Genomic DNA, 115,343 nt, shown 5'->3' on the forward strand with positions numbered 1-115,343 from the left:
CGAGCTTGACGGCCAGCTCTTCGATGCGGCGCGTATACTCCTGCAACTGTTCCGTGGATATCGTCATTGCTCAGCCTCGACGGCGTCGGTTTGCGAGATAAAGAATTTGCGGATCGCCTTCCAGATATCGTCGGGACGGGCCAACACGCTGGTCACGACAGGCAACCCATCCTGCTCCAGGCCGGTACAGATGGCCTTCATTTCCGTATTGGTGGTACGAAGGGAGCCTGGTGTGGTTTCGACATAGCCGACGTAATTCACCTGATTCAGCAGGTTGCGCAAGGCTTCCGTGGCTGGCAGCCTGTCTTCGGTAAAGTTTTCGCCGTCGGATGCATAAAACAGGTAAACGTTGTACTGGCTGGCCGGGTAATCCGTTGCCAGCATGTCGAGCGCGAGGTGGAATGCGCTCGACGCGCCCGTGCCGCCGACGCCGGATACCTGGAAGAATTCGTTCTCCGAGAATTCCCAGGCATGCGTGGTATGCGCGATGAAGCGCGTTTCTACCTTGGCGTATTTGCGGCGCAAGCCTTGCAAGGCAAAGAAGAAAAACGTCTTGGCCAGCTTCCTTTCGGCATCGGTCATGCTCGCCGAGACATCCAGCGCGAAGAGCACCACCGCATTCGTCACCGGCTTCTTCCGGTGAACCAGCTGGCGAAAGCGCAGGTCCTCGTTGGAAAAGGGCGCGCCGCCCGGCTGGATGGCGCGACGCTTGATCGCTTCCTTCATGGTGCGGCGGCGGTCGAGACGTGCCCGCGCGCCATGCTTGTCCCAGCCTTCCCGCACATATTCGTTTTCTTCGATGACGGCATGGTGGCGCGGCTGGATATCCGGCAGCTGCAATTCTTCCCACAGCCAGTCCATGATGTCGTCGACCTTCAGCTCCATCAGCAGCTGGACTTCGCCTTCGCCCTGGCCAGCCTGGCTTTCCTCTTCATGGTGCGGCATCCGGGGAGCCTGCCTCAGCACGTCGCCAGGCTGGGCCGCGCCCTGGCCAGCCGCGCTCTGCGTGTCGTCCTGGCCTTGCAGCAAGCGAAAGCGCGCATGCTCCAGCATGCGCACGGGAACCTGTACCGTCTTGTCCTGCTGAGGGCCGCTGATCAGATCAGGGCCGGAGACCAGCGTGGCGAGATTGTCCTTGACACCCTGGCGCACCTTTTCATTGTGGCGCAGCATGTCACGGGCGCCGCGCGAGAAAAGCTCGTACCAGGGCGTTTCGATACTCATCCGTATGTGATTGCGCATGCCTGTTCCTGTTCAGCCAAATCCACTGCCGCCACATCGGTCGGGCGGCATGGCTGGCACAGTTCACTCCTGCGCCAGCAGTGTCGTGACATAGTTGAGCGCTTCACGCGCGCTATGCGCGTCATAGCCGTATTCCTGTACCAGCCGCTGTTCCACCACCGAAATCTTCTGGCGCACTTCCTCGTCCGGCCGGGTCGTCGAGCTGACCAGGCGCAGCACGTCGCGCCGCTGTTCAAACAGATATTGCTGAACCGCTTCATGCAAAAGGGCATGGCTGTCGAGCGTGAATTTCTCGCCACGCTTGAACGCGCCCATTGCTTTCCTTACGACCTCCTGGCGGAAGGATTGTTTTCCCGAATCCGTGATATGGATCGTTTCCTCAACTGTGCGCAGGAAACGTTCGTCCGGCTTGCGTTCCTCGTTCGTGATGGGATCGCGTACCGGGCGGCTATCCAGGCTGGCTTCCACTTCATCCAGATACTTGTCGAGCAAATCCTGGGCCTCCTGTTCGAAGGAAACGAACAGCGCCTTGTAGACGTCTTCCTTGACCCAGCGGTTATAGAAATTCTTGCGCGCCAACACCAGGTAGTCCACCCACTTGCGTTTTTTCTTCGGATCGATGCGCGCATCGTTTTCAATCGCGTCCTTCAAGGCCAGCAACACGTCCATTGTCGTCAAGCTCTTGCTATCGGACTGGATGATGGCATTTGACAAGGCGTTGATGACAAAGCGCGGCGAGACGCCGGCCAGGCCTTCATCTGGCGCACGCTGTTTCATCCGTTCCCCGTCGCCGCGGTTGAAGCCTTCGACTTCCTCATTGGCGTGGATGCGCAGCCGCCGCGTCAAGTCGGCTTCCTTTTCCTCGCCATCCTGCAGGCGGGTGAGGGTGGCAAACACTGCGGCGGCGTGCAGGACATGCGGATCGAGATGCACTTCGCGGAAGGCTGGCGCCGCCGAAGAGATCAGCTTGCGGTAAATTCGCGCTTCATCCTTGTAATTCAGGGTATAGGGCACCTGGATGATGACCATCCGGTCCAGCAGGGCTTCATTCTCGCTTTCCTGCAAAAACTTGCGGAATTCGGCCAGGTTGGTATGCGCCAGGATCGTTTCATCCAGATAGATCAGCGGGAAGCGTGACACCTTCACATTCTTTTCCTGGGTCAGCGTCAGCAGCAGGTAAAGGAATTCGCGCTTGACCTTGAGGATCTCGATCATTTCCAGCATGCCACGGCTTGCCGCGTAGACGGCGCCGGACCATGACCAGGCGCGCGGGTCGCCCTCGTCACCATATTCCGCGACCTTGGACAGATCCACCGAGCCGACGAGGTCGGCCAGGTCTGCCGTGGTCGGATCGTGCGGCGCGTAAGTGCCGATGCCGCTGCGGCCCGCTTCTGAAATGAAGATGCGCTCGACCGGCATGCGCATGAAATCGCCCTCGTATTCATTTTCCAGCCGGCTGCGGCAGAACGGGCACAGTTCGCCGGAAATCTCCACGCCATAAGTGTCGCGGAATCCCGGGCGCAAGGTATGCGGCACCAGATGCAGCGGCGATTCATGCACGGGGCATCCGGCAATGCCATACATGGCGCCGGCATCGGTATAGCTGTATTCCTCCAGCCCGCGCTTGAGCAGGATCACCAGGGTCGACTTGCCGCCGGAGGGAGGGCCGAGCAGCAACAGCAGGCGGCGGCCGACTTCGGAGCCGGCGGCAGCAGCCTTGAAATAATCCATGACGCGGGAAATCGATTCATCGACGCCGAAGAGCTCATCCTGAAACAGCTTGCATTGCGGATTGCCGTCGGCGTCTTCCGTGCGGCTCCAGCGGATCATGTCCCAGATATATTGGTGCGAGGTGCGGGCCACGCCATAAGGATCGCCGGGCAAAATCTTTTCCAGAAAATCGCCGAATTTGCCTTCCCAGTGTTGCGCATGATGATCCTTGGCGAAGGTCACCAGATTCTTCAAAAAGCTTTCCTGCTGTTCTGGATGGACGGTATTCTCTTGATTCATCATGCAAGCCTCCCGGTGCAATATGTAGCGGATTTGTTCGATGGACATTGAAACGGTTTGAATGTTCTCGGCATCGCCTGCAACATTCATCTAATTTGTTGCAGGCCGAGCGAGGCGGCCGGGCGGGGAGTAGAGGAGGGAACGGCGCCAAGGACGCCGTCAACTTGTCAGCCGCCGTCTTGTGTCCGGTTGGCACCAGCAGGAACGAATTGACCCAGTCGGCCTATCTGACCGTAGCCGAGTTCAGGCCGCGCATTGTGTTGATAGGCCGGGCAACCTTGCTTGCCCCACTTGCCGCTACATGCATCCCACTTGCATCGCTCGCGCCGCAACAAGCCTTTAACACTCTCACAGCGGGCATACTGCGTGCCGGGAGATGAACTGGATTTGCCGGCATGAAGCGCGCTGTCTGACTTCGCCGTCACAATCGGGGCAGCATGTGACGCGGTTGATTGCGATGCGTTGGACTTGCTGCGTTGCGCGGTTTTCTCTGTTTTTTTTGCGGGGACGACGCTGGCGATCCGCTTGCTCGCGCGTGTTTCCGTATCGACTGTACGCATTTTCTTTTCAGTCTTGATTACACGCTTTTCACTGTGTTCGCGTTTTTTCGTGTATGCGGGTTGTACGCTGTTACCGGGTTCGGAAACGTCCGAGGATGAAAGAGAAGCCTGCGGTAACCTCGTATCCATTGCCAGGCGTGCGGCATCGGGTTCGCTGGCAGCCGTGGAATCCGCTTGCATGCTTATGCCGACATCCTGCGGCCGGGTTGCGGCGTCATGGCCGAATTTAAATGAATTGCCGTTGGCGATGATGAGGCCGCCGGCGACAGCGGCAGCCACGCTCAGGAACGTGCTCAATACTGCGGTTGGAATCCTGGGTATGGAAATCCTGGCGGACTTGCGCTCCACGCCGGCTTTAGCGTCGGCATCGCTTTCTTCGTCGAGCAGCGGCTCCTCCGGGACTTGCGGATCGCCGACCGAGTTGAGATTGCCGTGGGCTTCCGATGCCAGCATTGCCGCCACCTGTTCCGCGAACGCCGCTTCGGCATCGATCTGTGGCGGCAACTCCGCGGGTTTATGCGACAGGCTGGTAATCAGCGCCGGCGAACTGGTGCAAAGCGGAATGCTACGAGCGTGCAGCAGGCTTCCCGATGCGGAACGAAATTTCGCCCACTTTGATAAGAGCGGCTTTGGCAATCCGTAATCCAGCACGCCCGGCCATTGTTCCGACAGGGCCAAATAGTCTCGCACAGGAGTTTTCAGCCTGGCTTTTACGGCATCGAACAAATCCTGCTCGTAAGATCGTTTGCTAAAAGTGTATGGCATAAATCCTGTCCCCAAGCATTAAGCGAATAACATGGAACCAGCCACATATGATGGCGTGTGACACCGTTGTCGCCATTGATAAATTCGGGACAGCGAGAGCATTTTCGCAAGGGCAATGCGGCGAGGAAAATAAAGGAGGAGGAAGAGGAAAACAGCCGGTTGACGTGCGCAACCGGCTATCTGTCAGGGATGAAATATCAATTCAGCTCGACGCGATTGCGACCGTTTTCCTTGGCGCGGTACAGGGCTTGATCGGCACGCGTGAACAGGGATTCATAAGTGTCGTCAGGTTGGTGTGAGGTACAACCTATACTCACGGTCACTGACAGTTTGCCGGCATCGGTATCGAAGCTTGTCGCCTCGATCGCGGTGCGCATGCGTTCCGCGAAAATCCGGATCCCCTCCGGATCACACTTTGAAAGAATTACGACGAATTCTTCGCCACCATAACGACAAGCAAGATCCATCTTGCGCACCAGCTTGTTGATTTCCTTTGCCACGCCGGTCAGCACGACATTGCCGGCATTGTGGCCATAGGTATCGTTGAATTTTTTGAAGTGATCGATATCGATGATCGCGATCGATAAGCCGGTCTTGTCGGTCTGCCGTTCGAATTCGTTGATGCGACGATTCAGCTCGTGCTCGAAAGTACGGAAGTTGAACAGCCCGGTCAGCTTGTCGGTCGCAGCCTGTTCCGCCAATTCCTTCACTTTGTCCTGCAGGATCATGTTCAGGCGCTCGATTTCGCGGTGTTGCTCCAGGCTGAGCTGATAGTTGCGGCCATTGATGATGGCGGTGCCGAGAAACGCTGAGAGATTGTTCAGTAGACTGAGATCCGAATCGGAGATGGCCAGCGTATCCGTAAAGCTGAAGAACACCAGCACGCCGATCGGCTTGTTCTGAAAACGAATCGGCACCATCAACAGCGTGCGTATGTTACCGAGAATCTTCAGGGTCGCCTGGTCGTTTGGCGACATGGGAAGATGCTTGATCTTTTGCACGTCCGGAAACAACAGATGGGTATTGCGCATGAAAGCATGCGAGATTCCGCCATCGGTCGTGTTTTGCTGGTACGGGTGCGCCTGAATGTATTGTTCCCATTTCGCGCGCCGCGTTTCGTATCGCGGATTAACGATGGAAATTTTCTTGCTGACCAAGACTTCGTTTTCGATGAGGAAAAAACCTACCATGTCGAAGGCAAGTTTATGAAACAGCTCCCCGGAAAACATTTCGTAAATCCTTTCCGGCGAAGTCATGTTGTTCATCTCGACGATGAACTGCAGGAAGCGCGATTGTTCCGTCGCTGCGGCTTCAAAGCGGCTTTGGTAATCCTTCAGAACCGCATAATCCAGCGCATTGCAAAGCGGTGCATAAAACAGGCCGATCAATTCATTCAGAATGTCGAGGATTTCCGAAGTGATCTTGCCATACTGCTTCAGTAAAACAATGGTGCCCGGCAGTTTCTGGGCATGACGGTCTTCCTCCGGAATCAGTGGTACGGCGGCAATATCTTCCAGTTTCCATAAGCCCAGGAGACGTTTCACTTCGCCCGTGGCGTTGGTGACATCCGCCTGCACGGTTTGCCGCAGCTGATAAGCCTGGACGCTCAGGTTCGGTGCATTCGGCGCCAATTCCAGCTTATAGCCGGCATACGTGTCTTCCAGGTGTTGATATTCGGCAGTGAAATGTACCTTCCAGCTTACCAGTGACGATTCGCTGGCATCGGCGAGGTTGATAAGATAGCCGTCTAGCTGGCCGGTTTTTTGGATTTCTTCGCCTAACAAGTCAAGCAGACTTGTCAGTTCGATGGTGCTGTTAATCTTTTCCAGCAGTGAACATTTATCCGCAATAGAGTAATACGCCACTTTGTGTCCCCGGGCTTCTTATAGTGTGTCTCAATGCGTATTATTGCCTGTTTTATAGGTTTAAAAGTACCTGATGGCAATTAATTTTGTTGATGTGACGTATATTTACGTTTTTTTACCAACATTTGTCTGTTAGTTAACGACTGCCGACAAGTTTTGCATTTCTTTATCGTTCCCTTAATCTAGATCGTTAAGAGTGTATCTTGACAACAATAAAGTTGGTTTATAATCAATCGGCTACGCAATCGACCAGCTGGCAACAATAAAAGTGCACGGTTATGCATTTTCATAATGGATCTGGCTGCATTTTCGTAAAGGGATGGACTTAATGATTTTCAAGCATTCACCGCGTGTATCTGCATCACGCCGCCGGCGCCTTTTGCCCTTGCTTCTCGTTCCGGGCATTGCGTTCACCACTGCAGCCCGTGCCGAAGAGGGCGACGTGCTGCGCCCCTATGTCGGGGTATCGGTTACTCACGATGACAATATTCTCGGCACCAGCAACGCCGCGATCGCTGCGGGCACTCCCAAACTGTCGGATACCGCCCGCCGGATCGAAGCCGGGCTCCTGTTCGATAAAACCATTAGCCAACAGAGGCTGACAGCAAATATCAACCTGGATCACACCAGCTTCAACCGTTTCAGCAACCTAAACTACAACGGCCGCGACATTGCCGCCAACTGGAACTGGCACGTCGGCAATCAGCTCGAAGGCAACCTGGGCGCCACGCATTCGCGTACGCTGACTTCAGTGCAGGATTCCGTCACGAGAAATGCCGCGGTAGATAACGGCTTGCCAAACCAGCTGCCGAACGTGCGTACCCAGAATCGCCAGTACTTCGATGGCGCCTGGCTGCTGCACCCGAGCTGGCGCCTGCGCGGCGGGCTCAGCCATTACGAACTGAGCTATGAGCAGCAAGGCCCGCAAATCGCGGATCGCCGTGTCGACGATGGCGAAATCGGCTTTGATTATCTTGCCCGCAGCGGCAGCAGCATCGGCGTGCAGTATCGCCGTGCCGATGGCGACTTCCCGAACAGCCCGCTGGCCAATTACAAACAGGATGAAGTCAAGGCGCGTATCGACTGGAAAGTGTCGGGCAAGACCGACTTGCTTTTTCTTGCTGGCTGGGTCCAGCGGGATCATGACCAGGCGCCTGCCAGTGACTATTCCGGTTTCAATGGCCGCGTCAATGGAACCTGGCGCGTGACCGGCAAGACGACCTTGACAGCGGGCCTCTGGCGCGAGATCGGCGCGCTGGACGACCAGACCGCTTCCTATTCGCTCAACCGCGGTATCAGTCTTGGCGCCGGCTGGGAAATTACCCGCCAGATTCGCCTGGATGGCATTTACCAGCATGAGCGCCGCGACTATACGCCATCAGGTCTGTTCCGCAAGGACACGATCAATTACGGCGCACTGCAGCTGTCCTACTATCCGATTCCCAAGCTGAAAGTCCTGACATCGGTCTATCGTACTTCGCAAGGTTCGGATGTCGCGTCCAACGATTACCGAAATCTCGGCGTCAGTATCGGTACCCGCTACGAATTCTAAGTTGTAATACTTAGAGAATCGCAGCGACGAGCCGGAAGGAGTCTCCTTCCGGCTTTTTCTTTTTCTCATCCTTTTTCTTTTCTCCTGTATCGATGCCGAGCCGGATTTCGCGGCGTCGCGCACTTGATTAAATCGGCATTTCCACCTGCTTCATGCCGCATAAATTTCAATGTTCCGCTCCAAATGTTTCGCTTGCGATTCATCCCTGCGCTAGAACAAAGCTTTTGATTAGGCAAGTGCTAAATTGAGCCCATGCAAATCTAGCATGGTGCGCGCCGAGGCGTCGCATTCATTCATTGTTGCCGCCGCCAGGTTGAGGAGAAGGTGTTGTTCGGAATTCGGGAAGAATTGCCATCGGGAATATATACCCGCAATATGCGCCGCTTACCAATGCTGGTAACCGTGACGACGGTGCTTGCCACGCTGATCGGCTGCAGCAGCGAATTCCGCGGTGAACCGGTTGCCATGGTGAATGGCAAGGCCATTACTCAATTGCAGCTGGGAGAAGAGCTAGGCCAATTGAACGTGGCGGCAAATGACGACATCGAAAAAACCAAGGCGCTTCAGGGATTGATCGACCGGGAACTCCTGCGTGCCGAAGCTGTGCGCAACCGGATAGACAAGGACCCGCATGTCGCGGCGGCGCTCGAGAACGCTCGCACTCAAATTCTCGCTCAGGCTTATTTGCAAAGCCGCGTGGCGTATGCCCGTGTTCCGTCCCGCGACGAGGTTCGGGCCTATTTCGAGAGTCATCCGGAAAAATTTGCCGGACGAAAGCAGTTCCATGTCAAGGAGCTGACGCTGGCACCGGATGCCATTACCACTGAACTCAAATCCGCGATGGATGACGCCAGGACCCTGGACGACATGGCTGCATGGCTTGATGGCCGGCGTATCGGCTATGGCAAAAATGCGCGTGCTTTGAACACCACCGATTTACCGGCACAGGTCCAGGCAAAAATGCGGGAAATGAAGCCTGGACAAATCTTCCTTTCTCAGGATGGCGCCAACGCTTCCGTCATGGCGATCATTGATATTCAGGATAGTCCGATGAGCCTGGAGGCGGCTACGCCGCATATCGAACGCATGTTGCTGGAACGGCAGGGTACACGTCTCGGAGAGTCCGAGCTGACCCGCCTGCGTGCCAGCGCACGGGTTGAATATACGGAAAAAGATGTATCGCGGCTCGCCGGCACGTCCAGGCAGACCGGGGCGTCGTCATCCGAAAAAATTGTCAAGGTGTCCGGCAGTCAGCCGGGCACCGCCCAGTGAAGCCCGGCCGTGGCCTGAAACCGGCCAGGCCTTCGATTTTGAAAGAGGATGGGGAATTGAAAATGAAAAGCTATCTCAAGTTGATATTGGCAGTCCTGATGAGTCTGACGTTTTCCGGCGCATGGGCCGCAGACGGCGAACTTGGCCCTGGCGACTCGGTGCGCATCAATGTGTATGGGCATCCGGATCTTTCGCTTGAAACTCGTATTTCCGATACCGGCAGCATCACCTTTCCGCTGGTCGGTGAAATCAAGCTGGGCGGCCTGAGCCGGGCTGCGGCCGAGAAACGGCTGGCGACGGCGCTCGAGCGCGGCGGTTATCTGCGTAGCCCGCAGGTGAATATCGCCGTGGCACAAAATCAAAGCCAGCAGGTTTCGATTTTCGGACAGGTCGCACGCCCCGGCCGCTATCCGGTCGAAGGCAAGCGCAGCCTGACGGATATCCTTGCCATGGCCGGTGGCATGACTCCGGAAGCAGGCGATACGGTTACCCTGGTAAGGACCCGCGACGGCAAGACCATGAAGGAAACGCTCGACATTCATAACATGGTCAATACCGGCGACATGCACAAGAACCTTGAGCTGAAGACCAACGACGTGATTTACGTGGAACGCGCACCGCGCTTCTATATTTACGGCGAAGTGCAGCATCCGGGCACTTACAAGCTGGAGCGCAACATGACAGTCATTCAGGCTCTGTCCGTGGGTGGTGGCCTGAGTGCGCGAGGTACTGACCGGGGCGTGAAGCTGAAGCGTCGCAAGCCAGATGGCACCATCTATGAAGTCACCGCCAAGCATGAAGATATCGTGCAATCCGATGACGTCGTGTATGTGCGGGAAAGCCTGTTCTAAGGTTTTTCCAGTCAATAGTGTGACAAGTCTGGATGCTTGAACAAGTTCGAGGGTGAGCCAATGAAAATACGCCGTTTTTTACAAGTATTGCATGCACGGCGGAAGGTCATTCTGCTGACTTTGCTCGTAACGACGTTGACAGCCTTCGTCGTCAGCCTGGCGCAACCAAAGGTGTATAAAAGCACGGCTTCGCTGGTGATCAGCTACCGCGGCGCCGATTCCGCAAGTGGCGCCGGGATTCCTGCACAGGTTATTCAGGGCTATATCGCCACCCAGGTCGACATCCTTGGAAGCAAGAACGTCGCGCTGAAAGTGGTAGATATCCTGAAGCTGGATCAGGGTACGGAAGTGAAAGAGCAGTTTCAGAAGGCGACCGGCGGAGAAGGTTCTATCCGCGATTGGCTGGCCGATCTGTTGTTGAAAAACCTGGAAGTGCGGCCGGCTAAAGATAGCAGCGTGATCGATATCACCTTCAAGGCTACCGATCCAAAGTTTGCCGCCTCGGTAGCCAATGCATTTGCCACTTCCTATCAGGGAGCGGGAATGCAATTGGCTGCCGAACCGACGGCCAAGACTTCGGGCATATTCGGCGACCAGACTAAAAAGTTGAAGCGGAATCTCGAAGAAGCGCAGAAAAAGCTCTATAAGTTCCAGCAGGATAAGGGTATCGTCAGCGCGGATGGACGCATGGATGTCGAGACCAACCGCTTGAACGAGCTATCCAGCCAGCTTGTCGCTGTTCAGTCTCAGGTATTGGAAGCGACATCCCGGCGCGGCGGTGCTCAGGGTGCTGGCGATTCGCCGGACGTGATCGGCAATCCGCTCGTTCAAAACCTCAAGGCCGAACTGGCGCGGGCAGAAGCGCGCTTCTCGCAGTCGACCCAGGGGCTTGGTCCGAACCATCCTCAATACCGCTCCGCGCAGGCCGAAGTCAACCGGCTAAAGGCTGAATTGAATGCGCAAATAGCGGCGGTGTCGCACGGCGTCTCCAACAATATACGCAGCCTGCAACAGCGCGAAACCGAGTTGCGCACAGCCTACAACCAGCAGAAGACCCGGGTTCTTGAATTGAATCAGGCAAGAAATGAACTCGCCTTGCTGGCTCGCGACGTGGAAAATGCACAGCGTGCATACGACACGGCGACCCAGCGCCTGGCGAAAACCAGCGTGGAAGGCCAGATAGGGCAAGCGGATGTCGCCTTGTTGAACGAGGCCGTGCCGGCGCTCGCGCCCTCCGGTCCGCAAGTGATGCGCAATACGCTGTTGGCTGCATTGCTCGGCGCCATACTGGGAATCGTGATCGGCTGGCTTGCAGAAATGGCGGATCGCCGTGTGCGTACGGCCGAAGATCTTGCCGATGTGCTAGAAGCGCCTGTCCTCGGCGTAATTGGATGGGATCGTGGCAAGGAAGACAAATTCCAGGCGCCGCTCCTGGGAATGCAGCAGCGTCCTATGCTGCCGTTTTAGAAAAGGCCGTTGTCATGAATCAGCCCGTACCGCCAATTGCTACTTTGCCTGTATCGGTCAATCATGAGATGACGATGGGGCGCATGCTGGTCGACCGTGGCAAGATCACGCCGACCGATGCCGAACGCGTTCTGCGCTTGCAGCGCGAACAGGGCATGCGTTTCGGTGAGGCCGCGCGTTCGCTTGGGTTGATTACCGAAGCCGATATTCAGCAGGTCTTGGCGAATCAATTCGGCTTTTCGTATTTGCAGCCGGGCCAGGGTGATTTTCCTAAAGAACTGGTGGCCGCTTATGAGCCGCACGGCGAAGCGACGGAGATACTGCGCATGGTGCGCAGCCAGTTGCTCCAGCGCTGGTTTGCCGGTACCAGAAACGAGTTGGTTGTCGCCAGTATTGGCGCTGAAGACGGCGCCAGCATGTTTGTCGCCAATCTCGGGATCATGTTTGCCCAGCTGGGGCAGCCGACACTCATCATCGATGCCAACATGCGCCAGCCCAGGCAGCAGGATATTTTCGGCATCAAGTCCAGAATGGGATTATCCGAGATTCTTGCGGGACGGTGCGGTTTGCAGGCAATTTGCCGCTCGGATTATTTCGAGAATCTATCCGTTCTTCCTTCGGGTACCATTCCGCCTAATCCTCAAGAGCTGTTGTACAGGCCGATTTTCCAGGTGTTGCGTGAGCATTTGTGCAGGCATTTCAGCATCATCCTGATCGATGTGCCGCCGCTGTCCGGCAGTGGCGATGCATTGGCGGTTGCGTCCGGAATTGGCGGCGTAATGCTGGTCGCCCGACAGGATGCGACGTATCTTTCCGATCTGAAAACAGTGCAGGACAAGATGAAGCGCTGCGGCGTCGAGCTGGTCGGCTCGGTGATGATCAAGTAGCCGGTTATGCTGCTTGAAAGCAGCGCGTTATCTGGCGCCGCCGCAAAACCCGGCTGCAGGACTTGAGCTTGGCTATTTGCCTGTTTTATTGCATCTAAGCTCGCCAAATCTATGAACAGGGCTTGCAGTGAGTTAATCTGACTGCAAGCCCTGTTCATTGGGCTGGATGGTGGCTGCCAAATTCAAATGCCGAGGTTTCAGGCATATGGCCCGTTCCTCAAGCGCCATCGTTTTTCCGTGGATGGAAACAAGCTTACAACTCGCGGCTACAGAGCCGGAAGTCAGGATCCTCATCCCAGGGGCGGATTTCGAAGTCCAGGCTGCGCATGAGCTTGAGCATGGGCGAATTATTGTTGAGCACCATGCCCTCGATGCGCTTCAATCCCTTGCTGCGCGCAATATCCATAATCGACAGCATCATGCGCGTGCCAAGGCCGCGTCCATTGAACTCGTCGGCAACCACAAGCGAGAATTCGCAGCTCGTCGAATCAGGATTGCTGACGTAGCGGGAAATGGCGATGACCCTTTCTTCGCCTGGGCTGCCTTCGCCCATGGAAGGTTCCTGGTGAATGGCCACCAGCGCCATTTCGCGGTCATAGTCGATCAGGGTGAAGCGTGCCAGCATGCGCGCTGACAGTTCATTTACCGCGCTGGCGAAGCGGAAATACCGGCTTTCATGCGAGAGGCGCTGCACAAAGGCTTGCAGCATGCCGGCGTCGGTCGGATGCAGCGGGCGAACCAGGTAGCAGCCGCCTCCGGGAAGCGGCCATTCCCGTTCCTGTTCAGCCGGGTAGGGCAGAATCGCCAGGTGGCCGTACTGGCCAGCCTCGGAAGGCGCGTGATCGACCACGATACGGGCATCCACCACCAGGGCGCCATTCTGGTCGACGATGACGGGATTGATATCCATCTCGCGCAATTGCGGGAATTCGCACACCATTTCCGACACGCGCATGAGTATGCGTTCCAGCGCTTCGCGGTCGGCAGCCGGGGCTCCGCGCCATTCGCCGAGCGTCTCGGCGGAGCGCACGCGTTCCATCAGGTGCTGGGCAAGGAAGCGGTTCAGCGGCGGCAGTTCGATGGCGCGGTCGGCGATCAGTTCGATCATGCGGCCGCCGGCGCCGAAGGAAATCGCCGGACCGAATGGTTCTTCGGTGGAGAGGCCGATATACAGCTCGCGGCCATGCGGCTTGCCCGACATGTTCTGAATGGTGATGCCATTGATCTGCGCCTGCGGCAGCCGCCGCTTGATGTTGGCCATCATGGTTTGCCAGGCATCCCTGACCGCGGCAGCATTGTTGACGTTCAGGGTGACGCCATCTACGTCGGACTTGTGCGCCACGTCGGGCGAGTCGATTTTCAGCGCCACCGGATAGCCGAGCTGGTTGGCGATCAGCATGGCTTCGTTGGCCGAGCGCGACAGGATGGTGCGCGTGACGGGAATGCGGAATGCCGCCAGTAGGGCCTTGGATTCCATTTCGGTCAAGACCTTGCGCCGTTCGGCGAGCGCCGTTTCGATCAGGATGCGCGCGCCTTCGATATCGGGCTTGTCGAACTTGGATAGCGGCGAGGGCGTTTGCTGCAGCAGCTTCTGATTTTCATAAAAGGAAGCGGCCATGTCGAAGGCTTCAACGGCCGCTTCCGGCGTACGGAAGGTCGGGATGGCCGCACGGTTCAGGATGCGACGCGCTTCGATGACCTGCTCGTCGCCCATCCAGCACGTGATCACCAGCTTCGGCAGCGATGGCTGCAGGTCGGCCAGGGCTTGCGCCACCGTCGTGCTGTCGAGTCCTATGCGCGGCGAGAGAATGACGAGGATGCCGTCGACGTCATCGCATGCGGCGTAGGCGCCGATGGCTGCGCGGTAATGCTCGGCTGTCGCGTCTTCGCCCAGGTCGAGGAAAGGATCATGGCTGGCCTGGGACGGCAGCTGCGATGCCAGTTCGGCTTGCTTGGCAGGCGGCATGGCCGCCAGCTTGACGCCAAGGTCATTGGCCCAGTCGGCCGACAGCACGCCGGGCCCGCCGCCGTTGGTGACGATCGCCAGGCGCTTGCCTTGCGGCCGGTGGCGTGCCGACAGGCATTTGGCAATGGTGAACAGCTGCACGAAAGAGCGCACCCTGACGGCGCCGGCGCGGCGTAATGCGGCGTCGAACACATCGTCGCTGCCGACGATGGCGCCGGAGTGGGTCAGCGCGGCCTTGGTGCCGGAAGGCTTGCGGCCCGCTTTCAGCACAATGACCGGCTTGGCATTGGCGGCGGCGCGCAGCGAGCTCATGAAGCGCCGCGCATTGCGGATGCCTTCGAGGTAGACCACGATGCTGCGCGTGCCATTGTCTTCAGCGAGGAAATCCAGCACGTCCGCGACGTCGACGCCGGTATTCGGGCCGAGCGAGACGACCGTGGAAAAGCCGACGCCGTTGCGGCCGGCCCAGTCGAGCACGGAATTGGCCAGCGCGCCGGATTGCGATACCAGCGCGAGCGATCCTTTTTGTGCATTGGAACTGAAGCTGCTGGCATTGAGCTGCAGGTTCGGGCGCTGCAAGCCCATGGAATTCGGCCCGAGCAGGAACATGTTATGGCGCCGCGCGATCGCATGCAGTTCATGCGCCTGGCGCATGCCGATATCCTTGGAGAGGATGAGCGCGGCTTTGCTCTGCATGCGGCCTGCCATTTCCAGGGCGGTGGCAAGCTCCGCAGGAGGCAGGCTGATCAGCGCCAGATCCGGGCTGGTATGCGTAAGACTGGCCAGCGCTCCTTCGACACCGGTGTCGAGAAATTCGAGCCGGCCCGCGTAACCCGATTCGCGGATATGACGCACCGCGATTTGGCCGAAGGCATCGGCAGCATCCGGCATGTCAGGCTTGCGTGCCAGTACGACAATGGAGCGCGGGGAAAAGAGGGGGGTAAGGTAATGCTTTTCCATAATAGTCTCGGAAACCGGGCAAAAGTGCCATCCGCGTCAGTATTATCAGTGCAGCTTTACCAATGCCGTCGTGCGTTTGATCAGGGTGCGTCCGATGGCAAGCATGGCGGTGCGCACGGTGCCCAGGATCGCCTTGTGGTGCATCAGGTGCAGGCTCATGTATAACAGGCGGGCATAGAAACCTTCGACAAACCAGCTCAGGCCTTTCAGGGAGCCCATCAGGCTGCCGACCGTGGTCTCGTGCCCGATGGAGACGAGCGAACCATAATCGCGATAGACAAAGGGTTTGTCCGTTACGGGCTTGCCGGTAAGTTTTTGCAGGAAGACATCGACCAGATAATCCGCCTGCTGATGGGCGGCCTGCGCGCGCGGCGGCACCGTTTTGCCATTGTTGTCCGGACATGCCGCGCAATCCCCGAATGCATAGATATCCTCGTGGCTGACGACGTTGAGCCGGCCCGTGACTTCGATCTGTCCAGCCTTGTTGGTCGGCAGTCCCAGCGTGGTCAGGAACCCCGGCGCCTTGATGCCGGCCGCCCAGACGCACAGGTCGGCGGGCCGGGTCACGCCTTCGCCGTCGGTTACGCTGTCGGCGCGGATTTCCGTCACGCGGCAATTGGTGACGACGGTGACATGGCGCTTGGCCAGCAGACGTGCCGCGGCCGACGAGACGCGTTCCGGCAAGGGGGCGAGGATGCGCGGCGCGCCTTCGAGCAGAGTGATGCGCACATCGCGGGCCGGGTCGAGGCGGCGAAAACCGTAATCGGCGTAGGCGCTGCTGGCTTCGCGCAATTCCGCGGCCAGCTCCACGCCGGTCGCGCCGCCGCCGATGATGACCACATCGACTCCCGCATCCGGGCTGTCGGCCTTGCGCATTTCCGCCATGGTCAGCAGCTCCAGCATCTTCAGGCGGAACCGCTCGGCATCTTCGGTGGCATTGAGCGAGATCGAATGTTCGCGTGCGCCGGGAACGCCGAAATAATTGGATACGCTGCCAACCGCAAGGCACAGGATCGAATAGGGCACCTGGCGTTCCGGGATGATGATTTCGCCGCTTTCATTTTTGATGGCGGCGACGGTGATGCTCTTGCTGGCGGCATCGAGCGCGGTCAGGGCGCCATAGACAAAGGTGAAGCCGTTGTCATGGGCGAGCATCTGGTAGGACAGGCCTTCCTGGTGGATGTCGAGCGTGCCGGCGGCGACTTCATGCAGCGACGGCTTCCAGATGTGAGTCAGGCGGCAATCGACGAGGGTAACGCGGTTGTGGCCGAGTTTGCGGCCCAGCTTGCACGCCAGCTCCAGCCCTCCGGCGCCACCACCGACGATGACGACATTGCCAGGTTCATGGAAGCTTGCGGGGGAGGCTGTTTGACTGTCTGGCATGCTGGATTCCTTTTTATTGGAGCGATGCGTCTTATGCTGGTGGAGCTGCCGTTGAAGCCGTCAGGCTCGTCAGATTATCGATAAATTCCTTTATCGCTGCCTGTAATGTTACATGATCGATATCGGGCTCGCGCAATGCACGGATGGCCAGCCCTTCCATGAAGCACTGCATCGCCACACCGCGCATGGTCGCCAGCTGGGGCGGCAAACCTTTTCCGCCCGCTTCGACCGGCGCCTGCAGCCACTGGGCGACTTCCTTGCGGATCTCCGCATCGGATGCCGCCAGAGCTGCCGCCAGCTCGGGGTTGCGGCTTGCCTCGGCGCTCATTTCCAAAAATAGCGCGGCATTCATCAGGCGCGGGTCCGAACGGCGCCAGCAGTCGAATGCGTCGTAAGCCGCCGCCGCGATATCCGGCGCGTGATACAGGGAGCGGATATCGGTGCGGGCATTCTGCAATTGCCGCTCCACGATTGCCAGGATAATGGCATTCTTGCTTGGGAAATAGCGGTAAATCAGCCCTGGGCTCATTTCCGCGGTTTCCGCAATCAGCGCCATGCCGGCGGCGTGGAAACCATGCTCGATAAAGCACTTTTGCGCGGCGCACAGGATGCGCTCGCTCTGCGCCAGGGCGCGTTCAGTCTGCTTTGCCGAGCACGGGCGCGCATTCATTTGCTGCTCTCCACCCAGCCGCCGCCCAATACCTTGTACAGGGTGACGCGGTTGACCTGTTCCGCCAGCTGCGCCGAGACCAGGCCCTGCTGAGCCGCATACAGATTGCGCTGGGCGTCCAGCAGATTCAGATAGCTGTCGCGGCCCTGATCGTATCTAGCCTTGGACAGCTGGTGCGCGCGGGTGGCGGCTTCCGCCAGCGCTTGTTGCGCCGCGCGGCGGTCGGCCAGTGTGCGGGTCAATGCCAGGGCGTCGGCCACTTCGCGGAAACCCGTCTGAATCGATTTCTCGTACTGCGCCAGCGCGATGTCGCGCTCGGCCGTGGCGGCGCCGAGATTGGCGTTCAGGCGGCCACCCTGGAAAATCGGCAGGGTGAGTTGCGGCACGAAGCTCCAGATCCTGGTGCCGGCGTCGAACAGTCCGGACAGCGCATTGCTGGCGGTGCCGACGCTGCCGGTCAGCGAAATCGTCGGGAAGAAGGCCGCGCGGGCGGCACCGATATTGGCGTTGGCCGAACGCAGGATGTGTTCGGCCTGCAGCACGTCCGGACGGCGCAGCAATACCTGCGAAGGCAGTTCGGCCGGCAGCGGCGCGATGCCGGATACGGCGATATCGAAGCCTTGCGGCAGCAGGTCGTTGCCGATGGGGGCGCCGACCAGCAGGCGCAGCGCATTGATGTCGGTGGCGACCAGGCCGGCGAAGCGGGCGACATCGGCACGGGCCGATTCCACCGTGGTTTGCGCCTGCGCGAGGTCGAGCGCCGATACCGCGCCGTGCTGGTGGCGCTTGACGATCAGGTCGTAGCCGGCCTGCTGGCTGTCCAGCGTCGCCTGGGCCACGCGTTGCGATTCCAGGTCGGCTGCCAGGCTCAGGTAAGTGCTGGCGATTTCGCCGATCAAGGCGAGCTGTGCGCTGCGGCGCGCTTCTTCCTGCGCAAAGAACTGCTGCAGGGCGGCCTGGCTGAGGTTGTGCACGCGGCCGAACAAGTCCAGCTCGAAAGCCGCGCCGACCGAGGCAGTATAGACGCTGCCCGCATTGGCGACATTGCCGCCCGTGCGGTTCAGGCCGCCGCTGACGCCAACCGATGGCAACTGGTCCGCGCGCTGGATATTGTAAAGAGCGCGGGCGCGCTCGACGTTGAGCACCGCCACGCGCAGGTCGCGATTATTGTCGAGGGCGCGGGCAATCAAATCCTTCAGCTTGGGATCGGTGAAGAAATCGCGCCAGCCGATGTCGGCCACGGCTTGTTGCGCCGCCGGCGCGGCATCTGCCTGTGCGGAAGTGACAGGCTTGACGCTGGCTGTCGTCGGCGGCAAGGGCCACTCTGCCGGAATCGATGCGTTCGCTTGCGGCAGCTTCGGTTCCAGCATGGCGCAGCCGCTGGTGACGAGAGCAATGGCCAGCGCCAGGGAGGAGAGCATTGGTTTATTCATGAGAAGTCACTCCTTCTGCCATGCCGGCAGACGATGCTGGCGACTGCTTGCGCTTGAACAGGCGCTGCACCACCACAAAGAACAGGGGAACGAAGAACAGGCCGAGCACCGTACCGGCGATCATGCCGCCGAGCACGCCGGTACCGATCGCGCGCTGCGCGCCGGAACCTGCGCCGGAAGCAATCGCCAGCGGCAGGACGCCAAGGCCGAATGCCAGCGAGGTCATGACGATCGGACGCAGGCGGTCGCGCACGGCGTGCATGGTGGCGTCTACCAGGTTCATGCCATGTTCCAGGTTGGCCTTGGCAAACTCGACGATCAGGATCGCGTTCTTGCTCGACAAGCCCACCGTGGTCAGCATCGCCACCTGGAAGTAGACGTCGCGCGGCATGCCGCCCAGCGTATTGGCGATCACGGCGCCGAGCACGCCCAGCGGCGCCACCAGCAGCACGGCGGTCGGCACGCTCCAGCTTTCATACAGCGCAGCCAGGCAGAGGAACACGATCAGCACCGACAGCGTATACAGCACGGTGGTTTGCGAGCCGGCCTGACGTTCCTGATAGGACAGGGCCGTCCATTCGATGCCGAAACCTGGCGGCAATTGCGCTGCCAGACGCTCGACCTCGTTCATGGCGTCGCCCGAGCTGATGCCTGGAGCGGCTTCGCCCTGGATTTCCATGGCCGGCACGCCGTTGTAGCGTTCCAGGCGCGGCGAGCCGTATTCCCACTTCGAGGTGGCAAAGGCCGTGAACGGCACCATTTCACCCTTGGTGTTGCGCACCGACCAGAGCTTGAAGTCTTCCGGCGTCATGCGGAATTTCGCATCGGATTGCATGTACACGCGCTTGACGCGGCCACGGTCGACGAAGTCGTCGATGTACTGGCCGCCCCAGGCAGTGCCGAGGGTGCTGTTGATGCTGGCAAGCGAGAGGCCCAGCGCGGAAGCTTTTTCCGTATCGATCTCGATGCGGAACTGCGGCGTGTCTTCCTGGCCGTTCGGGCGCACCTTGGCCAGCAACTGGCTCTGTCCGGCGGAACCTAGCAACTGGTTGCGCGCAGCCAGCAGGGCTTCATGACCCTGGTTGGCGTTATCCTTCAGGAAGAAGCTGAAGCCCGCCGCCGTGCCCAGTTCCGGCATGGCCGGCGGCGCGAAGGCAAACGCCATGGCATCCTTGATCTGGCTGAAGGCGCCCATGGCGCGGCCGGCGACGGCATCGACACTCTTGTCGGCGCTCTTGCGCTCGCTCCAGTCCTTCAGCTTGACGAAGGCGATACCATTGTTCTGGCCCGTACCGGCGAAGCTGAAGCCCTGCACGCTGAACACGGATTCGACAACTTCCTTTTCATTTTCCAGGAAGTGGTGTTCGATCTTGCGGATCGATTCCATGGTGCGTTCCTGGGTGGCGCCGACCGGGGTCTGCACCATCGCGAACAGGATGCCCTGGTCTTCCGGCGGCAGGAACGAGCTCGGCAGGCGCAGGAACATGAATACCATCACGGCCGCCATGGCGACGAAAATCGCCATGAAGCGCTTGCCGCGACCCAGGATGCCGCGCACGCCGCGCTGGTAATTCGTGCTGGTGCGATCGAAGTTGCGGTTGAACCAGCCGAAGAAACCGGTTTCCTTGTAGTGATGACCCTTGCTGACGGGTTTCAGCATGGTCGCGCACAAGGCCGGCGTGAGGACGATCGCCACCAGCACCGACAAGCCCATGGCCGAGACGATGGTGGCGGTGAACTGGCGATAAATGATACCGGTCGAGCCGCCCAGGAAAGCCATCGGCACGAACACCGCCGACAGCACCAGGCCGATACCGACCAGCGCGCCGGTGATCTGGTCCATCGACTTGCGCGCCGCTTCCAGCGGCGACAAGCCTTCCTCGCTCATGATGCGCTCGACGTTTTCCACCACCACGATGGCATCGTCCACCAGCAGGCCGATGGCGAGCACCATGGCGAACATGGTCAGCATGTTGATCGAGAAACCGAGCGCGGCGAGCACGCCGAACGTACCCAGCAGCACCACCGGCACGGCAATCGTCGGAATCAGCGTGGCGCGGAAATTCTGCAGGAACAGGTACATCACCAGGAACACCAGCACGATGGCTTCGATCAGGGTATGAATCACGCCTTCGATCGATACCTTGACGAACGGCGTGGTGTCATACGGCGTGACGAAGGTCAGGCCATGCGGGAAAAATTCCTTGAGTTCGTTCAACCTGGTTTGCACGCCGGCAGCGGTATCGAGCGCATTGGCGCCGGTGGCGAGAGAGATCGCCACGCCGGTGGCGGGCTTGCCGTTGTAATGCGTCAGGAAGTCATAGTTTTCAGCGCCGAGTTCGACGCGGGCGATATCGCCCAGCCTGAGCACCGAACCGTCAGCATTGCTGCGCACCACGATATTGCGGAATTGTTCTGGCGTTTTCAGGCGATCCTGCGCGGTGACGGTGGCATTGAGCTGCTGACCCTGGATCGACGGCGTGCCGCCGAGCTGGCCGACCGCCACCTGGGCATTTTGTGACTGGATGGCGGAGATGACTTCGCTGGTCGCCAGCTTGTAGGTATCGAGCTTATTGGGGTCGATCCAGATGCGCATGGCGTACTTGGCGCCGAACACCTGGACATTGCCGACGCCCGGGACGCGCGACAACGGGTCGACCAGGTTCGAGACGACATAGTCGGAAATGTCATCCTTGGTCATGCTGCCGTCTTCGGACACGAAGCCGACCACCTGCAAGAAGCCGGTGCGCGACTTGGTGACGTTGACGCCCTGGCGCTGGACTTCCTGCGGCAGCAGCGGCATGGCCAACTGCAGCTTGTTCTGCACCTGCACCTGGGCGATGTCCGGATTGATGCTGTTATCGAACGTCAGCGTGATCTGGGCGGTGCCGCTTGCCGAGCTGTTGGCAGACATGTAAATCAGGCCGTCCAGGCCCTTCATGTTCTGCTCGATGATCTGCGTCACCGAATCCTCGACGACCTTGGCGGATGCGCCCGGATAGGTGGCGTTGATCACCACCGAGGGCGGGGCGATGGTCGGATACTGGGAAATCGGCAGCTTGGTGATGGACAAGGCGCCGGCCAGCATGATGACGATGGCGATCACCCAGGCAAAGACCGGGCGATCGATAAAGAAACGTGCCATGAAATTCTCCGCTTATTGTTTCGCGCTTGCTGGAGCCGTCTTGTTGCCGGCTTCATTGGCCGCCGGGCCGTTGGCTGCAGGTTGTGCCGGTGCTGCCGGGTTTTGATTCGCCGGAGCTTCCACCGCCTTGACCGGAATGCCGGGCTTGATCTTCTGCAGGCCGGCGACGATCACGCGATCGCCTGCCGCGAGGCCTTCCTCGACCAGCCACTTATCGCCGATGGTCCGGCTGACCTTGACTGGGCGCGGCTCCACCTTGTCTTCCTTGTTGACGACCATGGCATTGGTATTGCCCTTAGGATCGCGCATGATGCCTTGCTGCGGCACCAGGATGGCGTTCTGGCGTACGCCGTTGCCGACGACGGCGCGCACGTACATGCCCGGCATCAGGATATGGTCGGGATTCGGGACGGTCACGCGCAGCGAGAAGCTGCCGGTTCCCGGATCGACGCTGACGTCGGTAAAGGCCAGCTTGCCCTTGTGCTGATAAGTGGTGCCGTCTTCGAGGAGGATTTCCACCGGCACGTCGCCCGACTTCGTCAGCTTGCCTGCGGCGACATCCTTGCGCAATTGCAGGAGTTCGCTGCTGGATTGGGTCAGGTCGACATAGACCGGGTCGAGCTGCTGGACAGTTGTCAGGGCATTGGCCTGGTTGGCGGTCACCAGCGCGCCGGGCGTAACGGCGGACTTGCCGATACGGCCAGTAATCGGCGAGGTGATGCGGGCATAGGCGAGCGTGACATTGGTGCTTTCCAGCGCAGCTTCAGCCGCGGCAACTTCTGCCTTGGCCTGGGCGAGGGCGGCGTTGGCATTTTCATTATCCTGCCGGCTGACCGCATCGATTTTGACAAGCTCGTTGGAGCGCTTGGCATTCAATTCCGCCGATTTGAGCGTAGCCTGGGCACGTGCCAGGTTGGCTCGGGCGCTGGCAGTGTTGGCGCGATAAGTGGCGTCATCCAGTTGGTACAGAGGCTGGCCAGCCTTGACGACGGCGCCTTCGGTAAATAAACGCTTTTTGACAATGCCGGATACCTGCGGCCGAACCTCTGCCAACAGATAGGCGTTGGTCCGTCCGGGCAATTCGCGCGTCAGGTTGACGGTTTGCGCTGCCAAGGTCACGACATTCACTTCGGGCGCGCCCGGCTGCGGCGGTGGAGCCTGGGTTTTACCGCAGGCGGCAAGTGTAATGACACTCACCAGCAGCAACTGAGCCGGAAGACGAAGCAGTGTTTTTCTTGGCAACATGAAAGACCTCGGAAGATGGAATGCAATTCGGTAAAAATAATTATAGAGATATATGGTAACACAAAGAATGAACGATCATTCTCATTTGGCTTTGCTGATGCCGCATGAATTCGTTCTGGCATTGGGTCCATTATGCAATGCCTTAATTCATCGTTAACCAGGCCAGCTCATCATCAATTCGGTCCATGCCTCACTTCCACTGATGCGGGCAAGACGAATCCGACGCGCGATGTAATAATGGCATGACGAATTGTGTTCTGCTTATAAATGAAAAGACATTCCAGACGCGTATCTATCTGCATGAGCATAGGAGTCGTTTGCCTTGCAGTAGTATTCAATCAAGACGCCGGTGCCCAGCAATCGGTTCCCGATACGATTGGCCAGCGCGCCATTGCCTGTTCTGCCTGCCATGGCAAGGAAGGACGGGCAACCAGCGAAGGTTACTTCCCGCGCATTGCCGGCAAGCCTGCCGGTTATCTGTATAACCAGCTTGTTAACTTCCGCGAAGGGTACCGCCAGTATCCGATGATGACTTACATGGTCGATCAGATGTCGGATGCCTATTTGAAGGAATTGGCGGAGTATTTTTCAAGCCAACACCCGCCGTACCCGCCGCCACAATCGATCAGCGCCAGCAAGGAGCAACTGGAAAGAGGGCGGCAACTGGCGCTGTCCGGCGATCCCGCCCGGCAGGTTCCTGCCTGCGTCGCCTGTCACGGCCAGAAACTGACTGGTGTCGTTCCCGCCATTCCCGGCTTGCTGGGGTTGCCGCATGATTATCTCAATTCGCAATTCGGCGCCTGGCGCAACAAGTCCCGTCGCACGCCGGCGCCTGACTGCATGGCGGAGATCACCAGCCGCCTGAGTCCCACCGACGTGAATGCCGTGGCGGCCTGGCTGGCTTCCCAGCCCGTGCCGAGTGATGGCGCGCCGGCTGCAAGTCTGTCGGCCAAGTTGCCGCTGCCTTGCGGGAGTGTCAGCGGGGTACAGATTTCCGCCGGTGCAGCGCAGAAAGGGAACCGGCCATGAAACGCCTGTTATTGTCCCTGCTGGCAGTGATCGTCGTGCTCGTTATCGGCGTGCCGGCTGCCGTGATCGCTTACCAGTACTGGCATGAGCCGGGCAGCGACGTGGCTGCCGTTCCAGTCGCCGACCGCGCGGAACAGGTCCGGCGCGGCGCTTATCTGGCGCGAATCGGCGATTGCATGGCATGCCACACGGCGCGCGGCGGCCAGGCCTATGCCGGCGGACGGGCCATCGTCACGCCTTTCGGCAATATCTATGCGCCGAACATCACGCCGCACGCGGAAACCGGCATCGGCACGTGGACGCCGGACGATTTCTGGCGTGCCCTGCATAACGGCAAATCGAAAAACGGGGAATTCCTGTATCCCGCTTTCCCCTTTACCAACTATACCCGCATGACGCGCGCGGATAGCGATGCCATCTTCGCTTACCTGCGCACGATCGAGCCGGTGGCACAGGAAAACCGCGAGCCGGAATTGCGCTTCCCGTACAACCAGCGCGTATTGCTGGCGGTATGGCGATCGCTGTATTTCACGCCGGGAGAGTTTCAGCCCGACCAAAGCAAGTCGGTGGAATGGAACCGGGGCGCTTACCTGGTACAGGGATTGGGGCATTGCAGCGCCTGCCATACCAGCCGCACGCGCCTGGGCGGCAGCGATGAAAAGCTCGACCTGGGAGGGGGCCTGATCCCGGTGCAGAACTGGTATGCGCCGGCGTTGACAGGCGGGCTGGCGAGCGAACTCGGCAACTGGGAGGCCAGCCATATCGCCGATTTGCTCACTACCGGCGTGTCGATGCGCGGCACCGCGGCCGGGCCCATGGCGGAAGTGGTGGGACAAAGCCTGCAATACATGGAAAAGGATGATGCGCAGGCGATTGCCGGCTATCTCAAGTCTCTGCCATCCGCAGAAGTGTCGTCGGCTCGGCGGATGCCGGCGCCCACAGGCAACGCCGAGGAAGTGCTGAAGGAAGGCCAGCGGATTTACGAAAAATATTGCGTCGACTGCCACCAGGCCAATGGCCAGGGTCATCCGCCGGCTTATCCGCCGCTGGCAGGCAATCGCGCACTGCTGGTCGATAATGCGCTCAATCCGATCCGCATGGTCTTGAATGGCGGTTATCCGCCGACGACGAAGGGCAACCCGCGTCCATACGGCATGCCGCCGTTCGCGCAGGAGCTGAACGATGCCGAAGTCGCGGCGGTGGTGTCATACATGCGCAATGCCTGGGGTAACAAGGCTTCGCTGGTATCGCCGGTCGAAGTCGGCAGGTATCGGGGCGCGCCACTGTATTAAGGGGGAATGCGCGGTTGAATTGTTCGGCATGGAGATTTATTGCGATAATGCCGGTTTTAGCTGAAATTTAATCGGCGGTATCGGCAGTATTTAGGCTGAAGTTTTCGGCGCAATAAATTTGGAGCATCCATGTTCGAACATTTTCCCCGCTATCCGGGCGACCCGATTTTTTCCCTGGTGGACCGCTGCCGCCAGGATCCCCGTCCTGAAAAGGTCAACCTGAGCATCGGCCTGTATTACGACGATGCCGGCCGGGTGCCGAAACTCGAATCGGTGCGCATCGCCGAGGAAGCCTTGCAAGGCGAGTCGCAAGCCTGCATCTATCAGCCGATGGCGGGCGCAGCCAATTACCGGTTGGCGGTCCAGGAAGTCCTGTTCGGCGCCAGCCATCCGAAAGTCCTCAACAAGCATATCGCCACCGCGCAAACCATCGGCGGCTCGGGCGCGCTGAAGCTGGGCAGCGATCTGCTGCGCCAGTATTTCCCCGATTCGCAAGTCTGGGTGAGCGATCCCTCCTGGGATAATCACGCGGCGATCTTTTCCGGTTCCGGCTTCACGGTGAACCGCTATCCGTATTTCGATGCCGCCACCAGCGGCGTCAAGTTCGACGAGATGGCGGCTTGCCTCGCCCAGCTGCCGCCGAAGAGCATCGTGCTGCTGCATCCCTGCTGCCACAATCCGACCGGCGCCGACCTGTCGCCGGCGCAATGGGATGAAGTGGTGAAGATCGTCAAGGCACGCGAGCTGATTCCTTTCTGCGATATCGCTTATCAAGGACTGGGGCAGGGCATGGATGAAGATGCCTACGCCATTCGCGCGCTGGCTGATGCCGGTGTGTCCCTGCTGGTCAGCAATTCCTTCTCCAAGACGTTTTCTTTGTATGGCGAACGTTGCGGTGCGCTCAGCATCGTCTGCAAGGATCAGGAAGAAGCCGAGCGCGTGCTGGGACAGATGGAATTCACGGTGCGCCGCAGCTATTCCAGCCCGCCGACCCATGGCGGTCAGATTGTCGCGCGCGTACTGTCGACGCCCGAGTTGAATGCCATGTGGCGCGGCGAGGTCGAAGCCATGCGCGTGCGGATTCAGCAAATGCGCCAGCAATTACGCGACAAGATCGTGGCGCTGCGGCCGGATGCGCAATGCGACTTCATCGTGAACCAGCATGGCATGTTCAGCTATAGCAGTTTATTGGCCACATATGCGCAAGCCCTGCGCGATCGTTTCGGTATCTATATTCTCGATTCGGGCCGGGTATGCATTACCGGCTTGAATACCGGGAATGTCGAGCGCGTGGCAAAGGCGCTGGTCGAGGTGATGGAGTAAAGTGCGCTTTTCAATCAGATTCGCGCTTTCAGATTCGCGCTTTTAAGCTGTATCTTTCAAACCGTATCTTTCCGCCCGGGAGTCGCCCTCCTGGGCGGAAACCGCCACCAGGCAATCGCCACCAGCAAGCCGAATGCCGAATAGGCAGTCACAAAGGTCCACCACGGCGCTTCGTAAAACAGCCAGGCGGCGAGCCAGTGCTCGATGAAGGTTTCTCCATAGGCTGGCATGCCAGCCTTGTAGCGCAGCCATGCTTCCAGGGTCGTGAACGGGCAATCTATGCCTGCCCAGGATTGCAGAACCACTATCCCGATCGCGGCAAGATGACCAGTGCGGAACCAGAGCCGGTTCACCCAGGACCAGCCCAACAGGTTGCCTATCATGATCATGACCAGGCCGCCGACCAAGAATGCCACGATGGCAAAGTGCAGGATCAGCACAGCATCGGCCAGTAGCCGGTAAATGGTCTCGGCTGGCATGGCAAATATCTTCCGTCGGTAATAATCGATTGACCCAGGTTCGTATTGCAAATTGGATGCGATTGCGGAATGAGTAGTTCTGCTATGACGCATCTCAATGTTCTATGTGGATCAGCGCCTAAATTGAGTTTGAGCTTGCACCACATCACCAAGATATGCTTGGGGGCTTAGGCAAGGATGGAAAGCACCAGACCGGTATCGGGCAGCCATTCGTCCCGGACCGCACGCGTCATGCTCGGCGGCGATGTGATGCTGGGGCGTACCGTCAAGGAATATATCCTGCTGCATGGTCCGCAATATCCGCTCGGGCCCATTGCCGGCTTAATGCGCGGCGCCGACCTGACGATCGTGAACCTGGAATGCGCGATCACATCCTCCGATACGCGCTGGCCCGGAGCGCCCAAGGCATTCTATTTCGGCGCGCCGCTGCAAGCCGTACACTCGCTGGTGGATGCCGGTGTCGACCTGGTCAGCCTGGCCAATAACCATGTGCTGGATTACGGCATCGATGGTTTGCGGGATACCTTGCGCCAGCTGCATCGGCATGGCATTACGCAAGCCGGAGCCGGCGAGACGCTGTCGCAGGCGCTCACTCCTGCCGTCATCGACCGTAATGGCTTGCGTTTCGGGATGGCCGCGTTCTGCGATCACCAGGAAGATTTTGCCGCGCAACTCTTGAGCCCGGGAATGGCGTACCTGGACCTGAAGGATGAGGCGGCCACGCTGGCAGTCTGGCGCAGCGAGCTGGAGACGTTGCGGCAACGGCAGGTGGACTGGCCCATTCTCTCGCTGCACTGGGGGCCGAACATGGTGTGGCGCCCGGCGGAAAGATTCCGCCGCCTGGCGCATCTGGCCATCGACATGGGGTGGAAAATCGTATTCGGTCACAGCGCCCATGTATTCCAGGGGATCGAGCTGTATCGCGGCTGCCCGATCATCTATGCTGCAGGCGACCTGGTGGATGATTATTACGTCGAGCCCGAATTCGCCAATGATCACCAGTTATTGATTGAACTGGAAGTCGACGGGGATTGCCTGCGCCGCATGTTGCTGCATCCGATTTATATCGAAGATTGCCAGGCGCGTCCGGCAACCGGCGGACATTTCGTGCGGGTTCTCGATGTCATCAGCGCGCTTTGCCAGGAGATGGGAGCGACGGTCAAGCAAGATGCGGTACACGGCATCCGTATCGAAGTCGGGAACGGCTGGCAGCCGCAATGACCTGTCAGCCGTTCCCGCGGGGCATCCCTGGTAACAGCAGGCAGTGATTCGTTATCACTGCTGCGCACGATGCCAGCTTCAGCGCCGCGGCATCGGCATGGTCCCGGGCATGGCGCACCCGGGACGATGGCGTGGACCATATCCTCGATCGTCGAATTGACGGCGCTGCTCCGGCGTCAGGATTTCATAAATCTGCCGCTCAGTCTGGGCATGCATCAATGCCAGGTCCGCGCTGGCCTGGCCGATTGCCCTGGAAAACGACTGCACATTGGCATCGGAGTAGTTGCTGGAACGGACAAGATCATGCAGCGCAGCGATGGATTTGTGCAGCATTTTCAGGCTTTCCCGTTTGCGGGGCTCCTGCCTGTGGATGATGTTGAACACCTTGTCCTGCTGCTCCTCGCTCAGATTCAAGCCATATAGCATATGGCCCATGTCACTGCCAGGCATCATGCCGCCGCCATGGAAGCTACCCATGCCATGTCCCATCATGCCCGGGCCCATGCCCATCATCGGGCAATTCATCTGTGGACTGTCCATTGGAGGAGCCGGCGGGTTGCCGGGGCCAGGCTGGGCTTGGGCAGCAGCGGCCATGGCGAGCAGGGCGGTGGACGCCAGGGTATGCTTGAGTTTCAGAGGGATGCGCATCATTCTTTTTCTCCTTCTAACATCATAGGAAATCACCAAAGATGGTATGCATAAGACTATGACAATCCCTGGAAAATTCGGTTATGAAGTTCGTATTTATCTATAGAAAAAGTCTGCGACTAGGCGAGCTAATCCTCTTGTCTGACAAGGTTTGATAGCTATTTTCTTTTCCACATCGTAGCGGTGGCAATGGCGCGCTCACGCTGTTCCGGAGTCAGCTTTCGGTCATAAAGATGGCGGTCGGCATACGCAGTTATATTGTTGCGTTTGTCTGCCGAGAATAACCAGCAAAAATAAGCCAGCTCATCTTTTTCAGGTAGGGTTCCATCTGTGCCATACATTTTGGCCACGCTGGTCTGGGCTTTTTCCTCCCCGCGAATCGTACCTTTGCAGAACCAGTACAATGCCTGTTTGTCATCCTGAGGCACGCCGGCACCCTCGGAATACAGCACGCCGAGATTGTATTGAGCCTGCACATTGCCTTGTGATGCCGCTCTGCGATACCAGTACGCTGCTTGCTTGTCATCCTGAGGCACGCCTATGCCATGGGTGTACATTACGCCGAGATTGTATTGAGCATTGGCGTAGCCATAATAGGCCGCCTTGCGATACCAGTGCGCTGCCTCCTTGTCATCCTTGGGAACACCGATGCCGTCGCTATACATCAAGGCCAGGTTATAGGTCGCTTTCGGATCCCCTTCTTTAGCCGCCTTGCGGCACCAGTGGACAGCCTTTTGAGCATCCTTCGGGGTGCCTGTGCCTTCCGCATATATCGTGCACAGATTAGCTTGAGCGGGGGCGTAATCCTTTTCCGCTAATTCGCTGAATACAGCGAGTGCTGCACCATAATCTTTCTGCTTGAAAGCTGCTGTGGCGCGGTCCAAACGATCTTTGCATGTGCCTGGATCCCAGGTGTGAAGCGGGCTGGCGTCATAGCACCATGGCCTTCCTGGGAAAGTGAACACCTGTCCTGGGCAATAAGAAGGATTGTCGGGCATGTTCACACAATCCTCGGCACTCGATTCTTGTACCCAGCCACCCGGACTCCAGCCGGCTCCTCCGCCATCGTCAAATAACCGCTCCTCGTTAGCAACGGTCAGATCCTGGGGCGGCGGGATGACTCCCACTGCTCCTGCTCGAATGCCAGCGCCTGGATGATTGGCAAAACGCGGTTTGCCGTTTGTAGCAGGTTTGCCTGAAGCGGATTCCGGTCCCACTTGGTTGGCTTGGTCAGTCTGGCCTGCGACATTATCTGACTGGGACAGGGTAGTGGCCGTCTCGGCTGCAGATTGAGTCGGCTCGGCTGCATCCGCTATCTCTGCAGTTCGAGTATTGACGGGTTTTGTCGTTGAAGGCTGAGCCGGGCGCTGTCGCGGACGCGGTATTGACGATGACGCCGATGGTGGCTCAGTGCGTTCAACTGCTGGCGGCTGTGCCGGTGGTTCCGGCAATTCGATAATACGCGCGTCAATGGCCAGCATGCGCTGCTGAGACATGGCGGGTGCTCTTGCCATGATCAGGGACATGCCCCAGATCGCCAGCGCCCAGGCCAGAAGCGCAAGGGGGCCAGTCCACGGCAAGCGCTGCCATGGCGAGTCGTAACGCGCGGCGCGTTCGGCGATGATTGCCGCGGCAACGTTACTGGACATGCTTGACGGCGATGAGGAAGTGTTCGGCGCCTGCCGCGCGTGCCGCCAGCATTGCCTGCACCACGATGCCCTGCGGAGCGGCATTGTCGGCCGATACGATCACATCGCTATCCGGCCCGCTCAGCATGGGCTTCAGCGTGGCGGCGACTGCTTCCAGCGCAACCGGCGTGTCATTGAGGAGAATGCGGCTGTCGTGCGTGACCGTCAGCGTGACCGGCTTCTTGGCATTCATGGCGGCAGCCTGTCCCTGCGGCAGGTCCACGGCCAGGGAATGCAGGTTTTGCATGGACAGCGACGCAAGCATGAAGGTGGCGAGCAGGAAGAAAATTACATCGATCATCGGAATGATCTCGATGCGTCCGCGCTTGTGCGAGCGTGATTTACGCAGCTTCACGGGACTCTCCGCGCGCTGTCTGCGCTTGCTGGTCGAGGCGGATGTGGTCGGTCAGGCGGGTGCCGAGACGCTCCATTTCATCGACCGTTTGCGCTTGGCGCGATGAAAAGAAATTGAAGGCAAACAGGGCAAGGATCGCAATCACGAGACCAAGAGCGGTAGCGATCAATGCCTGCGCCACACCGCCGGTGATGCCTGCGGGATTGACTAGGCCGGAGCCGCCGATCAGTTTGAAGGAATCCATCATGCCATCGATCGTGCCCAGCAATCCCAGGAGCGGGGCGGCGGTGACAATCGTTTCCAGCACCCACAAGCCGCGCCCAAGGGATTTCTCGAGTTGCTGGGCTTCGTCGCCAGCACGGGATTCCACCCACCAGACCGGCTTGCTGCGGTTTTCCATGATCACGCGGAAGAAACGAACGAAGTAGTTGCGTGGGCCTAGCGCTTTCAGGCGCTGACCCAAGTCCACCCAGGAGAAATCATAGGTTTCTACCAGATCGACAATGGCGGCCGGCAGTCGCACATAGCGCAAATAGACGTAGAGCTTGTCGATGCAAATGAGCAGTGCCAGCAAGGCAAGGGCTAGAAGAGGATAAACGATAAGCCCGCCGTAGCGCAGGGAATCCAATGTGGCTTGAAGATTATTCATACTGGCTTGTGCTCCTCTTTTTATTGTTTAAATTGAAACGCCCGAGTTCATGCTGCCATATGGATATAAGTATGGCAAGAAATACTTACCTTTAGTAAATGCATAAATGTAAATGTTGATAGCTTCATAAACTGTATATTTATACAGTAAAATGATGCTCCCTTATCATCGTCGGGAGGTCATCATGTCAGTCGCTTCATTGGACCATGCCGTCTGGCGCGCCGATCAGATGGCATCCTGCCAGGCGGGTGTCGTCGCCAGCGGCCATGCCTTGCTTGACCGCGAATTGCCCGATGGCGGCTGGCCGACGGCGTCCCTGATCGAGTTGTTGCCGCAACAGCCCGGCATCGGCGAGATGCGCCTGCTGCAACCTGCACTGGCCAGCATTGCGCAACGTCGCCGCATTGTCCTGGTACAGCCGCCGCATGCGCCGCAAACCGCCGCCTGGTCGGGCTGGGGACTGGCGGCCGAGCGCCTGCTGTGGGTGAAGACCGAGCGCACTGCCGATGCCCTGTGGAGCGTCGAGCAAATCCTGCGCAACGGCAGTTGCGGCGCGGTGCTGTTCTGGCAAACCCATAGCCGGCCGGAGGCGTTGCGCCGTCTGCACCTGGCGGCTCAGGCGGGCGATGCGATGTTCTGGCTGCTGCGGCCGCTGCCGAACGCCCAGGATGCCTCGCCATCGCCCTTGCGCCTGGCATTGCAGCCGGCACGTGGCGGCATTGCCGTCCATGTCATCAAGCGCCGCGGTCCTGCACGCGATACGCCGCTGTTCGTGCCGTTGACCATGCCGGCCAGGGTGTCGCCTGGCGCCGCGACTGACGACACGGTTATTCCTTTCAATCCCATTTCAATTCGTCATGCGCCTGTGGATCGGCTTGCACCTGCCGTTGCTGCCTCTCGAAACGCTGCGTCCGCGCTGGTGTGAACCGGGCATGCATGCCGTGCTGCAGCGTGACAGCGTGATGGCGGCTACGCCAGATGCGCTGGCGGCAGGCGTGCGTCCTGGCATGCGACGCGGCGGGGCGTTGGCGATTGCGCCCGGCGTCAGCTTGCATGAGCGCGACGTCAAGCGCGAACAGGATGCCCTGCAAAGCGTGGCGCTGACGCTGCTGCAATATACGCCGCATGTCGTGTTGGACGCGCTGGACGGAGAAGCCGGCCTGCTGATGGAGGTTGGGGCGAGCCTGCGCCTGTTCGGCGGTCCGCGCGCCTTGTGCCGGCTGGCATGTGACAGCGTCATGGCGCTCGGTTTTACGCCGCGTATCGGCATGGCGCCTACCGCGCGCGGCGCCGGGCTGCTGGCGCGTGCCCGCAGCAGGAACGCGCGGCATGAAGGAAGCACCATTCGTGCATTAAAGATATCCAGCCTGCAGCGCTGCCTGGATGCCTTGCCTTTTGAGTTGTTGCCGGCGGCGCAAGCCCATGCGGATCTATTGTCTGGAATCGGCTGCGTCACCCTGGGTGACTTGCGCAGGCTGCCGCGTGCTGGCCTACAGCGACGATGTGGAAAACAAGTGGCTAGCGAACTCGACCAGGCATATGGCGATGCCGCTGAACTGTTCGAATGGATCGAAGCGCCGTCAGTGTTTTCCAAACGGCTCGAGCTGCCGGACCGCATCGAGCATGCCGAGGGCTTGCTGTTTGCCGTGCGCCGCCTGCTGGCGGAAATGACCGGCTGGCTGGTCGCCAGGCACCTGGCGGTGTCGCGTTTCACCCTGCAGCTGGAGCATGAGCGCGGGCGCAGCGCCGTGCCGCCGACGATGCTGGAGGTCGCCCTGGCCGAAGCCGCCTGGCGCGAAGAGCATTTGCTGAAGCTATTAAAAGAGAGGCTGGCGCGCCTGACGCTGGCTGCGCCCGCCATCGCCTTGCGCCTGGAAGCGGCGCAATTGTCGCCGCTGGCGCCGGCGAGCGAATCGCTCTTTCCCGAGCCGGGCGGCACGCCTGCGGATTACCGCCGCCTGCTGGAATTGCTGACGGCCAGGCTGGGAGAGCAGGCCGTAATGACACCGGCGCCAGTCGCCGACTACCGCCCCGAAATCCGCAATGCCTGGCAGCCAGCCACTCAGGCGCAGCAACGGCAAGCCAGACCGGACACAGTTGAGTCACATGCCGAGCGGCCGTTCTGGCTGCTGGCGGAACCCGTAGCCTTGCTGGTGCGAGAGCATCGGCCTTTCTACGGTTCGCCGCTGACACTGCTGAGCGGGCCGGAGCGCATCGAATGCGGCTGGTGGGACGACGCCTTTGCCGCGCGCGACTATTACATCGGCATGGATGCCGATGGCGCCTGTTATTGGGTGTGCCGCGAGCGCTTCGACCTTGAGGAACGCTGGTTCCTGCACGGCCTGTTCGCGTGATTGTCGGACTGCGAATATCCTGTCATGACTGTGCATAGCGCCTCTTCCGCAACGCCCGTTCCCCCGGGCTCGCCAGTTTCGCCGAAGCTGCCGGCCTATGCCGAACTGCAGTGCGCCTCCAACTTCAGCTTTTTGCGCGGCGCCTCGCGCCCGGAGGAACTGGTGGCGCGCGCCGCCACGCTCGGTTACCGTGCACTGGCGATCACCGACGAATGTTCCCTGGCCGGGGTAGTGCGGGCGCATGTCGAAGCCAAGTCGCAAGGACTGCACCTCATCATCGGCAGCCAGTTCCAGATACGGCATGCCGATGGCAGTCCCGCTTTTCGCCTGGTCGTGCTGGCACAGAACCGCGAAGGCTATGGCAATCTCTCCGAGCTGATCACGCTGGCGCGCACGCGCACGACCAAGGGCAGCTATCTGCTGACGCAGGACGACTTCAGCGCGCCGGGCCCGGAAAACCGTCACCTGCGCGGCTTGCCCGATTGCCTGGCCTTGCTCGCGCCGGAACACGGCGCCGATGCAGACACCATCACTGCACAGGCAAACTGGGTAAAAGCCACCTTTCCCGGCCGTGCATGGATTGCGCTGATGCTCCTGCACGGCGCCCGCGATGCGTCGCATCGCCAGGCAGTGGAAGTCGCGGCGCAAGCCTCGGGTTTGCCGCTGGTAGCGACGGGCGACGTCATCATGCATGTGCGCTCGCGCAAACCCTTGCAGGATACGCTGACGGCCATCCGTATCGGCAAGCCGATTGCCGAATGCGGCTATGCGCTGGCGCCGAATGCAGAACAACACTTGCGCGCGCGCCTGCGCCTGGCGAATGTCTATCCGCCCGAAGCACTGGCGCAAACCATCGAAGTCGCCAGGCGCTGTACTTTTTCTCTCGATGAATTGCGCTACGAGTACCCGGACGAGGTCGTGCCGCCGGGCGAAACGCCCACCAGCTATCTTCGCAAGCAAGCCTGGATCGGCGCGCGCTGGCGCTACCCGAACGGCATTCCGGCAGCGGTGCAGCAGAAAGTCGAGCATGAGCTGCAGCTGATTGCGGACATGTCGTATGAACCGTATTTCCTGACCGTGTACGACATCGTGCGCTTTGCCCGCAGCCATCAGATCCTGTGCCAGGGCAGGGGATCGGCAGCGAATTCAGCCGTGTGCTATTGCCTGGGTATCACCGAAGTCGATCCGGCGCGCAGCAGCCTGCTTTTCGAGCGTTTCATCTCGAAAGAGCGCAACGAGCCGCCGGACATCGATGTCGATTTCGAGCATCAGCGGCGCGAGGAAGTCATCCAGTACATCTATCAGAAGTATGGCCGCCTGCGTGCCGCGCTGACCGGCGTGGTCATCAGTTACCGCCCGCGCAGCGTGCTGCGCGAAGTCGGCAAGGCGCTGGGCGTGGATGCGACGCTGGTGGACCAGGTGGCGCGGGCGCATCGCTGGTGGGATGACAGGAAGGACTTGATCAAGCGCCTGGCGGAATGCGGCATCGACCCGGAGTCGGATATCGCGCGGCACTGGAATCTGCTGGCGGAAACACTGCTGGGCTTTCCCAGGCATTTGTCCCAGCATCCGGGCGGCTTTGTGATCGCGCGCGGCAAGCTCTCGCGCCTGGTGCCGATCGAAAACGCTGCCATGCGCGACCGCAGCGTGGTGCAATGGGATAAGGACGATCTCGATGCGCTCGGGCTGATGAAGGTCGATATCCTGGCGCTGGGCATGCTGTCGGTGATCCGCCGCGCGCTCGACCTGGTGGCGGAGCGACGCGGGGAAGCGTTCGAGATGCAGGATATTCCCCATGAAGACCCGGATACCTACCGCATGATTTCCCGCGCCGATACGATCGGCGTGTTCCAGATCGAAAGCCGCGCGCAGATGAGCATGCTGCCGCGCCTGAAGCCGCGCACCTTTTACGACCTGGTAATCGAAGTGGCGATCGTGCGCCCGGGGCCGATCCAGGGCGACATGGTGCATCCCTATCTGCGCCGCAGGCAAGGCCTGGAGCCGGCCAGTTACCCCGGCAAGGAAGTCGAGCAAGCGCTGTCGCGCACGCTGGGCGTGCCGATTTTCCAGGAACAGGTGATGCAAGTGGCGATGCTGGCCGGCGGGTTCTCGGGTGACGAAGCGGACCAGCTGCGCCGCGCCATGGCGGCATGGCGGCGCAAGGGCGATCTTTCCGTCTTCTACGACAAGCTCGTCAAGGGCATGCTGGCGCGTGGCTATACGAAGGAATTCGCCGATTCGATCTTCCGGCAGATACAGGGCTTTGCCGAATACGGTTTCCCCGAAAGCCATTCGGCCAGTTTTGCCTTGCTGGCCTATGCCAGCGCCTGGCTCAAGTGCCACGAGCCCGAGGCGTTTCTGGCTGCCTTGTTGAACAGTCAGCCGATGGGGTTCTATTCGCCTTCACAACTGGTCCAGGATGCGCGTCGGCATGGCGTCGAGGTGCGCCCGGTGGATGTCATGGTGAGCGGCTGGGATGCGGCGCTGGAGCCGATCCGGCATGAGGGAGCGGGGATGCAGGGCGAGCAGGGCATGACAAGGGTAACGTCGCATCCGGAAGCCATGGCAGTGCGCCTGGGATTCAATCTGGTGCAGGGATTGTCTTCCGACGCGGGCTGGCGCATCGAAGAAGCGCGCGCGATACGGCCGTTTGCCGATACGGCTGACCTGGCATTGCGTGCCCGGCTTGGCCGTGCTGAACTGCAGGCATTGGCGGCCGCCGATGCGCTCAAGACGCTGGCCGGGCATCGTCGCCAGGCATTGTGGCAAGCCGTGGCAGCCGCGCCTGACAAGGGCTTGCTGCATCAGGCTGCGTCGCAGGAAGAAAAGATGGCATTGCCGCCGCCATCGGAAGCCGCCGATATCGTTGCCGACTATCGCGCCCTGGGTCTGACGCTGGGACGACACCCCGTGTCACTGCTGCGGCCGATGCTGTTGAAGAAACGCTTCCTGCCTGCGGAAGTGCTGAACACCTTCGCCGATCGCCAGGCTGCTCGCGCCTGCGGCATCGTGACTCTGCGCCAGCGGCCGCAAACCGCCAAGGGCGTGATGTTCATGACCCTGGAAGACGAGAGCGGCACGGTAAACGTCATTCTCTGGCCGAGCCTGGTGGAAAGACAGCGCAGGGAAGTGCTCGGCGCAACGCTGCTGGGCGTCTATGGCCAATGGCAGTGCGGAGGTGGAGGCAAGGACGAAGTCCGGCACCTGGTAGCCAAGCGGCTGGTGGATCTGTCGGCGTGGTTGGGGCAGGTGGCGACGCGCAGCCGGGATTTTGCCTAGGAATTCGATGACTTCCCATATTTATGGGATGGTGGGCTTTATCAATTTAAGATGTAATAATTGGCAACTGAGGGAAACTTGCGGCGACATGCGAACGCCGGCCCGGCATCAAACACGATAATCAACAATAAAACCGTTCCGATACAGGGGAACCCCAGCTTATGTCCGAATCCGCGTCCATTTTTCTTACAGGCGAAACGCTGCCCGGCTTTGTCAAAGAGGATGTCATCACGGCGCTGACGCGCTTGCTCAATACGGACAAGAGCATGGCGACCTCACTCCTGAGCGGGCGCGAGACACTGATAAAACGAAATGCCACGCCCGCGGACATCGAACGCTATACGCAGGCGCTGCGCAAGGCGGGAGCGGCGGTGCGCGCAGTGCAGCCCAGCGCGCCTTCCGCGTTTCCCACCCTTTTTGAGGATGTCGATGAGCCGGCTTCTGCTCCGGCAGCGCCCGCGCCAGTGGCAAAGCCGGTGGCGCCGCCAGCCCCGAAGCAGGATTCGCAACAGATATTGAAGCAGGAGACGAAACCTGAACCGAAGCCGGCGCCGCGGCAAGAAACCCAGCATAAACCGCCAGTCTCTCAGGAATTGACGCTCGCCCCGGGCTGGTCGAAGCCAGGAGAGGAACAGGCGGCGACTGCTCCTGCAAGAATGGAACAAGCGAGTGGCACGGGGATTTATCGTCCGCCAGTCTCTTCGGTTTCGTCGAGATCGAGAGCGACGGAGGCGGCACGTGCTGATAACGCATTCGACGCCGTGTATGCCGAAGTCCCGGTTTTCGGCTTCTCGACGGAGGGGCGAATCGGCCGGCTGCGCTACATGGCTTATCTGATGCCCGCCATGGCCCTGATGGTCGCCATGGCGATTGTTGCCGCCATCTTCATTCCGGCGATGGGCCCTGCAAAGCTCGGTTTCGGCATCCTCATCTGTGTGATCGTGGTTGCCGTCGTGCTGCTCTGGATGTCGGTCCGCATCGCAGCCCTGCGCCTGCATGACTTGAACAGAAGCGGGAAGTGGGTGTTATTGCCGGTTTTTGTATCCGTTGCCGCCGGCGCGTCGGGATCTCCCGCCTTGGTCATGATGGCGCCGGTGGTGCTCTGGATCTTGAGCCTGGCATTGATGTTCTGGCCCGGATCGCAGGAATATAACGACTATGGCCCGCCGTCAGCCCCCAATAACGAGTGGATTCAAATCGGCGCGATACTGTACCTGGCGCTCTGGGCTTTCAGTATCGTGGGAACGTTAAAATACGAAAAGAGCCATCTCTCCGACGACTCCGACGAAGCCTCGCAAAATGCCGCCGAAGAGGCGCAGGCAGACGCCAGGATCCGCAGCTACGCAAAACAGCTGGATGCGCAAACGCCGTTCATGATGGGACCGATGCTGAAACTCGATAAGGTCGAGTACGCGGACAAGGTGCTGCGGTATACGTCCACGATACAGGGACGCGGATTCATGATCACCGATGAGGAAAAGGATGCGATGAAGAAGTCCATGCTGAATTCCTATTGCGGCCAGGGGCAGGAGGGCAGGTTCTTCCCCTCAAATAAAATCCCGGTCGACTTCGTCTTCCGCTATCAGGTCACGGCCTGGGACTATGACAGCTTCACGCTGAAACTTTCTCCGGAAAGCTGCCGCTGATTCCGAACAGGATATAGGGATTACCCGGGCATTTCTGCCTTGCCGCCCCCGGTTTTCTGGTGGCAGTGTGAAGCGAATGCCAGTAGTGGCACGCTGTTTTCTTCAATCCGCTTCGACGCGGTTCCGGCCATTTCTTTTGGCGCGGTACAAGGCGCGATCGGCCCGTTCCAGCAGATCGGAATCGGTATCGCCAGTTTTGCAGGTGGAGCATCCGGCGCTGACCGTCACGATAATCGGACCAGTATCAGTCTCAACCGGGATTTTTTCGATCCACTTCCTGATGGTTTCCGCAAACTGCTTGGCGGCATGCAGGCTGCATCCCGGCAGGATCACGGCAAATTCCTCGCCGCCGAAGCGGCAGGCGATATCCGCTTTCCTTACCCGCTTCGCGAGCCGCCGTGCGAATTCCTTGATGACCAGATTGCCCATGAGATGGCCATGCTTGTCGTTCAGGGCCTTGAAATGGTCGATGTCGAACAGGATTAGCGAAAGCGGCATACTCCCGCCATGCCTGGAAAACTCGCTGACGCGCCGGTCCAGGGCATCGTGAAAATAGCCGAAGTTGTACAGCCCGCTCAACCTGTCCTTCAGCGCGCGCTCGCCCAGGACGGTGACTTCTGAGGCCAGCTTGGTATTCAGCGATTCGACGATCGTCTGCTGCCGCTTCATCGTTTCATATACATCGGCATTCACCAGCAGCGTGCTGAAGAACTGCGACAGCAGCTTGATCGTGCGAAACTGGTTTTCGTTCGGATGAAAAACGTCGCGCACCGTGGCGAAGGTCAGCACCGCAAGCGGCCGATTTTCATGCGAAATCGGCATGTGAATGAATGTTCGCGGTGTTCCGATAATGTCGAGAATCTCGTTCACCCGGTCGGACATCGGCACATGGCGAATCGCCGCGACATCCTCGATAAACATCGGGTGGTTCTGCGTCATCACCTCGCTGATCGTGACTGCGAAATCGCTGTCGTCAAAGACTGTCCGGGCATAGTATTCACTCAGCTTCTGAGCAATCGGCATGTAATTCGGGTTGATGGCTATGGTCGATTTGCAGACATATCCATCGTTTTCCTTTAGCCAGATCGAGATCAGGTCGACTGCAAAACGCCGCAGGCATTCTTCGGAAATCAGCCGGTAAATTTCTTCGCGCGCATTGACGACGTTGACCTGATTAACAAACCTGAGAAATTCGGTTTGCTCATTGATGGCATTCGTCACCACACGCTCGCGCTGCGCGAGCTCTTCCTGCCGTTTGGCCGCGCGGATGCGTTTTCCGGCCAGCGCGCAGAGTTCCTGCAAAAACTCCAGGTCGCCCTGATGCGGCGTACGGTTCTTGCAAAACACCATGAGCGTGCCGATCGGCTCGCTTTCCTCCATTGGACGGATCGGTACGATGGCGACTGATTGCATGGCCCAGCGCTTGAAACGCGCCCAGGTCGCTCCGGCCAGGGCTTCGACATCGGAACGATCGGCAATCACAGGCTTGCCTTCCTTGAAGCACTGTACGTTCAGGTCCTTGCTGGCAAGCGGGAAGGAATAATAAATGAACGTATCCCGGTGGGTCGCCAGCTCGGTCGGCAGCGAACTCCAGTGGCAGACCAGGTTCTCATGGCGATCGTCGATGAGATTGATGAGCGTGGCTTCATAGTCGCTCCATTTCAGCGCGGCAGCCGCGACCGTCTCAAGAACGGTTCTTAAATCTGCGGCATCACTGAGTGACTGAAAGAGCTTTAAACGCGCTTCATTGCCAATAACAACTTGCGTATTTTCGACGCTCATTGGATGTGTTCAGGGAGGAACCATGACTTGTTTTTGAAAGAAGATTATGCCTTTAAATGTGAAAAGTTGTGCGCCAAGAAAATTTAATTAACAGTTACAAGAAAAGATTTAACAAATTGTTGCTATGGCACGCAGGAGTGCATTCCCTATGAATGCCAGATCTGTTTTGCCGTTATGCTTTTTATAGCCAAAACGTCATGGCCAGCAAGCTGAAGGAAAATAATTTCGCTCGCACTCTGCATGCAGGCCCAGCCAAATGCATCCTATAAAACGAACTCTGAACAAACATGAGAGGAAATCCGGAAACCTTATAAGCAGCAAGCTGACTAATGGCCATAGCTATTTTTTCAATCTTTTAGAAAGGAATATTTATGGCTGCTAATACGAAGAACAAATATCCCGCAGATAAAACCGGAACGAAGTACAGCGAATTCAGGAATACCAAGCGTGTTGCTCCCGGCAAAGTGAAAACTGAAAAATCAGCAAAGCAATCTGTGAGCGCTGCCGAACAGTCCGCCGCCAAGACTGCGTAATCATCTTTCCAAACGGCTGTTCATGCCGGCATGCTGTTGAGATCGAATTGTCATGTCTGATGAAATGTAATTCTTCATTAACAGTCTTCCTCGATTGCCGAGCAAAACTTCAAAACCAGCCTGTATTACGCGTATAGGCTGGTTTTTCCATGCTTTTCTCTCAATGAAGTGCCACGACTCATGGCATCATTTCAGCTATTGAATATCTGGAATGTAATCGCATGGTTGTTGAAAAAAGATTAAGGCTGGGCGGGATAACGATTCTTGTCATTATGTTGTTAACGACGATTGTCCCATTTCAGATGATGTCCTGGCTCCGTTCCACACAAGAAGAAATCACCAAAGTCCAGGAGTCATCGCATACCCTTGAAAACCTGCTGTCCTTGATGAAGGATGTCGAAACCGGCCAGCGCGGCTTCATCATCACAGGGAAGGAAGCTTTCCTGGAACCGTATTACGCCGCGCAGAGCCAGATTGCAGACGCCAAAGCCGAATTAAGCGCTTTGTCGCGCAATTCCGGGCAACAGCTGCAGGCCCACGAAAGAATCCGCAAACTTGTCGATCTTAGAGTCGAAGAAGCGACAAATAATATTGAGCTCAGGCGTGCGGATGGATTTGCGGCAGCGGAACCGGCAGTCACCCGGGCAACCGGCAAAGCTTACATGGACGAGTTGCGGCAATTGATCGGCCAGGAGCTTGAATTCAACCAGCAGCACATTCAACTTCTGGTGAAAGAGTTAGGGCAACGCAATCGTATCGCCACGAATACCGAGCTGATCGTCACGCTTGTGAATTTCGTATTGCTGTCCCTGGTGTTCATTTTCATGTTCCGCCTGTTGAGGGAACGACAGGCAACCGCGACCCAGCTGCAAAAAACCGGCGAAGAGCGTGCCCTTGGAATGACCGCGCTGGAACACCGCAATCAGGAAATCTCAACCATTTCCCAGATGGCGCAGGCGCTGGATTCCACGCAGTCCGTCAAGGAGACATTCGAGGTCATCGCCTTGTATTGCGCCAAGCTGCTGCCGCAAACGTCAGGCACCTTGTACCTGTTCCGCAATTCTCGCGACCTGCTGGAAATGGAAGCGCAGTGGGGGACGTCGACTTGCAGCAGGCAGACGATCGAGCCGGCGCAATGCTGGGGGCTGCGGCGCGGCCAACCGCACCATACCAGCAATACGCAGGATCTGTGCTGCGCGCACTACGACATATCGGCCGATGCGAAACGCCATTTTTGCATTCCCCTGTCTGCGCGCGGCGAAGTGCTCGGCCTGATGTACATCGAGTCGCCGCCCTCGACGCAGGAAGAGGCCGATCGCCTCGAAATGCTGGCGATTGCCGTCTCCGAACAGATTTCCCTGGCCGTGGCGAATGCCCGCCTGCGCGAAGTGCTGCGGCAGCAATCGATCATCGATCCGCTTACCGGGCTCTATAACCGCCGCTATCTCGATGAAACCCTGAAGCGGGAACTGGCGCGGGCAGTGCGCCACAATAAGCCGATCGCCCTGATCGAGCTGGATATCGACCACTTCAAGAAAGTCAACGATACCTATGGACATGATGCAGGTGACCTGGTGCTGAGCCTGGTATCCAGCGAATTGAAGGCGGGTATCCGTGAGTCGGATCTGGCATGCCGCTTCGGTGGAGAAGAGCTGGTCGTCATCCTGCCGGAATGCAACCGGGAGGCAGCGCTGGAACGCGCCGAAAAGCTCCGCCAAGCCATCAGCCGTCTGGACATTCTTCACAATGGCCAGCATATCGGCAATGTCACGGCCTCTTTCGGCGTCGCGGCTTATCCCGAGCATGGCAGCGAACCGGAACATCTGTTTCGCTGCGCAGACCAGGCCCTGTACAGCGCCAAACGCAATGGCCGCAACCGGGTCGAGGTGGCGGGATAAGTGATATCTCGCACAAAGTTCTTTCAATGCAGATGATAAAGACAATGACTTTTTGCTATGCTTTCACGGCATTCATTGGAATGCTGAAAGCTTCTTGTTTCACCTTGTAAAAATCGCGAGCTGCAGCCATATCTCCGTGTATTTTGTGAACCTCTTGTCAACGGTATGCGCGGCGTCCGCGTTTTTCAATCGGGCATATCGCCTTAACCTTGGAGGGTAATCGCAATGAAGAAATTTATTTTGGCTGCTGCCAGCTTCATGTTCACCGCAAGCCTTGCTTTTGCACAAGCGCCATCGTCCTCGTCTTCTGCCACCTCCGCGGGCGCTCCGCCGGCTGCCGGTGCCGCCGCTGCGGCGCAGGCAACGACTTGCGCCTCCAGGGCCGTGGACAAAAACGGCAAGCCGCTGGCTGGCGCCGCGAAGAATTCTTTCATGAAGAAGTGCGAAGCTGAAAACAAGGGCCAGGGTTCAGCGGCAGCAAGCTGCGAAGCCAAGGCCGTCGGCAAGAATGGCAAGCCGCTCGCCGGCGCTGCCAAGGCATCCTTCATGAAGAAGTGCCAGGCTGACGCGGCAAAATAATTCGTGAAGCAGGTTCAGGAAAGCCGGCGCAAGCCGGTTTTCTTTTTTGTGCCGCGATATGCGCGATGACCAGCGCATCGGTGCTACCATCGATGGTTTGCAAAAAAACAATATTAACAGCGTGTGCAAACCATGAATGTCATCTCAGCCGTCAAACTCGAACGCAACCCGCTGGAAGGCCGGCGCGTCATCCTCGAACCGCTTGGAATGCAGCATTTGCGCGGGTTGGCCGAAGCCATCGAGGATGGCGATCTGTGGAACATTCCCGTGACCTTCGTTCCGCATCCGCGCGACCTTGAAGAGTTTGTCGCGTTCGCGGAAGACGCTTTCCAGGCAGGTCGGGAACTGGCCTATGCCACCATCGACAAGGCCAGCGGCAGGATTGCGGGCAGCACGCGCTTTCGCTGCATCGAACTTGGCCATCGCCGCGCCGAAATCGGCTTTACCTTTCTGGGCGAATCATGGCAGCGTTCGCACATCAATACCGAGGCAAAGTACCTGATGCTCAAGCATGCCTTCGAACGGTGGGAGCTGAATCGCGTGGAATTGCTGACGGATGTGTTGAATACCAAGTCGCGTAACGCCATTGCCCGTATCGGCGCCAGGGAAGAGGGCATCCTGCGCAGCCACATGGTCATGCGCGACGGACGTATCCGCGATTCGGTCATGTTCAGCATCATCAGGGCGGAATGGCAGGATGTGAAAGCCGCGCTGGAGCAGAAGATCGCGGCAAGCTGAAGACGTGCAATGGTGCCAGGCCCGGCGAACGGAGGCGCTTCTAAAAACGACGATGCATCAGCCTTGCCCGGTTTGCCCGAACAGATCGTGGGAATCCAGAATGGCGAAGGCGATTTCCGGTTTTTGCTCGAGACAGCGGCGGATCGCCGCTGGTATTGCCTGCTTGGTCTTGCGGCATAAGCCGGGCTGATCTGCCAGGTGAATGCCGATACCGCCGCGGATTGTCCGCACTTCTTCGGTGGCCGGCGCGATCGTCACCACGATGCCCAGGTTGGCATGCAGGCGTTCCTGCATATGCTTGAGGTCTTCATAGGTGGCGATGCTTTCGAGGCGCGCCACCAGGCGTTTTTCCTCTTCCCTGGTCAGTCTCAGGATGCGCAAGTCGCCCTGCGGGTCTTCCAGCAAGCGCTCGCGGTCGCAGGTGCAGGCGCCCGGCGGGCACTCCGTGCGAATGGGGAAGGGAAGCGCCTGCGCCATGGCGTCAGACCTTTTTGACGAACTCCGACTTCAGGCTCATGGCGCCGAAGCCATCTATCTTGCAATCGATATCGTGATCGCTGTCGACCAGGCGGATATTCTTGACCTTGGTGCCTTGCTTGATCACGCCGCCGGAACCCTTGAGCTTCAAGTCCTTGATCACGGTGACGGTGTCGCCATCCTGGAGAACATTGCCGGCGGAATCCCGGTAAACCTTTGCCTTTTCTTCACCGGCATCCGTGCCGGCATGGATGGGCCATTCATGGGCGCATTCGGGACAGACGTACTGGCCCGCATCTTCATACGTGAAGGCGGAGCCGCATTGCGGGCATGGTGGCAAATTACTCATCAGGGATTGAGGCTAGGCTGAAAAAACGCAGTATAAAGCTTCAACGGCCCGATAGGAACTGTTGGCGGTCGAATGCCTGCGCGGGAGGGATGGCGTGTCCGACGCCGAAATTACCGCGGGTCTATAATCACGCCTTCACTCACGCCGCTGTCTGTAGCGGCATTACCGTCTTTTCTACTTCCGGGCGTGGTGTCACACGTCTCGTTCATCTTCATGGCTTTATTTTCCGCTAACGGCCTTGGCGTCCTCCGCCATCGCAATTTCAGCCTGTACCTCTCGGCCCGCCTGCTTTCCGCTCTGGCCGTCAACATGCAAAGCGTCGCCATCGGCTGGCAAGTGTATGCGGTGACCGGCAATGTCTATGACCTTGGCCTGATCGGGCTGGCCCAGTTCGCGCCATTTTTCCTGCTGATCCTGCCGGCCGGGCACGTCGCCGATCGCTACAACCGCCGCACGGTCATCACGTGCTGCTTCGTCTTGCAATTGTTGTGCGGGCTATTGCTGTTCTTGCTGAGCTGGGCCGGGCTCAAGAGCATCTGGCCGGTGCTGAGCGTGCTGGCGCTGTATGGCAGCGCGCGCGCCTTCATGATGCCGGCCAGCCAGGCAATCCTGATCAACATGGTGCCGCCGGAAAGCTTCAGCAAGGCGGTGGCCCTGAATTCCTCGATCTTCCATGTCGCCGTGATCGTCGGCCCGACGCTGGGCGGCCTGCTTTACCTTGCCGGCGCAACCACGGTGTACGTGACGGTTGCGGCCTTGCTGTCCATTTCCATCTGCCTGATGCTGGCCACGCGCATCCCGCCGCAGCAGGTCCAGCGCGAGCCGGCCAGCTGGCACACCTTGCTGGAAGGCCTGCGTTTCGTCTGGTCGCGGCCCGTCGTCCTGGGAGCGATATCCCTGGACCTGTTCGCTGTCCTGTTCGGCGGCGCTACCGCGTTGTTGCCTGCCTTGGCGCGCGATGTCCTGCATGCCGGTCCGGCGATGCTCGGCTTGTTGCGGACGGCGCCGGCTATCGGCGCGGTGGTCATTTCGGTGGCGCTCGCCTTCTGGCCGATCACGCGCCGCGTCGGTTCCTGGATGTTTGCCGGCGTGGCGGTGTTCGGCGCCGGCACCATCGTGCTCGGCACGACCAGCAACGCCATGCTTGCCCTGGCAGCGCTGTTCCTCATGGGCGCAGGCGACATGGTCAGCGTGTATATCCGCCATATCCTCGTCCAGGTGGAAACGCCGGACGCGATTCGCGGCCGGGTGAGCGCCGTCAACGCCGTCTTTATCGGCGCCTCGAACGAGCTCGGGGAATTCGAATCGGGCGTGACCGCCAGCTGGTTCGGGCTGGTACGGGCGTTAGTGTTGGGCGGCGTCGCAACGCTCGCCGTGACAGGCATCTGGATGTGGCGCTTTCCCGTGTTGGCGAAGATGGATCGTTTCCCGCACGCCGGGCGTGAATCCTGACGTCCCGGTCATCGTGTTTTTCTGAATTGCAAGATTCGCGTTGCATCAAGCATGTTCAAATGGCCCGTTTATTTATGTTGAAATTTCGTTAAACTGTGTCGCGCTTAATTGCATTACGGGTACTTATTTTTAACAAACGGGCAGGTGCAGAGCTGATTTAAATATTTCATAAATACAATTCGAGTGCATTGCACAAGCCTCCCATTGGTAATACCAAAATCGAATCAATGGGTTGGAGGAGACAGTGATGAATACAGTGCATGAAGCTTTTCCGAAAAACGGGTTTCGGCGCGATGGCGCCTTGAAAAACGATTTTTCATCCGCGGAAATAGTTAACTGTCCGGAGTTTGTTCTCTCCGTGCGCCGATACGTCGGCGCAGTGCTTCCGTACGATGCCTTCTTCTGTAGCTTCGGTTGTCTCGAAGGGAACCGATTGCGCGTGTTAAAGTTGTTGCACGACAGTTTTCCTCTTCAGTATTTCCAGGACCTGGCCCAGTCCGATGGCAGTTTCAGTTCACCGCTCGTGAACAAATGGCATGCCAGCCGCCGCCCCGTGTATTTCCAGCTTGACCGCGATGCCGGTGCATATCCGCGCGAATGGAGCAATACATTCGCCCGGCATGGGCTGACCAACATGGTCGCGCATGGCAAGGCCGACATGGCCAGCGGCTTTTTCAGTTCATTCAGTTTCTATCGCATGCCATTCACGGTCACGCAATGGCACGCCGAAATCATCGAATTGCTGGTGCCGCACCTGCACGACGCCTTGCTCATTACCCTGGGCGCATCGCTGCTGGATGAGTGCGAGCGCGCCGACCAGCCTTTACCGCTTACGGCCGAACAGCAGCACATCCTTTACTGGATGCAGCAAGGCAAAACGGATTGGGAAACCTCGCGCATTCTCGGCTTGAATGAAAGAACGGTGAAATACCATGTGAAGAAAATCCTGACGAAGTTGAATGCCACGAACCGCACGCATGCGGTGGGGAAGGCGTGTGAATCGGGCACCATGGCGAAGGCCATGTAGACCCCGGCGTCGTGCCAGCTTCCAATTCGTGACTTTCGACTTCAAGAGGACATCATGCTGACCTTCCATGCCATCGAGCGGACACTGTCCGAATCCGAGCAAGACAAGCTGATTCATATACTTTCATCCGGCGCGGAATTTGCCGTGCTGGCAGCCCAGAGCGGCAATATCAAGCCCTATGCCCAGAGATTCGTCAGCTCGGGCACGTCGCTGAGCGACAGGCAGCGCCAGATTCTCTATCTTATCCAGAAAGGCAAGACCAACCGCGAAATCGCGGAAATCCTGCAGACCACGCACAAAACGGTGAAATACCATATCGAGCGCATCCTTGCGAAGCTCGACGTAGGCAACCGCACCCAGGCAATCGCAAAAGCAATCGAACTGCATATTCCGCTGGGACCGCTGTAGACGTCATACCGTAAAGATAGGTTCATTTCATTCGGGCACGGTAATCCGTGCCGGATGAACATCTTGATGCAGCCCGGGTCATACCTCCTATAGATTTTTTCATGTCTATCCTGGCAAGCCGAAAGCGTGCAGTTCTGGCATGACGCTCCACGTATTCGCCAGGACAGCAATCAAGGAGTCAGTATTGAACCTCCAGGCAAGCGGCCTCCACGCGGCGATTTTCGATATGGATGGCGTGATCACCCGGACCGCGGAATTGCATGCCGAGGCCTGGAAGGAGGTGTTTGACGACTTTCTCCATCGGCGTGCCGGCAATGCCCAGGAGTTTGAGCCATTCGATCAGCAACGGGACTACCTTCGCTATGTCGATGGCAAGCCGCGGCGCGAAGGCGTTCGCAGCTTTCTTGAAGGGCGCGGCATATCTTTTTCCGAAGAAGAGCTTGAGGATATCGCCAGGAAAAAGGACACCCGCTTCGAGTCTTTGCTGAAAGAGCGGGGAATCCAGACTTTTACGTCGACGCTTGAGCTGATCCGCAACCTGCGCCGCCAGGGCGTCAAGACGGCCGTCGTGACATCCAGCCGCCATGGCCGTGGAATACTCCATTCGGCAGACCTTGAATGCCTGTTCGACGCCACCCTCGATGGCGTGGACCTCGACGACATGGGACTGAAAGGCAAACCCGATCCGGATATGTACCAGCATGCGGCGAAGGCGCTGAATGCCACGCCGGCCAAGGCGGTGGTGTTCGAGGATGCCGTGGCCGGCGTGGCGGCTGGCAGGCGCGGCGATTTCGGGCTGGTCGTCGGCGTCGATCGCGGCGGTAATGCCGATGCGTTGAAGCGTGGCGGCGCCGACATCGTGGTCACGGACCTGTGCGAACTCGATATGGCTCGATTGGGCCAGGCATTTGCGCAGCGCCGCCAGGAAGTCGCCTGGGGAATCGAGCAGCAAGGCTTCGAGCGGGCGCGCGAGCGGCAGATGGAAAGCCTGTTCTGCATCGGCAACGGCTACCTGGGCGTGCGCGGCGCGCTGGACAGTCCATTGCAGGCTTCGCAGGCGGATATGTTCATCGCGGGGATTTACGATCGCAAGTGCGCGGGCTTGCCGTACTCAGAAATCGAATTCCTCGCGCCTGACCGGGGCGATGACTTGTACGCGGAACTGGTGCCGCTGCCGTCGCCATTCCGGCTGACGCTTTCGGTCGAAGGCGTGGTTGCCAGCTTCGCCGGCACCTACGGCCGCGAACTGCGTCGCTATCTGGACATGCGCCGTGGCGTGCTGCGCATGGAGTCGTCCTTCGAAACGACGGAAGGGCGGCGCACCACGCTGCGCACGCGCCGGTGCGCTTCGCTGGCCGATCCGCACCTGTTGCTGCAGGAAGCCATCGCTTCGGCGGAGAATCACTGGGGCAAGCTGGAGCTGGCGGCTTCCCTCGATGCACCGGACTGCGAAACCGCTTATCCGCATCTCCAGCGCCTGGAGCATGTCAGGGACGATGGACTGGAACTGATGTCGTTTGTCACGCACGCATCAGGCTTCCGGATATGCGTGGTGTCCCGCGAGCGGCAGGAATTCGGCATCCTGCGGCGAATGATTTCCGTATTCACCAGCCGCGACGATGCCGATCCGAAGGCGGCGGCGCTGGCCCATGCCAACGCCCTGGACTGGGGACGGTTCGAATCGTATTTCGACCAGAGCGCGGCGATGTGGAGCGATTTCTGGAGCAAGGCGGATATCCGTGTGCCGGGACATGCGGCGGTGGAACAGGCGCTGCGTTTCGGCAGCTACCATCTCAGGCTGCCGGCCAGCGAAGATCCGCGGGTGTCGATCGGCGCGCGAACCTTATCCGGGCGCGCCTACGAGGGACATGTGTTCTGGGATTCCGAAATCTTCATGCTGCCGTTCTTTTTGCATGTCGAGCCCAGGCTGGCGCGCAGCCTCCTGGAGTACCGGCATCGCACGCTGGATGGCGCGCGGCGCCGCGCGAGCCAGTTCGGCTGCCGTGGCGCCTGCTTCGCGTGGGAATCGACGGTGACAGGCGACGATGTCACACCCACCAAGATCCTTCTGAAAAGCACAGGCAAGGAAATCCCGATCTTTACCGGCTCCCAGCAAATCCATGTCACGGCGGATATCGCTTATGCGGTATGGCGATACTGGGAAGCGACGCTGGACGAAGAATTCCTGCACGGCGCCGGCATGGAACTGCTGTTCGAGACGGCGCGTTTCTGGGCCAGCCGGGTCGTGCGGGATGGCGACAGGTATCACATTCGCGGCGTCGTCGGTCCGGACGAGTATCACCATTCCGTCAACGACAATGCCTATACCAACTGGATGGCGCGCTTCAATCTCGAGCGCGCCGCCTGGGTGGCAAAGCACCTGGGCAAATGCATGGACGAAGCCGGCGACTGGGCGGGGATCGCGGCGTCGATGTATGTGCCGCAGCCGGATGAGCGCGACGTCATCGAACAGTTCGAAGGATTTTTCGCGCTGGGCGACTACCCGCTGGCGGACGAAGCGCGCTTCAAGGCGCCCGTGAGCCGGCTGTTCGACTGGGAACAGATCAACCGGCTGAAAGTCATCAAGCAGGCCGACGTGCTGATGCTGCCGCTGCTGTTTCCCGATGCCTTTTCGGACGAGATAGTAGCTGCGAATTACCGCTACTACGAACCGCTCACCGATCATGGCAGCAGCCTGTCGCCCGCGGTTCATGCCGCCATCGCCGCGCGCATCGGCCTGCAACAGGATGCCGAGCGCTACTGGAAACAAAGCCTATGGCTGGACCTCTCCAACGGCATGGACAACAGCATGCTGGGCGTGCATCCAGCGACCATGGCGGGCACATGGCAGGCGCTGCTGTTCGGCTTCCTGGACGTACGGTTCGACGAGGCGCTTCCGAAAGCGGCGGCATCCGCCGGCGCGCGCCTGCCGGATGCCTGGACTGCCGTCGACCTGACGATCGCATACCGGGGCAGCCGCCATGCACTGCACGTGGCGAGATCACCCGGGACAAGGGAGAAAGGATGAACGACTTCGACTCCATTCTGCTTCCCCTTGACGGTTCTGCCGAAGCCGCCAAGGGGATTGGCTGCGCCGTGTGGCTGGCCCGCGCGCTGGGAGCCACGCTGCATGTGTTGCATGCGACCGACCAGCCGCTGCCCGTGCGTGAAGCGCTGGATCGTTTGCATATGCATGGCGGCGCACAGGCGAAACTGGTCGTGCATCAACTTACCGGCGACCCGGCGAATGCGGTGCTGGAAGCAATCGACGCGCATGGCGTCAAGCTGCTGGTCATGAGCGCAGGCGGCGAGTCGGCCTCGACGGGCAATGCGCCACCCCATCACCTCGGCAAGGTGGCGCAGAGTGTCCTGAGTCATGTGTCGTTGCCGGTCATGCTGCTGCCGCTGCATTACCGTGAAACGGTGCCGTGGACATCGATGCTGGCGGCGGCCAGCGGCGAGGCCGTTGCGGATCAGGCGCTGGAAGCCGCCGCGCGGCTGGCAGCGGCGCTTGGCCTCAAGATCGCCGTCGTGCATTCGGAAGGCGGGCCGCTTTCATCCTATGCCGATACGATGCACCATGAGTATCCCTTGCGGATCGTGGAACTGGTGCAGCGCGGACTTGCCAGCTGCCGGACCGAGGAGTGCCGTTGCGTCGAGCAAGTCATCCTGCGTCCTGGAGATCCGGCTACGGTGTTGCTGGAGCAGGTGGCGCAACGCTCCAGCAGCGTGCTGGCCCTCGGCTGGCATGGCGCGTTCGCCGCGGGCAGGGCACTGGTGTTCAAGCGCTTGCTGGAGGAAGCGAACTGCGCGCTGTTGCTGGTGCGCGGGGAAGATGGGCAGCATGCGCATCTCATGGTAGGAAATGAAATCGATGACTAGCGAAGCGAAAGTGGCGATCGTCGGCGCCGGACGGGTAGGCAGCACGCTAGCCTATTCCCTGGTGACGAACGGTTCGGTGCGCGATATCGTATTGATCGACGCCAGCAGGGAACGGGCGGAAGGCGAGGCGATGGATATCGCGCATGCCGTATCCTTCCACACTCCGGTCAGTATCGTGCCCGGCGAGCTGGCGGATACCGCTGGCGCCGCCATTACCGTCATTGCGGCGGGCGCAGCGCAGCGTGTGGGCGAAACCAGGCCGGAACTCTTCCAGCGCAATGCCGACATGCTTAAGCGTATCGTTCCGGAAGTGGCGCGTATCAACCCTGACGGCCTGCTGATCCTCGCCACCAATCCGGTGGATGCATTGACTTATCTTGCCGTGCAACTGGCCGGCTTGCCCGCCGGACGCGTGTTCGGCTCAGGCACCGTGCTCGACACGGCCCGTTTGCGGGCGGAACTGGCAAATTATTTTCATGTTGATCCGCGCAATGTCCATGCGTACGTGCTGGGCGAACATGGCGACAGTGAATTCGTCGCTTGGTCGTCCGGTAACATGGCAAACCTGCATTTCGATGAATTGTGCAGGCTGACCGGCATGTGCAGCACGAGTGAGCAGCGAAGCGCGATCGAGGAACGCGTGCGCAATGCCGCATATGAAATCATTCGTCGCAAGGGCGGCACCAACTTCGCCATTGCCTCGGCGCTGACCAAGATTATCGAGGCTGTGCTGCGGGATGAGGCTTCCGTGTTTACCGTCTCTTCTCCGGTGGATGGCCATTACGGGATTCGGGATGTCGCGCTCAGTCTGCCGGCAATCGTCGACCGCACGGGGGTGCGCCAAGTCTTGCCTGTCGGGCTTTCAGATGAAGAGCAGTCGCGATTGCGTGCATCGGCCGCCGCGGTACGCAAGACGCTGGAAAGCCTGCAATAAATTTAACGCGATTCGGATAGCGCGATTCCAGCCGGTTCGGTTTGCAAATGAAAAAAGCCACATGCCGGAGCATGTGGCTTTTCACTAGCCTGCGAACAGGATTAGAAAGGACCGAAGTTCAGCCAGTCGTAGGTCGGAACCTGAGTCAGCTGGCTGCCGATCTGGATCACGATGTTACGGTGCGAGGCCAGGTCGATGTTGGCTGGATCGCCCATGAAGCGGCGCAGATCGCCCTTGTCTTCGACATAGATCACGATCGGCTCACCGGTAAAGCCGGCAACGTTGGTCGCGGTCAGCGGCTGTCCCCACAGGCTGAAGAAGTCGCCCAGGGTGAAGCGCTTGTACTCGGTCGAGGCGACATGGATGACACCGGAGCGGTTGTGGGTGTGAACCTCGTATTCGCAAGTGGCGGTGCGGCCGATATCCTGCGGAATGGCGAGTTGTTCGCCATTGCGGTAGATCGCCAGGTGAGCGGAGGTGTCGAAGTTCGCGGTCAGGCCGGACAGGCACTGCAGGTTGCCGACTGCTGCGCCGGTAGCGGCTGCGCCGGTGCTGCCATCAGCCCAGGTGATGGTGCCCAGGGTGCCGATCTCGCCGCCTTCCAGTACCCATGGCGTGCTGCTCAACGGCGGCAGGGCTTCCCAGGAATAGTTCGGGATCTGGGTGATCGGCGTACCTTGCATCACGACGATCTGGCGATTCGGACGCAATTCGATGGTTGCCGGGTCGCCGCTGAACTGGGTCAGGGTGCCATTGTCGTTCAGGTAAATGGTCTGCGTGCCTTCGATGCCGGCGACGTTGGAAGCGGTGAGCGGTTGGCCCCAGACTTCGAAGAACTGTCCCAGAGTATAGGTGGCGCCGGTGGTGCCGTTGACGCGGATCTTGCCGGTCTGGTCCTTGGTATGAACAGGATAGACGCAGGTTGCCGGGCTGGCCAAGGTCGGGGTGCCGACGCCGATATTCGCCGGGACAGCTACCTGCTGGCCGTTTTGCAGAACGATCAGTTGCGTGTAGGTGTAGGTCGCAGGATCGGTGCTGCAGGTCAGGCCATTGACGTCCTGGCCGAGGCCGCCGGTCGCGGTGCTGCCGTCGGGCCATTGGCTGGTGCCGAGAGCTGCGCCGTCAGAAACAGTCGTGGCTGCAGCCAGGCGCGGCTGGTTGTTGTCCGCAGGTGTTTCATTGCCGCCGGTAGGAGGTGTTTGAGTGTTACCGGCTGGAGGTGTCTGGGTATCGCCAGATCCCGTGGACGGGCCTTGGCTGCTTGCCACTGTTTCGTCACCGCCGCCACCGCCGCCGCAACCGGCAGCGATGAGTGCGAAAGCAAAAGTGGCCAACGATTTGGTATTGAGAATTTTCTGCATGATATAGCCCCTAAAAGGATGTTGAAGGCCGGATGTTGTCCTGCATAAAAACAGTAGCTAACTCTCAACAGCGATACAGTGATGAATCGCAATTGAGGACGGGCTCACCATTGCGTTAGTTGGGATGAAGCTATTCCTCCGATCAAGGAGTACAGTTGTGTATGCGATTGCGCAAGCGTGTGCGGTCGTGCGATGCCAAACAAAGGCGTGCGAATGAATGAACACCGTTCATTGCGCATGAAAAAATTCAGAGGGAAAAGAAGATAAAAAGCTTGCCGCTTTTTTGATGTGTGTCTTGCTTTGGATTTGCGTTGAATCGCGACGCAAAAAAAGAAAAGGACTTGGGTTTAACCAAGTCCTTGTATGCGTTGGTAGGCCGTGCGGGATTCGAACCTGCGACCAACGGATTAAAAGTCCGCTGCTCTACCAGCTGAGCTAACGACCCAACGAGACCGAAATTATACTATCGCTTCATAGTTTCCCGCTAGCCATGTTTCATGTTTCGCATGCGGGCTTGCATTCATCAATGTGATTCGCTCTATCAAAAACAGAATGAGGGCGACCATCCCGCTTCATCCATCCATTGCAACCCCTATCATTTCAACACCAAGGCAAAAAGTCTTGGCAAGTCGCGCCGCCTCAGCCTATACTGTATATGCATACAGCAAATGCTATACAGGAATGGTAATGCGGACCTACGTCGTCAAAACTGCGCATGGATATCTTTATCCATTTCGAGATTCCGTTTCGTTTACGGATGACGAAACCCATGCCGGACATTTCCTTGTCGCCGATGAAGCGCACGTGCTTGCGCAAGTGTTCGGCTATACCGAGGGGCGCTACCAGGTCATCGCCATCGATACGCCGGAGCGGCGCTGATGCCGGTCTTCGGCAAACCAATTAATGCAGGCTGCGTGAACGCGAATCGGGGAAGACCGACACGTTACCTCTGCCGTTTTCCTGCAATGCCGATGTCGTCGCCAGCCGGTCGATCGCAGACATGACCTTGTCCGGTGCCGAATGATGAATCATATGGCCGACATCCGGCACGACAATCAATTCGCTCTGCGGCAGTTCCTTGTGGAGCTGTTCGGAATGCAGATGGCAAATGGCCTGAAGATCTCCCGCGCCGGCCATGATCGTCACCGGCGTCTTTAAATCCCGATAGCGCTTTTCAAGTTTGGCGGCGGAAGGAATCATCAATCCCGCTTCTTCGGCCGCCGCGCGTATCTGTGACGGCCTCAAGCCCATCCATACCGGATATTCATGCTCGAAGCGAGGCGTGGTTTCGGCCGGCGCAAAAAGCTTGCGCACCATGGCGGGCCAGATCAATCGTCCCAGCACAGGTGAAATGGTATGGCGCATCAGGTCGCCGATCACCGGCAGGGCCGGTGGCGAGAACAGGAGAGCGTCAAGGCGAGCGGTCGGATAATAATAGCCGGACAGCAGCAATAAGCTGCGCACGTAGTCCGGATGCTCGAGCGCCATGGCGATCGCCACCATGCTTGCCCAGGAATGCCCGACGACGATCGGCTTTTCTATGCCGATTTTGAGCAGGGCGCGGTGCAGCAGATGAGCCTGGGTAACCGGGTCCCACAGCGTCGTGCGCGGTCGCTCGCTGTAGCCATAGCCGGGCCGGTCGAACACGATCACGCGATAGTTTTTCGCCGCCATGTCGGTCAGGCCGCTGATGTCGAGTTCGCGGGCCATGGCGCCATTCCCATGAAGGAAGACAATGGGTTGTCCCTGGCCGCGATCTTCATAGTGCAACTGCACGCCATCCACTTCGATGAATTTCCCCATCGGTGGATTTTCCGCTTCCGCCTTGCGGGTCCGGTACTGGACGTAAGCAGCCATGGCGCCGAACGCGACCGCGGTGCCTAACAGCCATCCGCCGCGGGATGATCCGTGGCGGCGCGGCATCATTTCCTTGAAAGGTAATAAATTCCCGATATCATGGCTGGAGCGAAACATGCGCAAGATCCTTTCCAATAATGATTAACCCTCATGGATTGGTGACGGATTGCCATTGTTGGTTCCGCATTGCGGCATATAAGGTCTCCATGCCTTGATCTGAACCCAGCGTTTGCTTTCAGGGGGCAAGCGGCGAGGGCGGTTCCGTGGCTTCTGCGGAAATAGCCTTGTCTGCCAGCGCGTCATTGATGTTGGTGGTGAGGTCGCTCTTGACCTTCAGCCAGCCATCCAGGTCGCTGGTCCAGATGCGCAGCTCGAACTCGAATGCATCCACACCTCGCTTGATGAAAAGCACTTCCGGTTCCGGTGTCTGCAACACTTGCCGGTTCTGGCGGGCGACTTCCAGCAGCGTGGATTTCAGTTGCGCCACATTGATGTCGGATTTGGTAATGATCGGAACAGCCACCTGCCGCAATTGGTTGGACAGCGTCCAGTTGGTCACCTTGTCGGATATAAGCTTGCCGTTCGGGATGATGACTTCCGCGCCCGTCGTGCTCTGGATGACCGTGGCGCGAATGCCGATATGCTGGACACGACCGACGATATCGTCGATCTGGATAGTGTCGCCGATGTTGACCGGCCGCTCGAACAGGACGATCAGGCCCGACACGAAATTGTTCACGATATTCTGCAAGCCGAAGCCGATGCCGACGGTCAATGCGCCGGCGACGATGGTGAACTTGGTCATGTCGACGCCGATCGCCGCCAGCGCCAGCACCAGACCCGTCACCAGGACTGCGTAATGCACCGTGGTCGACACCGCATAGGGAAGGCCGCGATCCAGCCGCACCCGCGAAAAGATCTCTTCTTCGAGGAAGAAACGCAACAGGCGGGAAACCTGGTAAGTCGCCCACAGGATCAGGATGAAAATCAGCACTCCGCTGACCGATATATGCAGGCTACCGACTTCGAATGATGTGCGCCAGAATTTACGAAGCGAGTCGATCGCTTGCCGCAGCAAGCCTGGTCCCTCCAGCGACAGCACGATCCAGTAAATAAAAACAAAGCGCTTCAGCCACTTGTTGATCTGGGCCGCGATCGCCGCCCGGTGGCGCCGCACTCCGGCCAGATAATTCAGAGGCGGCAAATGCAGCATGATCTTCACCAAACCGTCAAGCGCAATGGTCAGCACATACAAGACGACCCCGGCATAGATGCTGGCGACCAGCGCGCGTAACAGGAAGTCTGCCAGCGCGCCATAACCGGCGGCGCCGCAAGCCAGGATGACAATCGCGAACAGCAGCACGGCCCAATTGATATTCTCCAGCAGGCGCGACAGGAATGAGCGCTCAATCGTTTGATCGGCGTATGTCCTGCGCATTCTGCGGTCGGTCAGCAAGACGACCAGCGCGAGGCTCAGCACCTCGAGCAGGATAAGAAAACGGTACACGCCGGGCAAGGGAATGAATAGGCTTCTCGCCTTGTCCGCGAGGTAAAAGCCGGCAATGGCAAAGAGAAGCGGGTTCAGTATCGGTTCGCAAACCCGGCGTGCAAACACGATCAGCGGCACGGTCGACAGCACCCCGATAATGAGCCATAGCTGTCTCGGCGCATCGCGGTAAAACCAGCCGCTCAGCAGTAATGCGAGCAATGCCGCCACGACAATGGGCATGTCGAACATTTTCTGGTGCGCCCGTAATCCTTCATCCACGCCGGACAAGGCATGGACCTTGACGCGCGCGGCCAGCAGGACGATTACCAGAATGCCGAAAGTGAAGAAATGCAGCAACACATAGCGCAGGTGCGTGCGCAGGTATTCCGCCAGGACCTTGGCCTGATTCTCGATCTGCGCCTTGGCGTCCGCGGAAAAGCTATTGACGGAAGCAGTCCAGAACTCGCTGTTCCAGGCGGGCGGGCCATCGCGCTCGAACAACTGGGATACCGCCCGCTTGCTGGTGATGGCAAGCAGTTCGCGCACTTCGCTGATGCGCGAGCCGATATCGGTTGCACGCACCTGCAGCGCAAGAACGGCGGCGCGATCCTTGATCACCGTTTTTTTGGTCGCTGCGATCGCCTCGCTGATCTCCCTGGAACGCTCCAGCAAGTCTCGCGGAGCGGCAGCCGCCGTGGCCGAAGCTACCGTGGCGGCCCAGATGCCATCCAGGCGTTCCAGCTCCTTGAGGTCGCGTTCGGTCTGCGATGCCGCGCGCGTCAGGTCGCGCCGGATCGGCGCCGCGTTCAACTCGATGTCGCGCAATGCCAGGTCGAGATTCTGGATGGTCTCCAGTGAAAATTCGCGGACATCCAGATTGCGCACCGCTTGCAGCCGGTATGTCGTTTCCCGCTCCAGCCTGGAAATTTCGCCTTGGGCGATGTCGATCGAATTGCTGACACGGCTGCGGTTTTCGATTTCACGCAAGTTGAGCTGACTCGCTTCGGCCTGCTGAGCGATGTCGTGCACGGGAATCGCTTGTGGCGCCGATGGCACGGGCTGGCTTTCCGTCTTGGCGGGTGCTGCTGGCTTGGGGATGATCGATGGCGCAGCCGGAACCTGGGCGGATGCCGGCATGACGATCTGGCCAAGGAGCAGGGCCGCCATAAATGCCAGCTGCCTGCTGGCGCGCCCGTTGCAAAGCGTCGATAGGACCAATGCCGGCTACCTCGCGCGAGCAGGGTTGTGCGACTGAAGCTGTTGCACCCATTGCTGGTGCAGCAGCATGTGATTCATGACCTGGTACTGCATGGCCAGGTATTGATCGCTCATGTAGTGCCGTTGTTTTAACTGCTCCAGCGTCAGGCTCGAGTAATAAGTGCCGGTGCTTTGCCAGCTCATCATTCCTCCCATCATCGGACCGCCCATCAACCGGGCGCTCATGCGTTCTTCCGCCGGCGGGGAAGCGCCACAACATCCCAGCAAGCCAGGTCCCCACAAGTCGCGCAAATTTTCCAGGGAAGCCTGAAGCGATAACCAGTGTTGATCGAGGATGCGCAAGCGTTCCTGGGCATCGCGCGTTTTCTGGATCGCTTCCATCTGCCGCTGCATGTGCTTGAGATTTTCGGCGGCGCGGGCAACGTGCTTGTCAAATTCGACCAGATTAATGGAAATATGTTGCACATCGTCGTTTGCTTGCCGTGAACGGTTTGGGCGACCGGTCATGCCCGATTGCGGCGGCGCCGCGCGCAAATCCGCGGCCAGAAAGGCAAGCACAACGAAAAAAGTCGTGAGTTTATTCATTAATGGAAGTGCAAACGGAAGCGTGCATATAAGCTGCGGCGCCCGAATTTCTTTATTGAATCGCGGTGTCTACTACTCTTTTACCTTGCCGGGTTCATGGGCGCGTGATGTAAGTCAAGATCACAAGTTGAAAGCATGCGGATTTTTGAGGAGCCATGATGGAACCGCCCTAGGCATGTGGTGCGCTTCCTATTTTGCGGCCTAATATCTTTCATTTCCTTGGAACCAGTTCGCAGCGCGCTGCCTCCAAGATGGAGCGGTTCTTTTCCGGATTTTCAAGAAAAGAAATGGCCAAATTTACCGAAGTGATCAGGTAATGATCCGTAACCAAAGGAGATGAGCGATGACTATAACTGTCAGAAACTCGGTTGAAAGCGCCCCTAAAGTGACGCTTTTCGGTCAATTGGCTAACGGTAAATTCGCTGCCAAGGTCATGAACGAGGACGAGGCGCCATTCGGTAAATGTTGGGACAATGCGATTGACCAGCGGATGGTCTATATCGTCCCGGATATCGACCAGCTCGATGCGATCGTGCGGGCATTAAACGAGGGCAGGCTGGATTACGATACGCTGCAGGATTACGGCGGCACCGGTGGCGGAGTAACGGAATTGCCGATTTGACGCGGTCGGCTTGGAGCCGCCTGCGTTATATCCTTCCTTGAGGTTATACACGTTACGGCATGGTTGCGGCAAACGGCCGGCGGCCAGTCCGATGAATGCATGGCGCGCAAGCCTCAGCCAGCCGTAGCGATTCTCGTCTGGCGTTACCTGACCGGTCGCGGCGCGAATGGACATGCCCGCGTCAATACACTGTCAACCAGTAAATCAGCATCGCCCCAGCCGCGTATGGCCACGACCTCAAGGCAATCAGCATATCCTCTCTCGACGGCAAAGCGCTGAGGTAGATTGGCGCAATCAGCACGGCGATAAGAATATCGAGCCAGCTGTAGGCGACACCGTATCGCAGCCTTGCGATTGCCAGGAACGGTGGCACCGCCAGCGCCGTGATCGGCGCCAGTCCGACGAATGCCGCGTTATACCATCGTATGTTTTTGAATGAAACGCTGCCGAGTATCCAGCGGTTTGAACCATCGCGACGGGGCCACACCGAAAAAGCCGCTGGCCTGGCGTTGGTGAGCGCACCCGCAAGAAAATGGGCCAATTCATGAAGGAGAGTGCCGCTCAGGTAAAACAGGAAGAAAGCCGCATGCATCCTGGCCAGAAGCCGAATCAGGATTGCGAAGATCAGCGAAGGAAGCAAATACAGGACGAGATCCCAGTGATCGCATAGCTGTAAGGACAGGCTGGCTGGACATGCAATTACCGGCATAATGTGAGAAACTAATGATAAATTTTGTTAAATAATCAGATGGCTCCATAGCCGGACCAGCTTACGAAGCCCCCGCATCGCAACGTCAGCTTTACATGCTAAGGAATGCAGGTATGGTAAAACGCCTCCTCATTACAGTCAGTTTCCTGACCCCGCTGGCGTCACATGCGGATTGCAGCGTTTTCGATGCCAGCACACAGACCCTGCATATTCATACCCGCGCTGACAAGGACGATAAAACGGTGTGCAACACATCTCCCAGAGCAGCCGGCACGGGTTCTCAAGACGAGTCCTTGCAGAATTCGCGCAATCCACGTTCCAATACCGAAAAGCTGCGTTCGTTCACCGATTTAAAAAGACAGGCCGAGTATCTTAGCAATTCCCCGCGCTACTATGGGCAACGATGAACTAAGGGCGAAATCTCATTCAACCAGAGAGTGGCCGCCACTTTTTTATAATCGCCTTACCGTTTCAAGCCGTGCTCGGCCATGCCGGGAATACCGCACTCGGTTGTCATAGTCCGCTTCTTCATGCCTCCGCTTTTTTAGACCCGCCACCGGGTTGTTCCGGGCGTCTTGCATCTGTTTCGAGTTCATTTCAAGCCCTGCTTCGTACTGCCTAACGATAGGCAAACTGAAGCTGGTTTAATGAGATAATTTCAACATCTTCAACGCGGGAAGCGGTCGGTTCGATATTGATCCGATCTACCCTGGGGCAGCTCCAATCTGGTTGATATATATGATCGAAGCGAAAACAGTATCACTGGCGCAAACGGCATTGCTGCAACTAGCCCTTTCTCTGGCAAAGCTGCTCAAGCAAGTCCATTTGCAACGCCCGTTTCATGGCTGCCTTAACCCATCGACCCTGCAACTGTCGTCAGATCATTCCGAACCGAAGCTGGCATACCTGATGCGCCATGAAGGCGCCGCACAACCCTTTGCCTACATGGCACCCGAGCAGCTCGGCACCATTGGCAGGCCAGCCGACGCGCGCAGCGATCTGTATTCGCTGGGTGTCGTGCTGTATGAGCTGGCGACCGGCAGCGTCCCGTTTCGTAAAGACGATCCGGTTGAACTGGCACACTGCCATATCGCGCATCAGCCCGTTCCTCCTCATGAGCTTTGTGAGGAAGTCGAGCCTGCATTCGGCAGGGTCATTCTCAAGCTGCTGCAAAAAGATGCCGCCGATCGCTACCAGAGCTGCGACGGCCTCATGGCTGATCTGTCCCGCTGCATCGAAGCGCTGGATAAGCAGGGCGCCATCCCGGAATTCACGCTTGGCCGGCATGATTTTGCCGGCCGCTTGCATTCGCACGGCAAGCTCCTCGGCAGGAGAAATGAAACCCGCTCCCTTTTTCAGGCATATAGCAGGGTTTCGGCCGGAAAAAAGGAGCTGGTTCTCATCTCGGGATTTTCGGGAGTCGGAAAATCCCGCCTTGCCCTGGAAATCAAGCCGACGATTGCGGACGCCGGCGGCATTTACCTGTCCGGCAAGTTCGATCAGTACAAGCGAAATATTCCGTATGTGACAATCGTCCAGGCGATCCAGGAATTCGTTCGTGGCTTGTTGAGCATGCCCGAAGCACAAATGGAAAGGTGGCGCACGGCGATACAGGAAGCGGTCGGCATTCAGGGAAATTTGCTGATCGACCTGATACCGGAGTTGTCGTTTATTCTCGGCGACCCGCAACGCCCCAGCGCAGCGCTTGATCCTTCCGGCGCTGAAAACCGGCTTTTGGCAGTATTTCGCCAATTCATTGGCGTGCTCGCCAGCGCCGAGCATCCGCTGGTGATTTTTCTGGATGACCTGCAATGGATCGACGCCGGAAGTCGCAAGCTGGTGGCCGATCTCGTCACCCATGCGGATGTCCGCTATCTGATGATCGTCGGTGCTTACCGGCTGGAAGATCCCCGCACCAGGGCGGATGTCGGCGAATGGATGGAGTCGATACGCGGCCATCAAGGCACCGTCACCGAGATTCAAGTCAATCCGCTAAGCCGTGAGCATGTTCGCAAGCTGGTGGCAAACATACTGGGGAGCACGCTGGATGGCGCCGGCTCATTGGCAGCCTTGCTGCATGACCGGACAGAAGGCAATCCATTGTTTGTCGGCCAGATGCTTGCAGCGCTGCATGAGGAACATCAGCTTGAATTCGACCCGGATTCGCGCTCCTGGAAGTGGGATATCGATCGCATTCGCAACGTGAATTCAAGCGGTAATGTGGTGGAACTGGTGGTGGCGTCATTGCGGCGCCTTCCAGAGGATTTGCGCGAACTGATTATCGTGCTCGCCTGCCTCGGGACTTCAACACGAGCTGCGACACTGGAATTCGTCTATCCGGCCGATCCGGCAAAAATCGCGGCGATGCTTGCAGACCTGGAGAATTCAGGCTTCATCAGGCAGTCAGACGAGCATGTCATGTTCACGCATGATCGTATCCACGAGGCGGCGTATTCGTTGATCGCGGAAGAGGAAAGGGCAGAGCGGCATTTGAAGATCGGCCGCCGGTTATCCGAGCAGCAGCATGCCGATCCGGATCAGTCGGTGTTCGACCTGGCTTTCCACTTCAATTGCGCGACGAAGCTGCTTGCTGGCGAAGCCGACAAGGCCAGCCTGTGCCGCCTGAACCGACTGGCCGGCGCAAGAGCCAGGAATGCAGCGGCTTTTCAAACCGCCGGGGAATATCTCGAACTGGCCATTGTGCTATTGCCGTCAACGGCATGGGAGGCGCAGTATCGGGATACATTCGAACTGTATCTCGAATGCGGAGAATGCCAATCCGTCGTCGGCAATTTTCAGCGCGCGGAATTGCTGCTGGCAGAGGCGGATTCCCAGGCTCAATCCAATCGGGACCGTGCCCGCATCGCCCGCATCCTGACCCGGATGTACCATTTCAGCACGCGGGGCAAGGATTGCATGAGGGTCGGCATGCAAACGCTATCCCTGTTCGGCATTACATTTCCCGATTCGGAAGAAGACCTAAAAAAGCAGGCGGATCAAGACTTGCAGGCGCTGGACGCCAGGCTGCGCCAACACGGGATCGATGCCCTCTTGAATCTACCTGTGGCAACCGATGACGACGCCCGCCTGGTGATTGGCTTCCTGGCGGATTTTCTGACGGTTGCGTACAGCACCCAGCCTTCAGTCGCCGTGCCGATCCTCATTCGAGGAATCGAATACTCCCTGCAGTATGGGAACGTCGAGGAGAGCTGCGCACTTTACAATAACTACGGTTTGCTGCTGGCAGGGATGTTCGGCGATCTCGAAGCCGGGTATCAGTACCTGCAATTGGCGTTGCGCTTGAACGAGCGGTTTCAGGATCCGAACTTGCGCGGACGCCTGCTGTACATCCATGGTTACGTATTTGCCAGCCTTCGCTTGCCCAAGGCGGAATGCCTGCCGATTCTCGAAGATGCATTCAAGGCCTGCAGGGATGTCGGTCATATCGGTTTTGCGGGCGCAAGCATCGATGCCTATATCTGGACGGCGTGGGAGACCGGGATGCCCCTGGCCGAAGTCAGGTCAATGGCGGCGCCTTATCGCGACCTATCTCGTGTGACGAATTCCTTCCAGGCGAATTGCATCATCGCGATGCTGGAGATGCTGATATCCCAACTTGACGGCAGCGCCAACCCCGGATGCGATACAGCCTTTCTCCGGCAGATCAACGGGGCAGGCTGGATCTATACCCTGGCGCATTTCCATATTACGCAGCAGATCGCCCATTACCACCTGGGGGACTTTGCCAAATCCCTCGATGCGGCGCAACCGCTCGACGCCATGCCGGTCACGCTAAAAATGTTGATGTCGATGGCGACGCATCATTTTTACCATGCGCTTGCCATCGCGGCATCGTATGACCAGGCCACGCCGGAACAGCAGCGGCTGTGGATGGAAACGCTGAATCGCAAGCTTGCCGAACTGGAGAAATGGGCAAGCCAGCATCCGGGGAATTACCAGGCACGTCATGCACTGGTCATGGCTGAAGTCGCGCGGATCAATAAGGATGAGAACAAGGCGCTGGCATGTTACGAGCAAGCCATTGCCAGCGCGCGCAGAAGCAAGAATCTGCATGACGATGCGATTGCCAACGAGCTGACAGGCCGGTTCCATGTGGCGCGCGGCCTGCCGATGACGGGATACGCGCATCTCGTAATGGCGCGCGATATCTGGTTGCGTTGGGGAGCGACTGCGAAAGCTTCGAAACTTGAACAAGCCTTCCCGGATTTGCGCTTGCAGCAAGCCGCTACGTCCTTGCCGAGCTCCATGCGCGCAGGCCGGTTTTCCGACCTGGACATACTGACGGCCGCCAAGGCTGCGCAAGCAGTCTCTGGAGAAATGGAGCTGGACCGGCTAACCCAATCGCTGCTGCAGACGGTAATGCAATACGCAGGAGCGGACCGTGGCGTCCTGCTCCTGGCGGCTGGGGGCGATTACCGCGTCGTCGCGGAAGCCTCAGTTCAGGAAGGCGCCATCAAGGTCATACTGGAACAGGCGCCGCTTGCGATGGAGGCGCTGCCGCGAAGCATCCTGAACTACGTCACGCGCACCAGTGAGAAAATCCTGCTTGCCGATGCGACCCAGCATCATCCGTATTCCGCCGATGCGTACCTGAAAAAAAACAGGCCGAAGTCCTTGCTATGCCTGCCATTGCTCAAACAATCCCGGCTGATCGGCCTCCTGTATCTGGAAAACCGTTTGGCCGGCGCGGCGTTCGGCAAGGACCGGCTGACGATCCTGGAATTGCTGACGGCGCAGGCCGTAATCTCGCTCGAGAATGCGAAGCTGTATGAAGAACTCCATGCTGAAAATCGCGAGCGACGACGCGTTGAGGAAGCCCTGAAGGCCAAGACACGCGAGCTGGAGGAACAGGCCGACTTCATGCATGCAGTTGTCGAGAATATTCCCGTGGGTGTCTTCGTCAAGGATGCGCGCAATGAATTCCGCTATACGCTGTGGAACAAGGCTGCGGAAGAAATTTTCAAGGTGCCCAAAGACGCGGTGATCGGACGAAAACCGACCGAGATCTGGTCGGACGAGCTCCTTTCGCGGATGCGCTTCAGCGACGACGCGGTGACAATCACGAAAGAGCGCGTGGACGCCCCCGAGGAACGTGTGAAGAATGCGCTGCAGGACAGCATCGTGGTGAATACGATCAAGGTGCCGATCATTAACAAGAATGATGGCGAACTGGACTACCTGCTCGGGATCAGCGACGATATCACCGAGCGCAAGCGCTCCGAATCGCTCATATGGCAACAGGCGAATTTCGATTCGCTGACGGGTTTGCCGAACAGGAGCTGCTTCCGCGACAAGCTATCCGAGGCGATGGGCAAGTCGAGGGCGGAGGGAAGCAGCATTGCCGTGCTGTTCATCGACCTGGACCGATTCAAGGAAGTCAACGATTCTCTTGGCCATGCCTGCGGCGATATGCTGCTGGTGGCTGCCGCCCGAAGAATTTCGGATTGCGTGCGGGTGGATGATGTCGTGGCGAGATTGGGAGGAGACGAGTTCACCGTCATCCTTTCGCAGCTCGAGTATCCGGGCCATATCGAAGAGATCAGCCAGCGCATCATCGATGCGCTCGCGGTGCCGTTTCAGCTAGGGCAGGACCAGGGATATATCTCCGCCAGCATTGGCATCACGGTTTTTCCGGATGATGCGGACGACATCGATGAGTTGATCAAGAGAGCCGACCAGGCGCTGTACATCGCCAAAGACAGCGGCCGCAATCAGTTCGGCTATTTCACGCCCGAGATGCAGGCCGCCTCGATGCATCGCATGCGGCTGACCAACGACTTGCGCAGCGCAATGAGCCGTAACGAATTGGCGGTGTATTTTCAGCCGATCGTCGATCTCGCGACGGGACAAATCGGCAAAGCCGAAGCTTTGCTACGCTGGAATCACCCGGAATTAGGCGTCATCGATCCGTCGGAATTCGTGCCGCTGGCGGAATCGAGCGGGTTGATCGTGCATTTCGGCGACTGGATTTTCGAAAAGGTCGCCCATGTGGTGAAAAGATGGCGCAGCCTCTACAGCTCCAATTTCCAGGTCAGCATCAATCAATCTCCGCTTGAGTTCCAGCGGCATGACGACCGCTACGTGCGATGGGTCTCGCGGCTCAGCGAGCTTGAACTCTCCGGCCAGGGAATTGTGCTGGAAATTACGGAAGGCCTGTTGCTGGATGCAAGCACAAATGTCATCGATAAATTGCGGCGGTTGCGCGAAGCCGGCGTCGAGATTGCGCTTGACGATTTCGGGACCGGCTATTCATCGCTGGCATATCTGCAAAAATTTCATATCGATTATCTGAAAATCGACCGCGCCTTTACCATGGATCTGGAGCTTGGCTCGGACAATCTCGCCTTATGCGAAGCCATTATCATGATGGCCCACAAGCTGGGCCTGAAGGTTATCGCCGAAGGCGTGGAGGTTCAGGAGCAGCATAAGCTGTTGCAGATGGCCGGCTGCGATTATGACCAGGGGTATCTCTTTTCACGTCCGCTTCCCGAGAGCGAGTTTGAAGCGCTGCTGAGCCGGCATGCCCCGGTCGATTCCCGGTAGGGAGCGCCAAGCCGCGTTCATCAATTTCTAGTATAGTTTCGCCAATAACAAGTAGAGCAGGGGACAGGAATTAAACTATCAAGAAGCGCGGCGGCGGGCGGCTGGCGCCCGTCCGGCTGGACCATGATTGCGACGGGCATGCTGGTGGTGATTGTCGTGCTCGTCTTTGCGCGCCTGGCCTATGGCTTGATCCTGCCTTTCATGCGCGAAGGCCTGAAACTCGATTATCAGCAGGCCGGAAATCTTGGCACGGCAACGGCATTGGGTTATCTCTGCCTGATCATGATTTCCGGGATTTTCGCCGCGCGATGGGGCGGCCGGATCACCATCATGATCGGTGTGCTGCTGACCACGATAGGTTTCTGCGGCTTGAGCGTCAGTTCGCATTATGTCCTCCTGGTGGTCTGGATGGTGCTGCTGGGTTTTGGCACGGCATTTTCCTATACCCCGACCATCTCGCTGCTGGTCAGCTGGTTTCCGCAACGACGCGCAGGTGTAATCGGCGCCGCCAACAGTGGCGCGGGCATCGGCATGCTGATAGCGGGCTCGCTGGTGCCGTATCTGAACGAATTGTTCGGCGGCATAGGCTGGAGAGTGACCTGGGCTGTTTTTGCGGCAGCAGGTGCACTGACGGCGCTGGCCGTATTTTTTCTGCTGCCAAATCCGCAGGCGGCTGGCGCGGCGACTGCAAGCCGTAAGCTGGAGGGCAACGGCACGCTCTACCGTAATCGCCGTGTCATCCGGATCGGCCTGCTCTATGCCATCATCGGCAGCACATATGTCGTGCAGGCGATCTTCATGTACAGCTATGCGCTGAACGCAGGCCTGAGTGCAATCGTCGCCGGCAGGTTGGCGGCGATGTCGGGTGTACTCTCGATATTCTCCGGGCCGGCCTGCGGCTGGCTGGCTGACCGTTTCGGTCGGCGCAGGGTTATTCTGGCGCTCGTGCTTGCCGATCTCATTGCCACCGTTTTGCCCGTGTTTTGGCCGGTCTTACCGGGTTTTGCGCTGCACTATCTGATTATCGGGCTGGCCATGTCGGGATTGTTCTCGGTCGTGCTCGCCGCCGCCACCGAGGCCGTAGCACCGCGCGACGCCCCGGTCGCCGTCAGTTATGTCACCTTGTTCTATGCGTTTGCGCAGCTTGTCTGTCCGGCGATTGCAGGTTTGTTGATCGAAAATGCGGGCGGATTTCAACTGCTTTTCGCCGGTAATGCCGCGCTGATCGGCATTGCGCTTTTTCTGGGCCTGCAACTGAAATTGGAGGCCAAACCGCATCAGATGGCGACGCAGCAGCCCATGTCCTCATGAAATCCGGATGTCACGAACTCTTTATCTGGCGCAGCATTTTTTAATTTTTTTCATGGCGAATGCGCCAGAGTCGGAAATTACCGGCAAAATAAGCCTCGTGTCGTAGATTTCTGTTTATGAAAGTGAAAGTATGAGTGGCATCGGACAACATGGTGGCAGGCGTATTTTGTTAGTGGACGATAATGTCGATGCTGCAATGACGACGGCGGAGCTTCTCAGACTACTGGGAAATGAAGTGGCCGTAGTACATGATGGCATTGCAGCAGTCGATGCCACATGTTCCATGCAGCCGGAGATCGTGTTGCTGGATATCGGTCTGCCCTGCATCGACGGCTATGAAGTGGCCAAGCGAATCAGGGCGAATGCCGACATCAGTCAGCCGCGATTGATCGCGCTTACCGGCTGGGGACAGGAAAAGGATAAGTTCGCCTCCCGCGACGCTGGCTTTGACGATCATCTGGTAAAGCCGCTCGACCTCGAACGGCTCCTCGAAACAATCAATAAGCAAATGCTATCGACGTGAGTCGGGGGTATTGGCAAGAGTTCATGAGTAGTTGTGATATTTGCACAGAGAAACTCTTTTCTGTGACTTAAATCAATACTCTATTACAATAAGCATTTTGGGCTTCGTCATTTCAACAGTCCCATCATGCATCATATAACAACTTCTACGGACTGTTCGCAAGATCAATGTACGCAACCTGCGGCCTTTATTCGCAATGGGGTAGAGGCGATTGTTTCCCAATGGTCGGCAACTCCCTGGGTCGATTCCTGCATTTCCGGTGATGAAGCACGCTCGAAACTGCAATCCGATGCCAGAGCCCTGTTGCAAGCTGTCGCGGCCTATCTTGTAAGTGACGGCTCATCCCGAGATCATCCCGCATGCGAAGCGGCGTCGCTCATCGTCAGTGCCGAACGCTATGCCAGTCACTATTTGACCAGCGGGCATACGGAAGTCCAACTGGTACTGACACTGCAAGCACTGCGAGACGCCGTGTTGCAGAGCTGGATAGCCAGTCTTACGGATTGCAGTCTGCAGACCCTGGCGGCAGTCAATCAAGTAAATCAGGCATTCGATAATGCCTTGTCCGCCGCGCTGGATCATTATTCTCATATCCGAAATCAGTGCCACGGACTTTTCCTGAAAACGCTTGCGCATGATCTCCGTAATCCGCTGGGCGGACTCGAGCTGATGGCGCAGATGATGATGCAGAATCCGACGCATCCGGCCGACGGGATGCTGAAGATTGCATGCAATATCAGCCGTTCGGTCGACAGCGCGGTGAAAGTGGCCGGCGACATGTATGACTTGGGCAATCTGCGTAGCGGCGCGGGATTGCTTGTCAATCCGGACAAGACCGATCTGGCGACCCTGTGCAGAAAGTTGGCTGACGAGCTTGCCTCGCGCTATCCGGAGCAATCGATTCGGATGGAAATCGGCGCCCCCGGAGAAGGGTTGGCCGACCAGTCGAGGATCACTCAGGCATTGCTGAAGCTGCTCGGCTATGCCGTGCGTCATGGCGCGAAACATCAGCCGCCGGAAACCACGCTTCTGGCGTCGGCCAAGGAACTGGTATTCACGGTGCGCTATTTCTCTGAATCGCCTGCGCCGAATGACAACGAGTCCCTGTTTATTCCCATAAGCAGATATGCGAATCACCTGTTGGCCAGGCGCGGCCCGCTCCCCGACCTCGGGCTGGATTTATATATTGCCCGCGAAATCATCCAGGCTCATGAAGGCGAACTGAACGTGCAGTCGAGCGGAGGCTGGACGACTTTTGAAGTGCGCATGCAGCTGAAGGATTGCGCGGACCGGTAAGCCAGGCGTCCACGGGCAGCATCCGGTGGCACATCTGCACTTTTTGATTCATGTATCATGCAGGCATGATGCATGCAAACCCCTCTTCGCTGATGCAGGCAATGCGCGAGGCGAGCCACGATCTCCATCTGCGGCTGGAGCATCGGCTAACAATTTCATCTCCTGATGCCGACAAGGACGATTACGTCCAGTATATCCGCGCAATGTGGGGATGGCTTTCCCCCATTGAGCCGCGGCTCTGGTCTGGCGAATGGCCGGTCGCGTTGAACGCGACACAGCGATCGTGCAAGACCGCCTGGCTGGAAGAAGACTTGCGCCATGCCGGCCTGGATGCATCGGCGATTGCGAACATTCCGCTTTGTACTGTACCTCCACGGTTGGCAACGATGGGAGAACGTATCGGCTGGGCTTATGTCATCGAGGGAGCGCAGTTGGGTGGCCAGGTGCTGAGAAAGCGGCTTGCGCTCGCACTCGACCCCTGGGTACCCAGATGGCTTGCAGGCTATGGAAGCCAGACCGCGGCAAACTGGAAGATTTTCGCCGCCTATGTCGACTCCACGGATGATCCGCAGCTATCCCGGGATGCCATTCGAGCCGCTGTTGCAGCATTTGCAAGTTTGGCAACCTGGTTGCAGGAGCAGAAAGCATGCAGGGCCGATGGATGCGAGCATCCATTATAATTATCGCCAGTCCCCAATTGCCATTTCCCATTTTATGTTGCGAACCTTGTTCGAAGCCGTCAAGGCTGCCTGATCCTTTACTGCATCGAGTTAATGACGACAATAACGACCACTAAGCAATCAATCGATCTTTCTGTCTGCGACCGGGAGCCGATCAGCATTCCTGGCAGCATTCAGCCCCATGGGCTTTTTGTCAGTGTGCGGGCCGATTTGCAGGAAGTGATTCAGGTTAGCGAAAACGTTTCGGAATTTGTCGGAAAAGGCGCACAGGAATGTCTCGGCAAAGACCTGGCATTCCTGCTGGGCACGGGCAATGCCGCGCTGGTGGTCGAGACACTGCGCGATACCAGAATCGAAGCCAGGCCGGTGTATCTCGGCATGCTCACTCTAGAAAGCGGCAAGACTGTCGATGCGCTGGCTCATTCGATCGGTGATGTCATCAACCTGGAATTCGAGCTGACATCCGGGCAGGTTCACAAGGATTTTCGCCAGCTCTATCCGCTTATCGGCACATTCCTGAGCAAGCTGCACGATTTCGACGAAGTAGGCGATATCTGCCAGGTGGCGGCGAACGAAGTCCGGAAGGTCACCGGTTTCGGCCGCGTCCTGGTTTACCGCTTTGACGAAGACGGCCATGGTCATGTGCTTGCGGAAGCGCTGGATGAAGGCTATCACTCCTACCTCAATCAACGCTTCCCGGCCTCCGATGTGCCGAAACAGGCGCGCGAACTCTATATCGCCAATCGTATCCGGCTGATCGGCGACGCCAATTATGTGCCGTCGCCGCTGGTCCCGCAGACCAATCCGCTGACCGGCAAACCGGCGGATCTGACTTATTCCTCCCTGCGCAGCGTGTCGCCGATTCATGTGCAATACATGAAGAACATGGGCACGCTCGCTTCGATGTCGATGTCCATCGTCATCAAAGGCCAGCTTTGGGGCTTGATCTCGTGTCATAACGCCGAGCCGAAGAACGTTTCGTACGAATTCCGTACCGCCTGCGAACAGCTTGCGCAGATTCTTGCCTTGCGCATCGAATCCAAGGAAGAACGGGAAGAGTACAACTACCGCCTGGAGCTGCGCCGGATTCTCGTCTCCATGCTGAGAGGCGTGAGTCAGGCAGAAAATTTTTTCGAGGGAGTCAAGTCGGTCAGCCCCGAGCTGTTGCGTTTTGCCGGCGCTTCCGGCGCCGCCCTGATATTCGAGGGAAGGATGGAGCGGTTCGGCGACGCTCCGGAGGTTGACGAAATAGAGCATCTCGTCGAATGGCTGAGCCGTAACGTCAGCGATGAGAATGTGTACTTCACAAACGCATTGGCAGCGCAATATCCGCAGGCGAAAGCGTTTGCCGCGAAGGCAAGCGGTATTCTGGCGGTACCGATCTCGCGGATTCATCGGCATTACTTCATCTGGTTCAGGCCGGAGGTGGTCAAAACCATCGACTGGGCTGGTAATCCCCATCTCAAGCAAGCCAGCGCGACGGCTCCGACGCAATTGAGCCCTCGGGCGAGTTTCGCCATGTGGACGGAAACGGTGCGGGGAACGTCGCTCCAGTGGCGGACCAGCGAAGTGGAAATCGCCTCCGAATTCCGGACTGCTTTGCTAGGGATCGTGCTGAAGCGCGCGGAACAGATGGCCGAACTTGCCGAGGAACTCGGGCGCGCCAATAAGGAACTGGAGGCGTTTTCCTATTCGGTCTCGCACGATCTGCGTGCGCCATTGCGCCACATCGTGGGGTTTTCCGATCTCTTGCTGGAATTCGAAGGCAGTCAGTTGAGCGATCGCGGCAAGCGTTTTGTCAGCAACATCACGGATGCGGCGCGATTTGCCGGCAAGCTGGTCGATGACCTGCTCAGCTTTTCGCAGATGGGGCGGGCAGCATTGCGGATCAGCGCGATCGACATGAACGAGATCGTCCAGACTGCGATTGAAAGACTGGCAACGGATGTCGGTGGCCGGGACATCAAGTGGGATATCCAGCGCTTGCCGACGATCGACGGCGATCCGGCATTTTTTCAGTCGGCAATCTATAACCTGCTGGCGAATGCCGTAAAATACACCCGCTCCAGGGAACATGCCGTTATCACCGTCCGCTCCGAAGAAGGCGAAAGTGAACACATATTCCACGTCAGTGACAATGGCGTCGGATTCAACATGGAGTATGTGCACAAGTTATTCGGGGTATTCCAGCGCCTGCACAGAATGGAAGATTTCGAAGGGACGGGCATCGGTCTGGCCAACGTGAGGCGGATTGTCGAGCGCCATGGCGGGAGGGTGTGGGCAGTCGGCGTCCCGGATCAGGGTGCCACGTTCTCTTTTGCGATTCCCAAGCAGATACTGGTCGAAGGTGACGAACATGCTAAAGCCTATTCTCCTCGTTGAAGACAATCCGAAGGATCTGGAACTGACTCTTATCGCGCTGGAAAAGAGCCAGCTGGCGAACGAGGTGATCGTGCTGCGCGATGGCGCCGAGGCGATCGACTATCTCAATTGCCAGGGTGCTTTTGCTTCACGACCCAGCGGCAATCCCGCCGTCATCCTGCTCGATCTGAAACTGCCGAAGGTGGATGGCCTGGAAGTCTTGCGGCATATTCGTGACAATCCGAGCCTGACGGGACAGCCCGTCGTGATGCTGACATCCTCCAGGGAGGAGCAGGACTTGGTGCGCAGCTACGAACTGGGCGTGAATGCCTATGTCGTCAAGCCGGTGGAGTTTAATGAGTTTGTCCGGGCTATTTCGGACCTGGGGATTTTCTGGGCCGTGCTGAATGAACCGCCGCCGGGATCCATTCGTTATGTTCGCCGCAGCTGAATCGGTAACCATCCTGCCGACTGATTCGCCAGCAACCGCTGGCGCCGATTCCGCATCAGGAACGAACTGCGGTCCGGTCGGTCGATAACATTTCCTGAACTTTCGCGACAAGGTCTTCCTTGCTATAAGGCTTCCCGAGCAGCATGACGCCGGGCGGCAGGGTGCCGTTCGCCAAAAGCCGCTCGTCGACGAATCCGGACGCGAACAACACCTTGATATGCGGTTGCAGCTCCGTTGCTCGCTTGGCTAGCTCCGTGCTACGCAAGGGGCCGGGCATGATGACATCCGAAAAAAGCAGATCGATGCGTGTACCGGCCAGCAGCAGATCGAGCGCTTCCTGCGCATGGGCCGCTTCAAAGGTCCGGTAACCGGATTTGCGCAGTATTTCCGCAGTCGCCGCGCGGATCGCCTCTTCGTCTTCCACCACGAGGATGGTGGCAGCAGGATTCGCATGCGCATCCGCGCCATCGTTTGACTGGGGAATGGCGGCATCTGTGCTGCGCTCCACGGCTCGGGGCAGATACAGGCGGACCATGGTCCCATGGCCGACCCGGCTGTCGATGTCGATATGACCCCGGCTCTGCTTGGCGAACCCGTAGGCCATGCTCAAGCCGAGGCCCGTGCCTTCTCCATACTCCTTGGTTGTGAAGAAAGGTTCGAAGGCGCGACTCTTCACTTCCTCCGACATCCCCGGGCCGGTGTCGGACACTGAGATCTGCACGTACTCTCCGAAGTCAAGGTCAAAGCGCTTCCTGATCTCGACATCGTCGTGAATAAAATTTTTGGCTTCGATTCGCAAGTGGCCTTGTCCTTGCATGGCATCTCGCGCATTGATGGCAAGGTTCAGAATGACATTTTCCAGGCGATTGCCATCGACCAGCGCGGGCCACAGATGTTCGTCGATTTCAGTCTCGATGGTGACGGAGGCGCTCAGCGACCGGCGCAACAGTTCATGTGCGCCGCGCAGCAGGGCACCGATATCAACGGCTCCCGGCTGAAGCGGTTGCCGGCGGCCGAATGCCAGGAGTTGCGATGCCAGCAGCGCGCCGCGCTTGACTCCTTCGAGCGCGGCGCTGATCCGGTGCTGCATTTTCTCGTTGCCCGGATTTTCAATCTTCAGCAATTGCAGATTACTGCTGATAATCTGCAGCACGTTATTGAAGTCGTGCGCCACGCCGCCGGTCAGCTTGCCGATCGCTTCGATCTTTTGCGCCTGAAAGAGTGCAGCCTGGCTTTCCGCCAATTCGTGCGTCTTGAGCAGCAACTCTTCCTGGCTTTTTTGGAGCGATTGAAAAGTATGATCGCGCTGGAGCAGGGCGCTATATGCATTCGAGTGGTAGCGCACGCGTGCGATCAGTTCCTGCTTGTCGGGCCATTTGACGAGATAGTCGTTGGCGCCTGCCGAAAACCCCTTTGCCTTCAATTCCGGCTTGTCTTCCGAAGACAGCAAGATGGTCGGGACGTGAACTGTCGAGGAACAGCTGCGCAATGCATGCAACACGTCGAAACCGCTTATTGTCGGCATCACCAGGTCAACCAGAATCACGCTTGGATTGAATGCCAGCGCAGTTTCAACGGCTTTCAAGGGATCCGTCAGGTGCTTCAGTTCGATATCTTCTTGCCCGTACAGCATGCCTTCTACAAGCTCGGCGGCGAGGTTTTGGTCATCGATTAGCAGTACTTTTGGGGTAAGAGCCTGGAGTAACGTCGATTGCATAGTGTGATTGAATATGTTGCTGTGGCGAGGCGAGCTGGATTCGGCAGCGCGCCTGAATGCCGACGCACGAGTTGCAAGCTCCTGAAAACCTCAATATGAAGTCTGACTTGCTGTAATAGCCTGGATTATCATAAATTCAGCCAATGCCATTATTTTGCTATTTCATAGATGAAATTGGGTTGAAAAAATTTCTTTACTTCAATTTATTTGAGAAACATCAATCTCTTGTATTGGGCAAGTTAAATTGACAACAAGAATCTTTGATAAAGATTCGGCATATCGTTATGCAGGCGAATTCTTTGGAGAAGCTCCGGTAAAATTGTAACAATTCAATTCTGATAACATTTCCGTCTTTTTCATTGCAAATAGCCCATGAACGGAATTCGGCACGCTACAAGTTTTGGCGCTCTGGAAAGGCGTTTGTTCCTCATTACGTTGAGCGCTTTACTGCCTGTCGTATTGCTATCCTATTTTCTGCTGTTTGAAGAAGCACAAAACCATAAGCGCAATACCGTCGAGAGCGCGCGCGATCTGATGCGGGCCACTGTCACGGCCATAGACGCCGAACTCGATCATTCAGTGGCAGCCCTGGATGCTCTGGCTGCGAGTCCGAGGCTAAGGGATGGAAATCTGCATAGTTTTCGACAGGAAGCGCGAAATTTTCTGGAGCGACGTCCTGATTGGTCGAACATCGTATTAGCCACGCCTGATGCTCAGCAGCTGGTCAATGCAAGGTTGCCCGACGATACTTCCTTGCCACACCGGGTCGATCCGGCTGGCGTTGCGCATGTGGCAAAAACCAAGCAATCGCGTTATGGACCTCTCGTGTACAGCCCGGTTCTTCGGCAGTTCGGGTTTTCAGTCATGTCGCCCATCATTCAGGACGATGAGGTCCGGTATGTGCTGACCGCCGTATTTCTACCGCGGATCTGGCAAAACCAGATCAACAGGACAAAGCTGCCTGCCGGTGCAATCATGACGATCCTGGACAGCCAGTACAAGGTTGCAGCCAGATCGCGGAATGAAGGCGAATGGATAGGCAAGACGGCTACCGAGAGTTCGCTGCAACTTCTGAGGCAGGAAAGACTCAGCGACGCGGCAATCGCCACTACGCTGGATGGGCAGCGCGTGTACTTGGTCTTTGAAAAATCGGACCGCAGCGGCTGGATAGCAGCGCTCGGTATTCCGGTCGGCATTGTCGATGCTCCGGCGAACCGTTTGTACGGCATGCTCGCAATCGGCATCCTCCTGTCGGCCGTGCTCGGATTTCTGGTCGCGTTCATCATCGGCAGATCGATCACCAGGCCAGCCAAGGCTCTGGAAAAAGCCGCGATAGCGCTTGGCTATGGAGAACAACCCGAATTGCCGAAGACAGGCATCGCTGAAATCAGAAAGATCGGTGAAGCATTGCTCAATGCCTATCAAGACCGGGAAGCCGCGCTTGCCAAAGAGCGGCAGGCACGCGAATCTGCGGAAAATGCCAGCAAGGCCAAGGATGAATTTCTGGCGATGCTGAGCCATGAATTGCGTAATCCGCTGGCGCCCATCCATTCCGTTGCCCAGCTGCTGAAGATGCCGGGTTTAAGCCAGGAACGCATCGCCAGCCTGGGAGCGACGGTGGAGCGCCAGACAAAACATCTCGTTCGGCTGGTCAATGACTTGCTCGACGCCTCGCGTGTCACGCGCCGGCTCGTTACCTTGCAAAAGGAAATCGTCAATGTGCGATCAGCGCTTCACGATGCGGTCGAGCAGATAAAGGATCGTGCAAACAAGAACAGGCATGAGCTGCGTCTTTCTTTAGTCGGCGAACCGGTTTTCGTTCTGGCTGACCGCGCAAGGCTGATCCAGATCTTCGTCAATCTGCTCGACAATGCCGTGAAATACACGCCGCAAAACGGGATTATTGCCGTGGAAGTCACACCGCTTGATGAAACCGTCCGGATCGCAGTGAGAGATAACGGCGCCGGTATTTCTCCGGAGCTGTTGCCGCGGATTTTCGACCTGTTCCAGCAATCCGACCGTTCCCTGGACCGCCAGACCGGCGGGCTTGGCATTGGACTATCGATCGTAAAAGGCCTGGTCGAGCTTCATGGCGGCACGCTCACTGCGCATAGCGACGGTGCCGGAAAGGGGAGCGAGTTCGTGGTCGAGATGACACGCGTGCGTACCGATATGCCGCAGGTCATGGAATTACGACAGCCATTTTCCGGCGACGACCTGCGGAATGTAACGGTCGTCATTGTCGATGACAACGTCGATGCGGCCGAAGCGGTTTCTTGCTACCTGGCGGCGCGATTCGGGTGCAATGCCCTGCAGTTTCATGATCCGGAGATTGCACTCGCGAAGATCATCGACACGGTCCCGGACGTCTGCATTCTCGATATCGGCATGCCGGGCATGGACGGCTATACGCTGGTCAAGCTTCTGAAAACGCACCATGCACTCAAAGATACGGTGTTTATCGCTTTAACCGGATATGGATCGCCGCTGGACAAGCAAAATTCTGCCGCTGCAGGGTTCGACCATCATGTCACCAAGCCGGTTGATATCGACGAGCTGGCTCGCTTCATCGTCGAAGCCATGCAAAAGCGCAGTCCGGCGTTTCAAATCGAATAACAAAGGCACATGGCTTGACGCTTAATCCTGCATATTTGTGGCGATCGGATGGCTTCGTCGGACATTTTTTATTACAAGTAAAAGAATGCAGTACTGCGCCAGGAGTGAATTAGTGAGAAAAAGCCCTTATCGACTGAAAATTTCAATGAACTCAAGTATGGTGTGGTCGACAACGAAGGTATGTATGGCCGCAAAGTGATGAGTTGATGAAACTTATTAGGTTGAATGACATCATCTTTTTAAGCGTCGGAAGGATTGGCAAACGTATATTGCAATTGAGAAATGTCACAAACCTTGGTTCTTGCGATTGCATCGAATTTGGTCGAAATGTAAAGTCATGCTTAACAAGCCTTTACAAGGTTCAGCAAAGTTACTATAAGTATGAACTCGACTTCAGTATCTCTTCAAGATTTCCTTACCGTCAGTCAAGCAGCAGCGGTGCTGGGCGTGGCGACTGCAACACTCCGTCATTGGGATCGCACCGGCAAACTGTCTGCGGTTCGTCATCCGATCAACGGTTACCGGCTGTATAGAAAAGCCGATTTGGAAATGTTGTTACAACAGCTATCACGAAACGAAACGCACATCTGAGCACAAATTGGTGGCGAATTGGCAGCCATTCGTGCAGCCAATATGGAAGTAACGAAAGACAATTGATGAAGCACCAAGAAAATACCGGCGCGTCTAACATGGACGAATCCGATCGGTTTCAGCTGTTTATCGACAGAGTGACGGATTACGCCATTTATTTTATTTCTCCAGAAGGAATTGTCCGTACCTGGAACGCCGGTGCAGTCCGTTTCAAGGGTTACACTGCCGACGACATCATCGGCCAGCATTTTTCCAAGTTCTATACCGAAGAAGATCGTGCACGCAATCTTCCTGAACACGCGCTGCGGACCGCGCTGGATCATGGCAAGTTCGAAAGCGAAGGATGGCGGGTACGCAAGGATGGCTCGCGCTTCTGGGCTCATGTCGTCATTGATCCCGTCCGTGATGTCGAAGGCAACCTAATCGGCTTTGCCAAGATTACTCGCGACATCACGGAGCGCAAGGCAGTAGCGGAATCGCTGCAAGCCAGCCAGGAACAGTTTCGTTTGCTGGTGCAGGGCGTCACCGATTACGCCATCTATATGCTTTCGCCGTCCGGCAATATCACGAACTGGAATGCCGGCGCCAAGCGCATCAAGGGTTACGATGAAACCGAAGTGGTCGGCACGCACTTCTCCCGGTTTTATACGGAAGAAGACCGTGCGAACGGCTTGCCGGCAACGGCGCTGGCGACGGCGGTGAAAGAAGGAGGTTTCGAAAGCGAAGGATGGCGCAGGCGCAAGGATGGCTCGCATTTCTGGGCACATGTCGTCATCGACCCGATTTATGACGAGTCGGGAGCGCACATCGGGTTTGCCAAGGTAACACGCGACATCAGTGAAAGACGCGAGTCAGCAAAAGCGCTGGAAAAAGCTAAAGAAGCATTATTCCATTCTCAAAAGCTGGAAGCGATCGGCAAGCTGACCGGCGGCGTGGCGCATGACTTCAATAACTTGTTGAATGTCATCGTCACCGGACTCGATGTGCTGGTGAATGAAGTCAATACGCCGACCGGCACGAAAATGCTCGAGAGCATGCGCCGGGCCGCCATGCGCGGCGCTACGCTTACCCAGCAGCTGCTGACTTTCGCAAGGCAACAGCCGCTCAAGCAAGAGAAGTGCAATATCAACCGGATCATCGAGTCGTTTGAATCCGTGCTTCGCAGAGCAGGCAAGACATCGGTCGGTTTCAACATGAAGCTTGAGTCGAATTTGCCGCCGGTATTGATCGACGCCGCGCAGCTCGAGGCCGCGCTCTTGAATCTGGTGGTGAATGCCAGCGATGCCACTCCCGATGGCGGCACGATCACCCTGGAGACGTCCACGGTGGAACTAGAGGATAATGAAGTCAAGCTGCTTCCTGCTGGTAAGTATGTGCGGGTTGCGGTGCAAGATACGGGGGCAGGCATGCCGCCGGATGTGGCAGCTCGCGCGATCGAGCCATTCTTCACTACCAAGCCCGTCGGCAAGGGCACCGGTTTGGGATTGAGTCAGGTATTCGGCCTGGTACAGCAGTCCGGCGGCGATTTGCAAATCGATTCGGCAATCGGCAAGGGAACGACTGTTTCGTTCTTCCTGCCCGTGATTGCCTTGGAAGACGGTGAAGACATGGATGCAGGGAAGGCTGTCGTGAGTGAAAAGGCGCTGGTCGTCGATGACCAGCCTGATGTGCTGGAAGTGGCGGTTGAACTCTTCCGGGCAATGGGATACGACGTGCTGTCCGCTAATAACGGTGAACAGGCACTGGATATTTTGAAGCGGACTCCTTCGATCGATGTGCTGTTCAGCGATGTCATCATGCCCGGCATTAGCGGCATCGAGCTGGGAAAACAGGCTCGCACCATCAATCCGGATATCAAGGTGATCCTGGCTTCCGGTTACGCGGCTCCTGCCCTGCAAGCGCAAAATGATGACTTGGGGGATTTTGAATTGCTGACCAAGCCGTACCGGATGGCTGAAGTCATGAAGAAATTGCGCGCATGACGCATTCATCGAACGCGTCACTTCAGTAAGCTGATCAACCCAGCGCCAGCCGGCTCGTCTCGGCAATGACAAATCTTTCGGGTTTTGCATGGTAATCATATCGCTCGACGATACATTCGCGCCGAACATGCTGTGCGTCGTAGCGGATGAGGTTGACTGAATTCGGGTGACCCTGTCGTACTCTGCTGGATATGGCTGTCCCTGCCGATACGATCCAGACCGGCCTGTTGCGTCCGTCAGCAGACCCATTCAGCATTCTCACGTAAGGAAAATGGATATGCCCGCTCAGGATCAGGTCGGCGCCTGCTTCGGCCCAGCGCTTGGCGGCATCCCGGTGACCGTGAAGCAGGTTGACGCTGTCACTGTCGCTGATGACCTGGATCGGCTGATGCACGACGACGATCCGGAGCTGCCGCGACGTGGCGCTCTGCAGCCGGCTGGCGACGCGGCCGATCTGTTCCCTCGACAGTTCGCCATCCTTGTGTCGCCATGGGCGCGTCGTATTCAGGCATAGCACCAGCAGATTTGGGTCGGCGAAACTGGGTTCGAGACTACGTCCAAATGTCTTGTGGTAGTTCCCGTATGGGGAAAAAATACGAGATGGCAGGTCGAATAGCGGGATGTCGTGATTACCCGGAATGACCAGTTTGACCGGAGCGGCAAGCGCGTCCATGAATTCACGGGCGGCGGTAAACTGGCGCAAACGGGCCCGCTGCGTGATGTCTCCAGACAGCAGGGCGATGTCCGGGCGTACCTCTGCGGCCAGGCGTAGCAAGGCTTTCGAAACTGGTGCCTGCTCGGTGCCGAAATGCGTGTCGGACAGGTGAAGCAGTACGCTCACGCATCGCTCCAGCCAGTGGGCGGGACGACCAGGCGCAAGGGGCGCGGCGCTACCCGGAAGACCAGGGGAGGGCGCATCCAGGCGCTTTCGCCATCCATGGCAATCTTCACTTTTCGCCGCTGCGCCCGAGCCAGCGGTTCCACCGAAAGCTGGCGGCACTGGAAATGGGAAGTGTCCGGCGCCTGGTTCAGGCGTCCCATCATGCCGCGCAATGCGATGCTCAGGCGCTCGATGGCATTCATGGCCGGCAGGACCAGCACCGTCAGCTCTGCAGTCCGTTCGCCGTTATCTTCGCTCAGGCCGACCTGATCAAGCTGCAGCGCATTATTTCCCACGAATAGCGTGCTAGCGCGCACAACCTCCGCGCCATGCTCCTGCCGGCCGCTGGCATATTCGAAGCGCAGCAGCATTTCCGCATTGCGCCTGATAAGAGTCAGCAGGCCTGCCCAGAGCGCTACCAGCCGGCTGCGACCATAACGCTGCTTGTATGTTTCGCGGTCTTCAAGCAGTTGCGGATAGAGGCCCATGCTGGCGTTGACGAGAAAGATCTGGTCATTCAGCTGGCCCACCTTCACCAGCCTTTCCGTGCCGGCGCGCACACCGGCGATCAAGGCTTTGGCGGCTGTGTATGGATCCTGCGGCAATCCATTGTCGCGCGCAAAATAGTTGAATGTACCCTTGGGAATGACGCCGAATGGCAGGCCGGTACTGATGACTTGTTGCGCGACGGTGCGGATCGTGCCATCGCCGCCTGCCGCGACGATGACGCCGTTATGGGAGCCGGCAAGTTCGACCGCGCGCCTGATCAGGGAACTCAAGTCCCTGCTTTTCCGGCACAGGAGTATTTCACCGGGATGGCCTGCTTCGCGAAGCTGTCGGTCGATTGCGTCTCGCGCGGCATCGGCGTTTCTGCGGCCTGAGCCGGCATTCATGACTATGAACAGCGGGCGGTGCTCTTCTCCGGCAGAGGCAATGGTTTCCCCGGGGTGGAAGCCTGATGCCTGAACCTCATTCCGGTCAGAAGATGTCGCCATTGAAATCCTTTAGAGAAATTTCCAACCAGCTCATACATTGCCGGGTTGGCAAACAACGTCGGCTTACTTGGATTGGAGTATTTTTGGCAATAGAAAATTCCATTCGTTACTGTCAAAAAATACAGCCAATACCGAAGGGACTAAGCACGGTAAAAATTGTTAATTTTTTTTAAAGTTTGACTGGCCGAAATGCCAGTTTTCCGGCTGGCAACTAGTCGCTAATATTGCTCCAATTTCTTCGCAGCAACACAGCATGAACGTATATAAATGAGCAGCGAAGAATCAACCGAACGCCCATTGGGGGAGACATGAATAAATATCTGAAAAATCTTTGCTTTGCCGCTGCAACCGTAACCCTGATGGCCTCCGCACCTTCGGCCTTCGCGCTGAGCGAAGTGACCGGCTTCGGCACCAATCCTGGTGCGCTGAAGATGTTCAAGCATGTGCCGACCAGCATGCCGACCAATGCGCCGCTGATCGTGGCGATGCACGGCTGCACCCAATCGGCGTCGGCGTATGAAGGCAGCGGCTGGAGCGCGCTGGCCAACAATTACAAGTTCTACGTCGTCTATCCGGAGCAGCAAAGCGGCAACAATTCCAACAAGTGCTTCAACTGGTTCGAATCGGGTGATATCGCGCGCGGCCAGGGCGAAGCCTTGTCGATCAAGCAAATGGTCGACAAGATGAAGGCGGATTACAGCATCGATGCCAATCGCGTCTACGTTACCGGCTTGTCGGCCGGCGCGTTCATGACGGCAGTCATGGCGGCGACTTATCCGGATGTGTTTGCCGGCGCCGCGCCGATTGCCGGCGGGCCCTACAAGTGCGCTACCTCGATGATCGATGCATTCAGCTGCATGAGCCCGGGTACCGACAAGACTCCTGCTGCCTGGGGCGATCTGGCGCGCGGCGGTTATTCAGGTTACAACGGCCGCAAGCCGAAGATCTCGGTCTGGCAGGGCTCGTCCGATACCACGGTCAAGCCGATGAACATGGATGAGTTGATGCAGCAGTGGACCAACTACCATGGCATCGACCAGACCGCCGACGTCAGCGAGACCGTCAAGGGCTTCCCGCACAAGGTTTACAAGGATGCATCCGGTAACGCCCTGGTGGAAACCTGGTCGATCACCGGCATGGCGCATGGCACGCCGGTCGATCCGGGCACCGGTGCCGAACAGTGCGGTACCTCCGGTTCCTACATCCTCGATGTGAACATCTGCTCCAGCTACCACATCGCCCAGTTCTTCGGCCTGACCGGCGCCGGCACCACGACCACCACGACCGTGGGTTCGACCAGCACCACCACCGGCTACACCAGCACGTCCAGCGCGCCGGTAACCACGACGACAAGCGTGGCCAGCACGACAACTACGACGGTGGCAGCCGGTGCTTGCTACAACGCCAGCAACTATGCCCACGTGACCGCCGGCCGTGCAGTCAACAGCATGGGGTATGCGAAGGCCAAAGGCTCGAACCAGAACATGGGCTTGTATAACACCTTCACGACGTCCAAGCTGCGTGAAGCGCCGGCAGGCTACTTCACCATCGACAGTACCTGCCCGTAACCTTATAACAGGCTCGAATCGCGGGAGACGTTCCCGCCTTTACAACGGACCTTCGGGTCCGTTTTTTATGGAAACGACTTACTTATGAATTTTTTGTTGCTGATTCGCTTTATCGCTCCCTGAAAGTGATGACAAATCCTTGCGCATCTTCTTCAGGTAGGCGAGTATCGACTGTATAACGATAGGCCCGGCAGGAGTGCATCGAATGCGTCTGCAGGCAGCAAGCGTAAAACAACAATGGCAGGAGAGGGACGATGTATAACGTTCAGCAGGAAGTCGACGAGCGCACGCGGCTGGTCGGTCAGAACAAGTTTGAATTGATGCTGTTCAGGCTCGGTAATGCGGGGAGCACCGGGCAGAGCGTGCTCTACGGGATCAACGTTTTCAAGATCCGCGAACTGCTCGACATGGCAAGCGTGCAGGTCACGCCCATCGCCGGTTCGCCGCCTTTCATCATGGGCGTGGTGAACGTGCGCGGCCAGATCATCCAGGTCATCGATCTGCCGTCGGCAGTGGGATGCGTGGCGGCGGAAATGAAAATCCTGATGTTGACCGAGTATGCCGGCACGACCCAGGCTTTTGCCGTCGAAAACGTCGAGGATATTGTTCGCCTCGAATGGAATCGCGTCAAACCGGCCGAGGGTGTATCGGGCGGCTCCGGTACCGTGACCAGCATCGCTTATCTCGAAAGCGAAGTCGGCGGCGCGACGCTGGCGCAGGTTCTCGATGTCGAGCAAATCCTGCGCAACGTGAATGGCGACGGCAAGGTCAATGTGGATGCGTCGGAGATTGGCGAAGGCGTCGACATTGCGCCCGGCGCCGTCATTCTGGCGGCGGATGATTCCGGCGTGGCGCGCATGATGATCGAGGAAGGCTTGAAAGCCATGGAGCTGCCCTTTGTCATGACCAAGAGCGGCAAGGAAGCCTGGGAACGCTTGCAGGAAATGGCAGAGGCGGCGGCAAACGCCGGCAAGGGCGTGCGGCAGAGCGTGGCGCTGGTGCTGACCGATCTGGAAATGCCTGAAATGGATGGCTTCACGCTGACCAAGAATATCAAGAGCGACCCGCGCTTCAAGGATATTCCGGTAGTGATTCATTCGTCATTGTCCGGCGCGACCAACGAAAGTCACGTGAGAAGCGCCGGCGCCAATGGCTATGTCGCCAAATTCAATCCAGGTAAGCTGGCGGAAGCCCTGCGCAGCGCGTTGCGGGCAGCCTGAAAGTTACGCCGCATCCGCCACCCCGCATGCGCGCGGGGTGTGTCAACCAGTTTAACGGTTGCCTGTGCGTCCGCCGGAAAACGGCGGAGTGTCCCAGTCCGTGATTGATAAAGCAGCTAGCCATTACTGCATTTGACGTTACACTGTCGGCTATTCAACCTTGCAATCGCTGTTCGGCCACATTCGCCGACAAGTGTACTAAATATGTTCGCCATCTCCGGACGTCCAATGACTATTCGTGCCCGGATAGTCCTGCTCGTACTTTCTGTATTGCTGCCTGCCTTTATTTCCGGCGTGGTGGCGGTGTGGTTCGTCTATACCGAACAGAAGCAGGCGCAGGAGCAGAGTCTGGGAGAAGCTGCCCGCGCGCTGGCGCTACTGGTCGACAAGGAGTTGAGCAATAGCGAAAGCACGCTGCACGCACTCGCCGCATCGCCGGACCTGAAAAAAGGCGATCTGCAATCGTTCTACAACTACGCCCTGCGTCTTGCGCCGACCGAGGATACCTCGATCGTGCTCAGCGATCTGGATGGCAAGCAGCTGATCAATACCCAGGTGCCCTATGGCGCTGCGTCGCCGGACGTGCTTCCGCAACTCCTGGTGCAGCGGAACAAGACCCGGCATGATCAAACCGTCGTGTCGGACTTGTACTTTTCTCCTGTCAGGAAGCGCTTCGGCATCCAGGTACAGATTCCCGTAACCGTCGCCGGCAAGCCCGGCTACTATCTGGCGTATAGCCTGTCTGCAAGCCACATCAATTCCCTGATCCTGCAACAGGATTTTCCGAAAGGCTGGATCGGCACGATCGTCGACCGGAGTGCCCATGTGATCAGCCGGACGCACGATCCGCAAAAATTCATCGGCAGGCAAGCCACCGACAGTCTGAAGAACAAAATCCTGAGCGGGATGCCGAGCGGGACCAACTGGAGCAAGACGCTGGACGGCATTCCGGTCGCCGCTTTTTTTCATCGCGCGCCTATCTCGAAGTGGACCGTGATCCTCAGCGTTCCGCAATCCCAGTTGCGCCAGCCCGCCATCAATGCCGCCATGCTGTTGACGGGATTGATGTCGCTGCTCATGCTGGCGTCGTTGGCAGGAGCGAAATGGTTTGCCTCTCGCACGATCAAACCCATCCGCGAGCTTGAACGGAATGCGGAATTGCTGGGGCAGCGGAACAAGGTGGCGCATGTCGCTTCGGGAATCGTCGAGATCGATGCCGCCAATACTGCCCTGGCGCTGGCCAGCGAAGAGATCGACAGAAACAATGCCGAGCTCGAACATCGCGTCGCCGAGGCGGTCAAGTCGGCAAGACGCGCTCAGCAAGCCTTGTTGCAGGCACAGAAGCTGGAAGCGCTGGGGCGGCTGACCGGTGGCATCGCACACGACTTCAACAATGTCCTCCAGACGCTGACGGCATCATTGCAGCTTATTCGCCTGACGCCGGACAAGGAAAAAATTATTTCCATTACCGGGATATGCGAAAGAGCTGTCGCGCGTGCGACGAATCTGATCAGCCAGTTGCGGGCTTTCGGCAGGGTGCAGGAAGCCAGTCTGTCAACAGTGAATCCGGCGCAGGCGATTGAACAAGCGCTTCCACTGCTGAAAAATGTATTACCCAGCAATATCGAGTTCGGACTGGATGTCGAGCAGCCTGTGTGGCCGGTAACGATCGATCCGACGCAGTTCGAGCTGGCGCTCATGAACCTGGTGGTGAATGCGCGCGACGCCATGCCTGAAGGCGGCAAACTCGGCATCCGGGTATGCAATGACAGTTTGAACGAGCTGAAGAACAACCTGCCTCCCGGGGAATACGTTCGCATCACGGTGGCCGATACCGGCATCGGCATGATGCCGGACGTGCTGGAAAAGGCGCTCGAGCCATTCTTCACCACCAAATCGGTCGATAAAGGCAGCGGCCTTGGTTTGCCGCAGGCGTATGGATTCGCGCTGCAATCCAAAGGCGACCTGACGATTGAAAGCGAGGAAGGCGCCGGAACGACAGTCACGATCTATCTTCCCCGCGCCTTCAAGACTGCGGATTTGGCGGAACCGACGGCTCCAACCACTGCGCTGTCTGCAGGTAGCGGAACTGTCTTGTTTGTCGAGGACGATGCGCTGGTGCGGGAAACTATCACCGACTTGATGCACCAGGCAGGATACAAGGTGATCGGCGCGAACAATGCTGGCGAAGCATTGGCCATACTGGAAAGCGGTGTCGCGGTCGATATCGTGTTTTCGGATATCGTCATGCCAGGCTCGATCAGCGGCATCGAACTGGCCAGGACAATACAGCAGCGCTTTGCTTCGACCGACATTATCCTGGCAACCGGATACAGCGAAAAGGAAATCGATATCTCCGGTGTGCAAATACTGGCAAAGCCATATGAGGCCGATGAATTGCTGAGCCTGTTGAAAGCGCGGATGGAAAAGGCAATCGCTGGCGCTTGACCTAAACTCGCCACCAGCGCGGCAAGAGTTCGCGGATCTCGGAACGATCAAAGCGGTCATCCATCAAATGAACCGTTCCTTTATCGCTGCTGGTGCGGATCACCCGGCCTGCAGCCTGAACGACTTTTTGCAAGCCCGGATACTGGTAGATATAGTCGTATCCATTTCCCAGAATGGCATCCATCCGCCGTTTCATTTCCTCATTCACCGGATTGATTTGCGGTAGACCCAGGGTGGCGATGAAGGCGCCGATCAATCGATCGCCCGGCAAATCGATTCCTTCGCCAAAGGCGCCGCCGAGCACGGCGAACCCGATGCCTTGTCCGCCAGGCTGGAAATTCGCCAGGAAGGCGTGTTTTTCCGCCTCGCTCATCCTTGAAGATTGCCGCCATAGCGGAATTCTTGTCTGCAGCGATTCCATGCATGCAAGGACTTGTTCCAGATAGTCGAAGCTGCTGAAGAAGGCCAGGTAATTGCCGGGGCTGTCGAGATACTGCCTGCGCATCAGTTCGACGATCTTGTCGGCGGATGCAGTGCGGTCGCGATATCGCGTCGAGATGCTTTTTGCGATATGCACGCGCAACTGTGCCGCCTGAAATGGCGAATCGACGTCGATCCAGAGAGGATCTTTCAACCCCAGGATATCGCTGTAGTAATGCCAGGGCGATAAGGTTGCCGAGAACAAGACCATGCACGCCGGCCTGGCAAGTCGGTCCGCCAGGTGCGGTGCCGGCATGACGTTGCGGATGCACAGGCTGGATGTCGAACGGCCTCCCTGGTCTTCTGTCTTGTTCAAGTCGAACAGCGAGTGGTCGCCGAAAGTATCGGCCAGCCGGGAAAATTGCAGCGCCTCGAAATAAAAGGTTTGCATCGGCTGATCGAACGCATCAGGGCTCTCGGCGACATATTCAGTCATCGCCGACAGCAAGCGGCGAATTGCGCCATCAAAGCTGGCGGGAACCTCCGGGTAGGCCGAATAGGTACCGCTCTGGGACTGATTCAATTCATTCCAAGCACGATGCACGCCGTCGAATTCCTTTTTGATGACTTTGGGCGCCGAGTTGCGATTGGCTTTCAGGAGTGTCTGGTTCAGGGTGGCGCTATACATATCCCTGGCCCGGGAAATCAGATTGTGTGCCTCATCCACGAGCACGCCGATTTGCCAGTCGTTTTCCACGGTGAGCGCATACAGCAGGGCGCTGCTGTCGAAATAGTAGTTGTAGTCGGCCACCACGACATCTGCCCATCTCGCCAGATCCTGGCTAAGATAGTAAGGACAGATGTCGTGCTTCAGCGCGATGGACCGGATCGATTCCCTGTCGCCGCCGGCAGTGACAGCTTCGGCACGGGCCGGAGGAAGGCGGTCATAAAACCCTTGCGCAAGCGGGCAGGATTGGCCGTGGCAGGCCTTGTCCGGATGTTCGCATGCCTTGTCGCGGGCGACCAGTTCCAGCACGCGCAGCGAAGACGGATGATCTCCCTGGATCGTTCGCAGCGCATCCAGCGCGACCTGTCGTCCCGGGGTCTTTGCAGTCAGGAAGAATACCTTGTCCAGCTTCTTATGCGCGCATGCCTTCAGCATCGGAAACAGCGTGCCTACCGATTTGCCGATGCCGGTCGGCGCCTGGGCGAGCAGCGGCCGGTGCGCGCCGGCAGACTTGTAGACCGCTTCGGCCAACTGACGCTGGCCTTCCCGAAATGCCGGGTACGGAAAAGGCAACGCCGCCAGAATCTCGTCGCGCATACTTCGATGTGCCAGCTCTTGCCGCGCCCATGCCAAGAAACGCCGGCACTGCTCTTCGAAAAACGCTTTCAAAGCATCGCGCTCATGTTCTTCGACGAGCAGGGTTTCCTTCTGCCTGCCGACATCGTAATACACCAGCGCCAGTTTCAGGCTGTCGAACCGGCGCTGCTCGCAAAGCAGGTAACCATACATCTTGAGTTGAGCCCAGTGGAGGACCCGGTGATTTTCCGGCATCAGGTCCAGGTCGCCCCGGAATGTCTTGATTTCCTCCAGCTGGTGTTTTGCCGGATCGTAGCCGTCGGCACGGCCCCGCACGCGCAAGTCTTCGTATTCGCCGCTCAGGCTGATCTCGGCTTCATAACCGGCCGGGCGCCGGGATTGCACCGTCTGGTGGCCGATGATTCCTTCCAGCGCAGTCGGAGAAGGAGAAAAGCGCAGATCCAGATCGCCTTGCTTGGCGGTGAAGGCGCACAGCTCGCGTACGGCGACGACATAGCTCATGCGGCAGCCTGTTCCCAATCGACGTAGCAGACCGCGACCGGCATGCCATGGTTCTGCGCATAACGAAGAAGGCGCACCTGGTTATCCTGCAGCCTGTCGCCCGGACCTTTCACTTCGATCATGCGGTAACGTTTCTCTTTCGGCCAGAACTGGATCAGGTCGGGAAAGCCGCTGCGGTTGTTGCGGATATCCTGAAGTATCCTCAGAAACCAGAGCCGCAGGTGGTCGGGAGAAACGCAGCCCATCGCGATGTCGAGCAGCTCGCGGCTCAATGCTCCCCAGAATACGAAAGGCGACTGGATGCCGGCCTTTTCTTCGAAACGGGCGAGGATCGTGGCCTTGTATTCTTGCGAATCAAGTTGAGAAAGGCAGGCATCGAACCGAGGCTTGCGGCGCTGATAAAAATCGGTGCTGTGCAAGTCGGCCGGGCCGATATGAAAGGGATGGAAAAATGCGCCGGGAATGGCGAGAAAAATCGCTTCCCAGCACAGTAATCCAAACAGGGAATTGATCAGGCAGTTTTCCACATAAAATGCCGGCGCTTCTGTGCGGTGCAGATGGCGGCGCACTTCTTCTTCCACCGAAGACAAGCCGACTGGAAAGGGCAGGTGCAGATTCCACTCGTCGAATGGCACAACCGCAGCGGCAGGCAACCTGGGCAAGCCGAGCTTGCGAACCAGGCGCGGCATCACGCGCTGCAGCTTTTGCGCTTCTTCGTCATTTTCCGGATTCGCCTGCGCCGCCACTGCGAGGTCGTACGCAGCATGAAAATTACCCAGTTTTTCGAGCACGCGGATCGTACGCAGCCTGGCATCGGGATAGCTGCAGGCGCGATATAGGTCGAGTGCCTTGTCCAGTTCGCCTGATTGCTCATATCGGTAGGCGACCTGGTAAACAAATTTCATTCGCTTGTTTGCCAGCCAATGATTTTCGGAGAAGTCATCCAGCTCGGAAAGGATCAAGTCGGGCGCTTCTTCTCCAATCTCGAAACGCTCGCGGCAGGCGTTCAGCAGCAGATAGGCATCCACATCCTCCCGTGATTGGAATGCGCGGGACTGTTGATCGATCTGCACCTGCTCATAGCGGTATATGCCAAGGTCGGCCAGAACGAATTCCGTCCAGCTTTGATAAGGATTCCCAAAGAACATCAGTTTCAGCCGCTCACAAAAGGAGGTGACCTCGTCCGACAGGCGATAGATGCATTCGTCGCTTTGCGGGAACAACCGGTCGAATGGAAGCGGAGCAGTAACCCGCGTACGCAAGGCTTCCACCAATTCGGCTTTCCTGGAACTGGACGGCGCCTTGCCTGGATCCTTCAATAAGGATGCGAGCTCAGGCTTGGTGAGCAAGCCGCAAATCTCTTCCGCGTTCAGCAGTGGGCGATTTTCAACCCAACCAATTTCAATCAGCGGGCGGGCGGCTTCGTGTATGCATCCTATTTCTTCATAAGATAATTTTTGGGAGCGAAACAAGGTTCCTTTTCTCATGACGAACCGGACAAGCAAGGCCCGTGACTCCTGCGGCAGTGCCCTGAAAGCATCGACCCACGCGCTTTCCTCATCATGAAGCAAGTCGCTGTAGCGAGCGGAGATCCAGTCCAGGACAAGATGGAAATTCGCGAGGTAATAGAAGGGATCGGGCAAGACTTTCATGACTGCACTGGACGGCGCTTTGACGGTATCTCTCCATCGGAGCAAGACCGGAAGGTATGAACGAAGGAAAGCAAAGATGCGATACACATGGATATATATACAGTATTTTCTGTCTAACTTCCTCGGTAGTCAATGCTATGGAGAAAACAGATGGAAAAGCATGTGCAGACTGATGGACAGAACGGCAACATGGTCAAGAACCCGGATCAATGGGTAACCGGTGACGAGCCCATGACAGGCGCGCAGCGTTCCTACCTGAGTACCTTGTGCGAAGAAGCTGGCGAGGAAATGGATGAAAGCCTGAGCAAGGCCGCAGCCTCGAAACGCATTGAAGAACTGCAGCAGAAAACGGGTAGAGGAGCGCATGCCGGCAATGCGTAGCCATCTTCGGTTCAAAGGCGCGGGCAACGTACAACGCTGCGGGCACCGATTGCGCGAAATTTATTTTCAGTGCGACAGGAGTACGGGAATCGTTGTCGACTGAAATATTTTACGGGTAGCGCCACCCAGAAGGATTTCGCGAATGCGAGTATGCCCATAACAACCCATGACGAGCAGGTCGGAGGAAAGATTGGCGGCGAGCGACAACAACGCATCGCCGACATCCGAAATGTTTTCCTCCTGGATGTTTCGTGCCTGGATATTGTGGTGCATGAGATAGGCTGCCAGTTCGCTTGCCGGCCGTTCGCCGAAAGCCTCTTCCTGGCCGGAAGGCAGATACGACACCACTACCACTTCCTTCGCCCGCTGCAGGATCGGCAGGGCGTAATGTACCGCGCGCTTCGCTTCCGGGCTGCCATTCCAGGCGATCAGCACCCGCTCGCCGAAACTCGACACCATGCTCGAATGCGGGACCAATAATACCGGGCTGCCGCCATTCATGGCGATATATTCAGGCATGTATGGCTGGTTGGCAGGACTGGCTTCATCGGCGTCGAACTGGCTTAGCACGACAAGGTCGGCATATCTGCCGAACAGGCTGATGCCGCCAGACGGCTCATCGTCGGCCAGGCGTGTTTCGAATGATAGATTGCCGGCGCGCTGCACGGCCGATTTGAAATGCTCCAGCGCTTTCTCGGCGCGCTTGCGGAAGATTTCGAGGTACGGAACCAGATTGGTATCGCCCGGACTCAGCGCCATGGTCTCGTAGAGGTACTGCGATACGCCGGTCGTGGCCATGCCGATCAGATGCGCCTGGTTTTCCCGGGCAAGCTTGATTGCCATATCGATTCTCTTGTCGATATGCCTGGATTCATCGACGTGCACAAGTATGGTCTTGAATGACATGTCCACCTCCATGGGCTGGAAAATCGGGATCTATATTTATAGCGCTCCATCATTCCGGACTAATGCGCCGGCAAGGATCATTCGATTGACCAAAATCAAACCTGTGCAAGACTTCCGCGAAGAGTAAAAGTGGATGTGCCGCCGGCAGGCGCGATCCTGATTGATCCGGTTGAGCGGCTACGGCTCAATGGGAGTGCGTCATCGACATCGCGGTACGCAAGCGGCTGAAGTCGCCCCATAGTTGGCGTGAAACGATTTCGGTGCATTTGTGATCATACGATTATCGTTGCCAAAAGCCCAACCCAATCTTCCGTTGCCGATCATGAAAACATCCTCATATTTCGAACGTGGCAATACGCCTCCCGGTACCCTGCAGGTTGCCGCCGCGCTTCTTTCGTTTATCGTCGTTCTTACGCGTGGATCAAAGGATAATCGCAGGACACGGCAGCTTCCCGCTCAGCCGGCGGCCGACGTTACCGCGCGCAGTGAACTTTCCGACGCAACGCAGAAAAAAAACAAGGAAGTGGCATCCTTGCGCAGCGAGTCCAAGCCCAAGGCACTCTTTCACATCGCCATATCGGCGGCCAAGGAATGGGTGGCGCATCGTGCGTCGAGTAAAGGCGCGGCGTTGGCGCTGTATACGCTATTTTCCCTGGCCCCCATGCTGGTGCTGGTGGTGACCATTGCCGGCCTGTTCTTTGGCGAAGACACCGTGCGTAACCAGTTGCTGCAGCAGATGTCCGGCATGATGGGCGAGCAGGGCGGAGAAGGCGTGCGGACCATTCTGGCCGGCACCAAGCAAGAGAATGCCGGCGTCATCGCCGGACTGATTTCCGCGGGCCTCGTGCTGGTCAGCGCCACCAGCGCTTTCTCAGAGTTGAAAGACAGCCTGGACGAGTTATGGGAAGTGCCGCCATCAAAGGAATCCGGCATCTGGTCGGTCATCCGGCAGCGTGTCCTGTCCTTCGGCGTCATTCTTGTGGTGGCATTGATGCTGATGATTTCTTTAGCCGTCAGTACTGCACTCGCCGCAATGGATAGCATCTGGCCGGGCGGAGACGGATCGCCGCTGAAGATAATCAGCGTCGTGATTTCGCACCTGATATCGTTCGGCATCGTGACCGCGCTGTTCGCCGTGATCTTCAAGTACCTGCCAGCGACGAAGATTGCCTGGAAAGACGTGATCGTCGGCGCATTGATCACTGCGACACTGTTTATCATCGGGAAAACCGCAATCGGCATTTATGTTGCCAACGCCGATATCGGCTCTGCTTACGGTGCAGCAGGCTCGGTCGTCATCATGATTCTCTGGGTCTATTACTCGGCGCAGATCTTCTTTTACGGCTCGCTATTCACCCATGAATATGCGATGAAACTGGGAAGCCGGGCCGATGCGACTGACGTGGAAAATCTCCCCAACAGCAGCATGGAGCCCGGTGAACGCGCCCGCCTCTTGCGGACTGCGCACTGAGGCACACTGCGGGATACTTAACATAAGATAAACTTTTTGATGGAAGTAATGCCGAAGCTTCGGCAGGCTCGCTTTTCAAGATGATTTGGACGGAAATTTTCCGCCAAGTCGCCGTGGCGCGGACCTTGCCGACGGTATTTCCTATTTTAATGAAGGAGCGCTTCCATGAATGCAAAATTGAATACGATTGCAGCCGCAGTCGTCTTTGCTCTATCGGCAAATGCCCACGCCCAAATGTCCAGCGATAGTTCAGGCTCTTCCGGACAACAGCAACAATCCTCGGAAGACCGCTGCACCAATTTGCAGGGAAATGCCAAGGATATCTGCAGGGCGGAAGCGGATGGTCAGAAAAGAGTGTCGGAAGCCCAGCAGAAAGCCAGCCAGAATCCATCGCCGAAGTCTCAGCTTGAGCTAGCGGAAACCAAGGCCGATGCGCAATACAACATTGCCAAGGCTCGCTGCGGCGAGCAGATCGGCGACGCGAAAAAGTCTTGTGAAGACGAAGCAAAGGCAAAACAGGACTTGGCTAAGGCCCAGGCAAGGCGGCAATCCCTGACCCAGTCGACCGGATCGCAAAGCACCCCGTCGAGTAGTTCCAGCGGTTCTGGCGAATCCAGCGGTACAAGCGCCACCAGTGGAGCAGATGGAGCAAGCGGATCGAGCGGCACAAGCGGGAGCATGGGATCTGGCGAATCCGGCAGCGCAAGTGGATCGAGTGGTTCCGGCAGTTCCGGCGATTCCGGGGCTTCAAGCAGTTCCGGAATCTCCGGATCAGGTAGCTCCGGCGATTCCGGAAGTTCGAGCGGTGCCGGTAGTTCGGGCAGCTCGGGAAGCTATTCAAGCGGACAGACGACCATGTCGACTTCCCAGCCAACGACTACGACACTCTCCAAATAAAGCAAAGCGGCTCGATGGCAGCATCAGGGTCGCCCGTCGGATAGGTCAAGGGGCGACCAAACCCTTCCATGCATTTGGAGGCAGCTCCAGTACCCAGCAGCTTCAGCTGGCAGATTTGCCACGCTAATCCGGATAGCTAGATCGTCTTCTGCCTAAGCCGCTCCGGCCTGCATGGGACGCACGCACTCAGTTAGAATGCCGGACTGAAACCACAAATCATATTTCAGCATTCCCTATGGCCCATAAATCTTCCGTCGACGCCAATTACCGTTTCATCGCCGCCAGCCAGGAAGTCAATGCCCGTATCAGTCAACGCCAGCATGCCCTGGCGCTGTATGTCACGCTGGTAGTCAGTCTGCTGGCCGCGCTCGTCGCGCTCAAGCCTAATGAAGATAAAAATGCTGTGCCGGCCGAATGGCTGGTGCTCGGCTTTCCGGTCGCCTCGTTATGCCTGGCATTTCTCAACTATAAAGCGGAACGCGCGATCACCAACCTGCGGCGATTTATGTCGGCGCTGGAACGCCTCGACAATGCGCATGAGAACCTGCCAAGTTATAACACCCATCCCAAATGGGCGATGGGCGCCAATAAGGCACGCCGTTTCCATGACTATGCCTCTGCCGTGCTGGTCGCCGGCGGCAATGCCGTCGGCCTGGGAGCCGTCCTGAAAATTTATCCGCAACGCATTGCGGAAGCGCCTTTCACTGTCGGATTGTCATTGTTTGTTGCGATGGCATCCGTGCTGGTGTTGCTGTCGAGTCCCCGTTGGAGTTTTACTCCCGACGAATCGGTGGACTAGATCGAACTGGCTTGCCAAGCGCAGCCAGTGACCATCTACATGCATCGAGCAATCGCGCCGTCCCCGCGGGTGGATACGGATATTTCACCCGACCGCCTTTACGGGCGTTTGCAAGAACCATTGTTCGTCAGTACCTGTCACCTTCGGGTAGACCAAATGGCTCACTCAAGGCGAGTACTGGCGTGATGACTGGTATTCTTTATTAAGCAATTAGTTTCGCTTCTCACTTGCTTATTCACTACCAGGCAGCCATCTCTGGAACTTAATCGCAGTGCTTGTTTCTTATCTGTTTCTCAAGGATTTGGACATGGCTCCTCAAGCCGGCAATCGGCTTGACGGGTGCCATTCTTTCATTCTCCACGGTAACGATGTCGCATACCGGTATGGTTCGTCGATTGCCTACAGCGACCGCTTAAGAGGCCATGACTGGGCCGACGCCGAGCCTGAGTTGCGCAGCGACTGGGTGAGTTGCCATGCCGGCAGCACCTGGGACAAAGTGAAAGACGCCGTGCGCTATGGAGTTCAGCGCGTCACCGGCAATCGCAGTTCTCATTAAGCGATAACGGCGGACTGCCCCGAGGCAGTTCACGCCTGCCGGAACCTGACAGGCCCGTCAGCTTCATTGCGCTGACGGGCCAATTTATTTTCTGTCGAGGCTAGCGGATCTGGCTGTTTCGTGCCGGGCTCAGACGTTGCGCCAGGCCGGTGAAAAAATTGAATGCACGAGTGATCAGACGCGCCACCGCGTGATTCTTGTTCGTATGCACCCAGACTTTGGCCCGTCGCAGATAAGCCTGAGCGAGCGTCTTCATCGCATGATCAATACGCATCAGCATGACGGAGCGTGATCGATATATCTCGACCCTGTCCGCATCGGTCAGCACGCCAAGCAATTTCTCCTTGTAGTCGAACCGCCCGCCACCCAGGGAAAATTTTTTCTTGCCGCGCTGGATAGCTTCGCAGATCGTCACGTAATTCGTCAGCGTGCCGATACTGTAATTGAAGTAAGCCGGATCGCGTGCGGTCAATTCCTGAAAGCACCCCGATCCGATAAAGTAACTGATGGTGCCTGCGCATACCTTTCCGTCGATGGTCATGACATTGGCGAAGCCGCATTGCCTGGCCAACGCGATAATCTGCTGCTCGTCGTGGGCGAAATCCCCCGCCTTTTGCGCAATCCGGTCCTCACTCAGGCGAATGAGATCCTTGAGAATCGGTTCCGGTATCTCGTCCTTCTCATAGAAACGGGAGCTAAAGGATGGAAAATCCCGTGCGATCTTGCGCAGGTCATAGCGGATATCATTACGCAGCGTCTTGCGCAGGCTGGCAGTGTACGCTTCAGGCGTCGCGGGCAGGTTGATGAGGTAGGTATCCTTGGCATTATGCTTTTGCACCGGGTAGGGAAAGCGATCAAGCGTGGTACGGATCGCCTTGAAGCTGATGATCTGCACATCCGGCAAGCGTTTGAAGATGTAGGTGGCAAAGCGCTCAATTTCCTTTTCTTCCAGCTCTATCATCTCGTTGAGCACATGCACAGTTTTGCCCCGGATCTCGAACAGCAGGATCACGGCGCGTTCCCATTCACGCCAGGCGACATAGGTGCTGATCTGCTTGGCGTCGCGAAACAGGCGCAGGAATCGCAAGGATGAATGCAAGGTGTTGTACAGGTGCTCGATTTCGGTTTCGACGAATGCCGGAATTTCATTGATATAGCATTTGACGTCATCGATCTCGGTGTCAACGAAGTCCTGCAATTTTGCGACAGTTCCCGCCATTTCTCATCTCCTGATGATTTCAGTGTGGATCGCATCCGGATGCAAGACGATGCTGTCAAGCATCCGGTTTATTGCTTGGTGCCGAATTTTTTTTGCGATTACATATGGATTCAAACCGCATCGCAAAAGTAAATGGCAAAACGGTTGCCAGGTTTTTGATGTCAGCTAAATCCGACATGAATGCCGCAGAAATTGACCAGAATCTTTCCAGTTGTCATGCGACTTAAATTAGCGCGGAGGAAGATAATTTTAAGTAAAGTTTGAATTGGAAGATTGAAGCGGGCGCAAGAGGAAGGGCTGGTAGATATCAGCCCGCCCGTAAACTTTACATCGATGCTGAAACATTCTGCTTGGCAATTGCTTTGGGCTGCTTGTTGCGCACGCCTTTGCCGGCTTTTTTTCTTTGAGATGCCTTTGCCGAGATTTGCAAACGGTTTTGCAGCAAGGCGACGACGGCGGCTTCTTCCGGCCCGAGAGCATGTAACTCTTCAGTCAATTCCTGCCGCGTGCGCGCTTGCAGCGCATCCAGCATAGTGCCGTCCAGATAGGCATCGATGACGGCAGGATGCACATAACATTTGCGGCAGACGCTTGGCGTGTTGCCCAGCCTTTCGGCAACGGATTCAATCGCCCGGACGACGTTTTTCTTTGCCTGCGCTTCAGAATCGAATTTCTCGAATTCCTGCAAGGCCAATGCAGCCAGTATCGTGCCGGACCAGGTACGGAAGTCTTTCGCGGTATAGTCTTCGCCGGTAATTTCGCGCAAATAATCATTCACATCGGCTGAGTCGATGCTGCGCGGCTGTCCATCTTCATCGATATATTGAAACAGCTCCTGTCCGGGCAAATCCCGGCACTGGCGTATCAGGCGGGCCAGGCGCGGGTCATCGAGCGTGATGGCGTGATGGACGCTGCTCTTGCCACGAAACTGGAACGAGATTTCACTGCCATCGATGCGCACATGACGGTCGCGCAACGTGGTCAGGCCAAAGGACTTGTTTTGGCGGGCGTACTCCTCATTTCCCACTCGCATCATCGTCGCTCGCAAAAGATGGACGACGATCGCCAGCACTTTTTCGCGCGGCAGGCCTGGGCGTTTCAAGTCCGCATCGACCCGCTGGCGGATAAGTGGAAGCATCTTGCCGAACTGGAGCATCCGCTCATACTTGACTTCATCTCGCACGCTGCGCCAGCGCGGATGGTAGCGGTATTGTTTGCGGCCCCGCGCATCGCGGCCGGTGGCCTGGATATGGCCGGTTGTAGAAGGGCAGATCCACACGTCGGTCCATGCCGGCGGAATGGCAAGTGAATTGATGCGAGCGATGGTTTCTTCGTCGGTAACGGCCTTGCCGTCGCCATCGACATAGCGAAATCCATCCGTGACCGCTTTTCTGCTTATGCCCGGCTTGTCGTCACGCATGTAGCGCAAGCCGGCGTTTTTGGCGGTCGCCTTGGCTTCTTCCTCGGATAACTGCGAGGCGAGCGGGAGTTGTTCGGCTTTCATGTCGTAATGCGGTTCAGCCTCGCGTGCACTTCGTTTGTATTGGCAGCGCCTTCAGTAGCAAAGACAGCGGTATCTGGATTCAATATTGTAAATACGACATGTTGAGGTCTACTTAGTTCTTGAATGGCGCCTAGCCGGCATGTTTGATCGAACGCGAGTATGATTGCTGTAGAAATTTTGACCAGAACAGGCCGCGCCTGTGCTTTCCAATTAGCATGAATCTCATGAGTAAAAACGAACAGCTTTCTTCCGACAGCATGAATGCGCTGCGCGCCCGCTTCGAGGCGCAGTCGCGCAAGGCGCAGGCTTATTACGCCGTCATGCACCAGGTGCGTAGTGCTGTCGGTTCGGATGACGCTGCCAGCGCCTGGATGGAGGCGCCACAGGCAGCTTTGGGCGGCAAGACCCCCGCTGAACTGATAAATGCCGGCCGCGAGAATGACGTACTGAATCTCCTTGAGCTGAAAGGCTCGGAAAATTCCGCTTAATTTGCCCACGCGAAGACAGCGCATTCCCGGATTCCTCGGTCGACAAGCGCCCGGCGCCAACGCAGTCTATTCGCAGTCTATTTTTTTATTGATGAAACCCATCTAGGAAACAGGAGTAAGAATGCCAGATTTGAGCGACTTCCCGATTACCCGGAAATGGCCTGCCAAAAATCCTGAACACATCCAGCTTTATTCGCTGCCCACGCCGAACGGCGTCAAGGTCTCGATCATGCTGGAGGAATGCGGCATGCCTTATGAGCCGCATCTGGTGGATTTCCAGAGCAATGATCAGATGTCGCCCGAATTCCTGTCGCTTAACCCGAACAACAAGATCCCGGCCATCATCGATCCGAACGGCCCCGGCGGCAAGCCATTGGCGCTGTTTGAATCCGGCGCGATCCTGATTTACCTGGCCGATAAAGCCGGCAGCTGCATGCCGACCGACGCAGCTGCGCGTTATGAAACCATCCAGTGGCTGATGTTCCAGATGGGTGGAATCGGCCCGATGTTCGGCCAGCTCGGTTTCTTCCATAAATTTGCCGGCAAGGATTGCGAGGATAAGCGTCCGCGTGACCGCTACGTCGCCGAATCCCGGCGCCTGCTTGGCGTTCTCGACAAGCGCCTTGCCGGCCGCCGCTGGATCATGGGCGACGAATTCACGATTGCCGACATCGCCACCTTTCCCTGGGTCCGTAACCTGGTCGGTTTCTATGAGGCAGGCGAGCTGGTCGGTTTTGCCGATTTCCCGGAAGTGAAACGAGTGTTGGACGCTTTCGTGGCACGGCCCGCCGTCGCACGCGGCCTGGAAATCCCGAAACGCGCTTAAGAGACTTCCGCCATGTCGTCCCTAACTGGCCCGGTTTTGCCAAGTCTTTATCAGGATATCTTCAGGGATGTCGCCGATGCCATGATTTTTTCAGATGTCGACGGCGTCATCCGCTTATGGAATCCCGCTGCCGAGGCCGTTTTCGGATACACGGCTTCGGAAGCCATCGGGCAAAGTCTCGACCTGATTATTCCGGAGTCCCTGCGCGAGGCGCATTGGCGCGGGTATCGTCAGGCCATGAGTCGCGGCGCAACCGTGCATGGACGCCGCTCAAGCATCACGCGATCCTTGCATAAAAGCGGCCAGACCCTTTACGTTGACATGAGCTTTGCGGTGATCAGGGACGAGACAGGGAAGACAATCGGCTCGGCCGCAATGGCACGCGATGCAACGCTGCGCTACACGGAAGAGAAACGCCTGCGCCGGCAGATTGCAGCCGCTTCCGAGAATGCGGCGAAATAACTCTGGCATTTGACGGCACAGGATTGGAAACTGAAGGTGCAAAAGGAAAGGTTTCCGGCCTTGTATTCATATCCATGTCCACGCCCGCGTTCCGATATGGCGAGGAATGCGCAACCAGGGCAAGTGTCCGATCGTGAGAGCATCGAAATATTTGGGCAAATATTGCTCCATATCTTGGTAATGACTTCCTACATATGCTGTGAGAACTCTCTGTTAACCAGGCGCCTTTGAGCCTAATCAAACGATTCGGACTCTGCACGTGGTGCTATCACTATGTTACAAACAACCTGGCCGAACACTGCATTCGGAATGAAATTATGGCTTCTACACACTTTACATCCCTACGCAGCGAACAGCACAAGGCAAAGAAATCCGCGAAAGCGAATCGTTATAACGTTGTCATGAGCGCGATGGTCGAGCTCGGCCTGAAAATGATGCGGCATAAGAGCACTCTGGATGCCGCAAAATTTCTGACGGCTGCCGGCGTGCCGATCCGCGTCATTACCCGGGTACTGCTGCGCCCGGATTTGCGCAGGAACCTCAAGCGCCGGCATTTCGCCTGAGTCAGGCGCGTCCCTTTCCGTACTGACCGTCGCATTCACCAGGCGATGGCCGGTGCAGGAACCTCAGCGTGATGAAAGGCTTGGGACCTGCCATCCACGATTCTCTACTGTTTCCATTCTTCGGTGTTCCGCTACGTGCTTGATGCCTGTAGCATGAAGGCTGAAACGTCAGCATTCGAATCTGGAATCTGGAATGCAAACCGCCTCGTTAGCCCTGAAATCCTGCGCCGGTTTTACAGGTAGCAGAAGCGCCCGCCGCCCAGGGACCAGTTTTCCCATGCCGTCTCGTTGAAGCAGATCATGACGCGTTCGGGCTCAAAACCATGAGCGCCGAGCTTGCCGACGATGTCTTGAACGATTTGTCTTTTGACGGAAAATCGCCGGCCAACGGATAGAAAGATCTCGATCATCACGAAGTCCTCATTCCTCGGGCTGGTGAGATCCGGATAGCTGGCGTTGAAACGGAAGTTTTCCGGCTCCAGTTCAATCACACGGTGAAAGCGGTCTGTCTCCGGAACGCCGCTGGCCACGAGGGCAGCATGGACGGCCGACAGAATCGTATCCTTGAACTGCGCCGACTTCGGCTTTTGTACGGTGAGGGTCACTAATGGCATGGCTTTTCTCCTTGACGGGTAAACATTCGGGTCGATAGCGTTCATATGCCGTGGTATTACATGCCGATACGGGCAGCGGCTCAAACGGTATTTTTGAATGGGTCGCATTCATTTTTTAAATGCGAGTTCTTACGCCAAGGAAGGAGAGGGCAGTGCTTCCGTTTCAGGAAAGATACTGGGCGTACAGGATATGAACCAGGCATGCCAATCGACCGATGCAATCAGCCGGGGAAAGTTAATTCAGACCGGCGCGTCAGGCGGATTTCTTGAGCAGTATCTTCTCCATCTGATCGACGGTTTCCCGAACCTGGGAGATCAGCCACTCTCTGAATATCGCTACTTCGGGACGTGCATCGGACGAGGCCGCGACCAGCCAATACGCATAGTCGCTATCTCCCATCCGCTCCGTCGGCATCACCACGAGCCGCCCGTCCAGCAGCATCGGAAGAACAAGCGCAACGCGCCCCAGCGCTACGCCATGTCCATCAACCGCCAGTTGCACCAATTGATTGTAGTGATTGCAGTGCAGGTAAGACCTGGGTTTTGCGTCTTCCAGGCCGGCAGCAGCCAGCCAGTCGGACCAGCGCAGCCAGGGACGCGCGCGCGGTTCGTCGTATTCCAGCAAGACCTCGTTCAACAAGGATCGAGGCTCCTTGAAGGAGCGCTCGGCCACCGTTTTGCTTGCCATCGGCATGACTTTTTCCCCGAACAGCTTGATCGCGCCTGCAGGCACGTCGGCTTCGCGCGCATAGCGAATGGCCAGGTCGATCCCTTCCTGCTTTAAATCCAGTACGCGATTGTTCGCGGCGACCCGGACATCGATGTACGGATTGGCATCCTGAAAAGCTGCTAGCCTGGGAAAGACCCATAACGCGGTCACGCCAATCGACGCGGTAATCGTAATGGGCGGAACGCGGTCGTTATGACGCACGGCATCCGTAAACTCGGCCAGCCGTTCCATCCACGGTGAAGCCAGCGCAAAAAGGCGCTCGCCGGTTTCCGTCAAGGTGATCGCCCTGTGTCTGCGCACGAAAACCGGTGTGCCGAGATAGTCTTCCAGCGCCAGGATTTGCCGGCTGACTGCCGACTGCGTCAGGCAGAGATCGTTGGCTGCCTGGGTGATGCTCATTCGGCGCGCGACGGCCACAAAGCCACGCAGCGTATCCAATGGCGGCAGATTCAATAGCTGGCTGTCCATGTATGCACCTCATGCATCGATGTGGGTTGAAGGTTCGTGCGTCCAATTTTACTGGGTTCAACATCGGTTAGGCTGCACACTGGCCATGCATAAGGCTCATGCACCAGAGCCTTTGTACGATTCCATCATTCACTTTGCGGGAAAACTGGCAAGGGTTCGATCATCTATCTGTCGATCCTGACCTTCATGCGTGCAATCCCTTGCAAGTCGTGCGGAACGGCAGACTCATGCGCCGCAACATGCGACGCGCGTATCTTACGGAGGAAGAGTTGCTGTCCCAGTTGCGCCGGCAAGGCATCGAACGAATCGAAGACGTCAAGGCGGCATACATTTTCACGCACCTCTGCTGATCGCCAGTTCGTTTTGCAAATGCTTGCGAACCAGGTCGGCGCTATTGGCGGCATCCATTTTTTCCATGATGCGGGCCTTGTGCACTTCCGCGGTACGCACGCTAATGCCAAGCAATTCCGCGATTTCCCGGTTGTGGCGGCCGGCCACGACGAGTTCCAGAACTTCGCGTTCTCGAGGCGTCAGCGTCGCGTAGGCTTCGGCATATGCCGTAATTGCCGTGCGCTGTTTTTCCGCGCTCTCGTACTTGTCGAAAGCTTCGGAAATCGCCTTGATCAACTGGTCTTCCTGCAGGGGCTTTTCGAGAAAATCGACCGCGTGCGCGCGGAATGCCTCTCTCGCCGAATCGACGTCGCCATGTCCGGTAATGATAATCACCGGCAGCTCGGGCACTTTTTCGCGCAAAACTTTTTGCAGCGCCAGGCCATCCATGCCGGGCATGCGAATATCCAGCAACAGGCAGCCGCGCATCGTGTTGTCGCATGCCTGCAAAAACGCCTCGCTGTTCGGAAAGAACGCCGTGCTATATCCATGCAGGCTGAGCAAGAGCCCGAGGGCATCGCGCACCGCGGCATCGTCGTCGACTATATAGACTGTATTGTTCGCATTACTCATTGTCGCTCTCATGACCGGCTTTATCTTCCGGCAGGGTGATTTTCAGGACGCCATGCGGGCTCGGTTCGATGGCAAGCGTGCCGCCGTGCGTTTCAATGATCGATCGGCTGATCGCTAGGCCCAGGCCCATGCCGCTCGACTTGAGCGAGATGAACGGCTCGAAAAGCCTGGCCCGGATCTTATTCGCAATTCCCGGGCCGTTATCGGCAATGCGGATCCATATCCAGTCGCCGTCCGTTCCCGAGTCGATCACCACTTTTCTGCCCTGGCTGTCCGGCTGCTGGGATACGGCCTGGAACGCATTGGCAAGCAGGTTGCGAATCACGATCTCCAACTGCACGCGATCGCCCAGAAGGCGTGCGGCAGGAGAGTCATGCACGGTGAAGTCGATGTTTTCCTTGCGCGCCTGCTCATGGAACGGCGTTGCGGATGCCTGGATCAGCTCGGCGAGCTGCAATCGCTCAAGCCGGGTCGAGCCGGTGCGGAAAAAGTCGCGCAGGCGCTTCAGCACATTGGAGGCGCGTTCCGATTCCGCCGCCATCGCCGCGACGGTTTTCAGCAAGAGGGGATTGCCACCTTCGCGTTCGATCAGGCGGGTGCAGGCGCTGCCATAGGCGGCCAGGGCCGTGAGCGGCTGGTTGAGTTCATGCGCCAGCGCTCCCGCCATTTCGCCGGCGGCGGCCAGGCGCAGCGATTGCCTCAATTCGCTGCTGGCGCGGCGCGCGACGTCGACGGCGATCCCGATCAGAAAACCGGATAGCGTCAGGGTCAGGACAAGCATCTGCACGTCAGGCACTCTCGAAGCGTAGTTATCCGGTAAAAAGGTGGCGACGGTGACGCAAATCTCCAATGCCGCAGTCGCGGCAACTGCGCCGGCCATCCCTTGCCGCGCCGCCGCCCATGCCAATGGAAAGAACAACAGAAAATAGGTAATGGATTCTTTGGGCGGCTGCTTCAGCGCGATCCAGAGAATCAGGGCGATGAGCGAAATGTAGCCGAGTGTTTCCCAGTTATTGACCCGCCCGAAAAAATTCAGGCGCGATTCATAATCGGTCAGACAATAGGCGATCGACATGAACGTGACGATCCCGGCGATTTCCGCCACGCTGTAGCGAATGAGCGTGTTGGACCAGGCATCCACGCCGATGGCGCCGGCGCTCATGATCGCACTCGAATACAGCAGGCCGTGGCATAGGCTGACCAGCGCGACGGCAGCCGTCCAGGTGATCAAGCCCTTGTGGCTGGCTAAAAATTCTCCGTGTGCCAGGCGCCGCCGCATGAAGTAGGCAACGGCGAAGTAGCCGGGCAGCGGCAAAAGGCCGACGGCAATCGACCAGGCGAGCCGGCCCTGCAAAACCGGCACCGCATATGACGAGAGCGCGATGGCCGCCGCCAGGGGAAGCAGGGCGCGCCAACCGTTGCGCATCAGGACGAATACCGCCAGGCCGGCAGCCGGGTGCCAGATCGGATTGATGGGTTGATAGCGCATCGGCGGGCCGCACAGGATATCCAGGGATATATACGCAAGCGCAGCCCCTGTTGCCCACCAAAAATAACGCAATGAACGCAAGTCGAGCATGTCGGAGCAAGAAACGAACAAGGTGGTAATGATACCGAAGAAACGCCTTGAGTCTTTGCCGGCAATAGAGATGAGAGTCATGTCGGGCAGTACGTAAAACACGTACGTCTTCGCACCAATTTTTTTTTTCGCCGATATGGGGGATACTCTCAGTCGCGGCTTGCTTACGCCACGAACCTGTACAGAGGCCGCCCGGCGAAAAACCGGCACCGGCATCTTGGAGAACACCTGGAATGAGTGCTGCGGAATGTTTAGTTATGAAAAACGCGCCGAGAAAGCCGTACCGGCGAGTCCTCATTGCCGTCGACGGGTCAGGCAATTCGGATTGCCAGATAAGGCAGGCGCATGAACTGGCGCCCGATGCGGAACTGATCGTCGTGCATGCCATGGACCACTATCAGGGAAATCGGGCCGGCTTCAGTAATGCGTTCGATGACGAACTGCGCGAACTGCGGATCAGACAGCATGAACGTGCCCTCGATATGATGACCCGATTGCTGGAAAATTGCGGCGTACCGCTCAGGAAGGCGGTCAAGGTCGCGGAATTCGGCCATGCACCGGAACTCATCCTCGACAAGGAGCGGCAATTCGCAGCCGACCTTGTGGTCATCGGCCAGGCGTCCAAGTCCTGGTTCAGGCGACTCTTTTTCGGCGGCACGACTTCCCGCATTCTGGCGCGAACGCAGTGCGATGTGTTGATCGTGCCGGCGAAGGAACACGGCTTGACCGGCACGATGTAGCAACCAGTCACCGCGCAGTCGCTACCGGTTGTTCGAATGGGTGACGCGCATTTCCAGGGCAGGCGGACGCGGATAAGCGCATCTGCCTGACGATCCATTGAATCGGCGATAGGGCAGGCGATGTTTGTTCTTGAGCGCATTCTATTGGCGACCGACCTGACGGTACGCTCGATCAGCGCCGAGTTGCGGGCGGCACAGCTTTGTGAAGATCTGCGGCTTGATTCGCTGGACGTGATGACGGTACGGCGTACGTACGCCGCCAACTGGTTCGACCGCTTGCGCAGCAATGCCGTGCTGGCCAGTCCGGATTCCGACAGGGACCAGGTGCAGCGCCAGTTCCGGTTCGCGCAAAGCCGGATCCGCGCCAGACATGCAATCCAATGCCATTACTCGATTCGCTCCGGTGACGTGCCGACGGCGATCATTGGCATGGCCGATGAAACCGATGCCGGCATGATCGTTGTCGGCCATGAGAGGCGTAGCCGCCTTGGAAATTTACTGGGTTCGACGGCGGAACGTTTATTGGGCGTGGCCGACCGGCCATTGCTGCTGGTGCGGAATCAGCCATGCAGCCCGTACCGGACGGTGCTGATTCCGGTGGACTTTTCCCTGGAAGCGCTTAACGCCGCGAGACTGGCGTTGTCGATCGCCCCGGATGCGCACCATGTATTTTTGCATGCGTTTCGCATGGGAGAAGAAGGGCAGATGCGCGAGGCCGGGCTGAGCGAAGCTGTTATCGGCGACTACCGTAGTAAGCGCTGGGCACAGGCTGCGCAGGACCTTGAGCAGTTCATCGCGGAACTCGGGCCTGTGCGACAAACGATAACAGGTGAAATCGCCTATGGCTGGACGGTGCCGATGATCGCTGCCGTCGCGAACAAGATTAATCCAGACCTGATTGTGCTGGGCAAGCATAGCGCTTCTCGCACGGAAGAGTTTTTGACCGGGAATGTGACCAGGCGCGCGATCAGCCAGACATCCGGCGACGTACTGGTAATTCCCAGAATGGATCCCGGTAAAGACAGCTGGTTCGAGCGACCGGCGGCATAGTAAAGGAGTGGAAATGAAAGATAAATTACTTGATTCACGCCCGATAGCTTCTGCACTGCGACATAAATCGCGGCGCGATATCAAACATAAAAGACGTTTGGCCATGACCCTGGTCGATCAGCGTGCTCGCTACAGGAATGTCGTGCGGATTGTCGCCGCAAGCGCGGTGGCATTCGGGTTCCTGGCCAGCAGCGTTTGGGAATGATTTTTGATTAAAACGTACGGACCGGTGATTGGCAATCGGGGGGATGGCCCCGATTGACGTAATCCGTAAGTAAAACCCGTACGTATGCTTACCAATTACGCAAACGCCAGGTATGGCAGATACTTGTTCCAATACCCTGGCCTTGCATTTCTAACTGAAATAGATTTATAGATATGAACGCCCCTTTAGAGATAGAGCAATTCAAATTTATCGTGACGACCTTCGATCTGGAACGGATCGAAGAGTACTGCTCGAATTTCAATTACCGAAATCTCGATGAGATCAAATCATTGAGGGAAAAGCTGGACCTTGCGGACATCGTGTCGCCTCAGGAAGTGCCGGCGGACGTGGTGACGATGCATTCGACTGTCACGTTCTTTGAGCGTGCGGCGGATGCGGAGTACCAATATACGCTGGTGTATCCTGGGGTGGTAAATCCCGCCGGTACGATATCCGTCTTTACGCCGGTAGGCAGCGCATTGCTCGGCATGTCGAAAGGACAAACGCTCAACTGGCGCATGCCCGGCAGGCGCGAGCTATGCCTGCGCGTTCTCGATGTGACCAATCAGCCGGAAGCGGCGGGCATGTACTACAGATAGCCACTGCCGGCTTCATTCACACCCTACGGGCCTGGAGGAAGGAGCATGCCGGTCTTTTCGGCGAACTGCTCCTTTTTCCAGCCGCTTCCCAGTAAAACCATCCGCGTGTGCAGATCGCCGAGGGCATGATGTTCGATTTCCTTGCCCAGAAACTGTAGGCGCTTGTCCCGCAACTCGACATAAAACAGTTCATGCCGACTTCCCAGCGAATGCCACAAGGCGTGCGCGGCCGGCGACTGGCGAGCGCCGCTCACGAGGCATTGCCCATTTTTCTCCAGCCACCATCGATAAACCGCAGTCGCGATACCGCGGCGCTGATAGGCGTCGTGATACTTGGAATGCGGGGCGCGCAAATGCTTGTCCGCCCGCTTGTCGAGTTCTATCAATCGATTGAACACGGTGTATCCTGCCAGGCGCTGGCGTACCGTGTCGCGAACGTAAACGTAGTGTTCGCCATCGCTTTCGCGATAGTGGAATGCCAGGCCGGGGTAGGGGATGTCAAGCAAAGGCAGATCGTAAAGCGCATCGCCTGGACGATTCAGGCGGCGATTGATAACGTCCAGCTCATTTTGAAAACCGGACGATTCGCGCTCGACATCGATGCGCAGTCCCAGCGGGAGCAGATGCCAAGGCAAGCAGGGTAATGTCAAGCTATGCAAAATGCCTCCAAATTCCAGGCGGGGCAGGCGGGGGATTGCCAATTCGCGTCCGCCGCTAAAGTCGGTCACCGGGTTTGCCGGCCCACCATCCGCTCATCAGGCGATTCGGCTTGTTAGCGGCCTTAACCTGGGCGCTCGTTTTCCAGTCTTCGATGTGCACCATCAAGCCGGCGTATATCCCGTAGCCGTCGCCGACCTGTATTTCCTCTCCGGCCAGCACGCTTTCGCCAGCCTTGATGGCGCCATCGGTGAGGATGTTCCTGCCGGCCCTGATGCCCCATTTCGTTTCGAGATGGCTGATGCTCCGGATATCTTCGCCGGCCTCGATGCCCTGTTCGGCGCGAATGCCGCCCAGGCTATTGATCGATCCGCCGATTCGTATGCCCTTGCCGCACTGGACCGAGCCTTTGACGATGGCATCCTGTCCGACATGCATGGCGCCGGTGACGGTCAAGTCGGCCTCACATATCAAGTCCCATTCGCAACGCAGGTCACCGCCTGTCTTTAGTATTCCCTGGACTTCGATGCCCCATGCAGCCCTGACGTCGCCCGTGACGTCCATCGAGCCACCGCTGCGCACGCTGCCGGCAACCCGGATATCGTCGCCGCACGCGATGGACTGCCCGGCGTGAATGCCACCACCGGCACGAATCCCGCGTCCCGTGCATAAGGCCGTGTCGACTTCTATGTTTCCTTTTACTTCAAGCGTGCCGGCAAACACGATAGCGTCGGCATCGATGCTGTCTACCGCAAGCACTGCATCGGTCGGGCCGAACTGATTCAGCAGCCAGATGGCGTCGTTGACACGTCCTGCGGCGACGAGCGAGTCGAGCAGCGGCTGATAGTCGGAACCTTCGTGGTGGTGACGCAGAAACCATCTGAATCCATCGGTGCATGGGCGCTTGGATTTGATGAATTCCTTGGTGAGATCCATGGTGTTTCGAAAATAAAGTGAACCCGCCAGGAGTCGCGCGGATAACCTGGGCCCGGTGTTCCGTGGCTTGGGAGCTGAAAAGGCCAGCAGTCAAGAAAGCGATCTAGTATCGGCTTTCCTGGCGGATTTTTAAATTCGGGAACGTACGTACGTGTTTTGCTTAGCAAGGTCGACTTGCGCCAGGCGAGTGAAATGAAAGCTGGCGCAAAACGCTGGCTGGCGCGTTTTTCAGGCGTGGTGAATTATGCAGACGGCGCACTGCCGGTAAGCGCTGACGCCAAGGGGGATAATTTGCTGGAAGGCGCGCAAGTGACTCGTGCGCCCCGGGGCGGACTCCGGCTAATCGCCCCGGGAATTTCAGGCAGACAGGTGTTGGACTTACTTGCGCGGATGTTTCGGGCCTTGCATGGGCGGGCCGTTTCGGCCGCCGCACGATGGCGTCAACAGAAACGCGCGGAAGCGCTCGTCTCCCCTGATGTAACCATAGCCGACGATCTGGCCGCTGTTGTTAATGGCGGTCGCCTCCAGCAGAACCCATCCCGAATTACGAACTTCCGGCAGGTGGTTGAGGTTGATCATCCTGCCGTTCTCATACAGGAAAGCCTGCGAATACGTACTGTAGTTGAGTGGATCATAAGGCAGATTGTTGACCCTGCTGGATCCCACGATCTGGCCGGCATTGTTGATGGCTTTCGCCACGCTGGTCGATCCGCCCAGTGTGCCCAGGTCCCTCATGGCACTGCCGTCATGGAAAAACGCATGCGACCGGTTATTGCCCGCAAGGTCACTGGTTCCGACGATGTGGCCAGTATCGTTGATGCCGTAGGCAGTGCTGTTGGCGCCGCCCAGCGTGCCGAGGTCGATCATCCTGCCGCCGCGATAGACAAAGGCGCGCGTCGCCGCATCGCCGGCGACCTGACTGGTTCCCACCACGTAGCCGCCGGTGTTGATGCCGTAGGCGCTACTGTTGCTGCCGCCAAGGGTGCCGAGATCCGCCATCCTGCCGCCGCTGTAGAGAAAGGCGCGATAGGGGGCCGGATCGGTTCTGGGATTAGCGCCGGGAGTAAAGCTTGCCTGGCTTCGTCCGACCAGCTGGCCGGCGTTGTTGACGGCATAGCCATAGCTGTTGCTGCCGCCAAGCGTGCCGAGATCGCGCATGGCGCCGCCGCTATAAATAAACGCGTGATTTATTGCAAAATTGCCGCCGAATTCGACGTAACTCGTACCGGCAATCTGCCCTACGTTATTGATCGCATATCCTGTCGCACTTGCTTCGGATGTCGGGCCCATCAGGGTGCCCAGGTCAGTCATGGTGCCGCCGTTATACAGGAAGGCGTGATTGCTGGGTTCCCCTGTGAAGGATGTGATGCTGTCTCCGACAATCTGGACGGAATCGTTGATGCCGAATGCGCGGGCGGTTTCAAAAACGATCGGACGGGGCGATTGATTTTTCAGGGTGCCCAGGTCGGTGAAGGCATAACTTCCGGATGCGGCTTGCGATGGTGCTGCCAGAACGGTTAAGGCGCCAGTGCAGAGAGTTAGACAGAATTTATTCCAGGACCACTTGCTCATTTCCTCTCCTTAAGGAGTTTCGCCTATGAAAAATTTTTTCTAGCGAAACATTGAATGTGGACATGCCACTTTGGTAATTGCAAGCCGGACTTGTTGATGACAAGAGGCTATAAATTGCACGATCGTGCAAAGGGCAGCGTACCTTTTGGCAGCCTTGAGCAAATGACCTTAATCAATGCTTTTGGTCAGTAGTGGAAAATAGGAATTGATTTTCATGCAGCGGATATGTGGCGTGTAACAAAAATCGAGCCTGTTCGATTTTTGAATTCAACTTGTGAATATCTCGCCAACGGGAATTTATTTGTTGTCGCCAACGCCTGAAGTTTTGATCCGACCGAAATTTGTCCTAATGTCCGAATGATTTCGACCGAGCTGATGTTCATCAGTCACCGCAAAGCACGGTTCACCAAACGCTACCCCAGCTTGTTGTCCGCGACATGATGGTACGGGTTTTCAAACTGATGGGCGCCGTCTTCAGGCGGATGCTCACTTTGCTGCATGAAATTGATATGGCTGTTTCCGGAAAAACCGCGCGGTAAGCTGTTAGAGTGTCGTGGTTTTTTATGCAACACCCGCAGATATTTCCCTTCAAAATAAAGGAGAAACAAGATGGTCAGCAAGAACACGATTTGCCTTTGGTATGACGGCGCCGCGCTCGAGGCCGCGACATTTTATGCCGAGACCTTCCCGGACAGCGAAGTGGTAGCGGTCCATCGGGCGCCCGCTGATTATCCCTCGGGTAAAGAGGGCGATGTGCTGACGGTCGAGTTCACGGTCATGGGCATTCCTTGTCTGGGTTTGAACGGTGGGCCGGTATTCAAGCATAGCGAGGCATTTTCCTTCCAGGTGGCCACCGATGACCAGGCTGAAACAGATCGCTTGTGGGATGCGATCGTTGGAAACGGCGGCCAGGAAAGCGCCTGCGGCTGGTGCAAGGATAAATGGGGATTGTCGTGGCAGATCACGCCGCGCGCCTTGACTGCGGCGATCACCGACCCCGACCCCGCCGCTGCGAAGCGTGCGTTCGAAGCGATGATGGAGATGACAAAAATTGATATCGCACGGATCGAAGCGGCTCGGCGCGGCTGAGTGTCTGCCTGGCGGGCGCGGAGGCCAACGCAACAGGAAGCCGGAAGCAAACCGCACCGCGATTGCATGCCTGCCGGACGTGCCGGTCGGTTGCAGCCCGCTTGCTGTCTGCTGAGCGCCCGCTTCTCGCTCAATTACTTCAACGGACAACCTACCTCACATAAAATGGCGGGACGCCGTAGATTTCAAGCCCCGTTTGCGTGACGACCGGGGTTGCCCAGAGGTTGGAGTAGGACTTCTGAGCACATGTGCCATCGTATTGCCGTTCCGATCTGATTGCATATTGCTGAAATGTTGGATTCTCGTCGCTGATATAGGCAGTCCAGGCGTCCCCCTGTTTGGTGGGCGCGAAGTAGAAGTGGGAGCCGTGTGCCGGAGGACTGTAAGGCGCCGCAGCGGCAGGCGATGCGGCACCTTCGCTGACGGGCGCGGTCGGCGAAGCGCCGATCAGGGCTTGGCCGGTGCAATTTGCCGACTCGTAGTAAAGCGGCACAAATCTCCAGGTCAGGCCGCTCGATACTGGGCGTCGTAGCGTATAGTCCCAGTGCGCGTCCGTATAAATCCTGACTGTCTGTCCGCCATACAGGACAACCACGGAATCACCCTTGAATTGCCCGATTTCCCTGCCTGTACTGTCGACAAGGTCTGGCTGGGCTTGCGCCCAGGCGGCGGATGTAGCTGCGGCAACCATGGTGAATGCTGTTGCGCGAATAAATTTGTTCATGGTGTTCTCCACTTGCGCGAATTTCGATCGTGAGCATTTTGAAAATCAAGGCTCACGATTCAGCCTAGCGCTTGCTTTTCCGTTTAGAAGAACGTTCAGGAAATATGGGCCTGATCTTTATCAAGCTGTAGCAAATGAATTTGAACTTCCCATTGAGGACAAAACGGTCCGCCCGGCAATTCAGGAACTGTGCGGTGCAGATTTGAAATGGTGTGAGAACATGGTTGTCGTGCTTTCGCAGGCGAGGTCGACCTCCATGGTCCACGCCTCGCGTTCTAGCTGCGATCGGCTTCTCGATCCCGGCCCAGATCGGACACCTGGAGCTTGTTACCGGCTTTCCTCTGACACAATGGCGCGGTCCAATTCCGCCAGAATCCTGTGCGCGGCTTTTACGCGCGCGGCGACGGGATAGTTTTTATTGGCCAGCATAACGATGCCAATGCGCCGGGCAGGAATAAATGCCACGTAGGCGCCGAATCCATTCGTCGAGCCGGTTTTATTGAACAGCATGTCCTGTCGCGAAGTCCGAGGTGCAACGAGCCGGGTTACCGGTGCCGCTTCATATGTCATTCGCGGGGAATTACCATCGAGAAGACGCCGGAGCGAAGTCGGATAGGTGTACATTTCCCATCCCAGTCCCTGTCGCATGTCGCCGGTATCGAAATATGCGCTCTGCGTTGCGGCCACCGCCTCGCTGAAATCCTTGTCCAGCGCCTTGCTATCGATCTGGGCTTCGGCAAACCGGATCAAATCGGCGGCGGACGTTTTCACGCCGTACGCTTCGGAATCCAGGACGCCCGGACTTACCCGGATCGCCTTGCCATCCCCGGCGTAGCCCCAGGCATAATCATTCATGCGCTCATTCGGAATCCTGAGATAAGTATTGCGTAGGCCGAATGCGGGAAACACCGTTTTTTCCATCAGGGTGTCAAACGGCTGGCCGATGCTTTTCGCCGCCAGGTGGCCGCACAGGCCGATACTGGGATTCGAATACAGGCGGCGGGAGCCGGGAGGGAATTCAGGGCGCCATGCCTTGAAATACGAAATCATCGTCGCCGAATTCGTGACCGACGCCGGGAACTGCAAGGGCAGGCCGCCCGCGGTGAACG

The 115,343-nt window shown here is 57.8% G+C and carries 96 protein-coding genes and 1 tRNA gene (2 of these 97 only partly in view); 54 read left to right on the forward strand and 43 right to left on the reverse strand.

Features of this window, described 5'->3' with window-relative positions; genetic code table 11:
* From EDC30_RS01060 to EDC30_RS01080, 5 genes are all read right to left on the reverse strand, one after another.
* Positions 1 to 67, reverse strand: the start of a protein-coding gene (locus EDC30_RS01060) for a SpoVR family protein (RefSeq protein WP_132256475.1). The gene continues 1,340 nt to the left of window position 1, outside the view; only the first 67 of its 1,407 coding nucleotides appear in the window; the start codon lies at positions 65 to 67; its stop codon lies beyond the left edge, outside the window.
* Positions 64 to 1,242 carry a DUF444 family protein gene (locus EDC30_RS01065; protein WP_243656601.1) on the reverse strand — a complete coding sequence of 393 codons (1,179 nt, stop codon included), beginning with the start codon at positions 1,240 to 1,242 and terminating at the stop codon, positions 64 to 66. The genes EDC30_RS01060 and EDC30_RS01065 overlap by 4 nt, the downstream gene beginning before the upstream one ends.
* 63 nt (positions 1,243 to 1,305) lie before the next feature.
* Positions 1,306 to 3,255 (reverse strand): serine protein kinase, encoded by a 1,950-nt coding sequence (locus EDC30_RS01070; RefSeq protein ID WP_132256477.1) that lies wholly within the window; start codon positions 3,253 to 3,255, stop codon positions 1,306 to 1,308.
* 164 nt (positions 3,256 to 3,419) lie between these two features.
* Positions 3,420 to 4,577: a hypothetical protein gene (locus tag EDC30_RS01075; RefSeq protein ID WP_132256479.1), complete on the reverse strand. Its 1,158-nt coding sequence runs from the start codon at positions 4,575 to 4,577 to the stop codon at positions 3,420 to 3,422.
* A gap of 197 nt (positions 4,578 to 4,774) precedes the next feature.
* Entirely contained in the window at positions 4,775 to 6,442 is a 1,668-nt protein-coding gene (locus tag EDC30_RS01080; RefSeq protein ID WP_132256480.1) for a sensor domain-containing diguanylate cyclase, read from the reverse strand.
* Between the two features lie 385 nt (positions 6,443 to 6,827).
* On the opposite strand from EDC30_RS01080, the gene epsL reads away from it, so the two are divergent.
* From epsL to EDC30_RS01105, 5 genes are all read left to right on the forward strand, one after another.
* Positions 6,828 to 7,994 carry an XrtB/PEP-CTERM-associated polysaccharide biosynthesis outer membrane protein EpsL gene (gene epsL / locus EDC30_RS01085; protein ID WP_165973680.1) on the forward strand — a complete coding sequence of 389 codons (1,167 nt, stop codon included), beginning with the start codon at positions 6,828 to 6,830 and terminating at the stop codon, positions 7,992 to 7,994.
* Positions 7,995 to 8,321: 327 nt separating this feature from the next.
* Positions 8,322 to 9,266 carry an EpsD family peptidyl-prolyl cis-trans isomerase gene (locus EDC30_RS01090; RefSeq protein WP_165973681.1) on the forward strand — a complete coding sequence of 315 codons (945 nt, stop codon included), beginning with the start codon at positions 8,322 to 8,324 and terminating at the stop codon, positions 9,264 to 9,266.
* Between the two features lie 62 nt (positions 9,267 to 9,328).
* Positions 9,329 to 10,117: a polysaccharide export protein EpsE gene (epsE, locus tag EDC30_RS01095; protein WP_132256485.1), complete on the forward strand. Its 789-nt coding sequence runs from the start codon at positions 9,329 to 9,331 to the stop codon at positions 10,115 to 10,117.
* A gap of 60 nt (positions 10,118 to 10,177) precedes the next feature.
* Entirely contained in the window at positions 10,178 to 11,584 is a 1,407-nt protein-coding gene (gene epsF, locus EDC30_RS01100) for a chain length determinant protein EpsF (protein WP_132256487.1), read from the forward strand.
* Positions 11,585 to 11,598: 14 nt separating this feature from the next.
* Positions 11,599 to 12,471, forward strand: a complete 873-nt coding sequence (locus tag EDC30_RS01105; RefSeq protein WP_132256488.1) for a polysaccharide biosynthesis tyrosine autokinase — start codon at positions 11,599 to 11,601, stop codon at positions 12,469 to 12,471.
* Between the two features lie 253 nt (positions 12,472 to 12,724).
* Here EDC30_RS01105 and EDC30_RS01110 read toward each other — a convergent pair whose 3' ends face one another.
* Genes EDC30_RS01110 through EDC30_RS01135 form a run of 6 tightly spaced genes read right to left on the reverse strand, consistent with a single transcriptional unit; the run spans position 12,725 to position 23,273 of the window.
* Positions 12,725 to 15,397: a bifunctional acetate--CoA ligase family protein/GNAT family N-acetyltransferase gene (locus EDC30_RS01110; RefSeq protein WP_132256489.1), complete on the reverse strand. Its 2,673-nt coding sequence runs from the start codon at positions 15,395 to 15,397 to the stop codon at positions 12,725 to 12,727.
* A 45-nt stretch (positions 15,398 to 15,442) separates the two neighbouring features.
* Positions 15,443 to 16,780: an NAD(P)/FAD-dependent oxidoreductase gene (locus EDC30_RS01115; RefSeq protein WP_132256490.1), complete on the reverse strand. Its 1,338-nt coding sequence runs from the start codon at positions 16,778 to 16,780 to the stop codon at positions 15,443 to 15,445.
* A 31-nt stretch (positions 16,781 to 16,811) separates the two neighbouring features.
* Positions 16,812 to 17,450, reverse strand: a complete 639-nt coding sequence (locus EDC30_RS01120; RefSeq protein WP_132256491.1) for a TetR/AcrR family transcriptional regulator — start codon at positions 17,448 to 17,450, stop codon at positions 16,812 to 16,814.
* The gene (locus EDC30_RS01125) at positions 17,447 to 18,883 is read right to left on the reverse strand and encodes an efflux transporter outer membrane subunit (RefSeq protein WP_132256492.1); all 1,437 of its coding nucleotides are present in this window, start codon (positions 18,881 to 18,883) and stop codon (positions 17,447 to 17,449) included. The genes EDC30_RS01120 and EDC30_RS01125 overlap by 4 nt, the downstream gene beginning before the upstream one ends.
* The gene (locus tag EDC30_RS01130; RefSeq protein ID WP_132256493.1) at positions 18,876 to 22,028 is read right to left on the reverse strand and encodes an efflux RND transporter permease subunit; all 3,153 of its coding nucleotides are present in this window, start codon (positions 22,026 to 22,028) and stop codon (positions 18,876 to 18,878) included. Before EDC30_RS01130 ends, EDC30_RS01125 begins: the two co-directional genes overlap by 8 nt.
* A gap of 12 nt (positions 22,029 to 22,040) precedes the next feature.
* The gene (locus EDC30_RS01135; protein WP_132256494.1) at positions 22,041 to 23,273 is read right to left on the reverse strand and encodes an efflux RND transporter periplasmic adaptor subunit; all 1,233 of its coding nucleotides are present in this window, start codon (positions 23,271 to 23,273) and stop codon (positions 22,041 to 22,043) included.
* Positions 23,274 to 23,573: 300 nt separating this feature from the next.
* Here EDC30_RS01135 and EDC30_RS01140 point away from each other — a divergent pair, with 300 nt between their 5' ends.
* The 3 genes from EDC30_RS01140 to EDC30_RS01150 all read left to right on the forward strand — a co-directional run bounded on the left by EDC30_RS01140 (position 23,574) and on the right by EDC30_RS01150 (position 26,917).
* Complete coding sequence (locus EDC30_RS01140) at positions 23,574 to 24,302, forward strand: c-type cytochrome (protein WP_132256495.1); 729 nt, start codon at positions 23,574 to 23,576, stop codon at positions 24,300 to 24,302.
* Entirely contained in the window at positions 24,299 to 25,594 is a 1,296-nt protein-coding gene (locus tag EDC30_RS01145) for a cytochrome c (RefSeq protein ID WP_132256496.1), read from the forward strand. Before EDC30_RS01140 ends, EDC30_RS01145 begins: the two co-directional genes overlap by 4 nt.
* A 129-nt stretch (positions 25,595 to 25,723) precedes the next feature.
* Entirely contained in the window at positions 25,724 to 26,917 is a 1,194-nt protein-coding gene (locus EDC30_RS01150) for an amino acid aminotransferase (protein WP_132256498.1), read from the forward strand.
* 56 nt (positions 26,918 to 26,973) lie between these two features.
* On the opposite strand, the gene EDC30_RS01155 is transcribed toward EDC30_RS01150, so the two are convergent.
* Positions 26,974 to 27,396: a DUF2784 domain-containing protein gene (locus tag EDC30_RS01155; protein ID WP_132256500.1), complete on the reverse strand. Its 423-nt coding sequence runs from the start codon at positions 27,394 to 27,396 to the stop codon at positions 26,974 to 26,976.
* A 177-nt stretch (positions 27,397 to 27,573) separates the two neighbouring features.
* Between EDC30_RS01155 and EDC30_RS01160 the strand changes: the two genes are divergently transcribed.
* The gene (locus EDC30_RS01160) at positions 27,574 to 28,617 is read left to right on the forward strand and encodes a CapA family protein (protein ID WP_132256502.1); all 1,044 of its coding nucleotides are present in this window, start codon (positions 27,574 to 27,576) and stop codon (positions 28,615 to 28,617) included.
* A 78-nt stretch (positions 28,618 to 28,695) separates the two neighbouring features.
* Here EDC30_RS01160 and EDC30_RS01165 read toward each other — a convergent pair whose 3' ends face one another.
* The 4 genes from EDC30_RS01165 to EDC30_RS01180 all read right to left on the reverse strand — a co-directional run bounded on the left by EDC30_RS01165 (position 28,696) and on the right by EDC30_RS01180 (position 31,957).
* Positions 28,696 to 29,268 carry a Spy/CpxP family protein refolding chaperone gene (locus tag EDC30_RS01165; protein ID WP_132256503.1) on the reverse strand — a complete coding sequence of 191 codons (573 nt, stop codon included), beginning with the start codon at positions 29,266 to 29,268 and terminating at the stop codon, positions 28,696 to 28,698.
* A 155-nt stretch (positions 29,269 to 29,423) separates the two neighbouring features.
* Entirely contained in the window at positions 29,424 to 30,914 is a 1,491-nt protein-coding gene (locus tag EDC30_RS01170) for a tetratricopeptide repeat protein (protein WP_165973682.1), read from the reverse strand.
* Complete coding sequence (locus EDC30_RS01175; RefSeq protein WP_132256507.1) at positions 30,904 to 31,308, reverse strand: ExbD/TolR family protein; 405 nt, start codon at positions 31,306 to 31,308, stop codon at positions 30,904 to 30,906. The genes EDC30_RS01170 and EDC30_RS01175 overlap by 11 nt, the downstream gene beginning before the upstream one ends.
* Positions 31,295 to 31,957: a MotA/TolQ/ExbB proton channel family protein gene (locus tag EDC30_RS01180; protein WP_132256509.1), complete on the reverse strand. Its 663-nt coding sequence runs from the start codon at positions 31,955 to 31,957 to the stop codon at positions 31,295 to 31,297. Before EDC30_RS01180 ends, EDC30_RS01175 begins: the two co-directional genes overlap by 14 nt.
* A gap of 184 nt (positions 31,958 to 32,141) precedes the next feature.
* Between EDC30_RS01180 and imuA the strand changes: the two genes are divergently transcribed.
* The 4 genes from imuA (at position 32,142) to EDC30_RS01200 (ending at position 39,236) form a co-directional block, all read left to right on the forward strand.
* Positions 32,142 to 32,882, forward strand: a complete 741-nt coding sequence (imuA, locus tag EDC30_RS01185) for a translesion DNA synthesis-associated protein ImuA (RefSeq protein WP_132256511.1) — start codon at positions 32,142 to 32,144, stop codon at positions 32,880 to 32,882.
* Positions 32,815 to 34,311, forward strand: a complete 1,497-nt coding sequence (locus EDC30_RS01190) for a Y-family DNA polymerase (RefSeq protein ID WP_132256512.1) — start codon at positions 32,815 to 32,817, stop codon at positions 34,309 to 34,311. Before imuA ends, EDC30_RS01190 begins: the two co-directional genes overlap by 68 nt.
* Before the next feature lie 24 nt (positions 34,312 to 34,335).
* Positions 34,336 to 37,590, forward strand: a complete 3,255-nt coding sequence (locus tag EDC30_RS01195) for an error-prone DNA polymerase (RefSeq protein ID WP_132256514.1) — start codon at positions 34,336 to 34,338, stop codon at positions 37,588 to 37,590.
* 161 nt (positions 37,591 to 37,751) lie between these two features.
* Positions 37,752 to 39,236, forward strand: coding sequence for a DUF805 domain-containing protein (locus EDC30_RS01200; protein WP_132256516.1), 1,485 nt, complete (start codon positions 37,752 to 37,754; stop codon positions 39,234 to 39,236).
* A gap of 102 nt (positions 39,237 to 39,338) precedes the next feature.
* Here EDC30_RS01200 and EDC30_RS01205 read toward each other — a convergent pair whose 3' ends face one another.
* Positions 39,339 to 41,018 carry a sensor domain-containing diguanylate cyclase gene (locus EDC30_RS01205; protein ID WP_132256517.1) on the reverse strand — a complete coding sequence of 560 codons (1,680 nt, stop codon included), beginning with the start codon at positions 41,016 to 41,018 and terminating at the stop codon, positions 39,339 to 39,341.
* 371 nt (positions 41,019 to 41,389) lie between these two features.
* Here EDC30_RS01205 and EDC30_RS19380 point away from each other — a divergent pair, with 371 nt between their 5' ends.
* The 4 genes from EDC30_RS19380 to EDC30_RS01220 all read left to right on the forward strand — a co-directional run bounded on the left by EDC30_RS19380 (position 41,390) and on the right by EDC30_RS01220 (position 44,766).
* Positions 41,390 to 41,551, forward strand: a complete 162-nt coding sequence (locus tag EDC30_RS19380; RefSeq protein ID WP_165973683.1) for a hypothetical protein — start codon at positions 41,390 to 41,392, stop codon at positions 41,549 to 41,551.
* A gap of 302 nt (positions 41,552 to 41,853) precedes the next feature.
* Positions 41,854 to 43,449, forward strand: coding sequence for a diguanylate cyclase (locus EDC30_RS01210; protein WP_165973684.1), 1,596 nt, complete (start codon positions 41,854 to 41,856; stop codon positions 43,447 to 43,449).
* A 225-nt stretch (positions 43,450 to 43,674) separates the two neighbouring features.
* Positions 43,675 to 44,028 (forward strand): hypothetical protein, encoded by a 354-nt coding sequence (locus tag EDC30_RS01215; RefSeq protein WP_132256521.1) that lies wholly within the window; start codon positions 43,675 to 43,677, stop codon positions 44,026 to 44,028.
* A gap of 132 nt (positions 44,029 to 44,160) precedes the next feature.
* Positions 44,161 to 44,766: a GNAT family N-acetyltransferase gene (locus EDC30_RS01220; RefSeq protein ID WP_132256523.1), complete on the forward strand. Its 606-nt coding sequence runs from the start codon at positions 44,161 to 44,163 to the stop codon at positions 44,764 to 44,766.
* 57 nt (positions 44,767 to 44,823) lie between these two features.
* Here the strand turns inward: EDC30_RS01220 and EDC30_RS01225 are convergent, their stop codons facing one another.
* Both EDC30_RS01225 and EDC30_RS01230 read right to left on the reverse strand, forming a co-directional pair.
* On the reverse strand, positions 44,824 to 45,243 hold the full coding sequence (locus EDC30_RS01225; protein WP_132256525.1) for a hypothetical protein: 420 nt from the start codon (positions 45,241 to 45,243) through the stop codon (positions 44,824 to 44,826).
* A 4-nt stretch (positions 45,244 to 45,247) separates the two neighbouring features.
* Positions 45,248 to 45,592 carry a zinc ribbon domain-containing protein YjdM gene (locus EDC30_RS01230; protein WP_132256527.1) on the reverse strand — a complete coding sequence of 115 codons (345 nt, stop codon included), beginning with the start codon at positions 45,590 to 45,592 and terminating at the stop codon, positions 45,248 to 45,250.
* 213 nt (positions 45,593 to 45,805) lie between these two features.
* Between EDC30_RS01230 and EDC30_RS01235 the strand changes: the two genes are divergently transcribed.
* The 6 genes from EDC30_RS01235 to EDC30_RS01260 all read left to right on the forward strand — a co-directional run bounded on the left by EDC30_RS01235 (position 45,806) and on the right by EDC30_RS01260 (position 53,295).
* Positions 45,806 to 47,044, forward strand: coding sequence for an MFS transporter (locus EDC30_RS01235; RefSeq protein WP_132256528.1), 1,239 nt, complete (start codon positions 45,806 to 45,808; stop codon positions 47,042 to 47,044).
* A gap of 247 nt (positions 47,045 to 47,291) precedes the next feature.
* The gene (locus tag EDC30_RS01240; protein WP_132256530.1) at positions 47,292 to 48,071 is read left to right on the forward strand and encodes a helix-turn-helix transcriptional regulator; all 780 of its coding nucleotides are present in this window, start codon (positions 47,292 to 47,294) and stop codon (positions 48,069 to 48,071) included.
* Between the two features lie 54 nt (positions 48,072 to 48,125).
* The gene (locus EDC30_RS19870) at positions 48,126 to 48,479 is read left to right on the forward strand and encodes a response regulator transcription factor (RefSeq protein WP_132256532.1); all 354 of its coding nucleotides are present in this window, start codon (positions 48,126 to 48,128) and stop codon (positions 48,477 to 48,479) included.
* Between the two features lie 139 nt (positions 48,480 to 48,618).
* Entirely contained in the window at positions 48,619 to 51,507 is a 2,889-nt protein-coding gene (locus EDC30_RS01250) for an HAD-IA family hydrolase (RefSeq protein ID WP_132256534.1), read from the forward strand.
* Entirely contained in the window at positions 51,504 to 52,361 is an 858-nt protein-coding gene (locus EDC30_RS01255; RefSeq protein ID WP_165973685.1) for a universal stress protein, read from the forward strand. The genes EDC30_RS01250 and EDC30_RS01255 overlap by 4 nt, the downstream gene beginning before the upstream one ends.
* Complete coding sequence (locus EDC30_RS01260) at positions 52,345 to 53,295, forward strand: L-lactate dehydrogenase (RefSeq protein ID WP_132256537.1); 951 nt, start codon at positions 52,345 to 52,347, stop codon at positions 53,293 to 53,295. The genes EDC30_RS01255 and EDC30_RS01260 overlap by 17 nt, the downstream gene beginning before the upstream one ends.
* Before the next feature lie 101 nt (positions 53,296 to 53,396).
* On the opposite strand, the gene EDC30_RS01265 is transcribed toward EDC30_RS01260, so the two are convergent.
* Together EDC30_RS01265 and EDC30_RS01270 are read right to left on the reverse strand one after the other, a co-directional pair.
* Positions 53,397 to 54,656: a hypothetical protein gene (locus EDC30_RS01265; RefSeq protein ID WP_132256539.1), complete on the reverse strand. Its 1,260-nt coding sequence runs from the start codon at positions 54,654 to 54,656 to the stop codon at positions 53,397 to 53,399.
* A gap of 369 nt (positions 54,657 to 55,025) precedes the next feature.
* Positions 55,026 to 55,101: transfer RNA gene (locus EDC30_RS01270), tRNA-Lys, on the reverse strand.
* Between the two features lie 242 nt (positions 55,102 to 55,343).
* Here EDC30_RS01270 and EDC30_RS01275 point away from each other — a divergent pair.
* Positions 55,344 to 55,535, forward strand: a complete 192-nt coding sequence (locus EDC30_RS01275) for a hypothetical protein (RefSeq protein WP_132256541.1) — start codon at positions 55,344 to 55,346, stop codon at positions 55,533 to 55,535.
* 21 nt (positions 55,536 to 55,556) lie between these two features.
* Here EDC30_RS01275 and EDC30_RS01280 read toward each other — a convergent pair whose 3' ends face one another.
* From EDC30_RS01280 to EDC30_RS01290, 3 genes are all read right to left on the reverse strand, one after another.
* Positions 55,557 to 56,630, reverse strand: a complete 1,074-nt coding sequence (locus EDC30_RS01280) for an alpha/beta fold hydrolase (protein ID WP_243656602.1) — start codon at positions 56,628 to 56,630, stop codon at positions 55,557 to 55,559.
* A gap of 118 nt (positions 56,631 to 56,748) precedes the next feature.
* Positions 56,749 to 59,169 carry a mechanosensitive ion channel family protein gene (locus EDC30_RS01285; protein WP_132256543.1) on the reverse strand — a complete coding sequence of 807 codons (2,421 nt, stop codon included), beginning with the start codon at positions 59,167 to 59,169 and terminating at the stop codon, positions 56,749 to 56,751.
* 57 nt (positions 59,170 to 59,226) lie between these two features.
* Positions 59,227 to 59,805, reverse strand: coding sequence for a hypothetical protein (locus EDC30_RS01290; protein WP_132256545.1), 579 nt, complete (start codon positions 59,803 to 59,805; stop codon positions 59,227 to 59,229).
* Between the two features lie 343 nt (positions 59,806 to 60,148).
* Here EDC30_RS01290 and EDC30_RS01295 point away from each other — a divergent pair, with 343 nt between their 5' ends.
* The gene (locus EDC30_RS01295) at positions 60,149 to 60,427 is read left to right on the forward strand and encodes a hypothetical protein (RefSeq protein WP_132256547.1); all 279 of its coding nucleotides are present in this window, start codon (positions 60,149 to 60,151) and stop codon (positions 60,425 to 60,427) included.
* Positions 60,428 to 60,608: 181 nt separating this feature from the next.
* Here EDC30_RS01295 and EDC30_RS01300 read toward each other — a convergent pair whose 3' ends face one another.
* The gene (locus EDC30_RS01300) at positions 60,609 to 61,019 is read right to left on the reverse strand and encodes a hypothetical protein (RefSeq protein WP_243656603.1); all 411 of its coding nucleotides are present in this window, start codon (positions 61,017 to 61,019) and stop codon (positions 60,609 to 60,611) included.
* Positions 61,020 to 61,249: 230 nt separating this feature from the next.
* On the opposite strand from EDC30_RS01300, the gene EDC30_RS01305 reads away from it, so the two are divergent.
* The 8 genes from EDC30_RS01305 to EDC30_RS01340 all read left to right on the forward strand — a co-directional run bounded on the left by EDC30_RS01305 (position 61,250) and on the right by EDC30_RS01340 (position 74,322).
* Positions 61,250 to 61,543 carry a hypothetical protein gene (locus EDC30_RS01305; protein WP_132256550.1) on the forward strand — a complete coding sequence of 98 codons (294 nt, stop codon included), beginning with the start codon at positions 61,250 to 61,252 and terminating at the stop codon, positions 61,541 to 61,543.
* A gap of 331 nt (positions 61,544 to 61,874) precedes the next feature.
* Entirely contained in the window at positions 61,875 to 67,700 is a 5,826-nt protein-coding gene (locus tag EDC30_RS01310) for an EAL domain-containing protein (RefSeq protein ID WP_132256551.1), read from the forward strand.
* Positions 67,701 to 67,823: 123 nt separating this feature from the next.
* A complete protein-coding gene (locus tag EDC30_RS01315) occupies positions 67,824 to 69,011 on the forward strand; it encodes an MFS transporter (RefSeq protein WP_132256553.1) in 1,188 nt (395 codons plus the stop codon).
* 130 nt (positions 69,012 to 69,141) lie between these two features.
* Positions 69,142 to 69,534 (forward strand): response regulator, encoded by a 393-nt coding sequence (locus EDC30_RS01320; RefSeq protein WP_132256555.1) that lies wholly within the window; start codon positions 69,142 to 69,144, stop codon positions 69,532 to 69,534.
* A 126-nt stretch (positions 69,535 to 69,660) separates the two neighbouring features.
* On the forward strand, positions 69,661 to 70,830 hold the full coding sequence (locus tag EDC30_RS01325) for a sensor histidine kinase (protein WP_132256556.1): 1,170 nt from the start codon (positions 69,661 to 69,663) through the stop codon (positions 70,828 to 70,830).
* Between the two features lie 65 nt (positions 70,831 to 70,895).
* Entirely contained in the window at positions 70,896 to 71,510 is a 615-nt protein-coding gene (locus EDC30_RS01330) for a biliverdin-producing heme oxygenase (protein WP_165973686.1), read from the forward strand.
* A 93-nt stretch (positions 71,511 to 71,603) separates the two neighbouring features.
* Positions 71,604 to 73,892 carry an ATP-binding protein gene (locus EDC30_RS01335; RefSeq protein ID WP_132256560.1) on the forward strand — a complete coding sequence of 763 codons (2,289 nt, stop codon included), beginning with the start codon at positions 71,604 to 71,606 and terminating at the stop codon, positions 73,890 to 73,892.
* Positions 73,867 to 74,322, forward strand: coding sequence for a response regulator (locus EDC30_RS01340; RefSeq protein WP_132256561.1), 456 nt, complete (start codon positions 73,867 to 73,869; stop codon positions 74,320 to 74,322). Before EDC30_RS01335 ends, EDC30_RS01340 begins: the two co-directional genes overlap by 26 nt.
* A gap of 55 nt (positions 74,323 to 74,377) precedes the next feature.
* Here EDC30_RS01340 and EDC30_RS01345 read toward each other — a convergent pair whose 3' ends face one another.
* Entirely contained in the window at positions 74,378 to 76,039 is a 1,662-nt protein-coding gene (locus tag EDC30_RS01345) for a response regulator (RefSeq protein ID WP_132256563.1), read from the reverse strand.
* 420 nt (positions 76,040 to 76,459) lie between these two features.
* Between EDC30_RS01345 and EDC30_RS01350 the strand changes: the two genes are divergently transcribed.
* The 3 genes from EDC30_RS01350 to EDC30_RS01360 all read left to right on the forward strand — a co-directional run bounded on the left by EDC30_RS01350 (position 76,460) and on the right by EDC30_RS01360 (position 81,228).
* Positions 76,460 to 78,655 carry a hybrid sensor histidine kinase/response regulator gene (locus EDC30_RS01350; protein ID WP_165973687.1) on the forward strand — a complete coding sequence of 732 codons (2,196 nt, stop codon included), beginning with the start codon at positions 76,460 to 76,462 and terminating at the stop codon, positions 78,653 to 78,655.
* A gap of 381 nt (positions 78,656 to 79,036) precedes the next feature.
* The gene (locus tag EDC30_RS01355; RefSeq protein WP_132256567.1) at positions 79,037 to 79,246 is read left to right on the forward strand and encodes a MerR family transcriptional regulator; all 210 of its coding nucleotides are present in this window, start codon (positions 79,037 to 79,039) and stop codon (positions 79,244 to 79,246) included.
* 98 nt (positions 79,247 to 79,344) lie between these two features.
* Positions 79,345 to 81,228 carry a hybrid sensor histidine kinase/response regulator gene (locus tag EDC30_RS01360; protein ID WP_132256569.1) on the forward strand — a complete coding sequence of 628 codons (1,884 nt, stop codon included), beginning with the start codon at positions 79,345 to 79,347 and terminating at the stop codon, positions 81,226 to 81,228.
* Positions 81,229 to 81,262: 34 nt separating this feature from the next.
* Here EDC30_RS01360 and EDC30_RS01365 read toward each other — a convergent pair whose 3' ends face one another.
* Positions 81,263 to 82,069 (reverse strand): metallophosphoesterase family protein, encoded by an 807-nt coding sequence (locus EDC30_RS01365; RefSeq protein ID WP_132256571.1) that lies wholly within the window; start codon positions 82,067 to 82,069, stop codon positions 81,263 to 81,265.
* Positions 82,066 to 83,103: a diacylglycerol/lipid kinase family protein gene (locus EDC30_RS01370; RefSeq protein ID WP_132256573.1), complete on the reverse strand. Its 1,038-nt coding sequence runs from the start codon at positions 83,101 to 83,103 to the stop codon at positions 82,066 to 82,068. The genes EDC30_RS01365 and EDC30_RS01370 overlap by 4 nt, the downstream gene beginning before the upstream one ends.
* 308 nt (positions 83,104 to 83,411) lie before the next feature.
* On the opposite strand from EDC30_RS01370, the gene EDC30_RS01375 reads away from it, so the two are divergent.
* From EDC30_RS01375 to EDC30_RS01385, 3 genes are all read left to right on the forward strand, one after another.
* Complete coding sequence (locus EDC30_RS01375; RefSeq protein WP_132256575.1) at positions 83,412 to 84,671, forward strand: extracellular catalytic domain type 1 short-chain-length polyhydroxyalkanoate depolymerase; 1,260 nt, start codon at positions 83,412 to 83,414, stop codon at positions 84,669 to 84,671.
* Between the two features lie 254 nt (positions 84,672 to 84,925).
* A complete protein-coding gene (locus tag EDC30_RS01380) occupies positions 84,926 to 85,891 on the forward strand; it encodes a chemotaxis protein (protein WP_132256577.1) in 966 nt (321 codons plus the stop codon).
* A 228-nt stretch (positions 85,892 to 86,119) separates the two neighbouring features.
* Positions 86,120 to 88,339, forward strand: coding sequence for a hybrid sensor histidine kinase/response regulator (locus tag EDC30_RS01385; protein WP_165973688.1), 2,220 nt, complete (start codon positions 86,120 to 86,122; stop codon positions 88,337 to 88,339).
* A 1-nt stretch (position 88,340) separates the two neighbouring features.
* Here EDC30_RS01385 and EDC30_RS01390 read toward each other — a convergent pair whose 3' ends face one another.
* Together EDC30_RS01390 and EDC30_RS01395 are read right to left on the reverse strand one after the other, a co-directional pair.
* The gene (locus EDC30_RS01390; RefSeq protein WP_132256581.1) at positions 88,341 to 90,584 is read right to left on the reverse strand and encodes an ATP-dependent DNA helicase; all 2,244 of its coding nucleotides are present in this window, start codon (positions 90,582 to 90,584) and stop codon (positions 88,341 to 88,343) included.
* On the reverse strand, positions 90,581 to 92,236 hold the full coding sequence (locus EDC30_RS01395; RefSeq protein WP_132256582.1) for a VRR-NUC domain-containing protein: 1,656 nt from the start codon (positions 92,234 to 92,236) through the stop codon (positions 90,581 to 90,583). Before EDC30_RS01395 ends, EDC30_RS01390 begins: the two co-directional genes overlap by 4 nt.
* Positions 92,237 to 92,386: 150 nt before the next feature.
* Here EDC30_RS01395 and EDC30_RS01400 point away from each other — a divergent pair, with 150 nt between their 5' ends.
* Positions 92,387 to 92,617, forward strand: a complete 231-nt coding sequence (locus EDC30_RS01400; RefSeq protein WP_243656604.1) for a DUF3072 domain-containing protein — start codon at positions 92,387 to 92,389, stop codon at positions 92,615 to 92,617.
* Between the two features lie 66 nt (positions 92,618 to 92,683).
* Here EDC30_RS01400 and EDC30_RS01405 read toward each other — a convergent pair whose 3' ends face one another.
* Positions 92,684 to 93,523, reverse strand: a complete 840-nt coding sequence (locus tag EDC30_RS01405; RefSeq protein ID WP_132256586.1) for a universal stress protein — start codon at positions 93,521 to 93,523, stop codon at positions 92,684 to 92,686.
* A 322-nt stretch (positions 93,524 to 93,845) separates the two neighbouring features.
* Between EDC30_RS01405 and EDC30_RS01410 the strand changes: the two genes are divergently transcribed.
* The 4 genes from EDC30_RS01410 (at position 93,846) to EDC30_RS01425 (ending at position 97,246) form a co-directional block, all read left to right on the forward strand.
* Positions 93,846 to 94,994: a YihY/virulence factor BrkB family protein gene (locus EDC30_RS01410; protein WP_132256588.1), complete on the forward strand. Its 1,149-nt coding sequence runs from the start codon at positions 93,846 to 93,848 to the stop codon at positions 94,992 to 94,994.
* 165 nt (positions 94,995 to 95,159) lie between these two features.
* Positions 95,160 to 95,891, forward strand: coding sequence for a hypothetical protein (locus EDC30_RS01415; protein ID WP_132256590.1), 732 nt, complete (start codon positions 95,160 to 95,162; stop codon positions 95,889 to 95,891).
* Positions 95,892 to 96,126: 235 nt separating this feature from the next.
* A complete protein-coding gene (locus EDC30_RS01420; protein WP_132256592.1) occupies positions 96,127 to 96,690 on the forward strand; it encodes a hypothetical protein in 564 nt (187 codons plus the stop codon).
* Between the two features lie 307 nt (positions 96,691 to 96,997).
* Positions 96,998 to 97,246, forward strand: coding sequence for a hypothetical protein (locus EDC30_RS01425; RefSeq protein WP_132256593.1), 249 nt, complete (start codon positions 96,998 to 97,000; stop codon positions 97,244 to 97,246).
* 100 nt (positions 97,247 to 97,346) lie between these two features.
* On the opposite strand, the gene EDC30_RS01430 is transcribed toward EDC30_RS01425, so the two are convergent.
* Both EDC30_RS01430 and EDC30_RS01435 read right to left on the reverse strand, forming a co-directional pair.
* Positions 97,347 to 98,465 (reverse strand): GNAT family N-acetyltransferase, encoded by a 1,119-nt coding sequence (locus EDC30_RS01430; RefSeq protein ID WP_132256595.1) that lies wholly within the window; start codon positions 98,463 to 98,465, stop codon positions 97,347 to 97,349.
* A gap of 325 nt (positions 98,466 to 98,790) precedes the next feature.
* Complete coding sequence (locus EDC30_RS01435) at positions 98,791 to 99,969, reverse strand: DNA topoisomerase IB (protein WP_132256597.1); 1,179 nt, start codon at positions 99,967 to 99,969, stop codon at positions 98,791 to 98,793.
* Positions 99,970 to 100,193: 224 nt separating this feature from the next.
* On the opposite strand from EDC30_RS01435, the gene EDC30_RS01440 reads away from it, so the two are divergent.
* The 4 genes from EDC30_RS01440 (at position 100,194) to EDC30_RS19385 (ending at position 102,308) form a co-directional block, all read left to right on the forward strand.
* Positions 100,194 to 100,457, forward strand: coding sequence for an MbcA/ParS/Xre antitoxin family protein (locus tag EDC30_RS01440; RefSeq protein ID WP_243656605.1), 264 nt, complete (start codon positions 100,194 to 100,196; stop codon positions 100,455 to 100,457).
* Positions 100,458 to 100,578: 121 nt separating this feature from the next.
* Positions 100,579 to 101,283, forward strand: coding sequence for a glutathione binding-like protein (locus tag EDC30_RS01445; RefSeq protein ID WP_132256599.1), 705 nt, complete (start codon positions 100,579 to 100,581; stop codon positions 101,281 to 101,283).
* 12 nt (positions 101,284 to 101,295) lie between these two features.
* Positions 101,296 to 101,745 carry a PAS domain-containing protein gene (locus EDC30_RS01450; RefSeq protein ID WP_132256601.1) on the forward strand — a complete coding sequence of 150 codons (450 nt, stop codon included), beginning with the start codon at positions 101,296 to 101,298 and terminating at the stop codon, positions 101,743 to 101,745.
* Between the two features lie 317 nt (positions 101,746 to 102,062).
* Positions 102,063 to 102,308 carry a hypothetical protein gene (locus tag EDC30_RS19385; protein WP_165973689.1) on the forward strand — a complete coding sequence of 82 codons (246 nt, stop codon included), beginning with the start codon at positions 102,063 to 102,065 and terminating at the stop codon, positions 102,306 to 102,308.
* A 233-nt stretch (positions 102,309 to 102,541) separates the two neighbouring features.
* Here the strand turns inward: EDC30_RS19385 and EDC30_RS01455 are convergent, their stop codons facing one another.
* Both EDC30_RS01455 and EDC30_RS01460 read right to left on the reverse strand, forming a co-directional pair.
* Entirely contained in the window at positions 102,542 to 102,922 is a 381-nt protein-coding gene (locus EDC30_RS01455) for a tautomerase family protein (RefSeq protein WP_132256603.1), read from the reverse strand.
* A gap of 253 nt (positions 102,923 to 103,175) precedes the next feature.
* Positions 103,176 to 104,120, reverse strand: a complete 945-nt coding sequence (locus EDC30_RS01460; RefSeq protein WP_132256604.1) for a LysR substrate-binding domain-containing protein — start codon at positions 104,118 to 104,120, stop codon at positions 103,176 to 103,178.
* Between the two features lie 98 nt (positions 104,121 to 104,218).
* On the opposite strand from EDC30_RS01460, the gene EDC30_RS19965 reads away from it, so the two are divergent.
* On the forward strand, positions 104,219 to 104,470 hold the full coding sequence (locus EDC30_RS19965; protein WP_132256606.1) for a YetF domain-containing protein: 252 nt from the start codon (positions 104,219 to 104,221) through the stop codon (positions 104,468 to 104,470).
* Here EDC30_RS19965 and EDC30_RS01470 read toward each other — a convergent pair.
* Together EDC30_RS01470 and EDC30_RS01475 are read right to left on the reverse strand one after the other, a co-directional pair.
* Entirely contained in the window at positions 104,454 to 105,083 is a 630-nt protein-coding gene (locus EDC30_RS01470) for a response regulator transcription factor (RefSeq protein WP_132256608.1), read from the reverse strand. The two genes, EDC30_RS19965 and EDC30_RS01470, sit on opposite strands and share 17 nt — an antisense overlap.
* Positions 105,076 to 106,743 (reverse strand): ATP-binding protein, encoded by a 1,668-nt coding sequence (locus EDC30_RS01475; protein ID WP_165973691.1) that lies wholly within the window; start codon positions 106,741 to 106,743, stop codon positions 105,076 to 105,078. Before EDC30_RS01475 ends, EDC30_RS01470 begins: the two co-directional genes overlap by 8 nt.
* A 176-nt stretch (positions 106,744 to 106,919) precedes the next feature.
* Here EDC30_RS01475 and EDC30_RS01480 point away from each other — a divergent pair, with 176 nt between their 5' ends.
* From EDC30_RS01480 to rnk, 4 genes are all read left to right on the forward strand, one after another.
* Positions 106,920 to 107,402: a universal stress protein gene (locus EDC30_RS01480; protein ID WP_165973692.1), complete on the forward strand. Its 483-nt coding sequence runs from the start codon at positions 106,920 to 106,922 to the stop codon at positions 107,400 to 107,402.
* A gap of 120 nt (positions 107,403 to 107,522) precedes the next feature.
* Positions 107,523 to 108,452, forward strand: coding sequence for a universal stress protein (locus EDC30_RS01485; protein ID WP_132256613.1), 930 nt, complete (start codon positions 107,523 to 107,525; stop codon positions 108,450 to 108,452).
* A 13-nt stretch (positions 108,453 to 108,465) separates the two neighbouring features.
* On the forward strand, positions 108,466 to 108,657 hold the full coding sequence (locus EDC30_RS01490; RefSeq protein ID WP_132256615.1) for a hypothetical protein: 192 nt from the start codon (positions 108,466 to 108,468) through the stop codon (positions 108,655 to 108,657).
* A 173-nt stretch (positions 108,658 to 108,830) separates the two neighbouring features.
* Positions 108,831 to 109,256 carry a nucleoside diphosphate kinase regulator gene (gene rnk, locus EDC30_RS01495; RefSeq protein ID WP_132256616.1) on the forward strand — a complete coding sequence of 142 codons (426 nt, stop codon included), beginning with the start codon at positions 108,831 to 108,833 and terminating at the stop codon, positions 109,254 to 109,256.
* Between the two features lie 23 nt (positions 109,257 to 109,279).
* Here rnk and EDC30_RS01500 read toward each other — a convergent pair whose 3' ends face one another.
* The 4 genes from EDC30_RS01500 to EDC30_RS01515 all read right to left on the reverse strand — a co-directional run bounded on the left by EDC30_RS01500 (position 109,280) and on the right by EDC30_RS01515 (position 113,041).
* Entirely contained in the window at positions 109,280 to 109,906 is a 627-nt protein-coding gene (locus tag EDC30_RS01500) for an N-acetyltransferase (protein ID WP_243656606.1), read from the reverse strand.
* Between the two features lie 64 nt (positions 109,907 to 109,970).
* Positions 109,971 to 110,849: a hypothetical protein gene (locus tag EDC30_RS01505; RefSeq protein WP_132256618.1), complete on the reverse strand. Its 879-nt coding sequence runs from the start codon at positions 110,847 to 110,849 to the stop codon at positions 109,971 to 109,973.
* Between the two features lie 378 nt (positions 110,850 to 111,227).
* On the reverse strand, positions 111,228 to 112,421 hold the full coding sequence (locus tag EDC30_RS01510) for a DUF3466 family protein (protein WP_132256620.1): 1,194 nt from the start codon (positions 112,419 to 112,421) through the stop codon (positions 111,228 to 111,230).
* A 413-nt stretch (positions 112,422 to 112,834) separates the two neighbouring features.
* A complete protein-coding gene (locus tag EDC30_RS01515; protein WP_132256621.1) occupies positions 112,835 to 113,041 on the reverse strand; it encodes a hypothetical protein in 207 nt (68 codons plus the stop codon).
* Here EDC30_RS01515 and EDC30_RS01520 point away from each other — a divergent pair.
* Complete coding sequence (locus EDC30_RS01520) at positions 113,031 to 113,510, forward strand: VOC family protein (protein ID WP_132256623.1); 480 nt, start codon at positions 113,031 to 113,033, stop codon at positions 113,508 to 113,510. The two genes, EDC30_RS01515 and EDC30_RS01520, sit on opposite strands and share 11 nt — an antisense overlap.
* A 151-nt stretch (positions 113,511 to 113,661) precedes the next feature.
* Here the strand turns inward: EDC30_RS01520 and EDC30_RS01525 are convergent, their stop codons facing one another.
* Positions 113,662 to 114,234: a hypothetical protein gene (locus EDC30_RS01525; protein ID WP_132256625.1), complete on the reverse strand. Its 573-nt coding sequence runs from the start codon at positions 114,232 to 114,234 to the stop codon at positions 113,662 to 113,664.
* Between the two features lie 327 nt (positions 114,235 to 114,561).
* Positions 114,562 to 115,343: the 3' portion of a class C beta-lactamase gene (gene ampC, locus EDC30_RS01530; RefSeq protein ID WP_132256627.1), read on the reverse strand. 400 nt of this gene lie beyond the right edge of the window; only the last 782 of its 1,182 coding nucleotides appear in the window; its start codon lies beyond the right edge, outside the window; it ends in the stop codon at positions 114,562 to 114,564.

It is taken from the genome of Paucimonas lemoignei (assembly GCF_004342585.1).
GTDB lineage: Bacteria > Pseudomonadota > Gammaproteobacteria > Burkholderiales > Burkholderiaceae_D > Paucimonas > Paucimonas lemoignei.

Bases quoted from the DNA above. Each gene is read 5' to 3' on its own strand.
- EDC30_RS01065 (WP_243656601.1), bottom strand. From the start codon at position 1,242: ATGCGCAATCACATACGGATGAGTATCGAAACGCCCTGGTACGAGCTT.
- EDC30_RS01070 (WP_132256477.1), bottom strand. From the start codon at position 3,255: ATGATGAATCAAGAGAATACCGTCCATCCAGAACAGCAGGAAAGCTTT.
- EDC30_RS01075 (WP_132256479.1), bottom strand. From the start codon at position 4,577: ATGCCATACACTTTTAGCAAACGATCTTACGAGCAGGATTTGTTCGAT.
- epsE (WP_132256485.1), top strand. From the start codon at position 9,329: ATGAAAAGCTATCTCAAGTTGATATTGGCAGTCCTGATGAGTCTGACG.
- epsF (WP_132256487.1), top strand. From the start codon at position 10,178: ATGAAAATACGCCGTTTTTTACAAGTATTGCATGCACGGCGGAAGGTC.
- EDC30_RS01105 (WP_132256488.1), top strand. From the start codon at position 11,599: ATGAATCAGCCCGTACCGCCAATTGCTACTTTGCCTGTATCGGTCAAT.
- EDC30_RS01110 (WP_132256489.1), bottom strand. From the start codon at position 15,397: ATGGAAAAGCATTACCTTACCCCCCTCTTTTCCCCGCGCTCCATTGTC.
- EDC30_RS01115 (WP_132256490.1), bottom strand. From the start codon at position 16,780: ATGCCAGACAGTCAAACAGCCTCCCCCGCAAGCTTCCATGAACCTGGC.
- EDC30_RS01120 (WP_132256491.1), bottom strand. From the start codon at position 17,450: ATGAATGCGCGCCCGTGCTCGGCAAAGCAGACTGAACGCGCCCTGGCG.
- EDC30_RS01125 (WP_132256492.1), bottom strand. From the start codon at position 18,883: ATGAATAAACCAATGCTCTCCTCCCTGGCGCTGGCCATTGCTCTCGTC.
- EDC30_RS01130 (WP_132256493.1), bottom strand. From the start codon at position 22,028: ATGGCACGTTTCTTTATCGATCGCCCGGTCTTTGCCTGGGTGATCGCC.
- EDC30_RS01135 (WP_132256494.1), bottom strand. From the start codon at position 23,273: ATGTTGCCAAGAAAAACACTGCTTCGTCTTCCGGCTCAGTTGCTGCTG.
- EDC30_RS01140 (WP_132256495.1), top strand. From the start codon at position 23,574: ATGAGCATAGGAGTCGTTTGCCTTGCAGTAGTATTCAATCAAGACGCC.
- EDC30_RS01145 (WP_132256496.1), top strand. From the start codon at position 24,299: ATGAAACGCCTGTTATTGTCCCTGCTGGCAGTGATCGTCGTGCTCGTT.
- EDC30_RS01150 (WP_132256498.1), top strand. From the start codon at position 25,724: ATGTTCGAACATTTTCCCCGCTATCCGGGCGACCCGATTTTTTCCCTG.
- EDC30_RS01155 (WP_132256500.1), bottom strand. From the start codon at position 27,396: ATGCCAGCCGAGACCATTTACCGGCTACTGGCCGATGCTGTGCTGATC.
- EDC30_RS01160 (WP_132256502.1), top strand. From the start codon at position 27,574: ATGGAAAGCACCAGACCGGTATCGGGCAGCCATTCGTCCCGGACCGCA.
- EDC30_RS01165 (WP_132256503.1), bottom strand. From the start codon at position 29,268: ATGATGCGCATCCCTCTGAAACTCAAGCATACCCTGGCGTCCACCGCC.
- EDC30_RS01170 (WP_165973682.1), bottom strand. From the start codon at position 30,914: ATGTCCAGTAACGTTGCCGCGGCAATCATCGCCGAACGCGCCGCGCGT.
- EDC30_RS01180 (WP_132256509.1), bottom strand. From the start codon at position 31,957: ATGAATAATCTTCAAGCCACATTGGATTCCCTGCGCTACGGCGGGCTT.
- imuA (WP_132256511.1), top strand. From the start codon at position 32,142: ATGTCAGTCGCTTCATTGGACCATGCCGTCTGGCGCGCCGATCAGATG.
- EDC30_RS01190 (WP_132256512.1), top strand. From the start codon at position 32,815: ATGCGCCTGTGGATCGGCTTGCACCTGCCGTTGCTGCCTCTCGAAACG.
- EDC30_RS01195 (WP_132256514.1), top strand. From the start codon at position 34,336: ATGACTGTGCATAGCGCCTCTTCCGCAACGCCCGTTCCCCCGGGCTCG.
- EDC30_RS01200 (WP_132256516.1), top strand. From the start codon at position 37,752: ATGTCCGAATCCGCGTCCATTTTTCTTACAGGCGAAACGCTGCCCGGC.
- EDC30_RS01205 (WP_132256517.1), bottom strand. From the start codon at position 41,018: ATGAGCGTCGAAAATACGCAAGTTGTTATTGGCAATGAAGCGCGTTTA.
- EDC30_RS19380 (WP_165973683.1), top strand. From the start codon at position 41,390: ATGGCTGCTAATACGAAGAACAAATATCCCGCAGATAAAACCGGAACG.
- EDC30_RS01210 (WP_165973684.1), top strand. From the start codon at position 41,854: ATGATGTCCTGGCTCCGTTCCACACAAGAAGAAATCACCAAAGTCCAG.
- EDC30_RS01215 (WP_132256521.1), top strand. From the start codon at position 43,675: ATGAAGAAATTTATTTTGGCTGCTGCCAGCTTCATGTTCACCGCAAGC.
- EDC30_RS01220 (WP_132256523.1), top strand. From the start codon at position 44,161: ATGAATGTCATCTCAGCCGTCAAACTCGAACGCAACCCGCTGGAAGGC.
- EDC30_RS01225 (WP_132256525.1), bottom strand. From the start codon at position 45,243: ATGGCGCAGGCGCTTCCCTTCCCCATTCGCACGGAGTGCCCGCCGGGC.
- EDC30_RS01230 (WP_132256527.1), bottom strand. From the start codon at position 45,592: ATGAGTAATTTGCCACCATGCCCGCAATGCGGCTCCGCCTTCACGTAT.
- EDC30_RS01235 (WP_132256528.1), top strand. From the start codon at position 45,806: ATGGCTTTATTTTCCGCTAACGGCCTTGGCGTCCTCCGCCATCGCAAT.
- EDC30_RS01240 (WP_132256530.1), top strand. From the start codon at position 47,292: ATGAATACAGTGCATGAAGCTTTTCCGAAAAACGGGTTTCGGCGCGAT.
- EDC30_RS19870 (WP_132256532.1), top strand. From the start codon at position 48,126: ATGCTGACCTTCCATGCCATCGAGCGGACACTGTCCGAATCCGAGCAA.
- EDC30_RS01250 (WP_132256534.1), top strand. From the start codon at position 48,619: ATGACGCTCCACGTATTCGCCAGGACAGCAATCAAGGAGTCAGTATTG.
- EDC30_RS01255 (WP_165973685.1), top strand. From the start codon at position 51,504: ATGAACGACTTCGACTCCATTCTGCTTCCCCTTGACGGTTCTGCCGAA.
- EDC30_RS01260 (WP_132256537.1), top strand. From the start codon at position 52,345: ATGAAATCGATGACTAGCGAAGCGAAAGTGGCGATCGTCGGCGCCGGA.
- EDC30_RS01265 (WP_132256539.1), bottom strand. From the start codon at position 54,656: ATGCAGAAAATTCTCAATACCAAATCGTTGGCCACTTTTGCTTTCGCA.
- EDC30_RS01275 (WP_132256541.1), top strand. From the start codon at position 55,344: ATGCGGACCTACGTCGTCAAAACTGCGCATGGATATCTTTATCCATTT.
- EDC30_RS01280 (WP_243656602.1), bottom strand. From the start codon at position 56,630: ATGTTTCGCTCCAGCCATGATATCGGGAATTTATTACCTTTCAAGGAA.
- EDC30_RS01285 (WP_132256543.1), bottom strand. From the start codon at position 59,169: ATGGCGGCCCTGCTCCTTGGCCAGATCGTCATGCCGGCATCCGCCCAG.
- EDC30_RS01290 (WP_132256545.1), bottom strand. From the start codon at position 59,805: ATGAATAAACTCACGACTTTTTTCGTTGTGCTTGCCTTTCTGGCCGCG.
- EDC30_RS01295 (WP_132256547.1), top strand. From the start codon at position 60,149: ATGACTATAACTGTCAGAAACTCGGTTGAAAGCGCCCCTAAAGTGACG.
- EDC30_RS01300 (WP_243656603.1), bottom strand. From the start codon at position 61,019: ATGCATGCGGCTTTCTTCCTGTTTTACCTGAGCGGCACTCTCCTTCAT.
- EDC30_RS01305 (WP_132256550.1), top strand. From the start codon at position 61,250: ATGGTAAAACGCCTCCTCATTACAGTCAGTTTCCTGACCCCGCTGGCG.
- EDC30_RS01310 (WP_132256551.1), top strand. From the start codon at position 61,875: ATGATCGAAGCGAAAACAGTATCACTGGCGCAAACGGCATTGCTGCAA.
- EDC30_RS01315 (WP_132256553.1), top strand. From the start codon at position 67,824: ATGATTGCGACGGGCATGCTGGTGGTGATTGTCGTGCTCGTCTTTGCG.
- EDC30_RS01320 (WP_132256555.1), top strand. From the start codon at position 69,142: ATGAGTGGCATCGGACAACATGGTGGCAGGCGTATTTTGTTAGTGGAC.
- EDC30_RS01325 (WP_132256556.1), top strand. From the start codon at position 69,661: ATGCATCATATAACAACTTCTACGGACTGTTCGCAAGATCAATGTACG.
- EDC30_RS01330 (WP_165973686.1), top strand. From the start codon at position 70,896: ATGATGCATGCAAACCCCTCTTCGCTGATGCAGGCAATGCGCGAGGCG.
- EDC30_RS01335 (WP_132256560.1), top strand. From the start codon at position 71,604: ATGACGACAATAACGACCACTAAGCAATCAATCGATCTTTCTGTCTGC.
- EDC30_RS01340 (WP_132256561.1), top strand. From the start codon at position 73,867: ATGCTAAAGCCTATTCTCCTCGTTGAAGACAATCCGAAGGATCTGGAA.
- EDC30_RS01345 (WP_132256563.1), bottom strand. From the start codon at position 76,039: ATGCAATCGACGTTACTCCAGGCTCTTACCCCAAAAGTACTGCTAATC.
- EDC30_RS01355 (WP_132256567.1), top strand. From the start codon at position 79,037: ATGAACTCGACTTCAGTATCTCTTCAAGATTTCCTTACCGTCAGTCAA.
- EDC30_RS01360 (WP_132256569.1), top strand. From the start codon at position 79,345: ATGGACGAATCCGATCGGTTTCAGCTGTTTATCGACAGAGTGACGGAT.
- EDC30_RS01370 (WP_132256573.1), bottom strand. From the start codon at position 83,103: ATGGCGACATCTTCTGACCGGAATGAGGTTCAGGCATCAGGCTTCCAC.
- EDC30_RS01375 (WP_132256575.1), top strand. From the start codon at position 83,412: ATGAATAAATATCTGAAAAATCTTTGCTTTGCCGCTGCAACCGTAACC.
- EDC30_RS01380 (WP_132256577.1), top strand. From the start codon at position 84,926: ATGTATAACGTTCAGCAGGAAGTCGACGAGCGCACGCGGCTGGTCGGT.
- EDC30_RS01385 (WP_165973688.1), top strand. From the start codon at position 86,120: ATGACTATTCGTGCCCGGATAGTCCTGCTCGTACTTTCTGTATTGCTG.
- EDC30_RS01390 (WP_132256581.1), bottom strand. From the start codon at position 90,584: ATGAGCTATGTCGTCGCCGTACGCGAGCTGTGCGCCTTCACCGCCAAG.
- EDC30_RS01395 (WP_132256582.1), bottom strand. From the start codon at position 92,236: ATGAAAGTCTTGCCCGATCCCTTCTATTACCTCGCGAATTTCCATCTT.
- EDC30_RS01400 (WP_243656604.1), top strand. From the start codon at position 92,387: ATGGAAAAGCATGTGCAGACTGATGGACAGAACGGCAACATGGTCAAG.
- EDC30_RS01405 (WP_132256586.1), bottom strand. From the start codon at position 93,523: ATGTCATTCAAGACCATACTTGTGCACGTCGATGAATCCAGGCATATC.
- EDC30_RS01410 (WP_132256588.1), top strand. From the start codon at position 93,846: ATGAAAACATCCTCATATTTCGAACGTGGCAATACGCCTCCCGGTACC.
- EDC30_RS01415 (WP_132256590.1), top strand. From the start codon at position 95,160: ATGAATGCAAAATTGAATACGATTGCAGCCGCAGTCGTCTTTGCTCTA.
- EDC30_RS01420 (WP_132256592.1), top strand. From the start codon at position 96,127: ATGGCCCATAAATCTTCCGTCGACGCCAATTACCGTTTCATCGCCGCC.
- EDC30_RS01425 (WP_132256593.1), top strand. From the start codon at position 96,998: ATGGCTCCTCAAGCCGGCAATCGGCTTGACGGGTGCCATTCTTTCATT.
- EDC30_RS01430 (WP_132256595.1), bottom strand. From the start codon at position 98,465: ATGGCGGGAACTGTCGCAAAATTGCAGGACTTCGTTGACACCGAGATC.
- EDC30_RS01435 (WP_132256597.1), bottom strand. From the start codon at position 99,969: ATGAAAGCCGAACAACTCCCGCTCGCCTCGCAGTTATCCGAGGAAGAA.
- EDC30_RS01440 (WP_243656605.1), top strand. From the start codon at position 100,194: ATGAGTAAAAACGAACAGCTTTCTTCCGACAGCATGAATGCGCTGCGC.
- EDC30_RS01445 (WP_132256599.1), top strand. From the start codon at position 100,579: ATGCCAGATTTGAGCGACTTCCCGATTACCCGGAAATGGCCTGCCAAA.
- EDC30_RS01450 (WP_132256601.1), top strand. From the start codon at position 101,296: ATGTCGTCCCTAACTGGCCCGGTTTTGCCAAGTCTTTATCAGGATATC.
- EDC30_RS19385 (WP_165973689.1), top strand. From the start codon at position 102,063: ATGGCTTCTACACACTTTACATCCCTACGCAGCGAACAGCACAAGGCA.
- EDC30_RS01455 (WP_132256603.1), bottom strand. From the start codon at position 102,922: ATGCCATTAGTGACCCTCACCGTACAAAAGCCGAAGTCGGCGCAGTTC.
- EDC30_RS01460 (WP_132256604.1), bottom strand. From the start codon at position 104,120: ATGGACAGCCAGCTATTGAATCTGCCGCCATTGGATACGCTGCGTGGC.
- EDC30_RS19965 (WP_132256606.1), top strand. From the start codon at position 104,219: ATGCACCAGAGCCTTTGTACGATTCCATCATTCACTTTGCGGGAAAAC.
- EDC30_RS01470 (WP_132256608.1), bottom strand. From the start codon at position 105,083: ATGAGTAATGCGAACAATACAGTCTATATAGTCGACGACGATGCCGCG.
- EDC30_RS01475 (WP_165973691.1), bottom strand. From the start codon at position 106,743: ATGACTCTCATCTCTATTGCCGGCAAAGACTCAAGGCGTTTCTTCGGT.
- EDC30_RS01480 (WP_165973692.1), top strand. From the start codon at position 106,920: ATGAAAAACGCGCCGAGAAAGCCGTACCGGCGAGTCCTCATTGCCGTC.
- EDC30_RS01485 (WP_132256613.1), top strand. From the start codon at position 107,523: ATGTTTGTTCTTGAGCGCATTCTATTGGCGACCGACCTGACGGTACGC.
- EDC30_RS01490 (WP_132256615.1), top strand. From the start codon at position 108,466: ATGAAAGATAAATTACTTGATTCACGCCCGATAGCTTCTGCACTGCGA.
- rnk (WP_132256616.1), top strand. From the start codon at position 108,831: ATGAACGCCCCTTTAGAGATAGAGCAATTCAAATTTATCGTGACGACC.
- EDC30_RS01505 (WP_132256618.1), bottom strand. From the start codon at position 110,849: ATGGATCTCACCAAGGAATTCATCAAATCCAAGCGCCCATGCACCGAT.
- EDC30_RS01510 (WP_132256620.1), bottom strand. From the start codon at position 112,421: ATGAGCAAGTGGTCCTGGAATAAATTCTGTCTAACTCTCTGCACTGGC.
- EDC30_RS01520 (WP_132256623.1), top strand. From the start codon at position 113,031: ATGGTCAGCAAGAACACGATTTGCCTTTGGTATGACGGCGCCGCGCTC.
- EDC30_RS01525 (WP_132256625.1), bottom strand. From the start codon at position 114,234: ATGAACAAATTTATTCGCGCAACAGCATTCACCATGGTTGCCGCAGCT.